The organism is Flavobacteriaceae bacterium GSB9, assembly GCA_022749295.1.
Classification (GTDB): Bacteria; Bacteroidota; Bacteroidia; order Flavobacteriales; family Flavobacteriaceae; genus Flavisericum.
In genome coordinates this window covers 3,513,014-3,628,356 of sequence record CP062007.1, presented here as the reverse complement: position 1 = coordinate 3,628,356, position 115,343 = coordinate 3,513,014, and the positions used below count along the sequence as shown (strand labels likewise).

Below are 115,343 nucleotides of genomic sequence, written 5' to 3'. Positions count from 1 at the left end.
TGAATAGAAAAAGAAAAATTATTCTGGCAATTTCCATAATAATCCTTGGATTTATAACATTTCGATTGTTTTTTATGAGTTACTATTATGACTTTTCGGAATACTTGACCCTTAAGGACAAAATTGTTTGGACGGAGAATAGAAAACTTAAATATTCTGACTTTAATTTTACTACAGACCCCGAATTAAAAGACCTTGACGCAAGAATAGGACTTCACTCTAGGTTTAATGTAAATGACCCGATTTTATTTAGGTCTCATACAGTTTTTGAGCCTAAAAACGCAAAAATATCTGATACAACTGACCCAAGAAATTTAAGAGTTGCTCAAGTTAAATTTGATTTACTTGAAACGTATCGGCGCAGAATGGAAAAAGAAGTTGATAGTTTTAGAAAATTGAGCGTAAAAGATTTAAAAGCATCCGATTTTGATAAAATGCATAGACGTTATTATTCTGATTTTAAAAAAGAATGGTTAAGTTATAATGATTCAATTTATAACATACGCACATTAGAACGTTTGGAAAAGAAAGTAAAAAATGAATTGAAATAAAAACTACACACAACACCGGCTATAGTTCATTGCTTCTGACTTTCCTCGCGGAAAGTCCTCGCAAATTTGCTATCTTCGGTTTACGGCGGAAAATCCTCGCGGATTTTCACGCAACGAAACCATAGCCAAACCGTTGGCAAACATTTAGAAATTCTCTATCATTGATGAAAAACGAAGTTTTAAAAGAAAAATTAGAGGAATTTATAAACTTATTTGAATCTGAAACGGAGGAAATAAAAAAGCAAATTCACTTTAATTCTACATTAAACATTATAAATCAGTTATTGAAATTCCACAACAACAAAGAATCGGAAAAATATAAATCTTTAATGGCTGATTATATTGATGAACTTAAAGTGACCGATTTACCAACTGGGAAAAAAACATCACTTGATTTGTATGGTAAATATGTGCTCAAAAGTGGTCAATTTTTGACTATAGAAAGAGATTTTAGAAATAATAATGGAAATCTAATAAAATATCTCGGATTTGGAATTGTCTTGGATTTATTGGTCTATTATTTCTTAAACTCAAGGCTTCCCTTTTATTTGCCAATTTTTACTTTGATTTTTACAATTTTGGGGGTTAGAAAAAAGAAAAAAATGATAACTGACAAAAAATCTTTTGGAATCGGATTCTAAAATAAAACGATTTGCCAACACCGTGTAAAAATAATTGCTAGGTCATTGCTCATCGGAAAGTCCTGCGGACTTTCCTTTCGTATTTTTCCTTTTGCTATCTTGAGGGCTTAACCACGCAACTATCTTTACACCAACCGTTGGGTGTAATTTGAAAACTCTTAAGACTTTGAATAAATCAAATGGAATCAGAATTTTTATTTATCTCGGATTTATTCTGATTATTGGATTTATTATCTCAAAAAGTATAAAAAAGGAAAATGACATTTCTGAAAATTACTCTTTCACTTTTGGAAAAATATATAAGAAAACTAAAAATTTGACAGACAGAAACTGTAGTTCAAATTACTATTATGAATTTTATTTTAATGGGATAAAATATAAAGGAGAAGATTGTGGACATGACTATTTTATAGTGAATGACAAATTATATTGCAAAGTAGAATTTTCAACTGCTGACCCAAATCAAAATAAAATGTATTTTCTGGACCTTTTTTTACAAAAAACTATAAATTATGAAAATAAAATTGATACGATTTACGAACCATTATCGGAAAATAAAGAAATAGCTGATAAAATTATAAATCTTAATTAAAAAAACTACACCCAACACCGGCTATAATTCATTGCTTCCGACTTTCCTCTCGGAAAGTCCTCGCAAATTTGCTATCTTCGGTTTACGGCGGAAAATCCTCGCGGATTTTCACGCAACGAAACCATAGCCAAACCGTTGTACACAATACGAAAAATGAAAATCGGAACTAAAATATTAATCCTTTTTCTGACTTTAAATCTGCTTTCTTGCAGAGGTTCAGCACAGGAAACTGAAACAAAAAAAACTACTACTGAATTTGATTTCTCATCAGTTGAAAAATTTCGAGAAACAAAACTTAAAGGTCTAATATTGAATGATTATGACAGCATATTTAGTCCTTCACAAAGGAAAGAACTGTCGAACATTATTTATGACTACAATATTGAAACAACCCGACAAATAGTTGTTGTAACAATTGATAGTATAAATCCATATTCTGACATACAAAAAATGGCAACGGATTTGGGAAAATATTGGGGAGTTGGAACAGCGGAAAAAGATAATGGACTGATAATTCTGCTTTGTAAACCTTGTCAGAAAATCGGAATTGCAACTGGATTTGGAACTGAACTCATTTTGACTGACCAAATTTGTAAAAATGTAATTGAACAGACCATCATTCCTGAATTTAAAAATGGAAACTTTTATGACGGAATTAAAAACGGAGTGGTTGAATTAATAGAAAAATGGAAATAAAAGTACTGTGTACAACACAGTATATAAAAAATTGCTAGTTTTATCCTAAACCAATGTTAGTTGCTCGTTTGCTAGCTTCTGATTTTCCTTCGGAAAATCCTCGCACGCAAACACGCAACTTTCCATATACATCAACGTTGCCAGTAATTTGAAAACCAGCCAATAATGTCAGTAAGTAATTATAGAAATAAAGTCAGTCAATTAAATTCTCAAATTGCGGATTTAATGAAAAAGCAGGTTGCTGAAAGGAAAAAAGAAGTTGATTTGAATTCTAAAATCAATGATTTATCTAAAAGAGTTTTTTCAACTAAGAGCCTTTCTACAGCTCAAAGTTATCAAAGACAAATAGACAGTAAATCAAAAGAATTAATACGTGTAAGTGCAAAAGTTGCTGACTTTGAAAAAAAGCTGGCTGATAAACGAAAAGAATTGTCTCGAAATCAAGATTATTTAACAAAAGCTATTGATAATGAAAATAAAAAAAGACAAAGTCAAGAATTAAGCTTTTTAAAGGAAAAAGAGAGAATTAATCGTTCGGAATTGAGTAACATACGGAATTTCAACTCTGAAATTCAACGTCAACAAAATATATTTGACAACTACCAAGTTCCAGAAAGTGAATTAGCAGATGACGATGTTGATTATTCTCTAAAAGAACTTACTGAACTTCACGACCGAATTAACTCTGTTTTGGAAAAGCTTGAGAAACTTGGGTTTGGACAAGAAATAATATTTGAAGAAATTGAGCAACTAAAAGGAAAAAGTAAAAAAATCAGTAAAAAAGATTTGAAAATGATGCTTATTGGAAAGATTGTAAGCTTTGGAATGGGAAAAATTGACACAGAATTGGCTGCTCAAATTTTTGAAGAAATTACGAATGTGGATTTAACTAAACTAATTGAATAAAAACTACTGGCAACACCGTATAAAAAAAATTGCTAGTTTAAGCTAAACCAAAGTTTGTTGCTCGTTTGCTAGCTTCTGATTTTCCTTCGGAAAATCCTCGCACACAAACACGCAACTTTTCTTATACCAAACGTTACCACACATTTGAGAAAAACAATCGTCATATCAATTATCTTCCTGACTTTATTAGTTGGATGCGGAACTTCAAAAAAAGTATTCCAAAATGAACGGGTTTTTAATTATGAAAATCTGAATCTGAATTACGCACCAGAACTTGAAAAAAGCCTGAAATCCGAAGATATTACTCGAACACATAAAGTTGGACTTGGAGAAAATATTTATCCGAATAAGGACAATTATGAACTTGAAATTTCTCGAGACTTTAAACGGATTATAAAACCGAACTTTTCACTTGAAGTTGGTTACTACTATACAAAAGACAGTACAATCCGAGTTACTACTTACGAGTGGAATGACTTAAAAAAGAAAAGTTTCAAAACGGAGAAACAAAATTTGAAAACAAAAAAAGCGTTTAAGAAAAAATTTACAGAACTGACTGAAATGCTAACTGAAAAGTACGGAGAACCAACCTTTACGGAAATGCAGTCTGAAAACCCAAAAGATGATGGAACTTATCGAGACGGAATAAAATGGCTGAATAAAAACGGAATGAATGCGTATTTATTTGCTTTTGGAAATCCTAAAGGTTCTTATAATCAAATAAGATTATCGATTTATCCGAATTAAAAACGTGTGGTAACACCGTGTATAATTCATTGCTAGTACTCGCCTACTTACGAAAATCCTCGCGGATTTTCTATTCGGTTTGTATTTGCTAATTTAGTTGCTGAAATACGCAACGAAATCATACACAAACACGTTACCACACATATGAAAAAAACATTACTCATTTTAATTTTATCAATTGCATTTACAAGTTGTGCAAAATCTCAATCCAATTTAAATTTATTCGCAGAGGAATTATGTAATTCGTTCAAGTCATCTGATTTGGATAAGCCGAAAGCTGAGCTTTTTAAATTAGTTCAAACTAAATCCAATGAAATTTATAAAAAATACCCTGAAGAGTTAAACTCACTAGTAAAAGAATTTAAGACTAAATACCCTAATAAAACTCAACAAGAAATTGCTTTATTTATCGGAGAGAAGATTTCATTACAAGCAATAAAAAAATGTCAAACTTTTCAAAAAATAACACAAAAAATATCTATTACAGAATCTAAAAAAGAAAATAAATCAGTTACCAACGTGGCTAACAAAATGTGTGAATTACTTAATAATAGTTCAGACAAAAGCTCGGCTACTCTAAATAAAATTGTAAATGACAAACTATTTAATCTTGTAATCCAAAATAAAAAATTAATAGAAGAAGAATATGGTAGTTTTAGCAGTTCTGAATATAAAAAGGACTTAAACAAAACTCTAATGAAAGAATGTGATATCTATTTCAAATTGACAATGGGTGAAAACTAAAAAATACGTGTGGTAACAATATATAACCGCAATTACGGCGGATTCGACTGCGTCCGAATCCACTCGGAATTGCTAAAACCTGTGCTAAACCGAAAAACAAAGTAATCTAAACCGATAACTGACGGTTATACAAACCGTTACCACACATTTAAGAAAAACCTTGAAAAACAAAACACTAACATTTTTAAATAAATACGGACTTATTCTTGGCGGAGTATTTATGATTTTGGTGAGCTTAATCATAATTAGAAATGGCTATTTGGATAAAAAAATAACGGAAAGGAATAAAACTGTTGATGTAAAAATCATCGACTGTTATGATAGTGGAAGAAGTAATTATTTCCTAAAATTTAAATTTAACGGAAAGACTTTTGTTAAACGTACTAAAGCAAAGTACTGTGAAGAAATTAAAGGTGCTGAAAACTTTAAATTACTGACCAACGAAAATAACGACCGATTCATTTTCCAAGATGAATATGAAACCGATAATGATTTTCTATACGGATTTATACTAATTGGGGTTGCGTCCATAATAATTATAAAAGCATACAAAACCTTGAAAAAACAAGAATAAAACGTGTGGTAACACTATATAACCGCAATTACGGCAGATTCGACTACGTCCGAATCCACTCGGAATTGCTAACGACAGTGCTTAACCGAAAAACAAAGTAAACTAAACCGATAACTGACGGTTATACGAACCGTTAGGCACAAGCTGAAAAATGAAACCAGAAGAATTTAAAAACATATGGACTTTGGACGATGACAATCTCAATCCAATCAGTGGAGAAAAACTGAAAGGACTTGGACTTTCAGAAAGTTCAATTGAATTTCTTGTAAAATCGGGATTACCAGATAGCGCTGCACCTTTTCTATCTTTCTCAAAAGATTCTAATGATGTTTATGATAGTGTTCAAAAACTGACAACCATTTATGACTTTTTAGAACCCGAATTTGAAAAGTACATAGTAATTGGTACTTGTAATGACGGAGACCCAATTGTAATAAATACAGGAAATAATGACCGAATAGAATATCTCGACCATGAAGATTATTTCAGTTCGCAACCTTTTAATTCTGACCTCTCCGCCATGGCTAAATGCTTAATAGCTTATCGGGATTTTATAAAAAGAGTACAAGCGGAGAATGGTGAAGATGCGTTTCTCAACTCTGATTTTACGGACGGACAATTCGAAGTGTTAAAATTGGACTTAAAAAATGCCGATTCAGAAGTAATTGAAAGTGATGGATTTTGGTTTCAACAGTTAGAAATGGAATTAGAATTAAGAGAAGATGCAAATAAAGGAAAATAAAAGCCAGTGCCTAACAATGTATATAAAAAATAGGCGAAACATCAATAAAATTAAGGCTTTTGGCTCGTATCAAAGTTTATGCCTAACCGAAAGTTTTGTGCTTCAAAACCGCCTACTTTTCATATACAAACCGTTGTGTGGAATTAACGCAGACCGCTTGAACTAATATGATTATGAAACTTTTTTCGAGAAATAAGGATAGTTACAAGAAATTTAAAGGACAGGAATATTTCTACACGGATAATTCCAATAATTTATATTTCAAATCATTTCATACAGGGAATTTTGAATTGGTAAAAGAAGCTGATTTAAAATCCTTGACTTTTCTTTCTAACACATACTTTTATGATAAAGAAAGAATTTTTCACGAATCTAAATGTTTAAAAAAAGGCTACTCAACTTTTAAGGATTATAAGAGTTATGGCTATTTCAAGATTGACAATACCCTTTTCTGGTTTGGTAAAAAAGTAAAGGAGGATTTTACCGAAGATTTAATTAATATTTCGGAGCATTTTTTTGCAGACAATGAGCATCTTTTTGTAAATGGACAAATGTTCGATTTTGATAAAGACACATTTAAAACTCTAAACAGATTTTATGCTAAAGATTCAAATATTGTATTTCATTCTGACGAAATCATTGATTCAGCAGATTCTGAGTCATTCAGAGTAATTAGAGAGGATTCGGGATATTCGCAAGACTTTTTAGAAAAATACGATTTCTTAACTGATGACGGATTTTCAGCATGGGCATGCGATAAGAATAATTTATATTTCTGTGGCAAACCGTTTTTGTCTGGAGTGGTTGACCCATTGACAACAAGAATTATTCGGACACATATCTTGATTGATAAAAACAATGTCTTTTACCATAAAAAACAAGTTAAGGACGCTGACCCTGATACTTTTGAATGTATTATTGACTCAAGCAAAATAAATAATGAGTATAAGAAAATTAAAATCTTCACTTCATTTTTCAAAGACAAAGACAATTTATTCTATTTGTACGAGGATGAAGTAAGTGAAAGTAAAGATGAAATTATTAAGTGTACTAAAAGAAATAGAAAAAAGTACATTGATGATTTAAAAGCTCTGACAGATAAACTTGAAATTTACAATTTTAGTGATGTTGATAAAGATAGAATTAACAAACTGATTGAAGAATAACTCCACACAACAATGTATATACAAAATAGGCGAAATAGTAGTAAATTCAAAGGCTGTAGCCCGTATCAAAATTTTAACGGTTTGATAAGTTTGATTCCAGCAATCGCCTACTTTGCATATACTCAGCGTTGTGCGTAATTAAAATCAAGACTAAACAAAACTCTAAAAGCAAAAATATAATGACAAAAAAAACAATATTTCTCTTAGTCTTTCTTATAACTTCAATAATAATAAATGCTCAAAATACTGTAATCAAGGCAGGTCATTTCTTCGATGCTCGTAACGGCAAAATTTTGGAGAATCAAATAATAATTGTTCAAAATGGTAAAATAAAGGAGGTAGGAACTAACTTAAACTATGACAAGACAGATAGTATAATTGACCTATCAAACTCATGGGTGTTACCTGGTTTAATGGACTGCCATGTTCATATAACATCTAACTATCCTCATAGAAATGTTCAGATGGAAAAGAAATTCGTAGGCGAAAGCACATCTCTCCGTGCAATAAGGGGAACAGTTGTTGCTAAAGAATTTTTAGATAATGGATTCACAACAATTAAAGAAATAGGTAATGATGCAAACTACGCCACCGCAGACATCATTAAAGCTATTAATAAAGGTTGGGTTCAAGGTCCTACTATTATATATGCAGGTAAAATTATTGCCCCCTATGGTGGACAATCTAGCGGTGTGAATCCAGAGCACGAACATTTTTGGAATTTTGAATATATAGATGCAGATACTCCTGATGAAATAAAGAAAGCTGTAAGAAAGAATATTTATTATGGTGCTACTGTAATTAAATTAGTTAGTGAGGATAATGGAATTTATAATGAGGAAGATATAAAAGCAGCTGTTGACGAAGCAAAAAAATACGACATAAAAGTAACTGTTCATGTACAAGGAGGTATAGCAGCGACAAATGTCATTTCAGGAGGTGCAGCTGGAATTGAACACGGATTTGGATTGAGCAATGAACAGCTTCAATTAATGAAAGAAAAAGGAATCTTTCTAGTAGGCACAGACTTCTCTTATGACAATTGGTATGCTTATGGCATGGATTCCACAACAGCAACAGCTTTAAACAATATGCTTATTGACAGACTTAAAAGAGCTTATAAAATTGGGACTCCAATGGCTTTTGGAACAGATATCATTGTTAACTTGCCAGAATTAAACCGTGTACAATCGAGTCTTAAAGTTTTAGAAACGTGGAAAGCAGCAGAAATACCAGCTTCATATATTTTACAGACCATGACAATCAAATCAGCTGAACTTCTAGGCATTGATAATGAAAGAGGAATCCTTGAGCCTAATTATTATGCTGATATAATTGCTGTTGAAAACAACCCTCTTAAGGACATTGAGGCAATAAAGACTGTTCATTTTGTCATGAAAGAAGGTGAAATAATTAGAAATGACAAAAAATAACTACGCACAACACCGTGTAAAAATAATTGCTTGGTTCTAGCCTACTCGGAAAATCCTGCGGATTTTCCTCTGGTTCGTTCCATTTTTAGTAAGTTAGTTGCTTGCACACGCAACTATCCTTACACAAACCGTTGCCATACATACCCAAACTGAATGCCGAGAATTGAATTACGAACTGAAATTAAAGCTGATAAGGAAATAGTCTTTGACCTTTCTCGGAGCATTGATTTACACAAAATATCAACTGAACACACGAATGAAACTGCAATCGCTGGAAAAACAAGCGGATTAATCGGACTGAATGAAAGCGTGACTTGGCGAGCAAAACATTTTGGAATTTATCAAAAACTGACTTCCAAAATAACGGAATTTGACCGACCGAATTATTTTGCGGACGAAATGGTTAGCGGAGCATTTAATGAATTTAAACACGAACATCACTTTGCTGAATTGAATGGCGGAACGTTGATGACTGATTTTTTTGATTATAAATCACCATTCGGAATTTTAGGTAAGTTAGCGGACATACTTTTTCTCAAAAAATATATAACTGATTTACTCACAGAACGAAACCGAATTGTAAAAGAGTTTGCGGAATCTGACAAATGGAAACAAATTATAACTGAATAAAAAAAGTACGTATGGCAACAACGTGTATAATTAATGGCTAGTTCTAGCCTACTTACGAAAATCCTCGCGGATTTTCTATTCGGTTTGTATTTGCTAAATTAGTGGCTTATACACGCCACTAATCATACACACAAACGTTGTAAGCAATACCCAAAAAACCGAGATGATAAAAGAAAAATTTCTGTATTTAATTAGAAAATACTCGGAAAACGAAGATTATAATTTGGAATGCTGGAATGAAATTGAGAACAATTACTCATCAAAATCACGGCATTATCATAATCTTGAGCATTTAGAAAATATGCTTTCAGAGTTGAACAAAATTCAATCGGAAATTAAAGATATAGACTGTTTATTATTTGCCATTTATTATCACGACATAATTTACAAACCCACCAAAAGTAATAATGAATACCAAAGTGCTGTAACATTTAAAAATAGAATTGCCAAAACTTCATTTGACAAACTCAATGAATGTATTTCACAAATTGAAGCGACAAAAGAACATAAAATTTCGGAAGATAATGACACGAATATACTTTTGGATTTAGACCTTTCAATTTTAGGAAAAAGCCCTAAAGAATATAAAACTTACAGTGAGAACATAAGAAAAGAATATCATATTTATCCAGACTTTATGTACAGAAAAGGAAGAAAAAAAGTGCTGAAAAATATATTAGAATTGAATTTCATATATAAAACTGATTATTTTAAACAACTTTACGAAAACCAAGCAAAAGAGAATCTAAAACTTGAATTAAAACAATTAAGCTAATGGTATTTTGGAATAAATTATTTGGTTCAAAAAACGAGAGTACAAAAAGAAAACAACCTGAAGATTATTACGAAACCGAAATCACGGACGTTTATGTAAAAGTTACTCATCCCAAGAGGAAAACGGAACAAATCGACTGGAATGAAATTGAAGAAATAAAATTAATCAATACAGACGAAGGTCCTTTCCTTCCTGATGTGTGGTTAATTTTAATGGGAAATGGAAAAGGCTGTTCTATTCCGCAAGGTTCAGACGGATGGAATAAAGTTTATGAAATAGTTTCCAAATATGACGGATTTAATTTTGAGAACGCCATAAAGTCAGCGAGTTGTGCTGATAATGAAATATTTGAACTGTGGCAAAAATAAAGTACTGCTTACAACAACGTATATAAAAAATAGCGATTTAATCGCTTAAACGAAACAAAATGAATAAATTAAAGGTCTGTTATAATCCGAAAAGTTAGTGACTAAAATCCGCTACTTTTCATATACAAACCGTTGTGTGTAATTTGAGGAATGAAAGAAACCATTTCAAATAACGAGAAATCATTAAACATTTTGAATAAATTAATTCTGAATGGATTTTATGATGGAAATATAAGTCCGAACAGAATTGAATTAAATAGAAAATACGGATTATTTAATTCTGGTGGCAACCATAGAATAATTGGAATTCTAAATAGCGAAAACAAATTTGAATTGGATTTTGATTTTAAGAAATCTATGAAAGTTCACGTAAATATTGCATTGGGAATCGGAATTATTTTCTCAATAATTTCATTGGTTAAAGGAAAATGGTTTTTAGCTATTCCTTTTTTTATAGTTCCGTTTCTGATTACGTATATTGACTTTAAATTAAAAAAGAAAAAGGAAATTAATATTCTGACTTCAAAGTTTTTGGAATTATACAAAACGGAATATGAAACTAAATAAAAACTACACACAACAATGTATAAAAATAATGCGTAAGTTTATTCCTAAATCAAAAGTTAGTGCTTGTTTGCTTGCATCTGATTTTCCTTCGGAAAATCCTCGCACTCAAACTACGCACTATTCTTATACGAACCGTTGGCGGTAATTAAAAAATGAATACAGATTGGAAAAAAATAGGAACTGAAATTGGCTCAATCACTAAAAATTCGGAATGTGGTGGAACTGATTATGCAAAATTGGCTATTGAAAATATTCTTGGAGAAAAATGGATTAAAGAAACCGTTGAGAAAGCAATATCTAATGAGCTTGGAGCGGAATTAGCGATGAGCTGTTTGAGTCTTATTTCCTCTGAACTTGCAACTGACTACGCTTATTCAATATATCAATCTGACTTAAACTCTGAAAGAAAAAATATGGCAGTTTGGCTAATTAAGCATCTTGCTGTAAAAAAAAGTTATGATTGGGTAGAAGAATTCATAAATGACAAAAATGTAATTGGTTGGGGAATTGGTATTCTTGACCAACTGTTATGGACTGAAAAAATTGATTATGAAGATGAAAAAGCAAGAGTTGACTATCTATTAAATTTAGCTGTTACAAATTCAAATGGAGAACTAAAAGAAAATGTAGACTTTATAAATGAATATTTGAAAGAAAGAGACGAACTAAAATAAAAAACTACCGCCAACACCGTATAACAACAATTGCGGCTTTGTGTACTGCGGACAAAACCGCGCAAGCATAAAAGTCGGTAATTTTAGCTATCTTAGTTTCAAACCAATCCGCAACTGATTGTTATACAAAACCGTTGTGCACAATTTGACCAAACCAAAATCTTGAGTGGAAATATTTGATAGAATACTTGAATTGATTAACGCAAATCTGATTTATTGCTTACCAGCAATGATTCTGACTTTGTTAATTCTTCAATTACTTTTCAAAGACAGATTACAGTTCAAAAAAGCATACCGAATAATAAAATGGATAATAATTGGGTACGCAATAGTCAACTTGATTTACTTCCTGATTGGATTAATTGTTTATCCTGACCAATCTGCTTTTCTCAATCGAGCGACTGGAAAATACTGGTTGAGTTATTGGATAATGATGTTTTCAGTCGTTTTCCTTCCGTTTTCTCTACTTTATAAAAATATCGGACTAAAGCCATTTTATTTACTTTTCGTTTCGGTTATGATGAAAATTGGTTGGTATTTTGAAAAGTACGTGATTTTTTTTGCCGACTACAATATCAGACAATTTGACCCTGAAAGAGAATCTGATTGGCTGACTTCACCTTGGAGCGGATTTTATCTGACTTGGATTCAAGGTCTTATTTTAGCGCTAATTTTAATCGGACTGACAACAATAATTGGACGAAATAAAAGAACAAAAACTGTGCACAACACCGTGTAAAAATAATTGCTTGGTTCTAGCCTACTCGGAAAATCCTGCGGATTTTCCTCTGGTTCGTTCCATTTTTAGTAAGTTAGTTGCTTGCACACGCAACTATCCTTACACAAACACGTTGTAAAACATTTAAGAGAACCGTATGAAATTCATATTGACGCTATTTATCGGAATTTTGACATTGACTTTAAATGCACAAACGGACGGAGAAGAAACTGTTATATTCTCAAGAATTGGAGAATTGAGCGATGAGCAATTAAATAATTCTGGAGCTTCTAAACTGACTTTTATTACAGACATAAAAGAAGCTGAAAAAATGGCGGAATTAGATATTAAAAACGGAAATCCATTTTTGTTGCTAATGGGCGGAATTGCACCAACAATAATAGCTACTGACCCACAATTTGAAAAAGAATACGGAATTTACTTTTACGAATTTGGTTGTACTGGACCAGAAAATGACATAATAATTGCTTACAACAGAATAGTATTTGAACACTTGAACTCGACAAAGGGAGAAAAGTGGATAAAAGAAGTTAGAGATGACGTAATCGGATTTAAAGAATGGAAACGCAATTACAAACGGAAATAAAAAAACGTTTTACAACAATGTATAACCGCAATTACGGCGGATTCGACTACGTCCGAATCCACTCGGAATTGCTAACGACAGTGCTAAACCGAAAAACAAAGTAAATTAAACCGATAACTGACGGTTATACGAACCGTTGCCAGTAATTTAAAAAAACCATGAATAAAGCATTACTAATTACATTTCTGACTTTAATGACTTTTAGCTGTTGTCCTTATCATCTAATGCCAAAATTTGAAGCTAAAATTAAAGTCCTAAAATCAGAAAACGATAGCTTGAAAAAGATTATAACGGAATTTAATAAAAAATATCCTTTAGATAGTATTTCAAATCATAACTTCCCCACTTATAATGACAAATAAAAATGGAAATTACCAAACATAAAAATGGATGAGAAATCTATATATAAAAATATAACGCAAACTTTTGACTTTTGATACGATAAGAACTGAATTAAAACAAAAAAACTATCAAACGGACATAAAAAACTACTGGCAACACCGTATAAAAAAAATTGCTAGTTTTAGCTAAACCAAAGTTAGTTGCTCGTTTGCTAGCTTCTGATTTTCCTTCGGAAAATCCTCGCACACAAACACGCAACTTTCCTTATACATAAACGTTGTAGGTAATGCGAGAAACCGAATGAAATTTGAACCTGAATATTTTAGAGGGATGCTAAAAGTCTTTACACTGACTTTGTTAATAACAATGTTATCGTTTAATTTTACGAACAATCCGATAATAATTATATTATTTTCTATTCTAGTATTTTTAATAATCCTAATTCTAAATAATAAAAAATGGATTAAAAAAGTAATAATAGATTTTGAAACCAAAAAAATCACAGTAAAATATCCACTAAACCTAATTGGAGTAAAAAAAGCAGACATTCCATTTGACAAAATAAAAGTTGTCACCTATTACGATTACATGTATCGGACTCCAGCGCATTTTAAAATTGAATATTTTGGAAAAACATTACGCTTTAACTGTAACAAAATTACCTCTAAAAAAATTTGCTCCATTTTTGAAAATAACGGAATTAAAACAATTTTTTATAACAACAATAATGTTGGATTTAGATAAAAACACTACCTACAACACCGTGTATAATTAATGGCTAGTTCTAGCCTACTTACGAAAATCCTCGCGGATTTTCTATTTGGTTTGTATTTGCTAAATTAGGTGCTTAAACACGCCACTAACCATACACCAAACGTTGGCAACAAGCTGAAAAATGGCATTACTGAAAAATCATTACATAAATCTAGCGATAGTTATTGCTGGAATAATTAACGCAATTGTTGGCGGAATTTTGATTTATTCATCATTTCAAGGTCATTCGAGTTTTGGAGTTATTTCAGGAGCTTTAATACCTCTTGCTGCTTTAGCTTTTTATGGAGATGGTTATGGAAAATATAAAAACTTCGAGATTACAAAAGACGTCATAAAAAAGATATTTAAACCAAGTATTAAAATTGGAATTACTCTTTTAGTATTAATGGTAATTCTCGTAGCTTGGATAAGTATTTCTCAAAACGAAATTTCATTTGATTTTGAATATTTATACTTTTTCACAATCATTCTTTTAATCTTTTTGATTCCAAATTTACTCGTTCAGTTTGGCTTCTATTTATTCTTAAAAAGAAAATGCTAAAAAAAAATCGAAAACTTATTATATTAGTTTTCATCGTAATTCTGACTTTTATTTTCGGAATGCAATACGAATTAGATTATCGGATTTTGACTCGCAGAACAGTAAAATATTTTGCGAATTATGAACTCGGTTTTTATGGAGGAAAGGACTTTAGACTTTTTGAAACCGACATTGCTTTCATTCTGACTTTAATTCCAATCGGATTTTATTTCACATCTCGAAAAGTTAGTTCTTTTACCAAAATAATCGGACTGAATTTAGTCTATCTGATTTTAATTCCGGCTTTTTACTGTCTTTTTTGCTATCTCGAAAGTCAGTTTATAAAAATAACTATAACCAATCCAATAATGAATGACGGAGTTTTGAAATATCATCAAAATAACGTGAATTACAGAATGATTATATTTTTGACAATAATTTCGACTTTTATTAGCGGAATAATAATTAAGAAAATAACGAACGAAAAAAAGCCAGTTGCCAACACCGTGTATAATTAATTGCTTTGGCAAGTGCTTATTTGGAAAATTCCTTCGGAATTTTCTCTGGTTCGTTTTTGTTTACTAAATTAGTTGCTTACACACGCAACTAACCATACACAATCACGTTGTGCAACATACTCGGTGCATCGCTGTTAGATTGAAAGAAATGAGATTTGATACAATAAAATATTTCGAAGAAAAGCGGCAAGATTGGATAAGATTTGTCAGCGCTTTGATAGACCACCAAACTGGATTGGGGTTAAAGACAGCTAACGAGAGATTAGATAAAATTTTGAATGGAGTTCCTATTATGTGTCAGATTACTAAGCATAAGCGAGATAAGTTCAAAGTGTGTTTAGATTCATTATAACCTGATTATGTGATATGATAAAGATTAAATTATAAAATTGACAAATAAAATGAGAGACGCAGTTAGATTTTTCAGAATCGCCTTTGGATTATTAATCGGGATAATTTTAATATTCTATTTTTTCAGTGACCTCTTAAGTTCCAGATTGACCATTGAAATTTTGATTATTGTAGCTTATGGTGTTCTATTATATACCTTTTACGTTTCGAGATTTCAAAGCCCAATCTTAAAGAATAAGATTATACTTCGACTTAAAAAATACAACTGGATATATTTGATTTTATGGTCAATCATAGGTTTACTAAGAATTCATGATGGATATACTGATTCTGATACTGAGGAGTTACTTTTTGGTTTTATAAAGGAGGATTATGCGTACGGATTTGGCTTTATCCTCTTAGGTTTTATCTTTCTGACCAGAACCATAATAATTGACAAAAAAGGAATACGTCTTAATGATTCATTTAAAACTCGATTTGATTTTTCACATTTGGATTCAATAGTTATTAATAATCATTCGATTGAGTTGCAAACTTTAATAGAGGAGCATATTTATAAGATTCAGGAATTAACTGACCAAGAAATAATAGAGATAAATAATAAAATAGAAACAATAAAAAAAAGTACGATTGCACAACAATGTGTATAGTGCATGCGGGTTTCGGAAGTTTTCGGGTGTTTGTGGCTCGTAAAAATAAGTCGGTGTAACTTGATAAGAAATCGCTTCGTAATCCCGCACAACACCATACACTCTCCGTTAGCGCCCATTCTCACAAAGCGTACTAAAGTCAAAAAAATCACAAAAAAGTGGTTTAAAAATAGTTCTTAAAATCATACTCAACTGACTTCACTCCTACACTAAACTTCTGACTTTTGCCAATCAAAACGCAATTGTTGCGAACGACTGACCTTCTGCACGGCAAATCTAAATCTGGATAAAAGAAAAAGAAGCTACGCTAAATATCGCAAACGCAACTGTTGCGGTAAAAAAGAAAATTAGTCACGGCATATTTTTGCGATTAAAAAATACAAATTGTAAGAAAAAAGAAAACGTGCGCTAACAATATGTATAAAAAATGCTTACTTTAGTCCTTAATCGAATGGTCTTTGCTCGTTTGTTAGCTTCTGATTTTCCTTCGGAAAATCCTCGCACACAAACTCGCACTTTCCATACATTTACCGTTGTAAGCAATTTCAGAAAATGAGAAACCTACTTAAACTAACATTAATTTTAGGCATAACTGTTCTCTTAACAAATTGTGCTGCTTTCGGAACTAAAACGCTTTATAAAAAAGAAACTATAGTTCTGACAAAACCAAAAACACTCGGATTTAGTCAACTCGAAAATGAACCAATAATTGACCAAATTGTAAACGGAACTTCTGAGAATTATGACACAATAATGAGTTCTGAACTAAAAAAAATGGAAATTGAATCTAAAAACATACAATACCCAAACTTTGAAAAATGGACTGACCTTGAAAAACAAAAAATATCCGATATATGTACTTCAAATAAATTGGACGGAATCATTTTTACACAGCTTAAGTTCATTAATACAAAATATAGCATGATGCTTATTCCAATTGGCAAAAGTCAAGACACAGAAGTTGAAATGCAATATTTTGACTCTGATGGAAATTTGGTTTTGCATACAAAACACAACACACAAAAAGGAAATTCTTATTTGGATTATCCTGATGCAGTAAAAACTGTACCCGATGGAATTAAAGGTGCTTTAAAAAGAATATTTAAGGAAATAGAAAAATAAAAAAACTGCTTACAACAAAGTATATAAAAAATTGCTAGTTTTAGCTTAACCTATGTGAGTTGCTTTGTTTGCTGGCTTCTGATTTTCTTTCGGAAAATCCTCGCTTACAAACACGCAACTTTCCATATACCAAACGTTGTAAGCAAGCTAAAAAAACCGAATGGCAACATTATTAGAAGATATAAAAAAGCAATCCGATTGGACAGTTAAAGCATTCAAATCGGACGGAATTGAACTAGATTATTCAATGGGAAGTTTAATTGAAATTGACCGATTTATCCAAAAATACACTAAAGACGGACAACCGATAAAAGGTGGTCGACTTGCCAAAGGTTATGGCGGTAAAATATTTTCGATTGGCTCATATATTGGAGAAACTTTAATAAAAAATGTTCCTGATTCGAAATGGATTACTGACGACAATGACCCACACGGAGAAGTGAATATTGAAGTGAATTTGTCAGACGGAACTCGATGTTGGCCAATTCAAAAATTAATGAAAAGAATTCAAAACGGACTTGAGGACGGAATTTATCCTTATGGAGTAAGCGTGACAAACAAAAAAGCGGATGAAAAATATGACGGAGAGTTTTGGAAAATAGAAAGTGAAGTAAAACCAATGGAACCGAAAAAACCTTGGTGGAAATTTTAAAAATAAAAAAGCCAGCTTACAACACTGGCTATAGTTCATTGCGGCGGAATTTCCTCAACGGAAATTCCTGCGTGTTTACAATGTTTGGTTTACGGCGGAATAATTCTGCCGAATCATTCCGCAACGAAACCATAGCCTAAACCGTTAGCGCACATTCTCACAAAGCGCACTAAAGTAAAAAAAATTACAAAAAAGTGGTAAAAAAATAGTTCTTAAAACCATACTCAACTGACTTCACTCCTACTCTAAACTTCTGACTTTTGCCAATCAAAACGCAATTGTTGCGAACGAATGACCTTCTGCACGGCAAATCTAAATCTGGATAAAAGAAAAAGAAGCTACGCTAAATATCGCAAACGCAACTGTTGCGGTAAAAAAGAAAATTAGTCACGGCATATTTTTGCGATTAAAAAATACAAATTGTAAGAAAAAAGAAAACGTGCGCTAACAATATGTATAAAAAATGCTTACTTTAGTCCTTAATCGAATGGTCTTTGCTCGTTTGTTAGCTTCTGATTTTCCTTCGGAAAATCCTCGCACACAAACTCGCACTTTCCATACATTTACCGTTGTGCCTAATTTAAAATGACCAGAGGTAAATTAAAAATAATTGACTTAATCTGCATCGGAATTTATATTCTGTTCGGCGGACTTATATACTTTTGTTATAAGTTCTCCATTTTCCCTCAAAAGACTATTAATACATTACTTTTAGTATTGACTTTCGGTGGACCAATATCTCTTTTCTGGATGTATTACCAAAGATTTAGAGAAAAGTCAATTACACTAATTTGGTTTGGCATTGGACTATTACAATGGTATATATTAAACGGCCTAAAAAGAAATTCGGATTTTGATTCAGTGGTTGGTTCTTATGCAAATTATGACAGAACATTAATTGGACTTGTAATTCTTTTAACTTTATTCAGAATAATAAGTTTAATTTTTACAAAACAAGAATTTATGGTTGCAGCTTGGTTTTCACCAAAAGACAACCGAAAATTGAACACTATGGATACTGTATTAACCATTGTTGGATTTTTAAGCCTAATTGGATTAAGTGAAATATAAAAAACTAGCCACAACATTGTATAAAAATAATGCGTAAGTTTATTTCTAAATCAAAAGTTAGTACTTGTTTGCTTGCATCTGATTTTCCTTCGGAAAATCCTCGCACACAAACTACGCACTATTCTTATACGTAACCGTTAGCAAACATTAAAAAAATGAGATTAAAATTTTCAATTTGGGCATTCATCTTTATGTCTTTAAATATTTACAGTCAGTCCTTTTTTGTTACCAAAACAAATGACACCACATCCATTGAAAATTTTTCTATTTCAAAAGGAAAATTTAAATATAAACCAATTGATTCAAAAGGAAATATTGAAATTGAAATTGATAAAATTAAGGGCTTTTACAGTTATGAAAACAATGCGTTTTATGAAAACAAAAAAGAATTTGCAGAACTTATTATTGACGGAGACATTAAATTGTACAGAGGGCTAATGAATAGTAGCACTTCTTTTATTGGGTCGGGATCAGGATCGTATGCTGTTGAAAACCTTTTTACATACTGGTATATCGAAAAAGACACTTTATTTGAAAAAGTTTTTAGTTCTGATGTTTCGAATAGTTATTATGGACTGCGTCCAGTAAAATATTATATCTCAAACCGAGAAATTCTAAAAAATGTGTTTTCCGATGATAAAATAGCTCTTAAAAACTTAGAAAACATTAAAAGAAAAGGGGAACTGCCAATAATTTTAAAATTAATAAATGATTCTAATTCTAGAAAATTTAAAAACAATTCGCATCGTCCAAGTAATATTGATAAAGATTCAGCTAAAATTGTTCTATTTAGAGAATCCAAAAATGAAATAAAGGATGTAATGTTGGTTAATGTAAACGGCAAAGTATATAAACTAGAAAAGCACTCAAGAATAGATATAATCATTCCAAGCAAAAGTCAGTCAGAAATCTGTATAGAAAATAGTACCAACAAATATTGCATGATAACAACTTCTTCTAAGTCTTTTACTAAATATTATAGATTAAGATTAAACAAAAAAAATGAAGGGGATATTGAAAAAATCAATGGCAACTCTAGATACTATAAAGTACGACTTAAACCACGTAGTAAATAACAATAAAAAGTAAAACGTTTGCTAACAAAGTGTAAAAATAATTGCTTGGTTCTTGCCTACTCGGAAAATCCTGCGGATTTTCCTCTGGTTCGTTCCATTTTTGTTAAGTTAGTTGCTTAATCACGCAACTATCCTTACACCAAACGTTGTAGTGCATTTGAGAAAAATGAGAAACCTGATTAAAATATTAATTCTGACAATAGCTTTCGGAATATCAAACTCTACTTTTGCGAAAGTAGAAACGGATACTATTACGACTTGGAAATTATCCAAAGATTCGGAGTTATTAATTCAAAGCAACCACTTTAATTCAACAATTTATACTGTAGAATTGAATACCACGGACGAATATGAAAATTTAAATGTATCTGTTTTCTACGACTTCAATTCTGATATTATAAGTCGGAAAATAAAATTTCTAGTCGGAAAAAAAGCAATAGCGGAATTTGACGAGGACAATAATAGTCGATTACCTTTTAGTTTACCGAAAAAGGAAATTGACAAAGTAATTACTGGATTTTTGAACGAACCAATTGCAATAGTTTATACTGACTCTATTAGTGAAAACGGAATTTTAGTTGGATTTGTTATATTTAAAAAAGAATAAAAACGCACTACAACACAGTATATAAAAAATTGCTAGTTTTAGCTAAACCAATGTTAGTTGCTCGTTTGCTAGCTTCTGATTTTCCTTCGGAAAATCCTCGCACACAAACACGCAACTTTCCATATACCAAACGTTAGGCACAAGCTGAAAAATGAAACCAGAAGAATTTAAAAACATATGGACTTTGGACGATGACAATCTCAATCCAATCAGTGGAGAAAAACTGAAAGGACTTGGACTTTCAGAAAGTTCAATTGAATTTCTTGTAAAATCGGGATTACCAGATAGCGCTGCACCTTTTCTATCTTTCTCAAAAGATTCTAATGATGTTTATGATAGTGTTCAAAAACTGACAACCATTTATGACTTTTTAGAACCCGAATTTGAAAAGTACATAGTAATTGGTACTTGTAATGACGGAGACCCAATTGTAATAAATACAGGAAATAATGACCGAATAGAATATCTCGACCATGAAGATTATTTCAGTTCGCAACCTTTTAATTCTGACCTCTCCGCCATGGCTAAATGCTTAATAGCTTATCGGGATTTTATAAAAAGAGTACAAGCGGAGAATGGTGAAGATGCGTTTCTCAACTCTGATTTTACGGACGGACAATTCGAAGTGTTAAAATTGGACTTAAAAAATGCCGATTCAGAAGTAATTGAAAGTGATGGATTTTGGTTTCAACAGTTAGAAATGGAATTAGAATTAAGAGAAGATGCAAATAAAGGAAAATAAAAGCCAGTGCCTAACAATGTATATAAAAAATAGGCGAAACATCAATAAAATTAAGGCTTTTGGCTCGTATCAAAGTTTATGCCTAACCGAAAGTTTTGTACTTCAAAACCGCCTACTTTTCATATACAAACCGTTACCAAACATTAAAATTACCTTTGCTACAAAAAATACTATCAGTTATAATGAAATACGGACTAATAATTGGCGGGTTAATTATCTTATTAGTGACTCTAATAAATCTTAATCACGAATTTACAATAAAACGCATAACAGAAGAAAATAAAATTGTAGTTGCTCAAGTTATTGACTCTCCAAAAGACTGTGACAATTTAGGACGCAGAGGAGAATACTGCAAACTTGAATTTAACGGACAAATATTCGTGAAAAATTTGAATAGAATATTTTGCGAATTAGTTGTTGACAAAAAAGAAATCAAAATGCTGACAAATGAAAAAATGGATGAACTTATATTCTTGAACGAATATGAAAATTCCAATGATTTTGTTTATGGAATTTTACTCGGACTTTTTTCTATTGTAATTATTTACAAAGGATTGAAAAAATAAAAAACGTTTGGTAACACCGGCTATAGTTCATTGCTTCTGACTTTCCTCTCGGAAAGTCCTCGCAAATTTGCTATCTTCGGTTTACTGCGGAAAATCCTCGCGGATTTTCACGCAACGAAACCATAGCCAAACCGTTGTAGGGTATTTAAAAAAGACATGAAGTATAAAAATTACAAGTCAGCAATTCACAATTTTGTTCATTCATTCACTAGTATTGACTACATGAAAAGTGGACGTCTAGCCTTAAACGTATTGATTGAATTACATAATGCTGGAATTGAGAGTAAGGCGACTTTTGACTTTATAAATAAATCTATTAAACCGACTGATGCTGCATATATGGAAAGCCAACAATTAATGAACGACTATTTGGATTGGTTACCTGAACATTTCAAGAATCATAATTGTGACCTAACCAAATTGGAAAAACTTGAAATCACATACTGGACTGATTTTAAAAATACTCTTCCATATGAAAGAAATCAAAATGATAGAATTTTAAAAGTTATAGCAAAAACAAAATGGAAAGCGGATGGACGAAATGAAGAAGTAATTGAAATATCTCAATCTGACCTTATACCGAAAAAAATACTTGAGTTAGAACATATTCCAAAACTACCTGAATTAAACTAGCAAAAACACCCTACAACACCATATAAAGTTCATTGCTTCGGATTTTCCTACAGAAAATACTCGCAATTTTACTATCTTGGTTTCTTAATCTGAAAATCCTCACGGATTTTCACGCAACAAACCTTATACATACCGTTACCAAAAATAGCTTTATAAAATCCCAATTCGGATATTTTTGCTCTCTTGCCTTTTTAAAGAAATTAAAAAAATAAAGTGTTTATCAGCCAAAATTTAACGGACGACTGACCTCTCGCCTATTTGCTAATTTTTAGAAAATATTTAAGGCTGTTTAAAACCTAAAAAAATCATCGGATTTCGGATGCGTTTACCTTTTGCAAAAGGTGTTGCTCAACCAATGTAAAAAAAGCCAACGCAAGAAAAAAAACAAACCTTTACGCAATCGAAACGCAATCAATTTCGCTTTTTTAGGCTTCTTTGCTATCACTTCCGCATAAAACTACTTTTGGTAACAATACCTAAAATTCATTGCGGCGGATTTTCCTATCGGAAAATCCATACACTTTTGCTATCTTCGTCTCTCGGCGGAAAGAATCCTGCGGATTTTTCCGCAACGTAATCTTAGCTTAACCGTTGGCAAACATTTACCACTCATTACAAAAATGAAAGACACTTTAGAATATAAAATACTCAAACATTTAAAGGAAAAAGATAATGGAGATTTTATTGATGTGATAGATTTTATAGATGATAGAAAATTACTTGAGAGTAAATTAAAATCTTTATCGGTAGAACCTGAAAAATACATATCTGTAATATTCCCATTTTTCACTTTTGGAGGAAGTTCTCCAACTATTACAAAAGACCAATTAAAAGCTAAAATTGAATTTAACGGAATAAAACATTTAGAATATATTGAAAAATCAGTTTCAGAATTAAATCTAGCTGAATCCAATATTAAAGCTAATAAGCTAAATGAAAAAAACTCTAAATTCAATAAATATAGTACTATCGCAAACATTATTATAGGTCTTTTAAATGCTGGATTATTAATATGGCAAATATTAAAACCTGAATAATTAAAAGTATTATTTGTAATTTACCATAATTACTGTTTTGAATATAATACTGTATGAATAATTCTTTAATTGATGTAAAAAAACGATTTGCCAACAATGTGTAAAAACCATTGCTTCGGACATTTCCTTCGGAAAGTCCTCTTTCTATCTTAATTTTGTTTCTTTTTTCTCTCATAATTCATTAATTTTCCGCAACGGATTCTTACACGAACCGTTAGCGCACATTCTCATAAAGCACACTAAAGTCAAAAAATTACAAAAAAGTGGTATAAAAATAGTTCTTAAAACCATACTCAACTGACTTCACTCCTACTCTAAACTTCTGACTTTTGCCAATCAAAACGCAATTGTTGCGAACGACTGATCTTCTGCACGGCAAATCTAAATCTGGATAAAAGAAAAAGAAGCTACGCTAAATATCGCAAACGCAACTGTTGCGGTAAAAAAGAAAATTAGTCACGGCATATTTTTGTGATTAAAAAATACAAATTGTAAGAAAAAAGAAAACGTGCGCTAACAATATGTATAAAAAATGCTTACTTTAGTCCTTAATCGAATGGTCTTTGCTCGTTTGTTAGCTTCTGATTTTCCTTCGGAAAATCCTCGCACACAAACTCGCACTTTCCATACATTTACCGTTAGCTACAATATCTCACTCGGCTCTGAAAAAGTAATTTAATCGGTTTCAAAACTTATAAAACTGATTTTAAAAGCGCATAAAACTAAACTGATTTCTCACTCAACCAAACTGACCAAAGCAGAGCGCAACTATTGCCTGCGACTGACCTTCCTCACGGCAAATCTAATTCTAAAAAAAGAAAATATTACCTAAAACTGACTCGCATTAAGCGCAAAAAATAAATTAAAGCATCTGTTAAAAATAAAATACCGTAGCTAACATTGCCTATAATTCATTGCGGCGGATTTTCCTATCGGAAAATCCTTTCACTTTTATTATCTTTGTTTTACGGCGGAATAATCCTGCGGATTTTTCCGCAACGTAATCATAGCCGAGACCGTTGGCAATAATTATGAAAGTCCGTTTAAAAAATAAAGTTCTGTTTTTCTTTTTAGTATTTGTTTCCATAATATCATTTGGACAAACTGAACAGAAAAGTTTTGACTTTAAAATGGACGAAAAAATCGCTGATTTTCGGACTGAACTGACCGCCAAAAAAGTTGACACTTTACTTGAAGCTTACTACTTCTTTGACAATGGTCGTGGAAATAAAGCAACTTACTTGTTTTAATGGAAAGAAAATGGAAAAGAATTTTTAAAAGTTATTAAGTACAAAAAGAATAACAAATTCACAGAATTTCCAATCACTGAATGTCCTGAATTAAAAAATATTTTGGACTTCTATTTAGAAAACGAAGCGGAAATAAAAACGATAGAGCCAAAATCAAAATTATGGATGAGTCATAATTACGGATACTCCATACGACTAAATATAAATGGTTCGGAGTATCAAACTTATTTAAGAAATGAAAAAAGGTTTGACGATAAAGAAAATCTAAAATCCCAATGGATAAACTTAATCGACAAAATAGCAGAGGATTATATAAGAAAATAACTATTGCCAACAACGTGTAAAAATAATTGCTTGGTTCTAGCCTACTCGGAAAATCCTACGGATTTTCCTCTGGTTCGTTCCATTTTTAGTAAGTTAGTTGCTCGCACACGCAACTATCCTTACACAAACACGTTGTGCGTAAGTTGAGAAAAACTGAACTCTGAATGAAAAATAGGTTTCTGAAAATATTAAAGCGGATTTTAATTACGATTTTGATACTCTTTGTTGTTGTGTTTATATCAAACGAAATTGTCTATAAAACTTCAATCCCTGAAAACTTTGCGGAATCAAATTGGAACGGAAAATGGAACAGTTCTGAATATACACTTGTTAGTGGTAAAGTACTGACAACAATTCCCGAAAATCACAACGCTGAATTTAAAAGCGAAACGTTGATTTATTACAATCTTTGGAGTCTTTACAAGCCTGGACAAAGTAAAATAGTGGAATTATCAGGAAACTTTTCGGAATCGGATATTAATGGAAATAACGTTGGACAGAAAAGTCAGCCGAATGAAAATCGTGAATCTAATCGCAGATTCTTTAAAGCTAAAATGGCAATTGGAAATGGACAGTTCATTGAATACGATGGAATGAAGGATAATGACGGAACTGGAATAAATGGCGAATATGATTCAAGCTACCCAAAAGACAAAGGAACATTTGAATTGAATAAAAAATAAAAACCTACGCACAACACCGTGTATAGCTCATTGCGGCTGAATTCCTAATCGGAATTCATTGCAATTTGCTATCTTTAGGTTACGGCGGAAAATCATAGCTGATTTCCCGCAACGAGCCATACACAATCACGTTGTGTGCAATTTGGCTACGTTACCAAGATTTGGTATATTTGAGTAAAAATATAGTCAAAATGGGAAAAAACACATCAATATCACTCGGAAATCATTTTGAGGATTTTATAAGAGAAGAAGTAAATTCTGGAAGATATGGTTCGGTTAGCGAAGTAATTCGTTCTGCTTTACGTTTGTTAGAACGTGAAGAAAAAAAGGAAAGGGAACTGATTAAAGCTCTCGAAGTTGGAGAAAATAGTGGATTTGTTGAAAATTTTGACCCAAAACAACATCTGAAAGAATTACATCGTAAACACTTATGAGTAAAAACAAATATCGCATAAGTCAACAAGCGATTGAGGATTTAGATAAAATTTGGATTTATACGCTTAATAAATGGTCTAAAGAACAAGCTGACAGATATTACGACTTGATAATTACGGAAATTGAATTTATTGCTGACAACTTTATGACTGGAAAGTCAGCGGAACAAACTCGAAAGAATTATCGAGTGACTAAAATAAAATCCCATTTGATTTTTTATAGAAAAGTGGAAAATGATATTGTGGAAATAGTTAGAGTTTTGCACCAAAGAATGGATATTAAAAAACGACTGAAATAAAAAAACTGCACACAACACCGTGTATAATTCATTGCTAGTTATAGCCTACTTACGAAAGTCCTCGCGGACTTTCTATCTGTGATTTATTTGCTAACTTTAATGCTTAAACACGCAACGAAATCATACACAACCACGTTGGCAATAATTTGAATGAAAACCATTTATAGAATAATAATTTTAGTTTTGATTTTACAATCTTGTTCTTCTTTCGATAAAGAAAAAGACAAACTAATTGGTAATTGGAGTGTCATAAATGGACTGAATGAATTTGAATTTTATCAAGATTCTCTAATTGTAAATGAATGGGGAATGTCTTACATAAACAAATGGGAGATTGACAGTTCAAAATTATATCTTGAAACAATTAAAGGACTTGACAGTTTCGGAATTAAAACTAAAGAATTCGATTATAGATTAAGTAAAAATCTGGATACACTCTTTATTAAAAAACCAACAGACAGCGTTTTTGGACCATCTATTTTGCGAATTAAAAATGCCTATGATTATTATCTGAAACGATTACAATTGACCATTGACTTACCTTCTAAAAACAATTTGATTTTAAGTAAAGAAAAAGGAATTGGATTGGACGTTTACGTCGGATTTAGAAATGGTAAATTAATGGCAAAAACTGATAGTGACAAAACTCGTGGATTAGACGAAATTAAATATGAGACTATTGCTTTTATTGCTTCTCAAGAAACTGAATTGGATTCGATAAATTTTCAGTTTAATTTGCTGATTGATAAAAGTTTAAATAATCAAAAAATAGACTCAATTAAAAATATTTTAATTTCAACAGGTTATAAAAGAATATTTAGAGTTTATACTAACGACCAAGTTGACTACGAAAAAATTGATTGGAAAGATGAACTGAATTGGTATGGAAAATATGAATAAAAAACTATTGCCAACACCGTATAAAAAAAATTGCTAATTTTAGCTCAACCAATGTTAGTTGCTCGTTTGCTAGCTTCTGATTTTCCTTCGGAAAATCCTCGCATACAAACACGCAACTTTCCTTATACATAAACGTTAGCATTTATAAAACTAAATAATGAAAAGAGCAATAATTTATTTGATACCAATACTACTAATGTCCTGTAATGAGCCCACCACAGAAAATACGTCGGCAGACATGCTTATTAAAAATATTACGTTAATTGATGGGACTGGAAATAGTGAGCGTTACAATCAAAACATCTATATACGGGAAGGCCGTATTGTAAAAATAGATACACTTAGAAATTACTCAGTTGCTGATACCGTGGTTGATGGCTCAGGAAAATATATGATTCCTGGTCTTTTTGATAATCATTTCCATCTGTATCGTGACTCTGTCGATCATCGCAGGATGTTAAAGCAGCTAATCCACTTTGGTGTGACAAATGTGTTTATCCCCGGAGGCTCCCAGGCACCTTACCCTAATCTTCTATTAATCGATTCATTAGAAATTAGTAATCAAATCACTTCTCCTAAAATTTGGTATACAAGTCCCTATGTTACCATAGAAGGTGCACACCCTATGAAAACCGCCCCCCAAACAAAATGGGTGGATGGTGAAAACGTCTATATTTTGAAGGATGGATCAGCCATTCCTGAAATAATTCGTGATGCCAAAGCCAATGGAGCTATTGGAATCAAGTTAGAAATTGAAAATGGTCCTGCGCCTCCTTTCATTGAACGCATTGATACGGTATTGATTCGTAAAATTGCAAAAGAGGCTCATGCCAATAACCTCATGTTAGTATCACACATCAGCGATATGGAAGAAGTTAGACTAAGTGTAGCGCACGGTGTAGATGCTATGATGCATTTTGCGGGTCCAATTGATTTAGAAAATGATCTTGATTTAATCATGCAAATCAAAGAAAAGAATATATCATGGGTTACCACTTCGAACATGCTAAACTTCGTGAATTACGCCCTACATCCGGAGCTGTTAGACACTGAAGTGTGGGATGTGTTTGATATTGAGCGTGAGGAGTTAAAAGCAAATCAAGAGCAAGCCAAGCAAATGGCTGTAGGTATGATAAAAAAGTGGTTTAACATGGAAATTGAAGAATGGGAAAACCGTATAAATCCTGGGCTATTTGATATCAACAAGCTCGATTCTCTTGGTGTCAATATTGTACTTGGGACAGACCCAGGCTCTGTAACTGCATATAATATTACAGGTCTCAATGTTCATGAAGAAATGCAGAATTATCAAAAGGGAGGAATGAACCCTTTACGTATTATCAAGTGCGCCACACTTAATGCAGCAACCATGTTAGGTGTTCAAGAAGATTATGGCACCTTAGAAGCAGGGAAGCATGCGAACATGGTTATTCTGAGCGAAAACCCTTTAGAAGATATCTCGAATACGTTATCTATAGATGTAGTTATAAAAAATGGAGAAATTCAAGAAAGAATTACAAATGCTAACAATGTGTATAAGTAATAGCGGTTTAAGTGATAAAACGAGAGATAAAATATAGAACAAAGGTCTGTGCAAAACTGAAAAGTTAGTGATTAGAAATCCGCTACTACTCATACACGAGACCGTTGTAGGTAATGCTGAAAAAGACAATTTACATATCATTCATTTTGACTTTGACATTAAGTTGTGGAAGTTCCAAGTTCAACGTAAATCACGGAGTTGTACTCGAACCACTTTCTGAAGAAGTAAAAAGAGAAATGAAAATTCTTGATTTAGAAAAAAGTACAGGAGTGATATTTCCGAAAGAATATGAAGCTGGATTCAATAAAGGTAGATTATCAAACAGATTTACACCGACTGAAAATGAAATCAGAGAAGCGGAAATTGAAATAAATAAGCAGTATTTGGATTCCGACAAAAGGTTTGCGTACAATCAAAATTTTGTGAGATTTAAAGACGACCCAGAATGGACTCTTGAAGAAAGGCAAAAGGATTTCCAAAACCTAATGAAATGGAATAAAAAAGAAGCAAAAAGGAGCATAAAATTTGACCGACAATATTTAGGGTTTATTGAAGACGGACAAAAAATAATAGTAATTCAATTTATTGATTTTAGTAAAGACCCTTATGGATTAAAAGACCAATTGACAGAAAGCTGGATTGGAGGTTGGCACGGTTGGTTTGAAACAAATGTTAGGCTGAAAGAATATAATATGGTAACAAAAAAACTAAATAGTTTCGGATGGCCACAATTATAAAAGCACTACCTACAACAATGTATAACCGCAATTACGGCGGATTCGACTACGTCCGAATCCACTCGGAATTGCTAACGTCTGTGCCAAACCGAAAATTAACGCATATTAACCCGTAACTGACGGTTATACGAGACCGTTGTGCACAATAAGACTATGACAAGAAACATCAAGTTAATTTTGGGAATTTTGATAACTTCAATGTTATTTATTAATTGCTCATCAGATAAAAAAAAAGGATAGGAATATTCCTGTTGCTTCTATTGCCGAAATTAAGTCTGTTCTTTATCCAACATCAGAGAATTTCAAAATTCAAGCAAACGAAGAAAGTGTATTAAAAGGTAAAAAAGGAACATCTATTTATATCCCTGCTAATGCTTTTCAATACGAAGATGGAACAGAACCAAATGAACCTATTACAATTGAACTTAAAGAGTGTTTTAGTCTTACTGATATGATTTTTGAAAATCTACAAACTATTTCTGGAGATAGAATCCTAGAAACAAATGGAATGATATATGTCAATGCAGAAGTGAAGGGTAAAAGTCTTTTAGTAAAAAAAGGAAAAGCTTTTGTTGTTGGATTTCCAAAGAACGGATTGGATAAAGAAATGGATTTGTTCTATGAGTTAAAATTAAATGATAGTATAAAAACTTGGATTCCTGACTATAAATTCTTTGAAACAAAATCGACACAAGAAAGCATAGCCGAAATTGATAGTTTGGATATAACTGGAGTGGACATTGGATATGAAATTGAATATCCTATTGAAATGACAGATGACTTATACGATTATGGTTTTTGGTCTTCGGGTAGTACAGCAACTTTTTTTGATTTAAAGCTAAAAGATAGTAACCAAACAATTATAGATTATATTGAGAATCCATCAAACGTAGATAGTATAGTCGCCTTAAAATTCAACAGAAACAACTGGACAGCTAGTTTTGATTTTAACATCAGTAAGGAAGGCATAATGTATAATTTCCGACCTGAAAGCCATTCTGAAAGAAAACAAAATGATGAAGCTTTAAAACTCGCAAAAGAATTTTTAAAATCTGCGCCTGCTTTTGATATCGAATCTTACGATAGAGAAGTAAAAAATGACTGGGATTATTATTTAAGCATTTCGGGTAGTCGTTTCATAAATTGGAATCGATTTAAACAAAAATTCAGAAATCAATATTCTAACCTGACAAATAAGGCTATTCAACAAATTGACCCAAATGCATTGGAATATTATATGTTTTCAGCCACAGAAATGGGATGGATAAATTGTGATAGGTTTTGGGAAATTGATGACAGCGAAAAAACAGATTTTATTGTTAAAACAAACAACCCAACTGAAACTAAAATTCAAATAGTATTTAAAGAAATCAAGAGCATAATGACAGGAACTTATGAAAACGGAAATTTAGTCTTTAAGAACATTCCAAAAGGAAAAGAGATAAAAGTTATTGGAATAAGTTATTCAAATGGAAAACCAACGCTTGCAGTTGAAGAATCAATGACGGATTCTAAAAATTTTGAACTTAACGATTTCAAAGAATTCACACTTGACCAATTGGAAACGGAATTGAATAAATTGAATTAAAAATTACTGTGCACAACACCGTGTATAATTAATTGCTATGGCTAGTGCTTATCACGAAAATTCCTTCGGAATTTCCTCTGGCAAGTATTTGTTTACTAAATTAGTTGCTGCACACGCAACTAACCATACACCAAACGTTGTGTGCAAGCGAAAAAATGACCGATAAAGAATTAAAATATTACGACAGAATCAACTCGACTTTTATCGGACGAAAAATAATTGAAGTTTTTTACCAAGAGTTGGACTATGAAACGGATTCTGAATATTGGGAACATTCGTCTGACCTTCACTCTGTCGATATGAATGTAATTTTCCGACTCGACAATAATGAATTGATTCAAATTAAATGGGACAATGAGTTCTATTGTTACGGAATCGGATTTGATAAATTGACCGAATTAAAGAAAAAGGAAGGATTTAAAACAATTTCGCTGACTGACAATCTGAACTGGAAAAAGTTGAAGGAAAAAAAGATAACTGAAATAGTTGTTCTTTGGGACGAAAGTTACAGTCAAGAAGTTGAGAAAGTGAATAATGAATTTGTGACCAAAGGTGAAAAAAAACCAATCAAACTTCCTCAAACTTGGCAAATCGAATTCGGAAATGAAAAAATATGGATTTCAGCACTTGAGATTAAAGAAAATAAAAAGGATAATTATTATTGGGCTGACCATTTGACGATAATATTCACTGATAAAGAACAAGAAAATTATAAACTGATAAAAAACGCCAGCACACAACACCGTGTATAAAAAATTGCTAGTTTTATACTAAACCAATGTCAGTTGCTTTGCTTGCTAGCTTCTGATTTTCCTTCGGAAAATCCTCGCACACAAGCACGCAACTTTCCATACACATAAACGTTGGCAACAAGCTGAAAAAACACACAAGAAACTATGTCAATGACATTAATAAATTTTGTTCAGAAAGATAAACTTCCGACAAAAATTGAACTTGAAAATAAAATTAAAGAGTTAGGTTATGATTTTAAATTCTTAACTGACTTTGAAGAATTTGACAATCTTAACCAAATTGACTCAATAGATTGTGTGCTGAACGGAAATCAAACCTTTGTCGAAATTTATTTTAATCCCGCAACAGAAATTCTTTCCGATTTTCCCAACCTGAAAAAAGATTTAACGGACAAAGATTTTGGAATTTCATTCACGTTTGGTGCTGACGAATTAGTAAGTGCTTGCATAAATATAATTTCAATCGGACTTATTGACTTAAGCCAATCTGTTGTTTTGTACGCAGACGAGGAAATATTCTATTCCCGAAAAATGTTAATTCAAGACATTGAAAATTGCTTAGAATATAACGGAGAAGAAACATACAGCATTCCACAAGAAGCTATTGAAGAAAATTTAAGGTTTGACCAAAAAAAGAAAAAAGAAAAAAGAAATAAAAAAGTAACAGATATTGTGCTATGGAGTTTGTTAATTATCGCCATGATTTTAATGAACAGAAAAATCATTTCTTGGTATTTACCTTGTTTACTTTTGGCTATTGTGCTAATTAAAAGTGTAATTGAACAAAATAAAAAAAGAAAATACAAACGGAAATAAAAAGCCAGTTGCCAACACCGTGTAAAAAACATTGCTTATTTTAGTTAAGCCGTTTGGTTATTGCTTTGCTTGCTTGCATCTGATTTTCCTTCGGAAAATCCTCGCACACAAGCACGCAACGTTCCTTACACATAAACGTTGGCAACAAGCTGAAAAACCAATATGCTGAAAGGAAAACGAAAACTGATTTTACTAATTCTCATTGTAATTCTGACTTTTATTATCGGAATGCGATACGAATTGGATTATCGGATTTTGACTCGCAGAACGGTAAAATATTTGGCGGATTACAAACTCGGATTTTATGGCGGAAAGGACTTTCGACTTTTTGAAACGGACATTGCTTTTATTCTGACTTTAATACCAATCGGATTTTATTTCACATCTCGAAAGGTAAGTTCTTTGAAAAAAATAATCGGACTGAATCTAATCTATCTGATTTTAATTCCGACTTTTTACTGTCTTTATTGCTTTCTCGAAAGTCATTTTATAAAAATAACAATAACGAACCCAATAATGAATGACGGAATTTTAAAATATCATCAAAATAATGTGAATTATAGAATGATTTTATTTTTAACAATAATCTCGACTTTTATTAGCGGAATAATAATTAAGAAAATAGCGAACGGAAAAAAGCCAGTTGCCAACACCGTTTATAATTAATGGCTTGGTTAGAGCCTACTTACGAAAATCCTCGCGGATTTTCTATTCGGTTTTTATTTGCTAAATTAGGTGCTTAAACACGCCACTAATCATACACAAACACGTTGTAAACAATTGCCCAAACAAACCCAATAAATGGAAATAAGCCAAAATCAGAATAAAGCAACAGGAGAAATAGTTGACCTAATTGCAAGTGCGATTGGAAAAAATAGAGAAGTACATTCTGCAACCGCTATCGCAACTTCAGCAAGATTATCAGGTTCATTTTTATTCAAATCATTCGGACTGAATATCGATGATGCAAAACCTGGAACAGCAGTCCTTTCTAACCAAGCGAACGAAGAAGGACCTGAATTGATAAATGTAATTGGAGCTGTATTATCCAATATGGGTGTGAATATCGATAATAACAAAATGGAATCCGCTGAAATCCAAAAAACCGAACTTGACTTTCTTCAATCGTTGAACTTGACTCAAGCAAAGGCAACTGAAATAATGAAAAAGCACAAGTTGACCGAAAAGGAAATGTCTGTAGCTTGTGCGATGTCAACAGCATTCATAATCCAACAATGCCAAAACGACTTGGAAGTAGAATCCGGATTTAATACAGCAGTTTATGGACTAATAGAAGGCTCGAAAACTGTTCCACCTGAATTGAGTGAATCAACAACTGAACAGAAAAAATGGTATAAATTCTGGTAATCGGAATTAAAAAATGAATAAAAACAACTGTTTACAACAACGGCTATAATTCAGCGTGGCTTATGCCCTATTTTGAAAAATATGTAATTTTAACCAAGCTGATTTCTCTGCGGAATAGTCCTACGGACGATTCCACGCCGAAATCATAGCCAAACCGTTGCCAGTAATTTGAAAAAAACATTGGAAATCACAAAAAAAGACATAGAAAAACTAATTGAATTGAGAAAAGAAAACACTTATCTTAATCATTTATGGAATGTTTTTTCTCGTGATTTTAGACCAAAAGGAGAAATTGGTCGGAACGAAATAAAAGTTTGGAATCAAAGCATTTGGAATGTGGCTTTTTATCCAATTTTCACGTTTGAATTAAACGCTAATAATCATCTGACAAACATAACGCACAAATTAAATCCAATAGGAAAAACAATCGTTGGATTATTTTCAATCGGAATTATCTACTTTGTTTTTAAAAATTTCTCAACCGATTTTGACTTTTTGGAAAATTGGTTGGCAATTCTAATCGTTTCGGTTTTCTTGCTAATTTTTATTACCGTTTTTAGAAAACTTTATCAATCCGAAAAGCAAAATCAACTTGACGAAATATTTGAGTTTTTAGACATAGAAGTTGAGGAAAAGAAACCAGAAAAGGAATGGTCACTGAAAAATATATTAATCAGATTATTTACGTATCCGTTTTGTCTGTTTTTAATCGGACTTAACATTTTTCTAATAATTCCGAATGGACAATACATTTTAGCATTGGGTACTTTTGGATTTGTTGGATTTTATCTATTTGCGGATTTGAAAATGATATTTAAAAAATAAAAAACTACTGGCAACACCGTATAAAAAAAATTGCTAGTTTTAGCTAAAACAAAGTTAGTTGCTCGTTTGCTAGCTTCTGATTTTCCTTCGGAAAATCCTCGCACACAAACACGCAACTTTCCTTATACATAAACGTTGTGTTTCATTGCGGAACGCACTCAAAACGAAAAAAAACCTAGTTTGATTTTCGATTTTTTTTTGAATTTTAAGAAAGTAAAAACTGAAAAATCGTATTGCGGAATTTCAAATATTGCTCAACGGATTTCACTCAAACGCAAAACATCTGACTTTTAGCTTGATTACGGAAAAAATCAAAAAAACGTCCGACTGACCAAAGCAACGCGCAACTGTTGCGGTGGACTGACCAGTGAAACGCAAAAAAAAAGAAAATCTACGGCCGTCCAAAAATCGAAAGAAAAAACAACGAAAACACAACATTGTATAAAAATAATGCTTAAGTTTAATCCTAAATCAAAAGGTTAGTGCGTATTTGGTCTCTCTGATTTTCCTGCGGAAAATCCTCGGACACAAAACCGCACTATTCTTATACCAACCGTTGCCAGTAATTATGAAAAAACTTCTGCCAGTCTTAATAATTTTGATATTCATTGCGACTTCTTGCAAGCAAAAAACCGATTCTGAAAATGAGAAAGTAACAGAATCAATCGAAACCAAAATTGACACGAAAAAAACACAAATAGTTGAGAAAAAAAGCGAAAAAGTAATACCTGAATACAGTACCATAGAAAAACCCAAAATTTCAGAATCGGACTATTTAAATTTCTTTAAAGACGTATTGAGAACTGACGGAATGATAGTGAACAAACCGATTAAGATTTTCCCGATGGAATCGGAATATTGGAATGCGGATTTGATAAAACTAACCGAAAAGGACAAAGACAGTTCATTAAGCGAATTAATTGACAAAAATGACATCAGTTTTATTTACGAACAAACTGAATCACAAAAAGGAATCGTTTTAAAACCTAAAAATATTCCTCGAAAAAAGATTGAACGAAAATATTTAGATGACCTTATAGAAAAAGTGGATTTAGAAACTTATTGGAATGAAATCTATAAAATGGGTAGTGGTTATTACAGTTTAGAACTGCCTTTATTTTCTATCGATAAAAAAATAGCATTTTTCAGATATTCATATTCCTGCGGTTCTTTATGTGCAAATTCAGGAACGTATATTTATAAAAAGATTAATGGAAAATGGGAATGGATTGGCGGAATTGGACCAGAAATAGTGAGTTAAATAACTACTGGCAACAATGTATAACCGCAATTACGGCGGATTCGACTACGTCCGAATCCACTCGGAATTGCTAACGTCAGTGCTTAACCGAAAATTATTAACTTTAATCCCGTAACTGACGGTTATACGAGACCGTTAGCTACCATTAGGAAAAATGAATGTATTTAATGAACTAGATAATAAGATGCTTCCAAAAGTTCAAAATGGTTATGCTAAAGATATTCCGAACTTTTTTGAGAATCTAATCCAATTTCAATTCGAAAAAAAAGAAGAAATAAAAAAAATACATTCTTCTTTATTAAAATATATAAACTCTAAAAGTCCCGTTTTCTTTTTAAGGCTTTATGGATCATATACAAAAGCTAAATACCATCTTCAACGTAGAGGGTTTCTAAGTGAATATAAAGACAAGACTAGACTTTCATTTTGCGATAATACGTTTACTTTATTGTTCACGGGAATGAAACTAGCAGGAATACCATACAGTTATGAAGACTTAGTGCAATTATTCGGTCAGAAAAAATTGATTGTCGGATTTGGTCAGGTATCTGAGGAAAAAGAATTAAGTTTTTATTCCCCAAAGGGAGCCAAAAGAGCTAATATAAATGCTAAAGGATGGTATCAAGCTCACATAAAACCAACTGGATATGGATATAGAGACATCAATCTAACAACATTATTTCCAAATCCTGCAAGGGAATTGTTTCAAGAGCCAAATTTCATTAGAAAGATAAATAATACCCTAACAAATGAACAACTTGAAATTTTAAGAGCTCACTTTTTGAGACTTATTCATCCATTTAATTCATTTTTAGTTCCCAAAAGAAATCATATTGAATATAATGGAAATAATATCGGAGAAGAAAATATACTAATAAACTATGTTAGAGAATACCTTGTAAATTCTTTCCCTAACGAGTATGCAGAATTTGATGAACAATCAATTAAATATATTGTACCCGAGTCAGATAATTCTATTGGTGAAATTAAATGGTTTGAAAATCCAAAAAACAAACCTAAACTATCAAAAGTCAATAATTCAAAAGAAAGGGAGACTTCAAAATCAAATAAAACAATATTAGAGGAAAGTGAAAATGAAATTGAATCTGAGTTAAACATTGAAAAGTCGTTAAGAGCTATTGGTAAAGAAATTTATGCAACTATTCTTTATCCTGAGATTTCAAAAAACATAGACATAAATCATCAAGAAATTTCAAACAAGTATTTTAAATATAATAGCTTCACAGAAAACTCTCAACGTTCAAGATTGTCCAAGGCAAAATCAATATTCAGAGCAGGTGGGGAAATTGAAGCATTGATTAATGTTTATGAAAGTAATAAGATTAATCCTGAAATAAAGGAATACGTTAATGAATTGATAAAAAACGGTAGCTAACAATGTATAACCGCAATTACGGCGGATTCGACTACGTCCGAATCCACTCGGAATTGCTAAAGTCACTGCTTAATTGAAAATTAACGCATATTAACCCGTAACTGACGGTTATACGAGACCGTTGTACGTAATGTTGAAATGAACAAAAATTTAACTTTCATATTTTTAGTAGTAGCTTCAATTCTATTCTCGAATTGTAAGGAAAATTTTAAAATTAAAGAATCGGACTTGACTGAACGGATATGGACTTCGGACGTGGTTTATAATTACTGTACAGATTCTTTAAAATTTCAAACTGACAATAAAGTGACTTATTATTCCTGTGAAATTGGTTGGGAATATGACGGATTTTATAAAACGTACGGAGATACAATAGAAATTGGAATCAACATGACCCAACTTGATGTTGACAAATATGACCCTCATAGTTCGACTTCTAAATACTTACTTAAATTCAAAAAAAACGAATTAAAATGGCTGAAAATTGAACATTTTAGTCATAACGGATTTGAAGAAGTTGAACCAGAAATATACGAACAGTTGAAAAATTGGAAAAAATAAAACACTACGTACAACACCGGCTATAGTTCATTGCTTCTGACTTTCCTATCGGAAAGTCCTCGCAAATTTGCTATCTTCGGTTTACGGCGGAAAATCCTCGCGGATTTTCACGCAACGAAACCATAGCCAAACCGTTACCTACAATATTGAAAAAACTGCTTCAAATAATAATTTTAGTATTTATCATATCATGTGATTCAAAAAAAAGCTCATCAGATTTAGCTGATAAAGAATTTGAAATCTGTATTGAATCGAAATACTCTGAACGAATTGAAACCGGACCAGCTGGAGGAAATCTGACTGACAAAAAGAATATCCATAAATTATTGGAACTAGCTTTAGTCAAAGAAGGCTATTTAACCGATATAACTAAAAATGGATATCTGAAGTTATTTGACAAAATAAAAAACAAAGACATTGATTCTGATTTTTTTGACAAGTTAAAATTGCAACTTGGATTTGACCCATTTCTCTTATTACCTTTCATCGGACAAGCGCAATTAAAATGCTACGACCAAATTGTCTTAAGAGAAAAAATTGTAGACAAAACAAGTTGGCAATATAAAGTAATGGAATCTTTATGGGAGATTGAAAAATCTGGAGACCTGAACTTCAATGATGGAAATTTAGCAAATGCTCTAAACAGTATTCCCGAAAAAAAATTTGAAAAAATGATGTATCGGAAATTATTTCTTGACGTAATATATTTTCACCATAACTATAAAAAATAAAAATACTGTAGGTAACACCGTGTATAAAAAATTGCTATTTTTAGCTTAACCAATGTTAGTTGCTTTGCTTACTAGCTTCTGATTTTCCTTCGGAAAATCCTCGCACACAAACACGCAACTTTCCATACACAAGACCGTTGTGTACAATTATGAAAAACATCACGCTGACAATAATAATCGGACTTTTAACTCTGTCTTGTTCAAAAAATGAGACCGAATTTAAGGGAGATTTATATTTCAAATTAATTGATTTTGGAAGTTTTTATGGAGCTGATGACAAAACAATTGAGAATTTCGAGAAATCTTTTGACAGTATTCGCTGGAGCAAAAATGCGGGAAAAGATGAATTAGAAATTATCCGCGTTTTTGACATTCTAAAAGCAAATGATTTACTTAAATCGCCTTGGATAAATTTAAAAACGGAATCTGACATTAAGAAAGTTTATCTATCTGAATCAGAATACAAAAAACTAAAAAAGTTTGACCGAAATAAATTAATTACCGACAATAAAAAAGTGGAGTTAAAAATCAAAGTGACTGAATTGGACAGCGGAATTTATTACTCGGACAAAATATCGGAAATAAAATTAGCCGACGGAAAAACATATTGGAGAAAATAACTGTACACAACAACGGCTATAGTTCATTGCTTCTGACTTTCCTCTCGGAAAGTCCTCGCAAATTTACTATCTTCGGTTTACGGCGGAAAATCCTAGCGGATTTTCACGCAACGAAACCATAGCCAAACCGTTGCCACACATTTGAAAAACTAACCAAAAATCAATAATTATGAAAAAAATCAAATCAATTTCACTTTTATTTTTCTTGCTATTCTCTTTGGCAATTTTTTCTCAAGAAAAAACAATTGAATCATTAAAGACAGAAATTAATTCCCAAGAAAAATTACTATCTGAAAAACAAAGTGACTATGAATTTTTATCAAAATTTATTCAAGAATTGGAAAAATCTGATGGAGACAACTCTGAACTGATAAAAACGAAAAAAACTGAACTTAAAACAAAAGAGATAGAAATTTTAAAAATTAAAGCAACTTTATTTGATTTAACTTCAAAAGTATCCAAACTTGATAATGCAAATAATCCAGAAACTATTCCTGAAAGAATTGAAAGTTTGAAACAGATTGAGCAAAATGTAAACACTAAAATTGCGGAATTCAATCTAAATGAAAAATCAAAACTTGCATTTAAAAACAAAACAATAAAATATAAAGCTACTATTTGGAATACAAATTTCTCAATTCCTATAGCAAGATTTAATTTTACTAAAGACAATGACACTAAATTCGGAGATATTCAAATGTTCAATTCAATTGGTGCGGGATTTGGAAAAAGTTGGGGAACAATGACAGATTATAGAGATGAGAATGGAGATTTAGAAAATAGTGATTTTGTAAACTCATTTTCAATTCACGGAGGATTTTTGTTTTCAGCAGGAACTGAAGACAATAATGTTTTTGCGCCTGTTTTAACAATAGGAGTATTAGACTTTCAATTAGGTTTTGGAGTTGAATTAGGCACAATTAAAGAAGACCAGGAACGAGTATTTTTGACTTTAGGATATGCTATTCCATTATACAAATTAACAAAAGGAAAATATCTATTCAGTAAAAAAGGTAGAATCCTAAACGAAATAGATACTGATTTATAAAAACGTGTGGCAACAATGGCTATAAGTAATTGCTTGTTCTCGCCTACTTCTGAAAATCCTCGCGGATTTTCAGCTTGGTGTGTACTTGCAATTTTAAGTACTAACCCACGCAACTACTCATAGCCGAGACCGTTAGCAACAAACTAAGACAAAAAACATAATGAAGAACACATTTTACCTAATTCTAATAATTGCTCTTTCTTCTTGTGCAAGTAGACAAATTGGACAATCAACTCAAGGAATTTCAGCACACGGATATTATGAAGCTGAACAACCTATAACACAATCATTGTTTAATGATAAAACTTCCACGATATCGGAAGAAAACATACAAAAAATACTTGATGGAAATTATTCTCTGCCAAAAAATTTGAGAGTTTCACTCGTAAAACTGGAAAGCACCCAAAACCGAAGAAATTATTATTGGAACAATGAAGAGTATTTAAAATCGCAACAAGAATATTTAGACTTGTTTACCACAAAGTTTAAGCAATCGGAAAGAGTTCAAAAAGTTTCAAAAATTCCAGATTTATTAATATCAAATAATCCAACTTTTACAAACATTCGAGAAGCGGCAGTTAGAACACAATCTGATATTGTTGTAATTTATTCTATCAATAGTGATTTGTACTCAAAATATAAGCTGTTTTCAAAATCTGACATTAAAGCTTTCGCAACAACTCAATTGATAATTTTGGATGTTAGGACTGGACTAATTCCTTTCTCAACAATTGTGACTAAAGAATACCAATCCAAAAGACAAGAAAACGAATTGAACGACAGTGAAGCAGCAAACCGAATTAAAAACGAAGCTGTTCTTTTAACAATTCAAGAAATTGGAGAACGGATAAATAAGTTTTTGAAAAATGAATAAAAGTCTGTTGCTAACACCATATAAAAATAATGCGTAGTTTAGTACAAAACCTAAAGTTAGTGCGTGTTTGGTCACTCTGATTTTCCTGCGGAAAATCCTCGGACACAAAACCGCACTATTCTTATACAGAAACGTTGTAAATAATTGTGAAACAAACTAAATGCTTGAAGAATTTTTAGAAAATATTAAAAAAGGGAAAAAACTGATTGTTAAAAAAATAATCTCGGGTTACTATCCATTGAACTCAAATTTGATAGATAAATACGCTGGAATTTTTGATACAAAATTAGATTTTGGACTAATTTCTATGAACGAAAATATAAATTGGAACATTGAATTTATTAATCAGTTTTCATCTGAATTAAATTGGAAGTATTTAAGTTCAAACCCTTCTTTACCTTGGTCTATAGATTTTCTTAAAAACTTTGAAGAATTTTGGGATTGGGATTGGATTATTTTAAACGAGCAGATAAATATTTCTACTGAATTTTTAGAAACTTTCGATGAAAAAATTAATTGGCAAAGATTAAGCACTTTAGAAAATGTAGATTGGTCACCAGAAATTGTAGACAAGTTTTTCTATAATTTAGATTTTGAAGCTATGGCAAAAAATTTAAACATAGAATGGCTTGAAAATTTCGTGAAATCCAAAATTGAAAATATTACAGACAACGTATATGAGTTTTGTGAAAAAAATTATATCGAAGTTGAAAAATGGGATTGGACTGCTGGTTTTATGTTTGGTAGAAACAATGAGAAAGATTGGTTTGAAATGTCAAATTCTGCAACAATCCCTTGGAGCATAGATTATATTTCAAAAAGAAAAAGATTTTGGCATTGGCCAAGTTTATCAAGAAACACTTCACTTCCTTGGTCATTCGAGTTAATTGAAAAATTTAAGAGTGAATGGGATTGGGAATATTTATCATTGAACAACGCTATAACTTTTGATTCACAAACGATTCAAGCGTTTAATGAAAATTGGGATTGGAAACAATTAAGCGGAAATGAAAGTTTTCCCTGGACAGAAGAAAACATTGATAAATTTTATAATAATATTAATTGGAATTATCTGTGTAGCAATACAAAAGTTAAATGGAGCAATGAATTAATAGACAAATATGCTAATAAAGTTGTTTGGTATAATTTATCGGGCAATGTTGGTATTAATTGGAGTAAAGACTTTGTAAAAAAGTATTCAAATGATTTAGATTATTATTGGATTCCTGAAGAAATCATATATCAAATATTCTTTCAAGATTTAGATTCACAAGAAATTGAGTCAATACTAGACAAAGAAGAAACAATGAACTATGAGGATAGAATTGATTATGTAGATGAACGAGAAGTTGAAGATGGCGGTTCTTTGTATGATAATGAATTTTACGATGATGAAAGAGATTTAGACCAACAGCATCCTGAATTTGATTTTTGAAAAAACAACTATTTACAACAACGGCTATAATTCAGCGTGGCGACAGTGCAAAAACCAAAAGTAAAAACATTAAATTAGCTTGATTTCTCTGCGGAATAGTCCTGCGGACGATTCCACGCCGAAATCATAGCCAAACCGTTGTGCAACATTTGACCAAATCAACAAAAACCTGAACAAAATGGAATTAATTGTAGGTAACTATTATGAAAACATAAAATGTGAAAACTTTAAGGACAAGGAAACAGGTAGAATTAGAGTAAGACCTTTAAGTGGACAAAACTTACCAACAAACTTGGTAATTGAATGTAGTAAAAGTGAAAGAGAATCACATCCAATCGGAACTAAATTCATAACGGAAAATGTAAAAGTTTGCCAAAAACCAGATGGACGAATTTACTTGCGAGCTAAAGACCAATTCATTAAAAAAATTGGTTAAGTCACTTAAATATTATGACTAAATTAAAATATGAAAATCGAGGAGGAAGAGGCTTTAGTACCTTCCACCCTTTTGCAAATCTGGAACAGAAGAAAAAGCAAAAAAAAGTAAAGAAACCAACCAAAACAGAATTGCTATTAAAGGACATTAAAAAAAATAGCAAACTAAAACATAGTCGATGGAATTTTGATGACTTATCTTATAAAAAAATCAAATTGGGTTTGGCAATTAGGATTGTGGCGAGTATTGTTAGTCGTAAAAAAAATGGAATATACCCAATACTTAAAAAAATGCAGAAGGATAATTGCCTATATAAAAGAGTAAAACAAGATATTGAATCAAATTATGCGAATATTTCAAGTTCTGCCCTTAAAATAACAATTGAACAGAATAAAGCCAAGTATAAATAAAAACGTTGCACAACAACGTGTAACCCGCATTGCTTCTGATTTTCCTCATCGGAAAATCCTCGCAAGCGGAAAAGTCCGTTCTTTTTAATTATTTTAGTACCAAAACCACGCAACGACGAGGTTACACAAACCGTTACCTACCATATGAGAAAACTACTTTCCATAACGATAATCATAATCGGATTGAATTCGAATGCGCAGGAAATTGTGACGGATTGGAAAGAACTGGACGGAAAAACCACGCTGAAAGAATATATTGAAAATCAAGCATACGATTATCTGAATTTTAAGCCGACTGAAAGGGACACACTGAATGAAAATGGAGTTCGTATCTCTCATCGCTCTGCTACGACCAAAGTAATTATACGAGACCAATCAACAATTCCTGATACTCCTCTTGTTGTGATTAATGAATATCCGATTGACGAAAAGAACATTTGGAATCTCATAGAATTGGAAAACGTTACGAAAATTACTTTGCACAAACCGACTGACCAAACATTCGCGATTTATGGTCAACGTGGGAAAAATGGACTGATTTTCGTGGAAATGAACAAACGTAAATGGAGAAAAATAAAAAGAAAAATACGGTAGGTAACAATGTATAACCGCAATTACGGCGGATTCGACTACGTCAGAATCCACTCGGAATTGCTAACGTCTGTGCTAAACCGAAAATTAACGCATATTAACCCGTAACTGACGGTTATACGAGACCGTTGGCTACAATTAAAACAGTGAACTTTCCTGAAATAGGTTGACTAAAAATTAATCATTTAATTATAGTCACTTATGAAAACAAAAAAAGACCACTGGCGAAAAAAAAGCTACCAAAAAGTCAATCTAGAAACCAAACTTTTGGTCGTTGACCAAATCCTTACTGGACACATCTCTAACAATCAGGCTTCCAAAAAATATGATGTCCCTAGGACAACCATTGCCTATTGGTTAAGAAAATACAGTACCTTAGTACAACAAAACAATGGTATGAGCAAGAACGATGAAATTAAAAGACTAAAGGAAAAAATTGAAGAACTGGAGTTCCAAAAAGACTTCCAGCAGGACATCATCGCTGATATGGAACTTATTACTGGCGTCGATATGTCAAAAAAGTCATTGCCCAAAACATTAGCAAAAGAGATAGAGAAAAAGAAAAAAGCCCGTATAAAAGAAAATGGCTCTATGGATGTTTTGGGATTAGCAAACAAGCCTTCTACAAAAGGCTCAAAGCACAACAAAAACAAGAAATAGACCATCAGAAGCTAATAAAAATGGTCAAGGAATACCGTAAAAAAGTAGGCTCTAAAACGGGTGGGATTAAACTCTATACTGAACTAAAACAAGACTTTATTAAAGCTGATGTTAAGATAGGAAGAGACAAGTTCTATCGGTTCCTTAGACTTAACAAGCTACTCATTCCTAAAACTAAAAATTACATCACAACCACAAACTCAAACCATATGTACAGAAAATACAAAAACCTGATCAAAGACCACGTCCCTAAACGACCTGAACAGCTATGGGTAAGCGATATAACGTACATTAAAACTGAAAACGGACACAACTATTTAGCATTGGTCACAGACGCCTATTCCAAGCAAATTATGGGCTATAACCTCGATAACCATATGAGAACATCACTTTGCAGAAAAGCGCTCGATATGGCCATTAAAAACAGAAAGTATCCCAACCAAAAACTCATTCATCATTCCGATAGAGGCTTCCAGTACTGCAACCCTGAATACACAAAGTTTGCTGAAGATAACGGAATTACAATGAGCATGACTGAACAATACGATCCGTATGAAAACGCTGTTGCCGAACGCATTAACAGAACGTTAAAATATGAATACGGACTAAAACAAACCATTAAAAGCACTGAATTAGCTCAGAAAATGACCAAACAAGCAGTATATATTTACAACAATCTAAGAACACATTTTAGCTTAAAATTAAGAAAACCTGCTGATGTGCATCTCAATCCAAACATCAAATACAAATCCTATCGAAAAAATAATGTAAATTTACTTGAACTCAAGTTTTAAGAACCAGCAATAGTAACCAAAAAAGAGTCAACCTATTTCAGTATAATACATAAATGAATAAAGCCGAATGTAACTTCGGCTTTTTAAGAATCTCCATTTAAATAATTAATAACAAAGCTTATACTTCCAATAATTGAACATTATTGATATTTAATATACCAATATGGAACTCAGGCTTGCCTTCCATGTCAAAAAGGAATGCAATTTCACCCATATCTGGATTATTATATACTTCACTATCCGTAAAATTACATCCGATAAAAACTTGTCTATCTGTATTGTTATTAAGCAAGTTATCGTTAAGATAAGTATGCTCTATGGCTTGAATCTCTACCCTATACGTTACTGTAAGTTGTCGAGAATCACGATTATTGAACAAATAGTTTAAGTTAACAGATCTCAATATCTCTTTAATATCAACATTGTTTTGATATTGTTTTTTCCAATACAAGAATGGACTTCTAGCTACATAAATTTCTCGACCGTCCAGTTCTATTATCATCCAAACTCGTCCTTTCAACGATCCCCCAGGATTTACTCTATATGGAGGTGTGTCACTTTCTCCAAAATAGTAAAGTTGTAAATTTCTTTCGTCTGTAATACAGTTAAATAATGATGATATATTATATGTTCTATTCCTTTTCAGTCCAAATTCATACTTAATTTCAGAGGATACTGTGGTTGTTTGGTCTACGTTGTTATCGTATCCAAAATCAATACTTGGGCCGATAATTTTCTTTCCCAAAGCCAGCCCAAGGCAGAACTTTCCAGCAGGAGTAGCTTTGCTTGCACTTCTGGGATAATTTAAACGCCCACTATAAACATATTCTGAAGGATTGGGGAAGATGCCCTCTCTAGGTTGGTAAATTGAATCCGAAATACCAATTGGTACTAAAAAGTCATCATTCAAATCAACCCATTGAGGTAGTACAATACCCCCATACAAAATATTTTCGCTGGATCTAATATCAGCCTCTCTTGAGTTTTTCAATTTAGGCTTATTACTCGTTTTACTTTTTGATTTACGTTTGGAGTTTTCAATTGTAGTCTTCATAATTTTTGTTTTACTGATTCATTTCAAATCTAAATCGAAAATTACCATTTAACGTCCAAAATGTTACACGATAGATAATATAGGACAATGTTTAGTGAGAATTACCGGCCTAAGATAGAACAATTCACAAATGATTTGAAAAAATTAAAATGAACATATAGTTTTAAAAAAACGTTAAATAACTACCCACAACAACGGCTATAATCCATTGCTCCATCCAACTTTAAAAAATATGTTTACTTTTAATAAGCTGATTCCTACTCGAGAAAACCACAGGATTTACCTCGCAACGGAATCATAGCCCAACCGTTAGCTGTAATGTAGAGCGACGTTTCTGCATAAAAGCTACATAACTCTAAACAGCCCTATTTCGGTATAACAGAGAAATTAGAGGCTACAATAATCCCTTGAAATAAAAATATTAGCTGAACTTAAATTTAATAGGGTCACTAATAGTTAAGTCTTTAGCATAAGTTACTAACTTTAAGATAGTATTGGCTATGTTTAAGTATTAAAGCTGTATACTATAAATGAACAATTAAAATAAAAAACATGGAATGATTAAAGATAGAAAGAAATTTAAAAGAACAATAGAACAGACTCATCCAACAAATCCAACTGGTAATATCAACCAACTAAACAAAGACTATAAGATTTATGAACCAACTATTAAAAAGTAACAAAATAAAAAATAATAAAGATGAAAAATAATGCAGAATTACAGTCTGATGTGATAGATGCCATTAAACAAAAAGATGTTAAAAATGCCCTTAGACGAAGTTCTATTAATCATAATGATATAAATATAAAAGTGTCAGGTACCGCAGTAACACTTTCTGGAAAAACAATTTCTTTATATCAAAAAGAGGAGGCAGAACGCATTGTTGGGAAAACCCCTGGAATCTGGCATGTAAATAATGAACTAGAACTTAATTTTTAAAGCGATATAATGAAAACCACAAAAGTAAATCTCAAAAAAGGAAAAGCGATTAGTCCAATAGGAGAAACCTTAAAAAGGAGTAAAAAAAACAGAAAAGCAGCAGCTCATTTGCTAACTGCAGCCAAATACCACCTTGAAGCCGCAACACATCATGAAAATGAAAATCATGAAAAAGCAGAAAAAAGTACAATTGCTGCTCATCGTCAGGTAACCCTTTCCAATAAAACTCAAAAAGCAGGTAAGCAACATGCGGTAATTTGTTAATTCAGTATAGCATTTATTAAAAGCAACTTTAAATTAAAGAAGCTTTTAGTTTTTCAAAACTTATAGAAAATGGAATCTCAAAATGACCTTAATGATAAAATCCGACTGATAACCATAAAAATTCAAGAGGAATATCCAGAATTGATTAAATACTTGAATGAAATCCCTAGAAACTTCCTATCCAATAAGGTAAAAGGAATAAGTAGCAAAGATCTAAAAGGCTATTTAGATTCCCTAAATAGATTATTAGAAACGTATACAAAAAGCATTAAAAAACTGTAAAATATGACAATACAAATAAATACCGACAAAACCCTTACTGGCAAAAAAAGAAGTAACGATTTTTTTACTTCTCAAATTGCAGAAGCACTACAAAGGTTCGAATCTCATATCACTAGAATAGAAGTTCACTTGAAAGATGAGAATGGAAAAAAGGACGGATTTAATGACATCTCGTGTCTATTAGAAGCCAGACTTGAAGGCAGACAACCTATTGCTATTACTAATCAAGCAAGTACTATGGATATTGCTGTGACAGGAGCAATTGATAAAATAAAAACCTCTATAGAAAGTATTCTTGGAAAAATTCAAAAACACTAAATCTTAATACAATGAAAACAAATAACAATTTAGGTATCTGGATGGATCATTCAGTCGCTAATTTGATTGATATAAATTCAAAAAACAAATATAGCCCTATTCTATCAAATTTTACTTCAGAAACTAAGGAAGAAGCCTTAATGCGTAGCGAAAGTCTTATGCATAATAAGAGACAGCAAATGAATGAAAAATTTTATGACAAAATTGGAGCTCAAATTTTAAAGTATAAACATGTACTGCTATTTGGACCAACAAATGCAAAAGTAGAACTTCGTAATTACTTGAATAAAGATTTACATTTTAAGAATATAAAAATTGATATAGAATCGTCAGATAATATTACGGATAATGAACAAGTTGCTTTTGTGAAAAATCATTTTGCAAAAACATAAAATTCTAATGGTAATAAACACTACAACTAACAACGTATACAATTCATAACCAATAAGTTATAACTACAAGATCAAGACTTATTTACGAAATCACCAAATTTTTAAATTTGTATTGTGCTTAACCGAAAAGATATTACCTTTTTACACGCTACGAACCATATACAAAACCTTTACCCAACATTACCAAAAGAACTTTCCTAAATCAGCTATATCTAGTTTTCATTTTTATAAAATTCAATTTCTCTTTCAAAATAAACTTCTTCTTTTTCTTCTGGATGATTACATACATCACAATAATAGACTTTTCTAGCAAAAATTCTAACTTTTAGAGATTTTGTAGGATTAACTTTTGCACACACTATATCACCTGATTTAAATAAATTACTCATAATTATTGATTTTATTCTATGGTTCTAAATCATCATAGCCACTTTTTAAAATGATTGAAAGCATCTTAAACCTTTCATTTGCTTCAATTGTGTATAGAACATGACCTGGAATAATCATGGAATCATTCTTTTGTAAGTAGGTAGATATTTCGTCTACCACAATTTCTGATTTTCCTTCAATGACATTCACAAAAGTTGAAAAAGGTGTTAGTTTGGGCTTATACACTTTACCATAGTCCAACGCTAAAGCCATTATATTACCTGTTTTTTCATTTAAAATGTGTTTAACAATTATGGTATTGGAAACATATTTCAGATTATCACTAATGTTGAATGCCTTAAGGTTTTCAAATTCATAATTCTTCATAATACAAATTGTATTTACTCGTCCCTTTTTATTCGTCTCTTTTCTGCTTTAGCTTGTTTCTTTTCTTTGGCAGTCTTAGTTGGTGCTGTTTTACTATTTTTAGCTTTGCCGCTTTTTTCTTTTGACATGATTATAATTTTTTAACGTTAATTAATAAGGAGTTATAGTTTATTTTATACAGATGAAAACCGTAGTTATATGCATCATACTATTTCATCAAAACAAGAAAGCAGACTTTTAAGTCTGCTTTTGTAACCCCAAATAATTTAATTTATCTGGACTTCTCTAACTGATTAATAGCTTTACAAAGTTAACGATGAGATAGTATATTAAGTTATACACCTTGTAGCTATAGTTACATAAATCACTGATTTAAAATAAAGCCAATAAAAAAGAACAGTTTTTTACTAAACTGTTCTTAATTCATAGGCTTAACTTAATATTCTAAATTGCATTTGTAATGCTTTTATAATTTGATTTCAAGATACCTACAACTTCATTTCTGTCCTTCTGTAACTTGTTTTCTAATCTTTTGATTAAATCTAATTCTTTACCACTTTCAAATTTCACATCTTCTGAAGTTAATTTTGGATATTTTACCTTCAAGGCTTTTGATTGTTTGTCCCAATCTCCACTAAATTTAAATAGCTCACTAGTTTTTTTCTCGCCTTCTTTTTTCTTGGTTTCCATAATCATGTATTTAAAGTAGTGCTTAATTGTACTACAATCACAAAGATGACGACAAAAGCCTTAAATTGTGTTACACAACTGACATATAAGATTACACATGTTACAGATTCTCTAAATTCTGCTTTCTTTTTTGCCCAATTTTTTTATAAAAGGAAGGTGAATGACCAGTAACTTTTTTGAATTGGTTAGACAAATGAGCAACACTACTGTAATCCAATTTATAGGCGATTTCCGTGAGATTAAGTTCATTGTAAAGTATCAATTCTTTTGTTCTTTCTATTTTGTGTTTAATAATAAAATGCTGAATAGTAATTCCTTTTACTTCTGAAAACAAATTTGATAAATACGTGTAATCATAATTCAATTTTTGCGCTATGTAATCTGAATAATTAACTTTTAGGACTTCATCAGAATAATGAATCATTTCTATAATCACGTTTTTAATTTTGTCTATAAGAATACTTCTATTATCATCTATTAACTCTAACCCTGCTATCGCTAAATTTGATTTAAATTCTTGTTTTTGAGACTCGGAAATATCTTCTTTTATTTCAATCATTCCAAGCTCAACACTATTGTAGTGTAAACCCAATTTTTCTAACTCATATTTAACAAAAAGCTTGCATCTTAAGCTTACCATATATTTGATATAAAGCTTCATTAATTTTTAGGAATTAAAATGCGTTTCTTATTTAGTTAAAGATAAACAATATAAGTCACTATGTATAGAAAGTTGACTGAAAGAAAAACGTTGGGTAACACCTTGAATAATTTATTGCTGGCTTCTTGCCTACTTGCGAAAGTCCTCGCAAATTTGCTATCTTCGGTTTACGGCGGAAAATCCTCGCGGATTTTCACGAAACGAAACTATACACAAACCGTTAGCAATAATTTGAAGAATGGTAAACCTTTATTCCTCTATAAAACAAGACGATACCTTTCTTAAAATGGAAGTAAATGAACTTTTATTTGTGGAATATACATGTATCCAAGAAGAAACAAAATTCGGAATATGGTCAGATAGCAACTATTTTGCATTTATCACCTCAGGTAAAAAAATGTGGAGAACCATATATCATGATTATGTGGTTGAAAAAGGTGATATTCTTTTTATAAAAAAAGGGGCAAACCTTACTCATCAGTTTTTTGATGATCAATTCTGTGCTATTTTCTTTTTTATTCCTGACAGTTTTATTAAGTCATTTCTGAATAAAAACTCTAAGTTTCTCGATACAACCCAGAAACAGCTAACCAACCAGGATGCTGTTTTAAGAATAGAATCCAATCAACTATTAGAAAACTATTGTAGTTCTATATACTCTTATCTCACATTAGATAAAAAACCGAATAGTGAATTACTTAAACTTAAATTTGAAGAGCTGCTTTTAAGTTTCTGTGTTAACAGAAATCATCATGACCTAACGGATTACTTTATTTCATTATGTCAAAATCAAGAATATCACATGACTCGCATGATGGAAGAAAATTTTGCCTATAATCTAAAAATTGAAGATTATGCGCAACTTTGTAACATGAGTTTATCTAAATTCAAAAAATCTTTCAAACAATATTATAAAACAACGCCAGGGCGTTGGCTAAAAGAGCGAAAGTTAGATTTAGCTATTCATCGTTTATCGCATACAGACCTTCCGATAAATCAAGTCTCTTTTGAATGTGGTTTTGAAGATACCTCTCATTTTATTCGTGTATTTAAACAAAATTACAATACAACACCTTTACAGTATCGCCATCTGGAAGGAAAGTAAAAACTTAAAGTCTATTTCTTAGTTTTTTTGTCTATTAGAGGTGACCTAAGCGATTATTTTTGTACTGTTAACAATAACGAAATATGTAACAATGCAAACTTTCACTATTCCATATTCATCAATTAAGTGTTCCAGAGCAATAAGACCAGCTAAGTCAAAACTAGAAAAGCGGATATTCATGTTTATAGACATGAAGTCTTCTACCTCCTTTGCAGAGCAAATTGGAACAGAACAGTACTTCTATTTATTGAAGGATTATTTGAGTCTCTTCTAGGCTCCATTGCAGATTGTGGTGGTGAGATTGTGGTAACATGGCCCTCTAATAAGAAATTAGATATTGAGAATCCAATAAAATGTTATCATAGAATGAAAAAAAAGCTTATGTATTCCGAAAAGGAATTTATATGTAAATATGGAATAGCTCCGGATTTTAAAGCACGTGTTCATTACGGTGAAGTAATGGTAAGTAATTGGTCCTTTGATAATAAGGAACGTATATTTATTGGCGATGTTCTGAATACAGCATCAAGAATTCTCAGTTATTGCAAAATAAGGAAAGTTTGATTTAGATATTCATAGCCTATTATATTCAGACCTTCCCATGAATCAAATTTCTTTTAAATGTGGTTCTGAAGACACACAACACTTGATATATACATTTAATCAAAAACACAAAACAACACCTTATTCAATATTGTAATTTGTAAAAAAGGTTAGTTGCAAAAAACTTTAAAGTCCATTTTTAAGACTTTTTAGTCTATACTGTAAACCCTTTTCACCTATACTTTTGTTACAGTAATTATTAATCACTTAAAATTTAATAAAATGAAAAAAGTAACAGCGGTTTTATCAGTAAAGTTTAACTCTTCTCATAGCCAAGAAAAGTTAATGCAAGTTTGTAATGAAGATTTAGATATTTTTAGAAATGTGCCTGGGCTCGTTGAAAAGTACTATCTAGCAGAAGAATCTACAGGAGCAATAAGTGGTATTTATTTATTTGAAACTAAAAGTGCAAGAGGAACATTCTGGACCTCAGAATTGGCTGCCAAAATACCTGAACGTTATGGGGTAATTGCCGAAACATTAAGAGTGGAGGAATACAACATGGCAATTGTATTAAATGATGCCATAATAGCTTAAAAAGGGGATTGGTTATTAATTTTATAATGACCAATTTTTCTGTTCATTTTTTAATCTAATTATCATGAAAAAAATATTAATGTTCGTTTACTCTATAGTTGCATATTTTATTGGTTTTGCTTCTTTACTATTCTGGATTTTATCAATAAGTCATCTAATACCAGAAATATCAATTGATAGAAATCCAGAAGCACCATTTTACTATGCCATATCAAAGAACATTGGACTTGTATTGCTTTTTGCAATACCTCATAGTGTAATGGCGAGAAAATCATTTAAGAACTGGATAACAAAAATTCTACCAAGACCAATAGAAAGAAGTACTTATGTATTACAAGCAGGAATTTTACTTTTTATTCTTATATGGAATTGGGAACCAATTGGTGGTAATATATGGTCAGTTAAAGAAGGAAGTATTCTATACTATACTATGTATGTTTTATTCTTTTTAGGCTGGTTAATTTTATTTATTAGTACATTTTTAATCAACCATTTTGATTTATTTGGACTGCGACAAACCTATTTAGAGTTATTAAATAAGCCATATACAGATTTAGGATTTAAAGTAGTTTCATTTTATAAATATACAAGACATCCATTATACTTAGGTGGAATAATGGGGTTATGGTTTACACCTAAAATGTCTGCAACTCATTTAGTATTTGCCATTCTTTTGACTGCCTATTTCTTTATTGGAGCACTGTACGAAGAGAAAGATCTAAAGAGTAATTTTAAATCTAAATATTTGGATTACATGAAGAAAACACCAATGATGATTCCTTTAACAAAAAGAAAGGTAAAATAAAACTATTGCTAGCAACATATATAAAAAATAGCAGAACTTGCGCAAGTCATTAGGTTTGCGCTTTTTTATTATCTTTCAACTAAAGAAAAGTATTTTTACTAAAGCCTGCTACTTTTCATATATAAGACCGTTGTAGCACATTTTGACCCGTGAACTTTCCTGAAATAGGTTGACTAAAAATTAATCATTTAATTATAGTCACTTATGAAAACAAAAAAAGACCACTGCCGAAAAAAAGCTACCAAAAAGTCAATCTAGAGACCAAACTACTGGTCATTGCCCAAAACATTGGCAAAAGAGATAGAGGTAAAGAAAAAAGCCCGCATAAAAGAAAGTGGCTCTATGGATGTTTTGGGATATCTAAACAAGCCTTATACAAAATGCTCAAAGCACAACAAAAGCAAGACTTTATTAATCAAAATAGGCAGGGACAAATCCTATAGGTTTTTAAGGTACAATAACTTACTGATAGAGAAACGTAAAAACTATATCACAACAACTAACTCAAACCATATGTACAAAAAATACAAAAACCTTGCAAAAGACCACGTCCCTACTCGACCTGAACAGCTCTGGGGTAGTGACATCACTTACACTAATACAGAAAATGGCCATAACTACTTAGCTTTGGTCACAGAAGCATATTCCAAGAAGATTATGGGATACAAACTCGACAATCATATGAGAACGTCGCTTTACAAAGAGGCCCTCGATATAGCCATTAAAAACAGAAAGCACCATAATCAAAAACTCATTCACCATTCGGATAAAGGTATATAATATTGTAGTAATGTATACACGCAAATTTTAAATAGAAAAACATCAAAATTAGTATAACGGAAGATAATCATTGCTATGAAAATGCCATGGCTGAGCGTGTAAACGGCATCTTAAAAGATGAATTTTATCTTGACCAGACCTTTACTGACGTGGCCCACGCAAAGAGAGCGACAAAAAATGCTATTAATTTATACAATGAAATAAGATTACATTTATCTTTAGACTTCAAAACACCTAATATGGTATATTTAAAAACAGCGTAAATCAATTATTAACCTGTAGCCATATTTCAGGACAAGACATTTGAAGAAATGTAACATCTTAATATGAATATAGATGAGAAAACACTATTTAACTATTTTACTGCTCGTTTTTTCACTGAGAGTCGGTTACTCACAGGTAATCAAGACGAAGCTTATAGATCAAGGAGGCAGTGGCAATTATCCGTCCATTGCCGTGACAGAACAGTCACTTCCTGATTTTGTGGTCTATAGACCTGAAAATATACAAAAGGCAGCTAAGCAACAAGGCAAATTACCCATACTCGTTTGGGCGAATGGCGGATGCATGAATTCGTCCATCCATCAAGAGCGCTTATTATCAGAGATTGCCTCGCATGGTTACATCATAGTTGCTATTGGAACTTTGCAAATGACTGTGGAAGAGCGGGTACACGAGTCCACTGCTGATGATGAACTCCTGAAAGCGCTGGACTGGATAACGAAACAGGCCAGAACCCAAGGCAGTGATTATTACGACAAGGTAGATTTGGACAAAATAGCGGCAGGTGGACACTCGTGTGGTGGGGCACAAACTCTGCGAATTGCTAATGACGCACGCATTAAGACCTATTTGATTTTGAATGCCGGCATGGGCAACATGACCATGGCTGGTGCGAGTTCAGCATCATTGCCAATGTTGCACGCCCCAATTATCTATATGATAGGAGGTAAGACTGACATTGCCTACGAAAATGCCGTTTTAGATTATGATCGAATCAGTCATGTGCCCGTCGTATTTGCTGACCATACTACAGCTGGTCACGGAGCAACTTTCTCGGAGAAGTATGGAGGGTCTTTTGCTCAATTGACGATTGATTGGCTGGATTGGCAGTTTAAAAACAAAGACAATTCTCATATTTTTTTGAATAATGATTTGTCGGATTATCCAGGGTGGACCATGAAAGCAAAGGGTTTTGAGACTGAAACTGGAAATACTGCCCCTATGGAGTTTACTCCGCCAGCATTAGAATTTGTTTGCGAATTGCAAGTGACCATTGACGATTCTATGTCATTAGGTGCTACGCCTCATGGAGATAGGATCATTATTCCGATTACCGGAGGTACCTTTAGTGGTCCTAAGATGAAAGGCGTGGTATTAAACGGAGGCGCTGATTATCAATATCGAAACCAAAATCTTAATCGCACGGAATTGAATGCTATATACACCATCAAGACAGATGACGGGGTATTGATTCATATACGTAACACAGGATTGATACATGAACCCTCAGAGGAAAGTTCTAAAGCGTTCTATTTCAGAGCCGCACCTAAATTTGAAGCCCCAATAGATTCAAAATATGCCTGGCTAAATAATGCTATCTATGTTTGTAAACCGGAAGGCAAAGACGGATATATATCCATACAAGTATGGAAAGTGCTGTAAATAGCCAGAGCAATCAATACAACCCGATTCCTACAAAAACTAACCATCAAATAAAGACAAAATGAAGACGATAAGATTTTTTGTATCCATCCTTTGCTTAGGCCTTATGGTTTCTTGCGTTGAGCAAACTTTGGATACAGTAGAGGTTACAGGCGGTTCCGTTCAAGGATTGAAAGAGAACGGGCTTAGTGTATTTAAAGGAATTCCTTTTGCCAAACCACCAGTGGGCGACTTGCGCTGGAAAGCCCCAGCACCTGTAGAACCCTGGGAAGGCATAAAAGAGACCAAAGAATTTGGTCCTTCTCCCTACCAACATGGCGAACCACCAGCGGGTAAGAGCGAAGACTGTCTGTATCTGAATGTATGGACACCCGCTCAATCGCCCAATGAAAAACTGCCCGTGTTAGTTTGGATATATGGAGGTGGATTTAGCTATGGATCTGCGGCAGAGCCTGTATGTACCGGTGAGCATTTGACTCAAAAAGGGATTATCGTGGTGAGTATTGCCTACAGAGTAGGGAAACTTGGCTTCCTGGCGCACCCGAAGTTGAGCGCCGAAAACCCACAAAAGGTTTCTGGTAATTATGGGCTGCTCGACCAGATTGCAGGTTTGCAATGGGTACAAGATAACATTGCCGGTTTTGGAGGTGATCCGGAGAAGGTTACCATTTTCGGAGAATCTGCTGGAGGGATATCGGTCAGCATGTTGTGTGCTTCGCCATTGGCCAAAGGCTTGTTCCGTGGTGCCATTTCTCAAAGTGGAGGTTCTTTTGGCCCAACCAGAGAGACCACGTATCCAGGTGAAAACATGAAGACATTACAAAAGGCTGAAGAAGACGGTAAAGACTTTCTAATAGAAGCCAACGTGTCCTCCATAACAGATTTGCGTAAGCTTAAAGTGGAAGAGCTGCCAATAAAACCTGGCATGGGCGGCGCATGGCCTAACGTAGATGGATATGTTATACCAGGTAACCAATTCCAGTTGTATAAGGAAGGTAAGTATAATGATGTCGATGTGCTTGTTGGTTATAATTCTGATGAGTGTGCATTCTTCCTTACTGCTAAAACCCCCGAAGAGCATATCGCCAGAGTACAACAACGCTATGGTCCGTTTGCAGACACGTTACTTTCGGTCTTTCCTGTAGGAGAAAATTCAGTGCCTAAATCAGCTCGTGATCTCACCAGTGCTGCTGCTTTTGGTTGGCATTCCTGGACTTGGGCCCGACTTCAAGCTCAAACAGGCAATTCAAACGTATTCCTTTATTATTTTGATCAGCATCCAGACCACCCTGAGGGTTCTTCTATGCATGGATTTGGTTCACCGCACGGCAGTGAGATTCCTTACGTTTTCATGACGCTAGACAAGGGAAATCCCCAAACCACCGAGGCTGATATTGCCCTTTCTGAAACCATGAGTAGTTACTGGGTCAACTTCACTAAATATGGTCATCCAAACGCTGAAGGATTGCCCGATTGGCCAGAGTTTACCATGGAAAATCAGCAACTCATGTATCTCAATGAAAAGCCTCATGCATCCAATGTTCCGGATGAGAACGCGATGAAAGTTTTGGATTCATACTTTCAATGGAGGTTTACCGAGGAAGGCCAAAAGTGGGCAAAATAATTATAAGAAAAAAAACACAGAATACCTAAGCCGGGGATGTAGGTAAATGATACTTTGTTACTTTTACTCAAAATGATATCGATTTGATAAGTCGGAGCTTGGAAATCCTGTCCAACGTATATTGAGATTCGTTGGCTGTAATTTAAAAACTGAACTTTCCTGAAATAGGTTTACTGATGTCAACTCCATATATTTCTTTACATTTATTTATAAGAACTGAATTTGGAAAGAGTAAACTAGTGCTGCCTCAACAACTTTAAATCGAGTTTTATACTCACAGAACTGAACGAAATAATAGTAGGAAAAGAGAGAGGATTATCAATGTTGTCGAAGTCTTTGCTTCACTCTATAATATAACCTTATTTCTCTCTTTTGTTCTTTCTGATTAAAACATCAAAGTTAAAAGATTGTAAACTTAAGAAGTGTAAAACTGCTTACGGCTAAACTCCTCATCGGAATTCATTGGAATTCACTATCTTTAAGTTACGGCAGAAAACCAAGTAACAATTTTAACTTCTAAAAATATTTCTGATATGAAAACCAATAAAAGTTTAGCAGTAATCCTAATTCTAGCAGCATCGATATTCGTTCTAGTTGGATGGTATCCCCTTAAAAATGAATCAGGTATTAATTCAGGACAAAATGTAATTGTTCTACTCAAATTTAAAGCCCAACCAGACAAAGGGGGTCATGCGGTTTCAGCATTAATTAATCTTTTTGAAAAAGTTAAAGAAGAGCCAAATTTTATCTCAATAAAACTTCATGTTGACCCCACCGACAACACAAATATCTTACTCTACGAAGAATGGAAAGATCAGGATTATTATAATACCGAGCATATGAATACTGCACATTTGCAAGAGTTCATGGCCAATTCCAAAAACTTCATAGCTGGACCACCAGAAATCACTTTTTGGGAAGTCAAAAATATTGTTAAATAACAATACCATCTGCCTATACAGTATAAAACAATGTATGTTTTAGCACATAACCCAAAGCTTATGCGTGTCTACTCTGATGTTATATGAAAAAAACCCGCTAACAAAACCACATTATTCTTATAAGAAACGTTGTTCGTAATAAAACAGACTGCTTAATCAATATATTTTGAGATTTTGATATTTTACTTTTGAAACCTAGAACTAATTATACAAAAAGCGGAGCTTTTAATATTGCCTATCAGGTAATAGGAGAAGGTCCTGTAGACATTATTTATATTCCTGGTTGGGTATCAAATATTGATATGATGTGGTCTGAACCTAGATATGCTGCATTTTTAACAAGACTTACATTCTTCTCACGATTAATAATATTCGACAAAAGAGGTACTGGGCTGTCAGACAGATCTGATGAGTGTTCTACTATGGAAGAACGAATGGAGGATATCAATGCAGTAATGGACGCTACAAAATCAGAAAAAGCATTTTTATTTAGCCATTCAGAAGGAGGCTCAGTAAGTTTATTATTCTCTTTAAATTATCCAGGAAAGACATTGGGCATCATTGGTTTCGGAATTTTTGCTAAACGTAGATATTCTGAAGATTATCCATGGGCACCAACAGATGAAGAACGTGAAGTTTCAAATAGATTAATTGAAAACAATTGGGCACATGGTAAATTAGATGAATTGAGAACACTTGTACCTTCTCTTGCTCATGATAATGGATTCATGCATTGGCTAGCCAGTTATTTGCGTTCTGGTGGAAGCCCAAAAGCTGCCTTGATTTTACATAAACAATGTACACACATTGATGTGACTAATATTTTAGATTCAATAAAAGCTCCAACACTTTTACTTTTTAGGGAAGGAGATATCGAAATCCTAGTTGAAGAAGGCAGATATATCGCCGAGCGAATACCAAATTCTAAATTTGTTACATTTAAAGGAAAAGATCATCTTTTCTGGACTGGAGATACATATCCGATTTTAGCAGAAATACAAGAATTTGTTACTGGGATTCGCCCCAATAGAACAGATTTCAATAGGAACAATAAAGAAAACAAAAAATTAGGTATTGATTTAGAAACAGTTATGTCCGAAAATTTTTTATATAATTTAAAGGTTGAAGAATTTGCTAAATTATGTGGCAGAAGCCTTTCAACTTTCAAGAGGGATTTTAAAGCTGTTTATGATACTACACCTTCTAAATGGATTAAAACTAAACGCCTTGATTATTCTAAAAAACTTCTTATTGAAAGTAGTTTAAATATAAACCAAATATGCTATGAATGTGGATTCGTAAATTCATCACATTATAACAAATCCTTTAAAGAACAATTTGATATTACCCCACTTCAATTTCGGGTTAAAAATAGAGTACTCTAATTCTAACTCGCACTTTTGGACTTTTTAGAATGTTTTTTGAACTTTTTTGCAAGTTCTGAGAATTTGCTTTAAGTGATATTTGTTGTATTAATTTAAATAAGTATTACATTATGAAATCAAAATTAACCTTTACACTTTTCATCACTTTAGGTCTGTTCTTTACCAGCTGCAATGCTCAAGAAGACTTAATAAATGATGAATTCCCTGAAGCTAAACAAGAAGTAATGGAAACATTTGGTGCGATCGCACAAAGCATCAAGGATAAAGATTTAGACAAACTTATTTCTTTCCACGCTTATGGTCCAAAATTTACAGAATTTAAAAATGGAGAACCGCGTAATGGTGATAAAGCTAATGAAGCTCATGAACGGAATGTATTCGGTTCTGTTTCAGAAGTTATTAAATTTGATGCAAAAGATTTACAAATAGCCGTTTATGGCAATGTAGCAAATGTAACTTTTCATTCTGATTTCCATTTAAAATTTGATGAAGATTTAGTGATAGTAAACGATCAAATAACGTTATTATTTGTTAAAACTAACGATGGGTGGAAAATGGTGCATGAACATCACTCACCTTTAAAAAAAGTTGAATAACGTGCTGCAACAAAACAAAATCGCTACTACTCATAAACAAACATGATGATAACACATTAGGACAACCTTATATTTTGAAAGAAAATAGAATTAATTCCATTGAAATAAACAGAGAAGAGTTTCGGAAAATTGGACACCAATTAATAGATAACATTTCTGATTTTATCTATAACATTGACAAAAAACCTGTTACAACAAATGAAACTCCAAGTCAATTACAAGATATATTAGGAAGCTCTCCTTTACCTGAAAATGGTATATCCTCAACAGAACTAATAACTAGAGCAACGGATTTATTACTTAACCATTCGTTGTTGAATGGGCATCCTAAATTTATGGGATATATAACTTCATCTGCTTCGCCAATTGGAGCCTTAGGTGAATTATTGGCATCAACTATTAATCCAAACGTTGGTGCCCACATTTTAAGCCCTATAGCTACTGAAATTGAAAAACAAACAGTTCAGTGGTTAGCTGAATTTATTGGCCTTTCCTCAAACTATGGAGGAATTTTAGTTAGCGGTGGAAATATGGCCAATTTTACTGCATTTTTAGCTGCACGAACAGCCAAAGCACCTAAAAGTATAAAAGAAGATGGGCTTTCAGATATATCTAAAAAGTTAACTGTTTATTGTTCTAAAACCACACATACTTGGATTGATAAAGCTTCTATATTATTTGGTTTAGGTACAAAATCTGTTCGTTGGATTAAAACTGATTCTTCAAATAGAATGAATAATAAAATTCTAGAAGAAACGATTAAAAAAGATATAGAAAATGGTTGCCAACCCATAATGGTAATAGGTACAGCTGGAGACGTAAGTACTGGTGTTGTAGATAACTTGGAAGGTATTTCAACTATTTGCAAAGCTTATGATTTATGGTTTCATATTGATGGTGCTTATGGTTTGCCGGCAGCCGTTATTCCCAAATACAAAAAAGACTTATTTGATGGAATTTCAGAAGCTGATTCCCTAGCTCTTGACCCACATAAGTGGTTATACAGTCCACTTGAAGCGGGTTGTACTTTGGTTAAAAACCCTCAACACCTAATAGATACCTACAGCTCACATCCTGAATATTATAACTTTAGCAAAAGCAAAACCGAGATCGCTGAAAACTTTTATGAGTATGGGTTGCAAAATTCGCGTGGCTTTAGGGCTTTAAAAGTTTGGTTAACTTTACAACAAGTAGGCAGATGTGGTTATGAAAAATTAATTCATGAAGATATAGAATTATCAAAACAACTATTTCAGCTTGCAGATAACCATAAAGAATTAGAGGCGGTATCTCAAAATTTAAGCATTACAACTTTTAGATATATTCCACCGAACTGTGAGGAAGATAACGAATATTTGAATATACTAAATCAACAATTAGTAAATCAATTGCAGAAAGAGGGTGAAGTCTTTCTATCCAACGCCATTGTAAATAAGAAGTATTGTTTAAGAGCTTGCATTGTTAATTTTAGAACAACACAAAAAGACATTGAAGAAATTATTAACATTATTATTCGAGTAGGAAGAAAAATACAATTAAAACTATTAAATGTAAAAAAATAATGGGTAAGAAATCAAAAATAATAAGAACCTGGAAAGGATGGACTACCATAGAAAATGCTCCTATTTATGAAGATATGCTTATTAATGAGATATTTCCATCAGTAAAAAAGAAAGGAGTGGATGGATTAGAAAAAGTTAGTATTTCGACGAGGCAAATCGACGCTGAAATGGAGTTTTTTCTGGTTCTTAGGTTTGACTCTCTAGAATCCGTAAAAAAATTTGCAGGAGAAAATTATAAAAAAGCATATATACCTGATAATGCAAAGGAAGTATTAAAAAGGTATGACAAAACTGCTGAACATTATAAGTTAAAAGGAGAGTTAATACTCAAAGTGACGAAAGAATAGTGTTTTTACAATAAAAAAAAGTGATTTAAGTGCTTAAACGAAAATGAATTTTATAAATTTATTGTCAGTATAATTAAAAAAAGTTAATAGTAAAGTCCCTATTTTCATATCCAAGTCCGTTAGCCAGAATTAATTAATCTATATTAAACAAAACAACGCAATTATGGACACTAAAAATGAAAATCAAATTAACCCTTCTAAAATAATGCAAATTGGGATGGGATTTTGGGCGTCAAAAACTTTACTTACAGCCGTTAATATGGAGCTGTTTACTCATCTTGCCAACGGATCATTATCAGGTAAAGCAATTAAAAACAAATTAGGGTTAAATGAAAGATCCTTATTTGATTTTCTTGACACTTTAGTGGCGTTGGGATTTTTGCACCGTTCTGGATTAAAAGAGAACGCTTTATATAGTAATTCGGACGATTCAGACTTGTTTTTAGACAAAAATAAGCCAAGCTACATTGGAGGTATTTTAGAAATGTCTAACAATAGGTTATATCCTTTTTGGAATGACTTGGAAACGTGTCTAAAAACTGGCAAACCACAAAATGAGACTAAAAATGGAGGCAAGCCAGTATTTGAAGCTATTTATGCACATGAAGATAGGTTAAGGGAATTCATACACGGCATGGGAGGAGTTCAAGCTGGTAACTTTATGAAGCTAGCGCATGATTTTGATTTTTCGAAATATAATACCCTATGTGATATTGGAGGCTCAGGTGCTAATCTTTCGATACATATCGCAAAAAATCACAGCCATATGAAATGCATCTCTTTTGATCTTGATCCCGTCAGTCCAATTGCAAAGAAAAATGTGGAAGCTTTCGGATTAAGTGACAGAATAGAGGTTCGTTCAGGCGATTTTTTTATAGATGAATTGCCACAAGCAGATATACTCACAATGGGTAATATTCTTCATGACTGGGGCTATGAAGACAAAATAATGTTAATAAAAAAAGCTTACAATGCCTTACCGGATGGTGGCGCTCTAATTGTAATTGAAAATATTATTGATGATCAAAGAAATAAGAATGCATTTGGATTATTGATGTCACTAAATATGGCTATCGAAACAGATCAAGGATTTGATTTTACAGCCTCGGACTTTAATCAATGGGCAAAAGAAGCAGGGTTTGATCAAACGAGGGTAATACCACTAGTTGGGCCTTCTAGTGCCATTATCGCTATCAAGTAAACCTTTTACTATCACTTTACAATGGGCATAAAACGACCACTTATACTAACCGTTTTAGCTAATTAAAAACAAATAAAATGAGTAAAACAATAAAGGTAGCAGCAGCACAACTTTCCCCCGTTTTCTTAGACAAAGAAAAAACAATTGAAAAGGCTTGTAAAGCGATTTTAGAAGCTGGTGAAAACGGCGCTAAATTAATCGTGTTCCCTGAGGCCTTTATTTCTGGTTACCCAGATTGGGTATGGCTTATTCCTAATAGTAAAGGAGCTGATTTAAATGAGCTTTACTTAAAACTTGTTGAAAATGCCATTTCTGTACCAGATGATTCTACCAAAAAACTTTGTGAAGCAGCCAAAAAAACTGGAATAAATGTTGTTATCGGTATGCATGAACGTAATATTGAAACTAGTAATGCAAGTTTATTTAATAGCTTACTTTTTATTGATGACAAAGGCATAATTCTAGGCAAACATAGAAAGTTAATACCAACGGGCGGAGAACGTCTGGTATGGTCTCAAGGAAACGGTAGTACACTATGTTCTTATAACACTTCCGCAGGGATAATAGCTGGTTTAATCTGTTGGGAAAATTTTATGCCATTGGCAAGAAATGCCATTTATGAATTTGGAACTCAAATATTAGTTTCACCAACTTGGGATAAAAGCCCCAACTGGCTTCAAACCATGCAGCATATTGCAAGGGAAGGCGGATTGTTTGTTATTAGCACTTGTATGGCTTTAAATATGAATGATATTCCTGATGAGTATGAATTTAAAAAACTTTACCCTGAAGGAAGAGAATGGATTAATGTTGGTAATAGTTCTATAATTACACCAAATGGTAAAGTTATTGCTGGACCACTAGAAGCAGAAGAAGGCATATTATATGCAAATATCAATCTTCAAGACATTATTAAAGCAAAACGCATGTTTGATGTCGTTGGACATTATTCGAGACCTGATGTTTTTAACTTCGATATAAAAACAAATGAAAACCGGCTTAAGCGCCGTCAATAGTTTATTACTTATAAATTCCTCTCTAAAATCTGTTATTTAAGTCAATTTATGACATTATAAGTACATAAGGATACAAAAAACCATTTAAATGATTATCTGGGTTCCAAAGTATTTTTTCTAATTTAAATCGCTAATTTTAATGCTATATATATGCTCTAAATCTTTTACTTATTTAAGTTTAGCCATGTGAAAACACATCTGTAACTTATTAGTTTCATGAATTTAGGAAAAATATAAACTTTAGAATAGCGTTATTCTCGGTAGATGGATTTTAGAAAAGAGGTCAGTTCGTCTCCTGTTTTGAACTGTTTTAAAAAATCGTCGTTTAGAAAATCTTCTTTCTTCATAAGTGTGTAAATTTTAAAATTAAACAAAAAAATATCGAGAGCAGGAACCCTCGATATTTTATACTTTACACACTTTGTGCGATACTACCAATAATTACTTGGCTTTTCTTTTTAAAATTTAAACTCTAATACTTAACCAATCTCACTTGTTGAACTTTATCGCCTTGTTTTAACCAAACCACGTAGGTTCCTGCTTCTAAATCTTCTCCAAAATAATAGGTTTCATTAATAAGAAGAGACCCTACATGAACTAATTTATTTGTAACATCAAAAACATTAATTTGGACATTATCAATAAGGTTACTAGAATTTACTTTTAAATTAAAATGAGCATCAGAAGGATTAGGCCAAGACTTCACAACTATGCCTTCAATTGTAAACTCTTCGTTATCTAAAAGTTCAACGGTTTCTTGCTTAGCTATTCCTCCACTGGCATCACCTAAACTAAATCCGCTATGAACCACCAAATTTCCACCATTTAGAACTTGCTTAATTGTATTAACACCAGTCCAATTACTAGCATACAATAATTCATTTCCATCCCAGAGAGCAAAGCTTATTTCATCATTATCACCTGGCTCCCCTTTATCGGTCATCTTAACGTGCATGATTTTATTTCCTCCCAAAGAAATTGGATTGAGAGGGTCGGTTATATCCCTATAATTACATTTAGAGGTAAACACAGCATACATCAAATCTTCACTTTGAATATCTATTCCCAATGCGTCCGTTGCATTTGATTTTGCTTGATAAACTCTTCCACCACTTCTCCATATAAAATTTAATTTCCCTTGAAGTTTGGTTCCTCTCTTATTAAACTTCACATTAAAACCAAAGTTTGTTTTGGTTCCTAGAGTGGAAGGATAGGTTCCTGCTGATGACGTTGGAATGATGTGTCCACCACCAGTTATAAAGTCCCCTTCTGGCACATATACTGTGATTACTGTTTGGTCTGACCCAATATAATATCCATCTACCAATATTTCTAAGGTATAGGTTTCGGATGTACTTTGTTTAGACAACTCAACAGTATGAGCCATAGAAATAATACCTGTATGAGAATCTACCAACTGACTAATTGGTGTTGCTGCCATAATTATTGTTCCATCCAACACAAACGACACTGTTGCATTTTGGATATCACCCCTATGAGCGTCCAATATATCCTGTATCGAGACTCTTAAATCTAAAATTGCAGTTAAATTAGTAGTACTCTGAGTTGCTGTTATCTCATTCCCTATATAATTAACATTAGAATTCTCTTGTGTTATATCAAAAGCATCAGAATCAGTACTGCCTAAATAACTGGCATCTTCTAAAAATTCGGTTTCAACCGTATAAATGTTGTCAGGATTTTGTGTTAATATTAAGGTTGTCGAAGCAATACCATTAGCATTCGTGGTAGCTGTAGTGCTTTGACTACCAATAATAAACTTTATTGTTTTTCCTGCTACACCTATATTGGAAACATCATCTGTTAATGTAGCAGATAAATCTACACTGTCTGAATATTGCTCATCCAAGTCTCCTGTATATATTAAGGTGGTAGGACGTTTTTTAACTAACACAGTAGTCGTACAAGTTGAAGAGTTCCCGTTAACATCAAGTGCTGTCCAAGTCATGACATTACTTCCCAAATCTAATTGCACTCCATCCATAGTAGTTCCATAGGTGCTTGGAGATCCTCCAACATAAGTGATTGTATTAATGCCGCAATTATCGTTAGCCGTTGCGTTAAATTCTGTTCCGTCAATGGTGTAATATGTTTGGTATGGATCAACATAACGTTCTTGATTTAAAACGCATGTAATAATAGGTTTTACATCATCGTGCACCGTTACATTCGCCGTTTTGCTATCGCTGTTGCCATTGAAATCGGTTACCGTCAAGGTCACCACAATGGGGTTGTTGGCAATATCCGAACAATCAAAGCTATCAATATCCAAAGCATAATCCGCAATGCTGCAGTTGTCCGTTGAGCCATCGTCAACATCCGTCGGAACGATGCTCGCCGCACCGTTGGCATCCAGATATACATCTATGTTTTTCGTAATGACTATTGGTTTCACATCGTCATGCACCGTAACGTTCGCCGGAGCACTGTCGCTGTTGCCATTGACATCGGTTACCGTTAAAGTCACCACAATCGGGTTGTTGGCAATATCAGAACAATCAAAGCTATCAATATCCAAAGCATAATCTGCAATACCGCAGTTGTCCGTTGAGCCATCGTCAACATCCGTCGGTACGATGCTCGCCACACCGTTGGCATCCAAATACACATCGATGTTTTTCGTAATAACTGTTGGTTTCACTTCGTCGTGCACCGTTACATTGGCCGGAGCACTGTCGCTATTGCCATTCACATCCGTTACCGTTAAGGTGATCACAATGGGGTTGTTGGCAATATCCGAACAACTAAAGCTATCAATATCCAGAGCATAATCTGCAAGGGCGCAGTTGTCCGTTGAGCCATCGTCAACATCCGTCGGTACGATGCTCGCCACACCGTTGGCATCAAGATATACATCGATGTTTTTCGTAATAACTGTTGGTTTCACTTCGTCGTGTACCGTTACATTGGCCGGAGCACTATCGCTGTTGCCATTCACATCGGTTACCGTCAAGGTCACCACAATGGGGTTGTTGGCAATATCCGAACAATCAAAGCTATCAATATCCAAAGCATAGCTCGCAATGACGCAGTTGTCCGTTGAACCATCATCCACATCGGTCGGTACGATACTCGCCTGACCATTGGCATCTAGATACACATCAATATTTTGGGTCATAACTATGGGCTTAATGTTGTCGATTACCGTGACCGTAGCCGTACAGGTCGATGTGTTCCCATTGTTGTCCTCAACTGTAAGGGTAACCATATTGTCCCCAATGTCGGCACAGGTAAAATCAGTCGTATCCAAGGTCAGGTTTTTGATGCCGCAGGCATCGTTACTGCCGTTGTCGATATCCGCTGTGGTGATACTGCCCAAGCCGAGAGCATCCAACTGCACAGTGGCATTCTTACAAAGAGCTATAGGAGGTATATTGTCTATAACACTAATTGTAGAGTTACAAGACGAAGAATTTCCATTTACATCTGTAACAACTAAAGTAATTTCCTTTTCTCCAACATCAGAGCAACTCAATTCACTCGGAAACACCTCTCGTTTTAATATCCCACAAGCATCCGTAGAACCAGCGTCTATTAAATCTGGGCCAATATTTAGAACTCCCGATGCAGGCAATTGCACAACTAAATTTGTATTTATTTTACCAGATGCATAATAAAGAATATTTCTTCTAAGATTTGTCGCATCTGGCTGAGGGCTGTGAAAATTTGTTGTTGTCATTCCTCCGAATAATACGTGGCCCTGTCCGTAACTGGCCTCTACCAGAGTATGTCTACTTAAATCATTGGCATCATGAATAATTAAAGAGGCACTTAAAGTCGCTGGACAAATTATAGAATGGGAAAAAAAGTTACCACTGTAGTTTTGTCCCACTACAGTGGGGTTTGATAGAACCGGGTGATTATCAACAACCTTAACAGTAGAAATATAATTTGGATATTTTAAGACAACCCCTCCAAATCCCCAATTCATATTACCTCCTTCATTTGGAGCTGCATTCAAGAACAAAACATTTCCATCAGAAACATATTGTTCCATAGTTGTGATATTAGCATCCACGAATGTTTTCATTTCTAAGGCATTACTATCTCCTCCTTCCATGTAAATGAAATTGTAATCTCCATTTAACAATGTATTTGGATTTACTGTTTCATAAAACAATAAATCCCAATTGCCTGCCCCAAAAACCGCATCCATATGCTCTGGATTTGTATTGGAAAACCAGGGCTCTCGCGCCTGTGCGCGCACATAGGCTGCTTTAACAACTCCACCACCACTGGAAATACATAAGGTATTTGGAGCCACATTATCTTCTACCGTAATAATAGCATTTTCGGTTGCAATATTTCCGTTGACATCAGTTACCGTTAATTCCACCTCATTAGCTCCAATTGAATTACAATCAAATTGTGTTTGACTCAGTGATAGGTTCTGAATACCACAATTATCTTTACTGCCATTATCTACAGCCTCAGGAGTTGCTATACCAAGTCCATTATTATCCAATTGCACTATAATATCTTGGGTAAGGGCTATAGGCAAAATATTATCGTGAACAGTTACGTTGGCCGGAGCACTGTCGCTATTGCCATTCACATCCGTTACCATTAGGGTCACCACAATCGGATTATTGGTGATATCAGCACAATCAAAACTATCGATATCCAAAGCATAGCTCGCAATGCCACAATTGTCTATTGAACCATCATCTACGTCTGTAGGTACGATACCCGCCTGACCATTGGCATCTAGATACACATCGATGTTTTTCGTAATGACTGTTGGTTTCACATCATCGTGTACCGTTACATTGGCCAGAGCACTGTCGCTGTTGCCATTCACATCGGTTACCGTCAAGGTCACCACAATGGGGTTGTTGGCAATATCCGAACAATCAAAACTATCAATATCCAAGGCATAGCTCGCAATACTACAGTTGTCTGTTGAACCATCGTCTGCGTCGGTCGGAACGATGTTCGCCGCTCCGTTAGCATCCAGATACACATCGATGTTTTTCGTAATGACTGTTGGTTTCACATCGTCATGCACCGTTACATTGGCCGGAGCACTGTCGCTGTTGCCATTGACATCGATTACCGTTAAGGTTACCACGATTGGATTGTTCGCTATGTCACCGCAACCGAAGCTGTCGATGTCCAGGGCGTAGCCCGCTATGCCGCAATTATCCGTGGAACCATCGTCCACATCCAAGGGAACGATACCGGCCTGACCATTGGCGTCCAGGTAGACGTCGATGTCCTGGGTAACCACTATGGGTTTTACATCGTCGTGCACCGTCACGTTCGCCGTCGCACTGTCGCTGTTGCCGTTAACATCGGTTACCGTTAAGGTCACCACAATGGGGTTGTTGGCAATATCCGAACAATCAAAGCTATCAATATCCAAAGCATAATCTGCAATACTGCAGTTGTCCGTTGAGCCATCGTCAACATCCGTCGGTACGATGCTCGCCGCACCGTTGGCATCCAGATATACATCGATATTTTTGGTTAATACTATAGGAGGTGCCTCGTCTTTAACCGTTACCATAGCCTCACAGCTTGCTTGTGCCCCTAAAGTACTTGTCACGGTAAGGACTACTGTATTCTCACCAATATTCTCACAAGTAAAAGTATCATTATCTAAACTTAAACTACCTATACCTACTACCGAATTAGAACCAGCATCTATATCTTCAGGTGCAATGCTTACTGTTCCATTTTCATCTAAATACACTGTAATAGATTGACATAGGGCATTTGGTACGGGATCAATAACCGTTACCTCAACTGGCACACTAGTTTCATTACCACTTGGATCGGTTCCAATTAATTCAATGGTAACAGGGCTATTTAAGGCATCTTGAGCGCCAAAAGTATCTTGGCTTATGCTATAAGTTACAGGTCCACAATTGTCTGAACCACTCACTAAAACATCATCAGATATAATACTAACCGTACCACTTGCCGTTAAAGTGACTTCTATATTTTGACCAACAACTTCAGGTGCCAAATTATCTTCAACTATAATATTTGCAGTTGCAGTTGATGAGTTACCATGAATGTCGTTAACAGTTAAGGTTACCTGAGAACCAGCATTCCCTAATCCAGGAACACCAGTAACCCAATCGGATGAGGGATCCATGTTTGTTAAGGTCCCGTTATTTACATTAATAGACTTATCTTGAGCAACTATATTTTCACCCTCATTGAGATTATAATAAGCTATTAAACCGGTTTCGTTTCCTAATAAACCAATATTCATTCTGTTTTGAATGTCAGCTGGTGTTATTACATAATTCCACACTCTTATATCATCTAATTGTCCGTTAAAAAAACTGGATATTGCTGAATCATAGTTAGCATATTGTGCTCCTATATAAGGTGTATGGGAACTTGAAAAGCCTCCTGAACCAAATAATTGATTGGTTGTTGATTGTTCTACACCATTATAATAAATTTTAGCAGAATTTGACGATGTGTTTACTACTGCTGCAACATGATACCATTCATTAATATTCAATTGTGTTGTTGCTGTATAGATAATACCTCTTGTTTGTATAGCAGATGGTGAAGTGGTAATATTTATTGCTCCATTGATAACTCTAAACCAAATACCTTTATAATCTCCACCTCCACAACTTGAATTAGGATCATCACAATTACTTAGAATCTGGAATTGACCAGTTTGAGAATTTATCTTTACCATAGCTTCAATAGAGAATTGTTCAGGTAGAGTTATTGGGTTTGGTAAGTCAACATAATCATCAACACCATCAAAATCTAATGCATAATTATTACTTTCTGCTTCAATATCTTCACATGAAAAACTATTCTTATTAATAGATATACTTTGTATCTCACAATTATCTGTACTGCCATTATTAACTTGCTCGGCAGTTATTAAAGCTTGTCCATTTTCATCCAACTCAAGAGTAATATCTTGTGCTATGGCTATAGGTGCTTCCTTATCTTCTACGGTTATAGTCTGTATGCAAGTGTTGTTATTACCATTTGCATCGGTAGCCGTCCAGGTAATTTCTGTTTCCCCAACAGGGAAAATTCCCGAAGCATCTCCAGTTCCTGTTATTGAATTGGTTAAGCTAACAGGTGAAATTGATGCCGAAGAAGCGACCCAATCGGTAGCGGGATCCATATTGGTTAGAGTTCCAGTGTAACTATTTGTTGTTCCATCAGCTAATGTTGTACTACCAACACCATCTTCAAAATTATAATACGAACTAAGCCCAGATTCACTTCCTGTTAAAATTTTATTATAACCACTTAAAATTTCGTTACCAGATAAGGTGCGATTCCAAATACGTACCTCATCAATTTGACCTGTATAAGGTTCTCCTTGTCCAGCTGTACTATATGGGTGACCTAATCTTAGTTCTGAAACGCCATTACCAGGACCAACTGGCAAAATAGACCTTCCTAATTCTTGGCCATTTTGATATAAGATAACCTCATTTGTATTATCATCAAAACTTGCAGCAACATGTGTCCAAGTATTGGGCGTATCAACTATTTCTATAGCATACCCTCCTAAAGAGCTTCCATTATGGAGATAGAAATATAAAGTGTACTTATTATTTCTCCAATTATTACGCAATCCAAAATCAAAGTTATAGTTAGTTCCAAATACAGACCCCTTGCTTATAATAGACCTATAACCTTCAGAATGAATATAGGTAGGATTCACCCAAGCTTCTAAGGTGAAATTAGTCAAGTGGGGGTAATTAGACACGCTTATATAATCGTTACTTCCATCAAAATCCAAAGCTGTCGATCCAATATTACAATTATCGCTCACACTTGGAGGTACAACCTCCACATAAGCCTCACAAAGTCCTTCATCGTTATCAACATTCATAGGAGTACAAACTATTGTTGGAGGTGTAACGTCATTGATAATCACATTTTGAGTTTGTGTAACAGTACCTCCGTTAAATGTATATGTCCAGGTTATTTCAGTTATTCCTTGGGATGTTATTGGCAATACCATATCTGCAACACCAACATATTGTACGCCACAAGCATCGGTTGCGGTTGGCGCTGTAATTTGCTTCACTTCACATTCGGCCTCTACATCAGGTAAGTTGGCAACATCTGGGATAGGTACTAAGAGGCCTAAATCTGGAGCTCCCACAGTATGGGTTCCTGTTGTTATACAATCATTAGCCGAACGTACACTATAATCAAAGGTTCCTGCTGCAATACCAGGAAATATTCCCGAAGTATTTGTAATTCCATTAAACGTATAAATAAACGGCGTAGCATTGTTAGCATCTGCTACAGCAGTAAGTGTTAATTCATTACCTGGGGTACTACATACATCCTCAGCACTATAAAAACTACTATATACCGAAGTAAAGAAACTGGTATTTGGTGGTGTACTGGCATTGTTGTAAAACTGTGTTAAAGGTTCGTTAGTGCCTTGTACTTCGAAGGCAAACCACACTTGAAAATCGCCTTGTTGTTTAACATCTAAGGTTGAATAATCTAAACTCAAACCGGGTACTCCAGCTTCACCACCATCAACAATGTTAGCTGGAATACTACCTACCGTAGCTGCACCCATAGGCGAAGGTCCCGTAGCGCCTGCCGGTTGCACTTGAAATCTAAACTGGGTATTTATACTTTGCAATTGGCCGTTGGCTGGATTGGTCCAAGTTAATGGTGCTGTACTGTAAAAGGTAGCCACACCAGTTGTTGCATCATAACTATGAAAGCTCATAGAGCCTGTTGGTTGCTGGCTGCTATGCCGTGGGTTTTCAATATTGTTGAACGTAAACCACAAGCCTCCATAATTAGTTGGACTTAAATTGGTGTATATATATGTTTTTCCTCCAGGCTCCCCTGGGTTACTTCCTGAGGAGGCAAAGGTAAAATCGGTACCCTCTATAAAATCAACGCCAAATTCCAATGGTGTTACTGGACCATAAGTGACATCGGTGACTTCAAAATTAACCGTTACCGGGTTTTGGTTATCCGGAGTAGCCGGATTACAATCGTTATCCACGCCATCACAGCTTATTTCTGGTGCCCCTGGATATATTGAAGCATTTGTATCGTCACAATCACCAGCGCATAATGTTACCCCATCACCATCTTGATCGAAACCTTCGTCGGTAGTACCATCGCAGTTATTGTCAACACCATCGCACACTTCTTCGGCAAAGGGGTGAATGGCGTTATTGCCATCGTTACAATCGTCGTTATTTTCAACAGTATTGGGCAATTGATAACAGCTGGCCGTTCCGGGGTCGTTGGCATCACCAAAGCCGTCACCATCATTATCGGCAAACCACAGTTCTCCGCCAGATTCATCAACCTCGCCATCACAATCGTTATCGATACCATCACAGATTTCTTCGGCATCTGGATTAATATTAGGATCACCATCATCGCAATCGCCATCGCAAACGGTAAAGCCATCACCATCGGCATCCACAGAGTTGGGGTTTACGTCTACTGTAAACTCAACACTTTCTTCGCAATCTGGGTTATCCACTTCACGAACTTTTACGGTATAGTTTCCTGCTTGTAAGTTTTCTATAGGTAAAACAAATGGGTTAGATTGTGGAAGTGGTAAGGAAATCCAATTGGTGCCATCTAAACTCCCTTCTATGGCTACTGGGCTATCACTAAAATTAATGGTTATTTCTGCACGGCCGTCATCAGTATCAGAACAGTTGGCATCGGTGGTTGTTGCTGTTACACTTGTAAGATTGCAACAATTATTCATAGGTACTTCAAAAACTGCATTTAACGTTGTGTCAAGAAAGAATAAGCTTTGGCAACCTGCTATATTTGTGCTTGGACCAAATGCCAAATCTGTAACACCTGAGGCATTATCCACGAAAAGTGTAGATGATCCTCCATTGGCATTTGTATATAAAATCCTGTTTTGTCGGGTTCCATTTTTTCTAAGAATAGTACTATAAATATCTCCAGTTGCAGGATCAATAGCACCATTGCTATAAGCGCAACTACCAGTAAGCAAAGAACTGAACACATTGGTCGGGCTTACCCATGCCACATTAAATGGAGTTCCATCAATATGCCCCGATGCATTTAATGTGTAATTATTTTGCCCCCCACAATCTACATAAACAGCTATATTGCCATTCGGTTGAATACCAAAAGCATCTCCATGATTTCCATTTATTAACCCGGCAGTATTTCCTAAAAAAACAGATCCCGAAGGCGGCGTAATACGATAAAAAGTGGTTATTGGTTCTCTAGACACAATTAAATTTCCATTAGCGTCAAAATCTAAATCATATCGACTTCTACTATGAACTGGAGAATTAGTTGAATAAATGCTAGTTGTTCCATTTTGAGGGTTTATTTTCATGACATTGTATCCGTTCAATGTATAAATTTGATTATCTGGCCCCCATCTCATTTGAACCAAACTGTATCCCTGAAATGGATAATTCCCTAAAAGCGAAACAACTCCAAAAGGAGAAATCTTGTATAAATTAAAATTAGAAAAAGTGGAGATTGTAGCTACAGTTGCCACATAAACATCACCGTTAACAGGATCAGCGACAATTCCGTTTAGTTCCTGATTAGCGAGCAAACCTCCCTGAGCAAGCTGATTTATGCTATACCCCGCTGGCACTGTGGGTTGTTGTGCTTGATTTATATGTGTAACCAATAACGCAACACACCAAATAAATAGTTGTATATATTTTTTCATAACAATGTGTTTTAGTTATTAGGTATTTTTACATAAGCTGCTATACTAGAAGGCGAGTAAGAAAATGGCAAATCAATTTTTAATAAGCTTTCTTTTTCACAATCAGCTGTTATTTTCTGCCCTACAGTTGTTGAAATAGTAATATTTTTAGTAAAAGATTTTCCGCTTTCATAGTCAAGTATTACTATCTCAAAACCAGAGGTCACATCATTGGGAGCTCCATACTTTTCACTTTCATTATGAAGAAAAAGAAACACTTGATTTTTATCAGTATTATCACATTTCACAACGCGGAATTTAACATCAACATGTCCGGGCAATTCCCCTATTAATCTCATTTCCTGAGTTTCTATTGGTGAGGTTTGGGAATTTAGTTGATAGCATGTTGTCATGAACAAAATACTTAACAACATAATGCTGTTCGGATTTTTCCATTTCCAATGAATCAAATCCAGTTTAAAAGTTTTCATAATGGTTGGTTTTTAGTTAATAGCAATACTTAGTCCATAGTATTAACTATGGTAAAAACAAAAAGTAAGATTAATGTAGATAGGGTTGGCTATTAAAAATTAAGAAGGGATGCTTTTAATTAATCTTAAGTTTTTAAAATGGCACCCATGCTATAAAACACGGGCACCTATTTTAAATGCTCCCTAAGAACTAATTAATAGCATTATAAAATTAGAATCCTTATTCGTACCATACAATACCTATTTTTAGGTATTTTTATTCGACTAATCGATAAATATTGCGTTTAAAAGAATTGTTACATACTATTCAAGTCAGATGTTGTTAACAATAGTTCAAAAAAAAAAAGCATTTAAACCTTTTAAAATGTTATATAACAGATATTTTCTAGTGTCATATATAGATTTTTCTTATTTTTAAAGTAAGAGTATTTAGAACCAATGATATGGGTTACGAAAATGAAGATCAACTTTTAAGTATTTGGGACAATCAAAATCTTGTCAATCCATTACAAAAAGAAGTTCAATTAGAATTAATTGACCAGATTGCTTCTCTTTTTGCTATTGGACCTTATTATTATTACATTCTTAATTACAAAACACAAGAAATAGCCTATGTACATAGAGGAATTAAAACCATACTTGGGTTAGAACCACAGTGTTTTAATTTAGATGTACTAAATGCTATAATGAAGCCTGAAGACCTTGCCAGAATGGCGGAAAAAGAAAAAACAGCTTCTCTTTTTTTAAAGCAAAACATAGCACCAAAAGACATTCCTTCTTATAAAATAGCATACTTAATGCGTTTAAAACATCGAGATGGCAGTTATAAAACTATTTTGCACCAAAGCAAAGTTTTAAACCTTACAAATGATGGTGCTGTACAAACATCCATTCATGTCCATACCGATGTAACCTACTTAAAAATGCCTATTAACCATCAAATATCTTTTATAAGTCAAGATTTACCTTCTTATCTTGCCATTAACACCTCAAATTCACCAGAGAAAATCTCAAATACATTAAATAGTATATTAACTAAGCGCGAAAAAGAAATTATTTATCAAATGGCCTTAGGCGAAACTTCAAAAAATATTGCAGATACTTTATGTATATCAGTTCATACCGTAAACACTCATAAAAAAAATATCATGAAAAAATCGAAGTGCAAATGTACTTCAGAGCTTATTAGCCAATGTTTAATGCAAGGAATTATTTAAATGACAAAAAAAAAAGGCATTGATAAAGTTATGAGCGTTTGGAAAGCTCAAAACAAAATTCTTCTTCCAGGAAAACGTCAAGATATAAAGCAAATAGTGAATGAGTTAGCGCGTTTATTTTCTCACAGCTCTTTTTATTACCTCATTATGAATTTTGATATTGCAGATATAGATTATGTAAGTGAAGGTGTTTGTGATGTTTTAGGTATAAGTCCTGAGAAAATGAATTTAGAAAAATTCTTAAGCTTGATGCATCCGGATGATTTAGACAAAATGCATCAAAAGGAACGTACTTCGCTCTCCTTTAAATTGAATAAAATACCAAAAGAAGATATTACCAAATATAAAACAGTATACCTTATGAGATTAAGGCATGCAGATGGCTCTTATCGAACCATTTTACATCAATCTAAAGCCTTTACTGTGTCAGAAGACGGTAAGGTATTTCAAACCATTTGTGTGCATAACGATATTACTCATCTTAACCCAGTCATAGACCATAAAATATCTTTTATAAGTCAAGAATGCCCATCTTATTATGCTTTAGATACAGAAACTGAATTAACATTAATACAAAACAGTTTTAAAGAACTTTTTACCAAACGCGAAAAGGAAGTTGTTAACCTAATTTTACAGGGAAAATCGACTAAACAAATTGCAACATTATTATTTATTTCTATACAAACCGTTAATTGTCATAAAAAGAATATTTTGAAAAAGTCTCACTGCAAAAATACCTCCGATTTAATTTCTACTTGTATTAAAGAAGGTTTTATATAACTTAATTATTATGAAAGTACCTTAAAAAGAGGTTATACAAGTTTGGAATACTAAAAATGGGATTAAGTCTCCTAATTCTGAAACCAATGTTGTAAAAGTTGCAGAACAAATTGCATCTGTGTTCTCTCCAGGCGCTTGTTATTACTTTATTTTTAATTTCAACAACTTAACCTTTGAAATATTAAAAGGTAATATTGAAAATGTTTTAGGAATACTACCAGAAGAAATGAATTTACAATACTTCTTTAAAATTTTACACCCTGAAGATCTTGAAAAGTACCACGAAAAAGAAAAAGTAGGCTTCGACTTTTTAATGAATCATATTCCTACCGAAGACATCCCTTTATATAAAGTAGTTTATTTATTCAGATTAAAGCACAAGAATGGTGGGTATAAAACTATTATGCATCAATCAAGAACCGTAAATGTTTCACAAGATGGACGCGTACAGCAAGTTTTATGTGTACATACAGACCTAACATCTTATAATACACCAATATACCATAGTATTTCATTTTTGAGTGATAGCAGAACCTCTTATTTTTCAGTTACGACAGATCCGCCGTATACATTTAAGGAAAATGTCAATCAATTCAAATTTACTAAACGTGAAAAGGAAATAATTTTAGAAATGACGAAAGGTAAAACGCCTACAGAAATAGCAAATACTATAAACATTGCTTTAAGCACAGTAAATACGCATAAACGAAATATTTAAAAAAAATCTGGTTGTAATAGTACTACCGCATTAATAACAAAATGTATTAGGGCTGGAATAATTTAATTCTTTTCTTACGAAGAAGTAAATACTTCTGATGAAATGTTTTGAATGACACTGATAAATTCTTCTGGTTTTTCTAAACTCGGGTAATGTCCACATTTTTCAAACATGATGAGCTCACATTTACCATTACAACACTTTTGAACTTCTTTTAAATATTCTAAGTTAACACTTGGGTCTTGACGACCAGCGATTATGTATCTCGGAACTTGTAAATTTTTAAAAATTTCATATTCATCAGTAAGATCTCCAAGACTACTTGCAATGGCAGCTCTTACCAAAGGATTAGTTTTTTGAAAATCGGATACAATTAAATCAGCATATTTATCCTCAAAAACAGCAATTTTAGACATTTTATAAATGTCTTCTAATGATGGGGTTTCGGTAAAATATATTTGTAACTCCTTGTTAGGAAGATAGATCTCATCTAGATTTATAGGATATTTTACAGGCGGTGTTCCAAAAATAACGACACCTTTTAAATTATTAATCTTTTGAGCTGCTTCAATTATGAGATGGCCTCCTAAAGAATTACCAACAAGAAGTATCTCATTATCTATGGTGTTAATAAAATCGACACATTTATCAATAAATCTAGATAGAGTAAAATCTTCAATTTTATCATAATTTTCTTGGTTTTCACCATGCCCAGGCAAATCAACGGCTATTTTTGAATAAGGAATATCATCTGAAGTCATTACGGTATCAAACACTCTTGAAGAAGACGAATTTCCATGAATAAAAATAATAGTACCTTTTCTATCTCTATTCTTAAAAGCTTTAAAGCCCATGTTATTTTGTTTTGTTTTGTTTAGTTTAGTTTAGTTTAGTTTATAATACAGAAAAACTTTAATAATAGCTAATCTTAAAAAAACGAATCATGCTTTTTTTGTAATAAATTATTACTTTTAAAATCTAAAATATTTTAATAAATAAAGTTAACACAAACCTGAACACGTTTGTGAACACGATTATAAGAAATTGTGCTTTGTAAACCCCAGTAAATACATTTAAAAAAACGTTTGTGCTAAGTTCTTAACTTAGATGTCTAGAGTTAAAATCTTGATTCACCACAAAATGTAATCATTCCAAACAAACAGGTTTAGTTCACTCTAAATCTTTTGTTTATGGAAAATATTTAGAGGTTGCCTACTAATTCTCCTTATTTATCCAAAGAAACAAGAATACTATTGTTCTATTATCCCAATTGATATACTTTTGCAATCTAAATATAAATTCCTCAATTAACAAACAATCATTAAAACCAGAATAAAAAGATAATTATAATGAAGTTTAATAACTCGGCATTTACAAGACAGGAAAACAACAACAATGTTTGGTTGTCCCAAAATAATAATCAAGAATTTAGTTTTACTGACCACGGTATTACTCCTACTGTGCTTAAAAGTGAAGCTGAAGTTGGACGTGCCATGTTAAATGAGCTATACAGCACTGCAGCGTCGAAAGAGGGGGACATTAACATTGCACTTCTTGGTGGAAGAGGTGCCCAAGAATTGCACCGTTTGCTTGGAGCCTTGGCTAAAACTGAAGAACAAGACAAACTACTGGCTCGACTAAATGTTTTTACTCAAGATGCCCTAGCGCCAATGAGTATGGATAATGGTTTTAGTTTTGTCAGGGATTTTGAGCGCATTTTAGGCGACGATTTTTTTAAAAAGATTAAGAGCTTTACCCCGATGCGCACCGACACTGAAGATTTAGAGTCTTCGTTAAAAGAGTACCTAACTAAATTAGATGAACTGGGAGGATTGGATATTTTTTTCATTGGTCATGGTCCGGAAGAAAACCAAGCATCCCATCTTGCCTATATAAAACCATTTTCTGGAGCCAAAAGTCATCATGTTGCTGGAATAATACCAATATCAAATAGTATTTTGGAACATCACATTAGCAAGTTCAAGGCTGGTGGCAGTCTTGTGAATGAAAGTGATGAAAAAGAGTGTAGATCGGCTAAATACATTCTTACCTTAGGACCTGCTGCCATATTACAAGCCAAAAAAATAGTCCAGTCTGTCGTTGATGCTGATTCGGCCCCGGCTAAAGTTCAAACTTATGCCAATGTGCTGAATACGGAATTGAGTACGAACAACGATGAAGCTGAACAACAATTGAATGCCAACCCTGGATTATGGATAAGATTACATCCAAATACTAAATCGTTTGTATTACCTAGTTTGAACTTGTAATACTTTTAAAAACAGCTATTCGACTCATTAAAAAAATGAAGTTTTTATTCTAATTTGCACTAGTATTGACCAATTCAATTACCTATTTCTCTAACATATCGGGGGTGGCAACTGTTCTAAAACCGACATGGTCTGAGCTTGAATCAAAGCTTGTCCCCATTTTTGCCGATATTCTAAAACTGGCACAATAGGACGCATTGCATAAAAACGACCCGCCTTTAATGACATGCTCTTTCTGATAAGGGTTATCAGGGCTGAAACCAATACTTGCTCCCTTTGGATTTACAATTGGCTTTGAAGTATCGAGCTCTTTATAGTAGTTTACATTGAATAAATCGTTTGTTAGTTCCCAAACATTTCCCATCATATCATAAATTCCAATACTATTGGGTTCGTATGATTTTACAGGAGCGATAAATGGATATCCATCCTTTGGTTCATTTTTGACAGGAAAAACACCTTGCCAAGTGTTGGCCTTTTCATTTAAAACTTCTGGATTGTTTCCCCATGTGTAAATTTTATCTAATTGATTTCCTTGTGCTGCAGACTCCCATTCGGCCTCAGTTGGCAATCTTCGGTTGGCCCATTTACAATAAGCCAATGCATCCTCATAAGCTATGTGCACGACTGGAAAATCATCCTTTCCTTCAATAGAACTATCTGGCCCCTGTGGATGTTTCCAGTTAGCTCCGGTTTTCCATGTCCACCATTGCGAATAATTACCCATTGAGGCTATTTTGTTTACGTTTCTGTTAAAAATTAAACTTCCTGGCTTCAAAACAGAATCGTGAGGTTTTGGTGTGCCCAAAGGCAAATCTTTTTTCATCTCCTCCCAGACTATAGGCCTTTCCGCAACTGTAATATAATTAGTGGCATTTACAAAAGCTTGAAATTGTTTATTAGTTACCTCGGTGTCATCTATAAAAAAGCCATCGACAGTTACTTGGTGCGCAGGTTTTTCTCTAGGCATGGCATATTGGTCTCCTGTTTTTGCTCCCTGTACAAAAGTTTTGGTCTCTACCCAAACCATTCCTTTTGGTGCAATAAAATTGGAAGCAGCTTTTAAAAGTTCGTCATTAGATTTTTTGCTAATATTCCTGCAATTGAAAAAAAGCGTAGCCAATAAAAAGCAAATGAGAATTGATGTTTTGTTTTTCAATTATTTATGTTTTAGAAAACACTAATGTAAAAAAAAATAGTATGTACTAAATTTAAATTCACACCTTAATATAAGGATTTGACTTTTCAACTTTACTACAAAAGATTTAAAGAAAAAAAGGCTTAGCGAGAGCTAAACCTTTTTATAAAACTAATTATACTAAACTCAATTTCTAGTAACCTTCATTTTGCTCTAAATTTGAATTAGCTAAAACATCGGCCGGCGGAATAGGATAAACCAAATACTTAGCATCTGAAGCCTCCTTCAATGTCCACGAACCTAAGAATTTCCCAAAACGAATCATGTCTTGTCTTCTATGCCCTTCCCAATACAATTCACGACCTCTTACATCTAGTAAAACATCGAGGTTTATTTCAGTTAATGGGTCTAGGTCTCTTGCTTCACGAAGTTCGTTTACAATATCCAAGGCTCCAGATTCTCCTTTTCTTAACAATGCCTCAGCCTTTAATAATAACATATTTGAATATCTTAACAATACCCAGTCGTTATCTGCTGAACGTGGATTATTATAATCTGGAATGTACTTCACTGGTCTGTAACCATTCCATAGAGATGCTCCGTTTATCGTTGGTATTTCCTTAGTGAAGACAACATCTGGTATAGGTGTTCCGTCTGCGTTATATTGCTGACCAGTTAAAAAGCCTGCATTATAACCATATTCTTGAGTAATTGGATGCTCATAATACATTCTGACATCGCCTTCTTGAAACAAATCATATACTTCCGGAGTTGAAGCATAACCATTCCAACCGCCACCTGTTGGCAATGGTATTTCAGATGGAAAAATAGCACTCCACCAAACCCAAAGTGAATTATTTAATATTCCGCCTCGGCTTTCAATAGTAAACACTAGCTCAGAAGATACTTCGTTATTATCAGGTCCAAAACTGTCCCAATAAAAATCTAATTCAAGACCTTGAAGGGCATCTACATATTCAATAACCTTATCCATATCAGCATTGCTGAATTGTGGATTGGCCTTATTATCATAAACCCCTCTATTAATGTACAAGACAGCAAGAAGTCCACGAGCTGCATTTTGCGACGCTAAATAGGCTGGGCCGGTCGCTGGTAAATTAGGTAAGGCCCACTCAACCTCAGAAATAATAAAATCTACTGCTTCCTGTCCTTTTAGCACGGTTGAAGGCTCTAGCAAATTATCGCCTGGTTCTCTAAAAGGCACCTGCCCATATAAATCCAACACAGTGTACATAAAATAGGCTCTCAAAAAACGAGCTTCGGCCTCAATCTCGACATTTGGTGCAAAAGACAAGATATTGGTGGCATCAAATGTTCCCCTGTTTAAATTTCTCCAAAGTGTTTGAATATACCCATTTTCAGGTGTCCAAGTATGTTGATGTATTTCCCTAAAAACACCTCCATTATCCCAGCCCGAAGGTCTTGAAGGCACTACTGCGGCGTCAGCACTAATTTCTTGCAACAACCATACAGATTGTGCATGCTGAATAAACCGGCTGTCGAAATTACGATAAGCTTTTTCCAATAAAGCACTAAAATCTGCATTTTCGGTTAAAAAGGTTTCAGCCTCTTCTCTTGGAAGGTTTGAGTACAAGTCCTCATCAAGATTGGTACAGGAAGCCAACACGGCTACTGCGGCTACTGATGATAATATTTTTAATAGTTTCATATCTTTTTATTTTTTTACAGTTGTACATTAAGCCCTAAAATAAGACTTCTTGAAGGCGGGTAAGGGATATATTCAATACCGTAGGAAGGCACACCGCCCACCCCTCTATCGGTGTTAACTTCTGGATCAAATCCACTGTAATTGGTAATCAAAAACAGATTTTGTCCAGTTAGTGATACCCTAAGATTCTTAATAATGTCGCCATAGCTTCCAAAGTTATAGGCTAATGAAGCATTTTGTAAACGGATGAAATCGCCGTTTTCCAGGTAGCGTGTAGATACCACATTAGAATTGCCCATACTTTCATTACCTAAACCTATTTCTGGAGAAGAGTTTCTCCCCAATCCTAAATTAGATGTGGTGATAAGTGCGTTGGCGGTATTGTTATATACCTGAAACCCAAAAGCACCATTTAAACTCATATTAAAACTAAACTTTCCATAATCTATAGAGGTATTCAAACCTAAAAGCATATTGGCGTTGGGGTCTCCCGCATAAACTTGCTCATCAGAGTATTGTGCAACCCCATTAGCATCCAAACCTTCAAACTCTAGCATTTTAAATACGTATAATGGCTGGTTGTTAGCCAACTGTTGTGAATTTGAACCGCCTCCAAGACCATTACCGTTAATTTGTCCGGTTAAAATAGGCTCACCTCCGTAATCTTCAAACGTATTGTTCAAGAATGTCACGTTAGCCCCAACATCCCAGTGTAATTTATCGTTTTGTGCCACAACACCATTTAGCATCAACTCCACTCCATTATTTTTGATTTTAGCAGGTAAGTTGGTCCAAAATTGAGCAGCTGGAGCCGGCTGAATAGTTGGCAATTGGAATAACAAATCAGTTGTTATTTTGTCGAAATATTCTATGGAACCTGATAATTTAGATTTAAATAATTCAAAATCAAGTCCGATATTTAAATTTTTAGTGGTTTCCCATTTTAAATCTGGATTGGCCACATTAACCAATGATAAAGACTGGTTTCCAAAAGCATAACGCTCTTTTGATGCTCCAGCCGGAAATTCCTGATTACCCGTTTTACCCCAACCTACTCTAAATTTTAAGTTGTCTATGGTGTTAGAATCTTTTAGGAAATCTTCTTCACTCATCACCCAAGCACCTGCAAATGATGGGAAATAGCCATATTTATTGTTGGCACCAAACTTGGTAGAACCATCAGCTCTGAAAGTGGCGGTTAATAAATACCTATCTCTAAATCCAAAATTTACACGGCTTAAAAATGACTGCAATTGGTTCACAGGATCTCTGAAAGAACTTACACGTACATTTTCGCTGGCAGGATTTTGTAAAATATCGGTCCCCAAGACATCAAACATAGTAAAACCTGTGGCTGAAATTCCTGTGGTGTAACTTTTATAATCTTGAAATTCGTATCCAGCCAAAGCATCTAAATGCCAATTATCAAACTCTTTGGAATAATTTAAAATGTGTGAAATAGTCGTACTTGTTAATTCTGAAGTATTCACTACAGCTTGACCTAAATCTGTAATGGTGTTTAGAAATAAATTCCCTGAAATATCAACTTGTCGATTACCTTTTGAATGATTAACACCTAAACCAAATCTGTAGCTTAATCCATCAACAATATTTAAAGTTGCTCCAAAACTTCCCAACACATTGCTCACTGAACTTTTATCATTATAATACTGGATTAAGGCTAATGGATTAGTTGGTAAACCAGCAACTGTACTTCCACCGTTTATATACTCACGCTGTACAAAACTGCCATCGGGATATCTAAACGGAACGGTTGGGTTCCATTCTATAGCATTACCGATTAAACTACCATTTATATTTGAGTCTTCAGCAATTGGCGCACCAGATTCCGCTGTATTTGATGCTATTAAACTGATATCCAACACCAACCTATCTTCTGGTAAAAACTTAAATTTAGAAGTGATGTTTGCTGTGTATTTCTTAAGTTCGTTTTCTTTTATAATACCTTGCTGGTCTAAATATCCTGCAGAAACCCTATAGTTACTTTTTTCTGATCCTCCTGAGATGGAAAGATTGACTTGATTAGTAAAGGCCGTACGCATAATCTCATCAAAAGCATCAACAGACTCCCCGCCATCATACTCTGGTATACCTCTATTATCCAAAGCATTTCTAAAAGAATTGCCATTCATAATATCTAATTTTCTGGCCATAAAACTAATTCCAGAATTTAAATCTAGTGATAGACTAGGAGCACCAACTTTTCCTTTTTTTGTGGTAATCATGACCACTCCGTTAGCACCTCTAGACCCGTAAATAGCTGTTGCCGAGGCATCTTTTAAAATATCAATAGTTGCAATATCATTAGGGTTAATAAAGTTTAACGGGTTAGAGCCGCTTGTAGCACCAATTTCTCCAGCACTTACATCTGGCTTAGTATTTCTTCCGTCAATAGGCACACCATCTACAACAAAAAGTGGTTGGCTACCAGATCTTACAGACGAAATTCCTCTAATTTTAATTGTAGCTTCGCCTCCAGGCATTCCGCTGTTGTTTACGATTTCTACTCCAGATACTTTTCCTTGAATCAATTGATCTGGAGAAACATTAACCCCTTTATTAAAAGACTTTTCGCCAACACGTGTTACAGCTCCAGTAAGATCTTTGACCTTAGTGGTTCCGTACCCTACCACCACAACGGCTTCAAGGCTTTCAACATCTTCAGAAAGAACAACGTTTATGCTTTCGCCTTGGCTAACTTGAACTTCTTTTGTTTGGTAGCCTATAATTGAAAAAATCAGGGTAGCCGAAGTTTGGCTCAGTTCTAGTTCAAAATTTCCATCAAAATCTGAAACAGCCCCATTCTTTGTGTTCTTTTCAATAACATTTACCCCGATGAGAGGCATTCCTGATTGGTCTTTAATGGTTCCTTTGACGGTAAGGTTTTGATCGAAACTCAATCCGTCAGAGTCAATTTTTTTTGTGGTCGAGGCCGCTACCGACTGAACCACAAACAGTACACTTAGCAGTAAACTACGTACAATTTTAATTTTCATATAATGCTTATTTAAGTTAGTTAAATTTGGCACAACGCCTCTGGAAATATTATCAATAAAGAATAGTAATATTGATATATTCTCAATATTTCCGTGTCTAAATTATAAATTCAACCAATTAACTTAAATATTTTTGAACAATGGTCAATTTTATAAACAAAAACTTACCAAAAATAATGTGCGATTTATATGTAAAAACCTAGAAAAAAGGAGGGAGAAGTTGGTTATAGAAAAGCCATCTAATATTGGAGATTCTGATTGACGTAAGCTTGTGTTTGCTCTAGTTTATCAAAGTAAAAAAGTGCATTTATAAAAAAAGGTTTAGCAAATGCTAAACCTTTTAAATATAGCTTACTAAAATTTTATATATACTGGTTTATTATATTTTCAAACAACTCTTGTTTACCACTCTTTAGCGGTAGTTCTCCATTTTCTTGAGCTATTTTGTATAAATCTTCCATGGTTAATTTACCAGCTTCAAAATCCTTTCCTTTTCCGGAGTCAAAAGAAGCGTAACGTTCTTCCCTTAATTTTTCGTAAGGTGAAGACGAAATAATTTTATCGGCAATCAACAATGCTCTAGCAAAGGTATCGGCCCCACCAATATGCGCATGGAACACATCTTCTAAATCGGTGGAGTTTCTTCTTATTTTAGCATCGAAGTTTACACCACCACCTTGCAAACCACCAGCTTTCAGGAATACCAACATGGCTTCGGTAGTTTCTTGGATGTTATTTGGAAATTGATCGGTATCCCAGCCGTTTTGGTAGTCACCACGATTCGCATCTAAACTTCCCAACATACCAGCTTTTGCAGCTACTTCAATTTCGTGTTGGAAGGTGTGCTGCGCCAACGTAGCATGATTTACCTCAATATTGATTTTAAAGTCTTTGTCAAGACCATACTCTTTCAAGAAACCAATAGCTGTAGCCGTATCGAAATCGTATTGGTGCTTCATAGGCTCCATTGGTTTTGGTTCAATAAAGAAATTTCCTTTAAACCCTTGAGCTCTAGCGTAGTCTCTGGCCATAGTTAAAAATTGCGCCATATGGTCCAATTCGCGGCCCATATCGGTATTCAACAAACTCATGTAACCTTCGCGGCCACCCCAAAACACATAATTCTCACCATTTAATTTTATAGTAGCATCCAAAGCTAATTTAACTTGTCCGCCAGCACGAGCAACAACATCAAACTCTGGGTTTGTTGCCGCTCCGTTCATATAACGTGGGTTTGAAAAACAGTTAGCTGTTCCCCAAAGCAGTTTTACGCCAGAATCAGCTTGTTTTTGTTTTAAGTAATCTGTAATTGTTCCTAATCTAGATTCTAATTCTGAAAATGAAGCTCCTTCACTAACCAAGTCCACGTCATGGAAGCAGTAGTATCCAAATCCCATTTTGGTAATAAACTCAAAAGCCGCATCAGCCTTATCTTTTGCAGCCTGAATTGGATCTGATGATTGATCCCATTCAAAATTTTGGGTTCCTGGGCCAAATGGATCACCTCCTTGTCCGCAGAACGTGTGCCAGTAAGCTACCGAAAATTTAAACCATTCACGCATAGTTTTACCTGCAACCACCTGATCGGGGTTGTAGTATTTAAACGCCAACGGGTTATCTGATTCTTTTCCTTCAAATTTAATGTCGCCAATACCTTTGTAATATTCCTTGTTTCCTATTAATGCCATAATTAAAATTTTATTTTGATGATTCGTTACTTGTTTAATATAATTTCTAGTTCGTTTTTCCAGTTTCTGTAAGCCTCAGAATAAGGTGCTTTATCTTTGAGAGGCTTAAATGTCATTACATAATCATTATCGATAATATTCTTTCCGAAGCTTTCAAAATCGCCTTTATGCAAATCTGACGCTCTAGCAGCCCCAATAGCACCAGTTGTATTGTAAATTTCAATTTCTTGGTCGATGAGCGTTGCTACAGTATTCGCAAAAATTTCAGATCGGAACAAATTATCGTTTCCCGCGCGCATAACTTTAGGCTCTATGCCGTCCGACCTCATAATCTCCATACCATAAACAAACGAAAAGGCAATACCCTCTAACGCTGCTCGACATAAATGGCCTTTATCATGGATATTTAAGTTTAAATTAACTATGCGCGTTCCTATTTCTTTATTGTTTAACATACGTTCTGCGCCGTTACCAAAAGGAATTAGGCAAACACCATCTGATCCTACTGGAATGTTAGACGCCAAAGTATTCATTTCGTCATAACCAGCTACATCCAAATTGTTCAACAACCAACGGTATTGAATACCGGCTCCGTTAATGCACAATAACTTACCTATTCTAGCGGCTTCTCCTTTAGTATAGTTAACATGGGCAAAATTATTAACACGAGCACTTTCCTTAACCGAAAGGCTATCGGTAATAGCATAAACTACCCCCGATGTTCCTCCGGTTGCTGCGACTTCCCCTGGATTGAACACGTTTAGCGAGAGTGCATTATTGGGTTGATCTCCTGCTCGATAAAAAATTGGAGTTCCGGCGGCTATACCGCTTTCGGCTGCTCCTTTTTTATCAACAACCGACTGATTCCCGAAGGTATCTACAATGTCAGGTATCAAATATTTTTCGATACCATAATGCTCCAAAAGAAAATCGGCAACAGAACCGTTTTCGAAATCCCAAAATATCCCTTCTGAAAGCCCTGAAATTGTTGTATTTATTGTATTTGAAAATTTATAAGCGATATAATCGCCCGGTAACATAAACTTATATGTTTTCTTGAAAATTTCCGGTTCATTATCCTTGACCCATTTTAATTTTGAAGCCGTAAAATTTGCTGGCGAATTAAGCAACTTTGATGCACATTTGTCTTCTCCTAATTCAATGAAAGCCTTATTACCTGTTTCGACTGCTCGGCTATCACACCAAATAATACTTTTTCTTAAAGGTGTTCCATTTTCATCTACAATTACCAAACCATGCATTTGGTACGAAATACCAATTCCCTTGATTTGATCGGCAGCAATACTGTATTTATCCTTTAGCTTTTTTATGGCCTTACAGGCGTGTTTCCACCAATCGTCTGGATGTTGTTCGGCCCAACCGTTTTTGGGAGCATCCATGCTCATTTCTTTCTCGGGCTCTTGGGTAACGCCCACGCTTTTGCCTGTTGCTACTTCAACAATAGCAGCCTTAATTGACGAGCTTCCTATATCTAATCCTAAATAGTACATGGTTTATAATGATTCTCTTAAAGTTAATGTTGTTGGTATATATTTTTGTAATGGTGCATTATTGGTTACAAATGCAGCCGCTTGTAAGCCCATTTCTTTAAAGTTGGTTGAAACCACAGAAATTCCCTTATATATAAATTGTTTCATTGGCGTTTCGTTGTATGACAAAAAACCAACGTCTAAGCCAGGCTCAAAATTCATTTCTCGACATTGCTCTAAAAAATAGCCTAAAATACGATCACTTACACTTATATAAGCTTCACCTTTGTTTATTTTAAACGCTTCGGGATCTGTAATAATTTTATATTTAAAAGTATTGGCCTCACAGAAGTTTTTAAAGTAGGTCACCGATTCTGTTGGGTGATTGGTAAATGTTGGATAAACAAACACTAGTTTTTTGTACTTTTTAAAGGTATCAAGAGTCTCGTTTAAGGCTTCATAAAACGATGCTCCAAAATCTTGAAACACATAATTGTTTGATGTTGTGGAATGCACCGACCAATCGATCAGTAAAAGATCAGAATTCTCAAAATCTGCCAATACCTGCGGAACATCTTTGTGATTAAAATTCATTACCACATATTTATAATACCGTCCTTTACTGTTGTTTAAGATGGTTCTAAAATTGTCGATTTTGTAATGATGAAACTGTATATCTACAATAATGTTCTTTGGAAGATTGTTTACAAAAGCATGGTAAAGCACCTCTTTATAAGCCTTAAAAGTATCTAAAACCAACAGCACTTTTCGGGTGTTACCCGCCACATAATACCCTTTGTTGGGTACCGACTCCACCACTCCATTTTCTCTTAATATAGAATATGCCTTAAAAACGGTATCTCTGGACAAACTGTAATCTTTACAAATACTATTCACAGATGGCAGGGCATCGCCGCTGGTAATGGTATTGTTTGCCAAAGCATCATTAATAGCGTTAACTAACTGTTGATACTTTGGTATTTCACTATTAAAATCGAAGTCAAATATTTGCAAACCGTTCTGTTCTGTTCTGGTATGCAAATATATAAATTTTCTAACTCCTATCTATTTTTTTTGTATTTTCACAAGTGTCACTAAAACACTTATTATGAGATTCCTTTTCTCCTTTCTACTTCTTTGCCTTGTCTTATTGTCATGCCATTCAAAAAGAACATCATTCACTTTAAAAAGCCCCGACGGATCACTTATGGTCAAACTAGAAGCTACAAAAAACCAAACCATTGAATATAAAGTTTTCAAAAACAGTTATTTAGTTATTGACCAATCACAATTAGGACTAATTAGGGACGATGGGAATTTTTACAAAGCCCTAAGACTCAATACAGTTTCTGATGCTGAAACCATTAACGAATCGTACACCATGTTGCAGGGCAAACAAAAAGAAATTACTTATCAAGCTAATAAATATGTTGTTGAAACCGAAAATAATGATGCACAAAAAATGGATATCATTTTTCAACTATCAAATGATGGTTTAGCTTTTAGATACCATTTTACAGACACTTCCTCTGAAATAAAAACAATACTCGAGGAGAAAACCACCTATAATTTTCCAAAAAACACAAAAGCCTGGTTGCAACCCATGTCTAAGGCCAAAACTGGCTGGGAGCATGTACATCCCTCTTACGAAGAGCATTATGAAAGCGGTATTGCCGTGAGTAAAAAACCTCCCATCAACGAAGGCTGGGTTTATCCAGCATTATTTAAAACCGATAGTGTTTGGACTCTAATTTCGGAAACCGCACTAGCCGAAAATTATTGTGGAACCCGGTTAAAATACAACGATTCCGTTGATGTACTACAAGTTACATTTCCACAAAAAGAAGAAGTTTTCCCTAACGGTGCACTCAACCCAGAATCAAAACTCCCTTGGCTGACACCTTGGCGTACACTCACCATTGGTTCTTTAGGCACCATCGCAGAAAGCACCATGGGTACCGATTTAGCCGAGGAGGCCATTAATATGGATACTTCCTTTATTAAAAGCGGCTTAGCCTCATGGAGTTGGGCGCTTTTAAAAGATAAATCCGTCAATTACAACACCACAGTTCAATTTATAAATTATGCCGCTTCTATGAACTGGCAATACTGCTTAATTGATGTAGATTGGGATACCCGAATTGGGAACGAAAAAATTAAGGACTTGGCTGATTATGCAAGATCTAAAAACGTAAAACTTATAGTTTGGTACAATTCGTCAGGCTCTTGGAACACAACGCCCTATCACCCTAAAAGTAAATTGCTCACGCAAAAGGATCGCATTGCTGAATTTAAAAAATTAAATGAATTGGGTGTTTCTGGTATTAAAGTAGACTTTTTTGGAGGTGATGGCCAGTCCATGATTGCCTATTATCACGATATTTTAAAGGATGCCGCCAAGCATGAGCTACTGGTTAATTTTCACGGTGCAACCCTCCCCCGTGGTTGGCACCGAACTTACCCGCATTTAATGACCGTAGAAGCTATAAAAGGTGAAGAATTTATAACATTTGAACAAGCCAATGCCGATTTACAACCCACCCATTGTGCCTTGTTGCCTTTTACAAGAAATACCTTCGACCCCATGGATTTTACTCCCATGGTTTTAGATTCCATACCAAATATCAATAGAATAACCACCAAAGGATTTGAATTGGCGCTACCCGTTTTATTTCTGTCGGGAATCCAGCACATTGCAGAAACTCCCACAGGAATGGCTAAACAGCCAGATTTTGTGATTGAATACCTTAAAAAAATACCAACCAACTGGGATGAATCAAAATTTATTGCTGGCTTCCCTGCAAAAGATGTGATTATAGCCAGAAGAAAAAATAATATCTGGTTTATAGTTGGTATTAATGGTGAAAATAAATCGAAAACCTTTAATATAGATTTATCTTTTGTTAACAACGAGGAGGGATTTATAATAACCGATGACACCAAAAACGGATTTGTTCAAAATAATATAAAGCCATCATCTTCCGTAAATATAAAAATGAAACCCTACGGTGGTTTTGTTATGAAATTTTAAATTTTCATACAGACAATAAAAAAGGGAGTAATCAAATGATTACTCCCTTCCTCTTTCGTATAAAATTAAGTTTTTCTAAGACATCTAAGACAAGTATATATAAAGCCCAACCACGGCTGCTACAACGGCATAGCCAACAGGTTTTAAGAATTTCCATGGTGTAATATCGACTTGTTTTGTATATTCTTGTAAATAATCCGTTTCTCTTGGAAAGAACTTACTAACTACAAACATTATAATTACTACCAGTGCGAAAAGCATTCCCATTAAATGTAAAAAATGAGGGAAGTAGGTACCAGACTCAATGCACATTGGTCTGACCACATACAATAAAATTAAATACGTCAACGCACTAAATAAAATAGCAATGTTTGCAGCCTTTCCTGAAACACGCTTAGTGAATATACCAACAATGATAATAGCTAAAATTGGCACACTATGTGTTCCATTTAATTCTTGAAGATATGTAAAAACTCCACCCTGAACACCATAAAGTAATGGAGCAATAGCCATCGAGAATAATGCCAATACAATACCAAACGTTTTACCAGCCCTAACAACTTCCTTTTCTGTTGCATCGTGCTTAAAATATGTTTTGTAAAAATCTAGACCAAATAGTGTCACCGAACTGTTCAAGGCACTGTTAAAAGAACTTAAAATAGCACCAAACAACACTGCCGCAAAGAACCCTATAAACGCTAAAGGTAATACTGCTTTAACAACCATCGGGTAAGCTTCGTCTGCGTTAGCTAAATCGCCATTAAATAAATAAAAAGCAATAATACCAGGAAGCACAACAATAAATGGGCCTAATATTTTAATGAATGCCGCCAACAAAAGTCCTTTTTGACCTTCCTGCAAGTTTTTAGCTCCTAGGGCCCTTTGAATAATGGCTTGGTTGGTTCCCCAATAATAAAAATTTACAATAATCATTCCCGTAAATAGTGTCCAAAAAGGCACATCGGAATCGGGTCCTCCAATGATATTAAATTTCTCAGGAAGTTCTGTAGTTAAAGTTTTCAACCCTCTAAAAACATTTCCATCACCTATCTTCATTAAACCAAAAATTGGAATTAACGACCCTCCAACAATTAAACCAACGGCGTTAATGGAATCGGAAACGGCTACCGCTTTCAGTCCTCCAAAAATCGCATAGATACTCCCTATAATTCCTATAGTCCAAACCGTTACCCAAAGTGCTCCTTTTGGTCCCATACCCAACATTTCAGGAATATCGAACATGGTATTAATTGCCAAGGCGCCCGAATACAATACTGTAGGCAGCATTGAAATTGCATACCCTAACAAGAACAATAACGATACGATGGTTTTTGTGGATTTTCCATATCTATCCTCTAAAAACTGGGGAATCGTAGCTATACCACTTTTAAGATATTTTGGCAATAGCACAAACGCCGTAAAAACCATAGCGATAGCAGCAACAACCTCGTAAGCCATAATAGGGATACCATCTCTAAAGGATACACCATTCATACCTACAATTTGCTCGGTTGACAAGTTGGTAAGTAATAAAGAACCCGCAATTACCGGTCCTGTTAAACTTCTTCCCCCTAAGAAATAACCATCAGAAGATGTTTCGTCAGTTTTTCTTGTTGACCACCAAGCTATAACAGCCACCAAAAGTGTAAAGGCTGCAAAAGAAATCAAACCCATAATTTAATTAGTTTAGTTAGTAAATTTTAAAATCGGACGACAAGATACACTTATTCTTCTTTTTTCACAGAAAATTTAAACGAAGTTTTTGTACTATATGTTTCTCCGGGATTTAAAACTACCGACGGAAAGTCTTTTTGGTTTGGCGAATCGGGATAGTGCTGCGTTTCTAAACAAAAGCCCGTTCTGTGCGCATAAACACCGCCATTAGGCATTGGCAAAGTGCCATCTAAGAAGTTTCCTGTGTAAAATTGTATACCAGGTTCTGTTGTAAAAATTTCCATCAGACGTCCACTTTCGGCATCAAAAGCCGATGCTGCTAACCTCATATTACCTTTTTCTCCATTTAACACCCAACAGTGGTCGTACCCTTTTCCAAGTTCCAACTGTTTGTTTTCAGCATTGATCTCTTTTCCAACTTTTTTGGCTTCAGTAAAATCGAACGGTGTACCTGCTACTTTTCTAATTTCTCCCGTAGGAATCAATGTACCGTCAACAGGTAAAAATGCATCAGCATTAATGGCCACTTCGTGATTTAAAATGTCTTTGCTAAAATCGCCTGTTAAATTAAAATAAGCATGTTGCGTTAAATTAATTACCGTTGCTTTATCTGTTGTGGCCTCATAATCAGCTTCCAAAGTATTATCGTCTGTCAATGTGTAAATAACAGTTATGCTCAAATTCCCAGGATACCCTTCTTCACCATCTTTACTTAGATAGGTTAGTTTTAACCCTGGATTTTTTGCATCCTCAATAGGCTCGGCATTCCAAACCACGCGGTCGTAACCATTTACACCACCGTGCAAATGGTTATCGCCATCGTTTGTAGCCAATGTATAATCTTCACCGTTTAATGAGAATTTCCCTTTTGCGATACGGTTTCCAAAACGTCCAATCAATGCTCCAAAAAACGGATTATCGTTTTGGTAATCTTCTAAATTATCAAAACCCAAAACCACATTTTCGAATTCACCATTTTTATTGGGAACTTTTAAAGAGGTAATACGTCCTCCGTAAGTGATAACGTCCATTTCAACACCGTTGGTATTTTTCAGGGTATATTGTTGTACCGTTGTACCATCTGGTAATTTACCGTAATCGGATTTCGTAATTGTTGATTTTTCTTCTGCTGGAACTTCCATAGTTTCGCTAGGTTTTTCTTTTTTATTGTTTTTACAATGTGTATTAAGCCCCACTAATACTAGGAGCAAAATACTAAAAAAAGAACGTTTAAAAACTCTCATAAAATTTAGTGTTTAGTTTGTTAATGGCTATTTGAACATATAGTATGCTTCATTAGCTTTAATGGTATTTTTGAAATCTCGGATGGTAGTATTTTCGTCAATAACCAAAGCTTCTATACCGGCCATTTCAGCAAAATCTTCCATTTGTTCAACCGAAATATTTTCACTGTAGCACGTATGGTGTGCCCCTCCTCCTAAAATCCATGCCTCACAAGCCGTTTCAAAATCTGGCAACGGTTTCCACATCACGCGCGCAACGGGCAAGTTAGGTAATTCTTCGGTAACTTCCTCACCTACAGTTTTGTTGATTAATAATCTAAAACGGTTACCAAAATCCATTAAACCAGCAACCAAAGAATCTCCTGCCCTACCGTTGAACACTAAACGAACAGGATCTTCTTTTCCTCCTATTCCAAGAGGATGTACCTCGCAAGATGGTTTATCGGCCGCCAAAGCAGGGTCGACCTCCAACATGTGAGAACCCAAAATTCTTGGCGCTGCAGGATCTAAATGATAAGTATAATCTTCCATAAAAGCGTTTCCGCCTTCAAGCTCAGAACCAATAACTTTCATGGCTCTAGTTAATGCAGCAGTTTTCCAGTCGCCTTCTCCAGCAAAACCGTAACCCTTTTGCATTAATCGCTGTACAGCAATACCTGGCAATTGTTTCATGCCGTGTAAATCTTCAAATGTATCGCTAAATCCTTTAAAGCCACCATCTACCAAGAACTTTTCCAATCCAAGTTCAATTCGGGCAGCATCTAATAAAGACTGTCTTTTTTCGCCACCTTCCAATAGCGACTCAGCCATATGATATGAGTCTTCGTATTCTTTAACCAAGTTATTTACGGCATCCTCTGAAATCGAGTTGATAACCTCAACCAAATCGCCAACAGCATAAGTATTTACAGAAAAACCAAATTTAGTTTCGGCTTCTACTTTATCGCCGTCGGTAACGGCTACAAAGCGCATATTGTCTCCAAAACGGGCAAACTTGGCACCTTGCCAATCATCCCAACCAGCGGCAACACGTGTCCAGTCGCCAATTTTCTTTTGCACAGTATCTAACGACCAGTGACCAACAACCACTTTTCTGTTTTTACGCAAACGGCTTACCATAAAACCAAACTCACGGTCGCCATGTGCTGCTTGATTTAGGTTCATAAAGTCCATATCGATAGTGCCCCAAGGAATATCCCTGTTGTACTGCGTATGCAAATGGCACAGCGGTTTTTGAAGCGCCGTTAAACCTCGTATCCACATTTTTGCTGGCGAAAATGTATGCATCCATGTAATAATACCGATACAGTTTTTTTCTTGGTTTGCTGCGGTTAAAGTTTCGAAAATCTCATCGGAAGATTTTACAATAGGTTTAAAAACCACATTTACTGGTATTAAAGCCGAATCGTTTAAAGTATTTGCTATTTCGGTTGAATTTTTTGCAACTTGCTTTAATGCTTCGTCACCGTATAAATCTTGGCTTCCTGTAATAAACCAAACTTCTTTTGTTGAAATATCTATCATTTTTGAATTTTATTTTATTGACCGTAATAAGAATTTGCGCCGTGCTTGCGGTCATAATGTTTTTTAATTAATGAATCTTTTAATCGTGGGGCATTAGGATTTATTTGTCTCGTTAAATAAGCCATTTCTGCACAAACCTCTAAAACTTTACTGTTGTAAACGGCTTTAGCTGCATTTTTTCCCCAAGCAAACGGACCGTGGTTCCCTAAAAGTACCATTTCCACTTCGGTATGCGACAATCCTTTTTCGTTAAAACAATCAATAATTTGAATACCGGTATTGTGTTCGTAATTACCCTCAATTAAATCATCACGCATTGGTGGTGCACAAGGTATATCGGCCGTTAAGTGATCGGCGTGTGTGGTTCCAAAAATTGGAATATCCATTTGTGCTTGCGCCCAAGCTACAGAGTAGGTCGCATGGGTATGGGCTATGCCTCCAATATCGTCCCATTTTTTATACAAATACGCATGTGTTTTTGTATCTGATGACGGACGCATATCCCCTTCAATGATATTATTGTCAAAATCTACTATAACGATATCCTCTGGCTTTAGCTCCTCGTAAGCCACACCACTTGGTTTAATAGCGAACACTTTATTTTCTCTATCAACAGCACTTACATTACCAAATGTATAAACCACTAAATTCAACTCATTGAGCTGCATATTGGCTTCGTAGCATTCTTGTTTTAAATCTTTGTATTTACTCATTATTATACGTTTTTCATTATGTAATCTTCAATGGTTACGGCTAAATCACTGTAACGCTCATATACCTTTTGGTAAACAGGAACATTTTCTGGGTTAGGTGCATATACTGTTTCAAAAGGGCTCGCCATATTATCCATAGCTTCAAAAGTATCTTTATAGCTATTGGCTGCTACGGCTCCAAAAACCGCCGCACCCAAAGCACAAGCTTGTTCAGATTTAACAACTTTGATAGGCATGTTTAAAACATCGGCCATCATTTGCATGATAAAAGGTGATTTTTTTGCAATGCCGCCCAAGGCGATAACGCCTTTAATTGGAATACCTTCATTGATAAACCTATCAGCAATCTTCTTAGCCCCAAAACAAGACGACTCAACCAAAGCACGAAATACTTTTGGAGATGTACTCCCTAAGTTTATTCCAGAAATGACCCCTTTAAGATTTTGGTTGGCATCTGGAGTTCTTCTACCGTTCATCCAATCTAAGGCTAGCTCGCCAGAAGCGCCTATGGGCTCTTTCGATGCGGCTTCACTTAGCTTCGGTATTAAATTATCTAATGCTTCTTCTACTAATTTTTCTCTTGTGTATTCATCAATTAAAGATGAATTTCCAATAAGTTCTTTAATTGGCCATGCCAACAAACGGTTGTACCACGCATATATATCGCCAAATGCCGATTGCCCTGCTTCAAGTCCCAACATATCTGGTATAACAGAACCATCTACTTGTCCGCAAATACCTTTAACCAAATGCTCTTCTTCTTGTTTTGGCGCCACTAAAATATCGCAAGTTGACGTACCCATGATTTTGGTAAGGAAGTAAGGCTCTATGTTTACACCAACGGCTCCCATATGGGCATCAAAAGCCCCTACTGCAACAACAACCGACGATGGTAAACCTAAACGGTTTGCCCATTCTTCGGACAATGTTCCTGCTGAAACATCTGAAGTGTATGTTTTGGTAAACAACCTATCTTTTAGTCCGTCTAAAATAGGATCTAGTGCTACAAAGAAATCATTAGGAGGCAATCCACCAAACGATTCGTGCCAAAGGGCTTTATGACCAGCGGCACAACGGCTACGCTTCATTTCCGACACATCACTTCCGCCCGTTAATAAAAAGGGTACCCAGTCGCAATGCTCAACCCATGAATAAGCCGCTTCATAAACGCTCTTATCGGCTCGTGAAACATGTAATATTTTAGACCAAAACCACTCTGAAGAATAAATACCACCTTCAAATTGTGAATAATCAATATCCCATTTTTTACAAAGCGCGTTTATTTCGTCGGCTTCCTTAATTCCGGTATGATCTTTCCAAAGCACAAACATAGCGTTAGGGTTTTCTTCAAACCCCTCTTTAAGCGCCAATGGTGTACCTGTTTTATCCACGGCTACCGGTGTAGAGCCTGTAGTATCTACTCCAATACCAACAATATTTTTCACGACACTGTCGTCAACTTCTGCAAGTACTTGTTTAATTGTAGTTTCAATACCCTCAATATAATCAAGCGGATGTTGTCTGAATTTGTTTTTTGAAGGCTCACAATATTTACCTTCTTTCCATCTGGCATAATAATGTACTGCGGTTGCCAACTCTTCACCCGTGCTTATATCAACAAGCAAAGCTCTAACAGAATCGGAACCAAAGTCCATACCTATGGTATATTTTTTCATTTAATGTTAGTTTTTTGATTTTACAAATATAGTAAATATATTGATAAGTGTAATATGCACACTTTTAAATTTTAACCTTAATGACATTCATGGATTAACTTGGTAAATCTATTATAATTTTCTAGGTTTTCAATTCAAAATCAGAAGTTTAAATGATTATCGTTCAGTATTTTAGTTATTTTTTAATAAAAATCAAAAATAGGTTTACCAGCGCCATCAAATTTTACTTCCATGACTCGTGCATGACGGTTTGGGTCGTATAAAGGGTCTTCAATAATTTCTTCCAATGGTCTAGTATCGCTTTTAGGGACCATAGCAGGATCACCAACCGCTTTTTCGTAATCCCTAGCATGATAAACGCTCAAAGGATTCCCGTTTTCATCTACCGTAAAACTGTTATGCCCTGGACCATAAATACCTTTTTCATAGTCGGATTGTAATACTGGGTACCTTGATTTTTTCCACGAATTTCTATCAAATAAATCGGCATTTTCATTGGCCTCCATCAAGCCCATGCAATAACATGCTCCTGTTGCACTAGCTGAAAATGTAATGTAAATCTTTCCGTTGTTTTTGATAACCGCTGGGCCTTCGTTAACCCAAAAACCGATACGTTCCCAATCATAATCGGGTGTAGTTAGCATGAATTGTACCGTTTTTAATTTAATTGGCGATTCCATTTCGGCTAAATATAAATTGGAAGCCGCAAATTGGCCGCCCGTTTTTTCGGCCCAACAGAAATAGCGTTTTTCGTTATTTTCAAAAACAGTGCCGTCCAACGAAAAATCGATAAATGTTTTGTTATCGCCATCTGCAGCTTGCATTTGTCCCAATTCCACCCATTCGTCCTTTAAAGGGTCTTGACCTGAACATTCAAGAACATAGGGCCTTAATTTCCAAATATCCTCTTCTTCACTAGCCGCAAAATACACGTACCATTTTCCGTCTAAATAATGAATCTCAGGCGCCCAAATGTGACGACTCATTGGTCCACTTTCATGTTTGCGCCATACATTAAAAGTTTCTGCATTTTGCAATTCTTTTATTGTTTTGGCTCGTCTTAGCTCAATAACATCATAGGTCGGCACCGAACCTGTAAAGTAGTAAAACCCATCTGTATGTTTATAAATAAACGGGTCGGCACGTTGTAAAACTATTGGTGCATTTTTGTCTGAACTCCCCATTTCTATATGTTTAGTTTAATTTTGATTTTTTCGTAATATTCATCCGTAATTTTGTAACGGAACATTAAGCTTCCCATAATTACATGAAACAGCCCCGGAATGACTGTAAGCATCAAGGCTATACCCCATAATGCATACTCACTTTGCGTAGCGGCTTTAGGCACATATTCAAAGAAGTCTAATAAATACCCTACTGCTGCTCCTGCTAAGCCCATTCCTAATTTTTGGGCAAACGAAATACCTCCAAAAGAAAGCCCAGAAACCCGCTTACCCGATTTGGCATGACCATAATCTACCGCTTCTGCTATGGCCGACCAAAATACCGGCGCATGTAAATCGACAACAAACGACAATATAAAATACAGCACATAAGCCAATACCATGTTTCCTGGTTTAACCGCAAATAGCATGACTAAACTAATTAAACCCACTGCAAGCTGCGTCCATTTAAACAGTTTTACCTTGCAGTAGCGTTTCGTTATAAAGGTTGAAGCCGGCATAGCCAAGATTGCCGCAAAAACACCGGTTGCCATAAAAGATGATTGTACACTGGCATCGCCATCAAGGAAATATTTTGCATAAAATATAGCCACCGAATTTCGTATAACATAACCTACCGTACCAAAAAAGCAAACACCAAATAGCAATGTCCATTGGCCATTTTTTAACAACAGCTTAAATTGCTCTGAAAGCGGTTTACTTTCTACTTCGTGCTCTACACGCTCCTTTGTGGTGAAGAAACAAAACAAGAAAAGTACGGTTCCTAAAAAGGCCATTAATCCCATGGCGAGCTGATAACCTCTAGCAATATCGTTCTTACCTAATTTTTCTGCAAGAATGGGCACAACAATAGATACCAGAAAAGCAGCAACCTTTGCAAAGAAAAGTCTATAGCCATTCGCTGAAAGACGTTCTTGGGGATCACTGGTAAGTACTCCAATTATGGATATATATGGAATAGTTACCGAGGTAAACATTATAGTTACGAACACATAGGTTAGGTAGGCATAAATCATTTTCCCCGCATAATCAAAATTTGGTGTAGTAAACGTTAAGAAAACGGAAAGCCCAAAAGGCACTGCTAGAAATAGAAAATAGTGCCGGTACCTACCCCATTTTGTTGTTATTTTATCGGTAATCATCCCCATAAGCGGATCGGTAATCGCATCGATTAACCTTACCAACAAAAACAAAAGCGCCATATCTTTGGGTTTTAACCCAAACACATCGGTATAAAAAAATGTAATGATAAGGAACATGGAAGATATTACCACGTTCACAGCAGCGTCACCAGATCCATATCCTATTTTTTCTAGAACGCTTAACTTTTGGTTTTCGGTTTTCATAAGTTTAATTTATTAGAAGTTTTGCCGAGAAAAAACAATCCTCCCAACAGTTGTTTAGTTTGTTAATTTACATTAATTCAGTTGATTGACAACAGCCCATTTACCAATCTAGTTTTATTAAGGATATGGCCTGTCTGGGCAAATCTATATCAATACTTGTTTTTCCTTTATTAATTTGTTTCCATTCAGGAGACCCATACAAATGCAAATGGCCAGCTTTTTCAAGACTTTTGATTTGGTCTTTAGTAGGCTTTTGAGGAGACCCCATTTCCTTCCAAAGCGTGTAAGAATTACTAAACTCTTGGTCAACCCTATAATGGTTTATCAGTACTTTCTCTGATGGAATATTATCTATAGATAATTTGACCAATGATGATGGCACATTTAAATCATTATTATCATGGTAATTCCAAACCATTACGGCGATAGAGTTTTCACATTTTGAAGCTATGGCATTAATATCAGGGTTTTCTCCTCTTACACTTTCGTCCCTAACCTTTAAAAAGTTATAGGAAAGGTTATCCTGCTCTACCTTAATTCGATTACCAGACATCATTCCAAACATTCTAAAAACATTCAACACTGGCTTATCCACTCCATTAGTAGCCATATCTCTAAAACCAGCATACCACGGTTGGTTTTCAAACTCAAACCCCCAAGTTACGGCTCCTAATAGATTAACCCCATAATGGTCTGCCAATTCATATTTCCTGGCAAAAGAAGCTGCGGTGTAGCTAGCATACATGGTCCCATTCCTGTATGCATTATGCGGATAATCTGCCTCGGAACACGCTGCACAACCTTCTGGGTCTGATTCACCAATGATAATTGGCAAATCCTTAAATTCTGGATAAGATGCTATGATTTCAAAACCTTTGCTAATATCCCTAAGCTGTGCACCCATATTCATTTGCACCATACCATCAACCACTTTAGGGCTACCTTTAGCATGGAAGGTTATAAAATCCAGAGGCGCGCCTGTTTCTCCTGTGGCATAGTTCTTTCCGTTTTTAACATGATCCAAGAATGTACGTAAAAATTCTGCTGCTTTGTCCCATCCAGGTCCAGTGGTTTCTGGTCCTCCCATTTTTGCTGTTGGCAATGCTCTTTTTACCGCATCGGCACTATAATCGTATAATTTCATGTATTCTTCGGTAGTACCTTGCCAGTAGCCTATATTAGGTTCGTTCCAGAGCTCCCAATACCAACTTTCTACTTCTTCTTTTCCATAGCGCTCCACGCAGTGGGTCACCCATTGATACACCAATTCGGCCCATTTTTCGTAATCTTTAGGAGGGTGTGCCCAACCGGTGTAAATATCTTCGTAGGCCGCCCCGGGTTTCCAATAATGTCTGTAAGGCTTTGGCTTTGCAGACAGTGCTTCAGGCATAAACCCGATTTGGGCAAAAGGCTTCATGCCTCTTTCAATATAAGTATCGAATATTTTGTCAACTATAGTCCAATCGTAAACAGGGTTCCCATTTTCATCTTCGGTATAAGCGTTCGTTGAGCCCCATTTTAGTCCATGTGTGCCTTCTCCGGTAACCAATAGACTATGGGCACGAACGTTTACAGGAACTGGACTTAGTGCGGCCATTTCGGAGAGTAGTTTTTTACCATCTTTCATGTACGTATAGTTAGGTTCATCATAGCCCCACCATGCCCAAATGGGGGTCATAGGTCCTATTTCCTCAGCAGCATCAACATTAATTGCCAATGGCTTTTCTTGACCAAAACTACTCGCTTGAAAAACAAGCAAGCCTACTAAAAGTAACTTCTCTGAAATACGTTTGATGACTCGCATAATACTCATTTTTAGTGCAACCTATTCTATTTCTATCCAAACCTTCATTTTATTTACGCCTCGATTAGACCAAGCGTAGTAAGGAATGGCTTTTAATTTATTTTTTTTAATAGTGTTTACGCCTTTTAAAATAGATTCATTTTGAATTGCGTATTGATCTGAAGACGATAATGAGATTTTATCAAAATTTGGGTTGTCCACTTCCTCGACAGCATATACCAAAGGACCATATTCCAAAGATAGTTTCCCTCGGTCTTCTTCTACCTTTTCATTGGCTTTAACTGTTCTTACCTGCATTGGAAAATTGAGTTCAACGTTATCATTGGCCTTCCAGTTTCTGGTTATTTCAAAATAGCCATCTTTAATATTGGCATCCATTTTTTTACCATTAATTATAAGTGTAGGTTCACTTTGTAAATTATTGGCATAGGAGTATAAATCGCTTGGCAATACTTCATTTCTGCTCCATGCGGGCACTCTGAATTTTACAGTGGTTTCAGAAGGAGATATGACCGAAAGTTTCACTTTACCGTTCCACGGATACAATGTTTCTTGGGAAACCGATATTTTTCCACCATTTAAATCGATATTGGCGTGACTCGATGCATACAGGTTGACATAAATGGTTTTATCTGATTTTGATTTTGAATAGATAAGCCCTGGCACCGAGGGAATAAAACGAATAATATTAGTAGGGCAACACGAACAATCAAACCAAGCTTGACGTGTACAAGCGCCACGATTGAATTTATAAACACCATCTGATTCTAATGCATTCGGATAGAAAAAATGAGTGCCATCCAACGATAAACCTGAAATTAAACCATTGAACAGTGTACGTTCAATCACATCAAAATATTTAACATCACCATATAAATTGTGCAACCTGTGGTTCCAGTATACATCACCAATAGCGGCACAGGTTTCGTTGTAGGCCGTTAAATTGGGCAACTCATAGTTTTCCCCAAACTGTTCTCCCTCATGCTTTGCACCAATACCCCCAGTAATGTACATTTTCTTGCTTACCATATTGTCCCACAATTTGTTTATCGTATTGGCATATAAACTATCGTTTTGAATTGCGGCAATATCGGTCATCGCAGCGTACATGTACATAGCCCTAACCGCATGGCCAACTACCTCTTCTTGCTCTACAACAGGAATGTGGTCTTGAGAATATGGGCCAAATAGTTTGTGGTTATCAGGATTTCCTCGGTTATCTAAAAAGTATTTTGCTAGTTTTATATATTCTTCTTTTCCCGTAATTTGGTACAGTTTTATCAATCCGGTTTCTATAATTTGATGCCCTGGGACAGCATCGATTTTATCTTCTTCCTCTCCAAAGGTCTTTACCATTAAATCTGCATTCTTTATTGCAATGTCCAAAAAGTTCCGTTTGCCGGTTGCTTTATAGTGTACCACTGCGGCCTCATACAAATGCCCCGCGTTGTACAACTCATGGCTCATAAACAGGCCATCCCACCTAACTCCTTTTTCAGTTTTCACCCAAGGCGCAGGTGGTTTTGCTGGATTAATGGTTCTCCAGGTAGTTAAATAGCCATCTTTTTCTTGTCCTATTTTAATAATGCCTATTAGGGAATCCAATAAGATTTCCAACTCTTGATTGGGCGCACTGATGAGGGAGTTTGAAGCACCTTCAATAATTTTATATACATCGGTATCGTCAAAAGGCATGGCGCCTTTTACTTCACCTTCCATCTCTCCGCCAGCAATTAAAAAATTGTCTAAACGCCCCTCTTCTTCACATTTCGAGATGGCATATTCAATGGTTTTTTCTTGAACGCGTTTGATGATTGGTAGCCAAAATTCATCTGTTACTTTTACGTTTTGTATGTCTACAGGTTGAATCTTATAACCTTCTAACTGCTGTTCAGTTTTAGCATTTCCTTGTTGTTTAGAATTACAACCTATCAAGCTAATTACCGAGAACAAAAATATTATTTTTACTCTGCTAAAATTCATTTTTAGTTTGTTTTAGTTGTATCAAATACATCATATACTTCTTCTAAATATTGCGTATATAGTGGATCTCTTTTATACATGTTGATATAAAACAGAGCAATTAAATCCTTTTCTGGATCAATGATATATTCTGTACCTAACATACCTCCCCACCAAAATGCGGTATTTGAAACTTTATTAATATGCTTGTTTTTTTCGTTAGCTAATTGAAATCCTAATCCGAATTGAAAACTTTCACCACCAGAATTTACTTCTGGCAAACGATTAATTTTTGTCATTTGGGCAATTGTTTCGGGCTTTAGAATACGGCTGCCATTAAATTTTCCTTCGTTCAATAACATTTGACAAAACTTAGCATAATCCTCTATTGGGCCATTTAATCCGATAGCACCTTCTGCATAGGTTTTATGGCTGCTTACAGTACCTTCGGCGAACATCGTTGAGCCAGGTTCTAATTTTCCGTCAACCAGACTGTAAGGCTTTACAAAACGTGTTAAGTATTCAGGTTGATAATACCAGTCCGTATTTACCATATCCAAAGGTTCTAAAATAGTTTCCTTTACGAATTTTTGTAGTGGTTTGCCTGAAATACGTTCTACAATATATGCCAACATATTGGTGCTTACATGATAATTCCAATCTGAACCTGGATCGAAACCTAACGGATAACTCACCAAATCCAACATCTCTTCTTCTAAATATTTTGAATTTGGATTACCTCCAAAACTACGCTGTCCTTTATAAGTCTCTGTCGAATCAATCTTCCCGAATTCACTTAAATTAGTACTTTTTCTATTTTCTTTTTTTCGGATATCACTTACCAGTCCTGCATTTAACCCCGAAGAATGTGACATTAAGTGCACAAAGGTCATAGGTGTTTTAACTGGACGAGTTTCGTAAGTACCATCTTCATTTACCTTGGTAACCACTTGGTCTGGAATTTCTGGATAATATTTTGACACTGGGTCATCAATAGCTACCAATCCCTGCTCAACTAATATCATAAAAGCAACTGTTGTAATGGCTTTGGTTTGTGAAAATAGCACATAATAGTCATCAACTTTAGCGGGAATATTATTTTCAATATCCTTTAACCCAAAAGCTTTGTTGTAAATCACATTGCCGGATTTAGCTACAAATGCTGTAACACAATTTAGTTTCTCCGTATCAACAAAAGATTGAAGTAGAGAATCGATGTCTGCGATTTCATTTTTATTGATATCAAGATTGTCTAAATCGACATTCTTGTTGAAGCTCTGTGGTGCTTCCTGTTGTTGAGGATTTGTGTTTTTACATCCAATAAAAATGTATAGAAATAAGAATAAAACAATGTTTAACTTTTTCATATTTATCAATTAAAACTTAACGGTTGGCCATTCAGCTCTATCCCATTCAATGGTTTTAACAATCAATTTAGATCGGCCTTTGTCCTTTTTGTCATATCCGTGTGCTACAAAATAGGTCTTACCATCAAAATCGTAAACAGCGCAATGACCAATTCCCGCATATTCTTCGGTTTCACCTGCTACAAAAGTACCTCCACCAGCATAAAGAGGGCTCCCTTCTTTGTCAAAATAAGGCCCGCGTATGTCTCGAGACCGCCCCACCAATACCTTATAGGTGCTATCTAATCCTCTGCAGCAATACCCAGTTGAAATAAACAGGTAATAATACTGATGCCTTTTATAAATAAATGGTGCTTCGATGGTCCCATCTCCAGGATCGGTATCTGGCATGCCAAAAGTGCGTTTCTGTTTGGCAATAGTGTACCATTCCTGAGGCTCTGCCAGAGCTTTCATAGTAGAATCTAACTTTACAAGCTTGAGACCACCCCAAAAGGATCCAAAGGACAGCCAGCCGGTGACCCCGCCACCCCATTTTCTATCAAAATAGACATTGGCATCAATTGCATTCCAAAAATCCCTGCCAGGTATGGATTGAAGAATCATACCGTGGTCTATCCATTTATAATCAGGGCTATTTTGATCTAAAGTTTTATTGGTCATCACGCCAATCGCCGAAGTGTTTTTGGCGAATGCTGATGGAGAATAATACAAATAGTAAGTACCGTCCAAAAACTGAATGTCCGGAGCCCAATAGCCTCGTCCACGATAACCTGCGATAATGTCGTCTGTTACCCAATCCAATTCACTGGGAACAGGTTTAATTCTCGTCCAATTTTCAAGATCTTGACTTTTTGCCATCCCTCCTCCCGTGGTAAACAGGTAGAAGGTGCTGTCTTGTTCTATTACTACGGGGTCATGAGCCGTAAAACCTTTTGAATCATCTGGTTTCCAGTCTGGTTGTGCGATAGCTAATGTGCTACAAAGCATCAATAAAAAGAGGAAAGTATGTTTTGGCTTCATTGTAATTTATTTTTTACGGTTTCAAATATTTGTCAAAGAATTTTTCAAGCGCTGGGTCTGTCACTTCTAACTGCCCATTGTAAGCAATACCATGATCACCTTCCATCTCAAGATATTCTAAAGTGGTGTCGCCAGCAGCTTTCATTTTTTCTACAAAATCACGAGTCCTTTCAGGCAATACAATTGGGTCTTCGGTGCCTTGAATGAGAAACATCGGCGGGTGGTTAGCACTTATATAACCAATGGGCCACCATTCTTTTTTGGCCATGGGAACATCACGCCCCAATTCTGTTGGGGGAGATCCAGCACCAGCCACGGTTACTTTACTGGAGTATTCATCCCAACCACCATCGCCTTCTAAACCATCAGCTTTATCGGTCATGGCAAGCATAAGTGACAAGTGTGCGCCAGCGGAATGGCCGTAACTACCTATTCGGTTGGGGTCTACATGTAATTCACCGGCATGGGCACGTAGCCAGCGTACGGCACATTTAACATCTTCTATACAAGCTGGAAATTCGGCTTCGCCCGTTAGTCGATATTCCACATTAATGGTAACATAACCTTTCTGTGCATAGGCGACCATCATTTTCTGATAAACATCGACAGATTTCGACCCAAAACGCCATCCTCCGCCATGAACGATAACCAATGCTGGGCGTAGCTCACTCCCAAAATTTTCAGGCATGGCTAAATCAAGTTTCCAACTATCGCTTTCACCTTCACGATATGGGATATCCTTTGTTACGGTAATTGTTTTAAACTTGGTAGTAAGACCTTCATCCTCGGCTGTATCCACTGCCTTTTCTTTTTTTTGTGCGCAAGCTATTACTGATAACATTAAGAGTATCATCAGACCTATTGATTGATATATTTTTCTCATTACTGAATTATTAAAATTATAGAATGGTTTTAAGCATGTATCAATGTATTACATATTGATTGGGGTTTCCAGGTGTAGGTGTACCACTTGACACTTGGTCTCCTTTTTTATAAGACCTTGATAAAGGTCTGGAAAACGTAATTCCTGAACCAACAGCTTCTTCCCCATGGTCATGCTGGTGGGAGACAGGTTCGGTAACCGTTATAAAAGTTTGTGGTCCATCGCCGCTTCTTGGGCGCCACCAAAACCTAGTATAATCTGTGGTTGATTTGATAACTACAGTTTCTTGATTTGAACCTTTACCCACTGTGATTTTTTGACCATCCTCAAACCCTTCTATACTTTCAACAGGGATAATAGTATCGCCTGCTTTAACTTTGGCACTTAGCAATGTTCCACCAGCGGAACCAATAAGCGTTATTTTAGCTATTTCATAATTATCGATTCCCACAACAACTTTTTGGCCAATTCTAAAATCATCTACACTGTTCACTTTTATGTTATTGCTGCCAACATCGGAAGGCAGTGTAAGTGATATTGTATTATGTAGTTTAAAATCATTGCAATTGCTATCATGATCGGTTCCATCAGGATAACGGCCCACACTTCTCATAGGTAAGCTTGAAGGCGTTGTGTTTCTTCTACTTGTTCCCCCTTCCATGGCAGGTGACTCCGTATAGCAACCCAATTCTCCTGCACCTGATATGGCATGATAGCCTTCAGAAGCCCACGGGTCTACTATTTCACCGTAGTTAAGTCCATCAACAACATGGCCGTTAGCATTGCGCAAAACCATGTTCCCGGCCACGAAAGAAAGTGCTGGGCCACCAAACCATTGGTCTGGTTTAGCAGAACCTTGATAACCAGCAGTTGTAACTTTTAGATTCCTTACCACATCATTTATAGGATGTGTTTTGGCCAAAGGTTTATCAAGAGTAACGACAAAGCACAGTGGCAAAACAGGTTCGTTACTTGAGTGTTCGAATTTCGTAGCTGGTTCGAAGCTTACTCCTGTACCCCATACACTAAAAGGCATATTATAGGAGTGGTTAAATTTTAATGGCTCTGCCAAATCAAGTCCTGTTCCTGCATCATCATCTTCTCTTGTTAAAGGGCCATTAAAACTGTTTCGTGATGATGCTGTTCCAACTTTGGTTACAGTAACCCATTCAATTCCATGTCCTTCACTATCAATGTCCAATCTTATTTTGTCACCTACAGAGATGTCCTTTACAGAAGATACCTTAATATTGGTATCTCCGGGTTTTGCATCTACAGACAACCAAGCTTGTGTACCGCGTTTTCCTACTTCGGTTACGGTAACGACTTCGTATTTTTCAATGTCGCGGGCCACTGCAGGATAAGTGGCGCCATAGCCAATAGCCATTTTTTGTCCCACTTCAAAATTATCAACACTTTCAACCGGTATGCTAGTTGAACCTTTAGGAATGGTAATTACAGGCCCTTCAGGTAGGGGTTGCCAAACTGTTGTAGGCGTTCCTGGGGCAAGTGGTCGGCGATAGCCATATGTTGACCAAAAATCTCTCGGTGTTTCACTTTCTACTTTTTCAGGTGGATTTGAAATAGCTGTAATCTTTCTGGTTTCTTTGTTTGCATCAGTACCGATTACAATTTCATCGCCTATCGACATACCAATAGTGTTTCTTACGTATATGGTCGTTTCACCACTGACAGCTGGCACTTCCAATCCAGAATTTGATAAGCCTAAGAGATAATAATCGTTTGCTTCAAGTGTAATGCCTTTAGGAATTTCTATTGATGAAAAAATAGGTAATTCTGCTTGATGATGTGTTAGCGACCAATTTGAAATATCTACCTCATTTTCACCTGAATTGTATAATTCAATAAATGTGTTCGTTAAATTTTCTCCACTACCTATGGCAAATTCATTTATTTTAATGGGACTTACATTGCGGACTTTCTCAATGGCTTTCTCAGTCTGAGTTATGCTATTAGACGCATTTGTCCATTTCGCAATACCTACAAGATCACCGTTGAGCGTTTTAGAGCCTGATTTTACATTAAAAACAGCACTCACGGTCTCACCTGGTTTAATTGGGGTGGTAAATGTTTGTACAGCTTTATCGTTACCCAAAACATTTACTTTCCAGCCATAGGGGGCATCGATGCTAATTTGAAGATTATTAACCGCTGTTTGCGTGGTGTTTTTAAATGTAACCGTTGTGTTCTGGGAAGTGTTTGGAGCAAAAGTTTGCATTCCGGGAGGCGTATTGACCACAGCAGAAGGAGCAATGCTTAACTTAGCCTCGGCATAACCTGCTTTAACAATGTTTGCCTGAATTTTTTGATTTGTTTCAGCAGATGGATATGTTCCAGCAGCCGTCATAGCAGCTTCATAGAATGTTCCCTGGGAATAATTGTTGTTATCACCACCGTTACCGAGTACAATGGCTCCTTGTTTACGCATTGGGTCGTAACTGCTTTTATCATCCGGAAATTTATCGTTAATAATGCGCCCGCCGTCGTACATTGTATATAAGTCACCGCCTTGTGCATCCCCTCCCATAGATCTCCAATGACCTGGTTTTCCATCAGCAGTAGCTGTTACAAAGCGCCAGGAAATACTAGGGAGGTCTTTACAATATTTATCATTGGGATCGGGATTAACACAACCAACCAAATTGTTTTCTTGATCGGTCATAATCCAAGGGCCACTGTCTTGACCATAGTACCAAAAACGGGCATTGCCATAATAAGTGGACTCCATAGTGCCATCACCATCATCTCGGCTGTCAGTTTCAACATTACCGTAATTAAAACAGCAACCATCATTGAAATGGTGACCATTTATTACCCAATATTGGCCTTCAGCTTGGTCATCTACGGCGGTGCCTTTTGCGTCGTTCCAGCGCAATCCCATATCAGGAGCAATAAAAATACCATATACCTTATGCCCCATAACGGTCACTGGGGCCATATCTGCCATCGGGACATTATTAAAGCCACCCATTGCAGGTCCAATAAAAGCTCCTCGAGGTGCTTGCTCAAGATGATTGCCCATTCCTGATTGGTCATAAAGTTTTGTAATCCAACAATAGGTATCAGAGCAAAATTCATCCTGCGCCATGGCATCTGCATATCCTCCCGGATTGCCTTCACTTGGTTGAACTACGCCAATATCTAAAGTCTTGCCATCTGACTTACGCATCACTTGATAAAGTGGGCCGTTATAATCGGCGTATAATGCCCTTGTACTACTATGGGCTGCAACGCAAGGGCAGTCATCTTCTGCATATATATCACAGGGACCTTGGGGTCTTGGTGGAATGTTGTTGAGTTCCGTTGTTGTCATGGAGATGAATATAATGGCAATTACAGGAACGCACAATACTAATGCGCTGGTTGTTTTTAATCGCTTATTAATTTTCATTGCTTTGGTAATGTTAGTTTAGTTGTCTTTTTAAAATAGTTTAGTGGACGGAAAGGTGCTCAGATATTCAATGAGCTCTTTATCATGGTTGTAAATTATTTCACAATTATTGTCGAAAATCATGGTAGCTCCCTCTTCTGGGTTGTAAGCATCCCATTTTGGTAGTTTTTTGGAGTTCGGGTTGCCCGTTTTAATAAAGTTAATCCAAGCCGAACTGATTTTATCAGCCAACTCATAGGCTTCTTTAGTACCTCCGGTCATAGTACGTGCCATTTCAATATTATTAAACATAAAGGGAAGCTCCATACCATGGCAAGCTCCTAAACTACCATCGTTAACTGTTGATTTCCAGGTAAATAAATAAGAGTAGGCCGGGGCACCACCTTGTTTGCTTTTTGCAACTGCTTGTTTCAAAACACCAGATCTAAAAAAGATGTCAAAGCCTAACATTTCATGTGGCTCTGTAGAATTTGGGTATGCCTTTCTGTAAAGTTCGATGTATTTGTCGACGTTTTCCTTTCCAAATCGTTCCGCTATAACATCACGTACTTCACTAAGAGATTTTTTCGTAATTAAATTTCTATTGAAATAGGTAAATTCATTTAGGTCACTTCCTATGAGCATAGCAACATCTTTCGAGAAAGGTGCAGGCTCTGGATCAAAAGGATTTTGTACAATAAATTTTCCGTCTACGGTCGGACTGTAACCAACTCTGAAGTTTTGTTTTGATGATTTTTGTTTAGTTGAATTTAATACTCGAGTCGCGATAGTTCCAGCTTCAAGTAGTTCTTGATATGTAAACTCATCTAATTTTTCTGTATTGCTTGGTGTTACACCTAGTGCAGCGGCAAATGCCTTGCCAAAGGCTGTAGCATTCTCTTTTGGTTGAAGGGTTACTGTTGATCCACTTTGTACAATAGCTCTTTTAAAGAGACCAGCAGCTGAGGGCATGGCCATAAGTGTAGACACCTTACCGCCACCACCAGACTGTCCGTTGACAGTGACCGTATTAGGATCTCCTCCAAAACTTTCTATATTGTCACGCACCCATTCAAGAGCAGCAACAATATCCTGCATCCCAAGATTTACAGAATTGGAATATTTATCACCAAGAAATCTCAGGTCAACATAGCCTAGGGCATTAAGTCTATGGTTAATTGAGACGACCACAATATCACCTTTTTCAGCCATTGGGCCACCATCAAAAAAAGGAAGTTGGTTGGCAGATCCTGCAAAATACCCACCGCCATGAATCCATACCCAAACAGGACGCTTTTTACCATCGTTGATTTCTTTGCTCCAAACATTTAAGACAAAAGATTCTTTTTCATCCATAGGTTCCCTATTGAAAAGAAACCCAAAGTTGAATTCACTTTGGCCCTCCCAATCTTGGGCTGTAGGTTGCATGGCCTGAGGTCCAAAAATTTGGCACTGTCGTATGCCGTCCCAGTTATCCGGGGCTTGTGGCGACATGAACCTTTCTGCCTGAGCATAAGGAATACCTTTAAACACAAATATTCCATCATCGATATAGCCCCGAACCTTACCGTAGCTTGTTGATACAACAGCTATATTTTCCCCAGCCAAAATTGGACCTTTGTTGTTTTGACCAAAGCAAAATGAAATGATTGCAGTAAATAACAATGTTGTAGTGATAAACTTAATTTGCTTCATAATTATATT

At 34.7% G+C, this 115,343-nt stretch carries 107 protein-coding genes (1 of these 107 cut by a window edge); 78 read left to right on the top strand and 29 right to left on the bottom strand.

Going from position 1 to position 115,343, the window contains the following annotated elements; translation table 11 throughout:
• The 30 genes from GSB9_03219 to GSB9_03186 form a co-directional block, all read left to right on the top strand.
• Positions 1-551: the 3' portion of a hypothetical protein gene (locus tag GSB9_03219; GenBank protein UKM66629.2), read on the top strand. The gene continues 1 nt to the left of window position 1, outside the view; the window shows 551 of its 552 coding nt (coding positions 2-552); only part of the start codon is in view: it crosses the left edge, with 2 bases visible at positions 1-2; it ends in the stop codon at positions 549-551.
• 164 nt (positions 552-715) lie between these two features.
• Positions 716-1,192: a hypothetical protein gene (locus tag GSB9_03218; protein UKM66628.1), complete on the top strand. Its 477-nt coding sequence runs from the start codon at positions 716-718 to the stop codon at positions 1,190-1,192.
• 166 nt (positions 1,193-1,358) lie between these two features.
• Positions 1,359-1,784 (top strand): hypothetical protein, encoded by a 426-nt coding sequence (locus tag GSB9_03217; GenBank protein ID UKM66627.1) that lies wholly within the window; start codon positions 1,359-1,361, stop codon positions 1,782-1,784.
• 153 nt (positions 1,785-1,937) lie between these two features.
• Positions 1,938-2,480: a TPM domain-containing protein gene (locus tag GSB9_03216; protein UKM66626.1), complete on the top strand. Its 543-nt coding sequence runs from the start codon at positions 1,938-1,940 to the stop codon at positions 2,478-2,480.
• Between the two features lie 165 nt (positions 2,481-2,645).
• Complete coding sequence (locus GSB9_03215; GenBank protein UKM66625.1) at positions 2,646-3,386, top strand: hypothetical protein; 741 nt, start codon at positions 2,646-2,648, stop codon at positions 3,384-3,386.
• Positions 3,387-3,530: 144 nt separating this feature from the next.
• Complete coding sequence (locus GSB9_03214; protein ID UKM66624.1) at positions 3,531-4,133, top strand: hypothetical protein; 603 nt, start codon at positions 3,531-3,533, stop codon at positions 4,131-4,133.
• Positions 4,134-4,277: 144 nt separating this feature from the next.
• Positions 4,278-4,877, top strand: coding sequence for a hypothetical protein (locus GSB9_03213; protein ID UKM66623.1), 600 nt, complete (start codon positions 4,278-4,280; stop codon positions 4,875-4,877).
• A 160-nt stretch (positions 4,878-5,037) separates the two neighbouring features.
• Positions 5,038-5,451 (top strand): hypothetical protein, encoded by a 414-nt coding sequence (locus GSB9_03212; GenBank protein UKM66622.1) that lies wholly within the window; start codon positions 5,038-5,040, stop codon positions 5,449-5,451.
• A 151-nt stretch (positions 5,452-5,602) separates the two neighbouring features.
• Entirely contained in the window at positions 5,603-6,193 is a 591-nt protein-coding gene (locus tag GSB9_03211; GenBank protein ID UKM66621.1) for an SUKH-4 family immunity protein, read from the top strand.
• A gap of 173 nt (positions 6,194-6,366) precedes the next feature.
• Complete coding sequence (locus tag GSB9_03210; GenBank protein ID UKM66620.1) at positions 6,367-7,359, top strand: DKNYY domain-containing protein; 993 nt, start codon at positions 6,367-6,369, stop codon at positions 7,357-7,359.
• Positions 7,360-7,538: 179 nt separating this feature from the next.
• Complete coding sequence (locus GSB9_03209) at positions 7,539-8,792, top strand: amidohydrolase family protein (protein ID UKM66619.1); 1,254 nt, start codon at positions 7,539-7,541, stop codon at positions 8,790-8,792.
• Positions 8,793-8,945: 153 nt separating this feature from the next.
• A complete protein-coding gene (locus GSB9_03208) occupies positions 8,946-9,422 on the top strand; it encodes an SRPBCC family protein (GenBank protein UKM66618.1) in 477 nt (158 codons plus the stop codon).
• Between the two features lie 163 nt (positions 9,423-9,585).
• The gene (locus tag GSB9_03207) at positions 9,586-10,197 is read left to right on the top strand and encodes a hypothetical protein (GenBank protein ID UKM66617.1); all 612 of its coding nucleotides are present in this window, start codon (positions 9,586-9,588) and stop codon (positions 10,195-10,197) included.
• The gene (locus tag GSB9_03206; protein ID UKM66616.1) at positions 10,197-10,565 is read left to right on the top strand and encodes a hypothetical protein; all 369 of its coding nucleotides are present in this window, start codon (positions 10,197-10,199) and stop codon (positions 10,563-10,565) included. The genes GSB9_03207 and GSB9_03206 overlap by 1 nt, the downstream gene beginning before the upstream one ends.
• Before the next feature lie 150 nt (positions 10,566-10,715).
• Positions 10,716-11,132 (top strand): hypothetical protein, encoded by a 417-nt coding sequence (locus tag GSB9_03205; GenBank protein UKM66615.1) that lies wholly within the window; start codon positions 10,716-10,718, stop codon positions 11,130-11,132.
• Between the two features lie 152 nt (positions 11,133-11,284).
• Positions 11,285-11,806, top strand: coding sequence for a hypothetical protein (locus GSB9_03203; GenBank protein ID UKM66613.1), 522 nt, complete (start codon positions 11,285-11,287; stop codon positions 11,804-11,806).
• A 166-nt stretch (positions 11,807-11,972) separates the two neighbouring features.
• A complete protein-coding gene (locus GSB9_03380; protein ID UOR30056.1) occupies positions 11,973-12,545 on the top strand; it encodes a hypothetical protein in 573 nt (190 codons plus the stop codon).
• A gap of 136 nt (positions 12,546-12,681) precedes the next feature.
• Positions 12,682-13,131, top strand: coding sequence for a hypothetical protein (locus GSB9_03201; protein ID UKM66611.1), 450 nt, complete (start codon positions 12,682-12,684; stop codon positions 13,129-13,131).
• Between the two features lie 642 nt (positions 13,132-13,773).
• Positions 13,774-14,217, top strand: a complete 444-nt coding sequence (locus GSB9_03199; GenBank protein UKM66609.1) for a hypothetical protein — start codon at positions 13,774-13,776, stop codon at positions 14,215-14,217.
• Between the two features lie 151 nt (positions 14,218-14,368).
• Complete coding sequence (locus tag GSB9_03198; protein UKM66608.1) at positions 14,369-14,788, top strand: hypothetical protein; 420 nt, start codon at positions 14,369-14,371, stop codon at positions 14,786-14,788.
• 898 nt (positions 14,789-15,686) lie between these two features.
• On the top strand, positions 15,687-16,286 hold the full coding sequence (locus tag GSB9_03196) for a hypothetical protein (GenBank protein UKM66606.1): 600 nt from the start codon (positions 15,687-15,689) through the stop codon (positions 16,284-16,286).
• 552 nt (positions 16,287-16,838) lie between these two features.
• Positions 16,839-17,408 carry a hypothetical protein gene (locus GSB9_03195; protein ID UKM66605.1) on the top strand — a complete coding sequence of 190 codons (570 nt, stop codon included), beginning with the start codon at positions 16,839-16,841 and terminating at the stop codon, positions 17,406-17,408.
• A 160-nt stretch (positions 17,409-17,568) separates the two neighbouring features.
• The gene (locus tag GSB9_03194) at positions 17,569-18,060 is read left to right on the top strand and encodes a hypothetical protein (protein UKM66604.1); all 492 of its coding nucleotides are present in this window, start codon (positions 17,569-17,571) and stop codon (positions 18,058-18,060) included.
• A gap of 585 nt (positions 18,061-18,645) precedes the next feature.
• Positions 18,646-19,131, top strand: coding sequence for a hypothetical protein (locus GSB9_03193; GenBank protein UKM66603.1), 486 nt, complete (start codon positions 18,646-18,648; stop codon positions 19,129-19,131).
• Between the two features lie 155 nt (positions 19,132-19,286).
• The gene (locus tag GSB9_03192; protein ID UKM66602.1) at positions 19,287-20,207 is read left to right on the top strand and encodes a hypothetical protein; all 921 of its coding nucleotides are present in this window, start codon (positions 19,287-19,289) and stop codon (positions 20,205-20,207) included.
• Between the two features lie 166 nt (positions 20,208-20,373).
• Positions 20,374-20,814 (top strand): hypothetical protein, encoded by a 441-nt coding sequence (locus GSB9_03191; protein ID UKM66601.1) that lies wholly within the window; start codon positions 20,374-20,376, stop codon positions 20,812-20,814.
• Positions 20,815-20,965: 151 nt separating this feature from the next.
• A complete protein-coding gene (locus tag GSB9_03190) occupies positions 20,966-21,556 on the top strand; it encodes an SUKH-4 family immunity protein (GenBank protein UKM66600.1) in 591 nt (196 codons plus the stop codon).
• Positions 21,557-21,738: 182 nt separating this feature from the next.
• Entirely contained in the window at positions 21,739-22,122 is a 384-nt protein-coding gene (locus GSB9_03188) for a hypothetical protein (GenBank protein UKM66598.1), read from the top strand.
• A gap of 156 nt (positions 22,123-22,278) precedes the next feature.
• Positions 22,279-22,755 carry a hypothetical protein gene (locus GSB9_03187; protein ID UKM66597.1) on the top strand — a complete coding sequence of 159 codons (477 nt, stop codon included), beginning with the start codon at positions 22,279-22,281 and terminating at the stop codon, positions 22,753-22,755.
• A 620-nt stretch (positions 22,756-23,375) separates the two neighbouring features.
• On the top strand, positions 23,376-23,792 hold the full coding sequence (locus GSB9_03186; GenBank protein ID UKM66596.1) for a hypothetical protein: 417 nt from the start codon (positions 23,376-23,378) through the stop codon (positions 23,790-23,792).
• 904 nt (positions 23,793-24,696) lie between these two features.
• Here GSB9_03186 and GSB9_03375 read toward each other — a convergent pair.
• Positions 24,697-24,879, bottom strand: a complete 183-nt coding sequence (locus tag GSB9_03375) for a hypothetical protein (protein UOR30055.1) — start codon at positions 24,877-24,879, stop codon at positions 24,697-24,699.
• A gap of 265 nt (positions 24,880-25,144) precedes the next feature.
• On the opposite strand from GSB9_03375, the gene GSB9_03183 reads away from it, so the two are divergent.
• The 25 genes from GSB9_03183 (at position 25,145) to GSB9_03157 (ending at position 46,128) form a co-directional block, all read left to right on the top strand.
• On the top strand, positions 25,145-25,366 hold the full coding sequence (locus tag GSB9_03183) for a hypothetical protein (GenBank protein UKM66593.1): 222 nt from the start codon (positions 25,145-25,147) through the stop codon (positions 25,364-25,366).
• A gap of 164 nt (positions 25,367-25,530) precedes the next feature.
• Positions 25,531-26,049 (top strand): hypothetical protein, encoded by a 519-nt coding sequence (locus GSB9_03182; protein UKM66592.1) that lies wholly within the window; start codon positions 25,531-25,533, stop codon positions 26,047-26,049.
• 191 nt (positions 26,050-26,240) lie between these two features.
• Positions 26,241-26,483, top strand: a complete 243-nt coding sequence (locus GSB9_03181) for a type II toxin-antitoxin system ParD family antitoxin (GenBank protein ID UKM66591.1) — start codon at positions 26,241-26,243, stop codon at positions 26,481-26,483.
• Positions 26,480-26,782 carry a type II toxin-antitoxin system RelE/ParE family toxin gene (locus tag GSB9_03180; GenBank protein ID UKM66590.1) on the top strand — a complete coding sequence of 101 codons (303 nt, stop codon included), beginning with the start codon at positions 26,480-26,482 and terminating at the stop codon, positions 26,780-26,782. Before GSB9_03181 ends, GSB9_03180 begins: the two co-directional genes overlap by 4 nt.
• A 150-nt stretch (positions 26,783-26,932) precedes the next feature.
• Positions 26,933-27,682 (top strand): hypothetical protein, encoded by a 750-nt coding sequence (locus GSB9_03179; protein ID UKM66589.1) that lies wholly within the window; start codon positions 26,933-26,935, stop codon positions 27,680-27,682.
• Positions 27,683-27,839: 157 nt separating this feature from the next.
• The gene (locus GSB9_03178) at positions 27,840-29,225 is read left to right on the top strand and encodes an amidohydrolase family protein (protein UKM66588.1); all 1,386 of its coding nucleotides are present in this window, start codon (positions 27,840-27,842) and stop codon (positions 29,223-29,225) included.
• Between the two features lie 236 nt (positions 29,226-29,461).
• Positions 29,462-29,962 (top strand): hypothetical protein, encoded by a 501-nt coding sequence (locus tag GSB9_03177; protein ID UKM66587.2) that lies wholly within the window; start codon positions 29,462-29,464, stop codon positions 29,960-29,962.
• Positions 29,963-30,413: 451 nt separating this feature from the next.
• Entirely contained in the window at positions 30,414-31,550 is a 1,137-nt protein-coding gene (locus GSB9_03175) for a hypothetical protein (protein UKM66585.1), read from the top strand.
• Between the two features lie 155 nt (positions 31,551-31,705).
• Positions 31,706-32,302: a hypothetical protein gene (locus GSB9_03174; GenBank protein UKM66584.1), complete on the top strand. Its 597-nt coding sequence runs from the start codon at positions 31,706-31,708 to the stop codon at positions 32,300-32,302.
• A gap of 150 nt (positions 32,303-32,452) precedes the next feature.
• Positions 32,453-33,118 carry a hypothetical protein gene (locus tag GSB9_03173; GenBank protein UKM66583.2) on the top strand — a complete coding sequence of 222 codons (666 nt, stop codon included), beginning with the start codon at positions 32,453-32,455 and terminating at the stop codon, positions 33,116-33,118.
• Between the two features lie 801 nt (positions 33,119-33,919).
• On the top strand, positions 33,920-34,486 hold the full coding sequence (locus tag GSB9_03171) for a hypothetical protein (protein UKM66581.1): 567 nt from the start codon (positions 33,920-33,922) through the stop codon (positions 34,484-34,486).
• Positions 34,487-34,654: 168 nt separating this feature from the next.
• Entirely contained in the window at positions 34,655-35,311 is a 657-nt protein-coding gene (locus tag GSB9_03170) for a hypothetical protein (protein UKM66580.2), read from the top strand.
• A 568-nt stretch (positions 35,312-35,879) separates the two neighbouring features.
• Complete coding sequence (locus GSB9_03169) at positions 35,880-36,572, top strand: hypothetical protein (protein ID UKM66579.1); 693 nt, start codon at positions 35,880-35,882, stop codon at positions 36,570-36,572.
• A gap of 154 nt (positions 36,573-36,726) precedes the next feature.
• Positions 36,727-37,968, top strand: coding sequence for a hypothetical protein (locus GSB9_03168; protein ID UKM66578.2), 1,242 nt, complete (start codon positions 36,727-36,729; stop codon positions 37,966-37,968).
• Between the two features lie 228 nt (positions 37,969-38,196).
• A complete protein-coding gene (locus GSB9_03167; protein UKM66577.2) occupies positions 38,197-38,529 on the top strand; it encodes a hypothetical protein in 333 nt (110 codons plus the stop codon).
• 146 nt (positions 38,530-38,675) lie between these two features.
• The gene (locus GSB9_03166; GenBank protein UKM66576.1) at positions 38,676-39,260 is read left to right on the top strand and encodes a hypothetical protein; all 585 of its coding nucleotides are present in this window, start codon (positions 38,676-38,678) and stop codon (positions 39,258-39,260) included.
• Between the two features lie 149 nt (positions 39,261-39,409).
• Positions 39,410-39,880 (top strand): hypothetical protein, encoded by a 471-nt coding sequence (locus GSB9_03165; protein UKM66575.1) that lies wholly within the window; start codon positions 39,410-39,412, stop codon positions 39,878-39,880.
• Between the two features lie 169 nt (positions 39,881-40,049).
• Positions 40,050-40,928 (top strand): hypothetical protein, encoded by an 879-nt coding sequence (locus tag GSB9_03164; protein UKM66574.1) that lies wholly within the window; start codon positions 40,050-40,052, stop codon positions 40,926-40,928.
• 160 nt (positions 40,929-41,088) lie between these two features.
• Positions 41,089-41,802: a hypothetical protein gene (locus GSB9_03163; protein UKM66573.1), complete on the top strand. Its 714-nt coding sequence runs from the start codon at positions 41,089-41,091 to the stop codon at positions 41,800-41,802.
• A gap of 160 nt (positions 41,803-41,962) precedes the next feature.
• The gene (locus GSB9_03162) at positions 41,963-43,237 is read left to right on the top strand and encodes a hypothetical protein (protein UKM66572.1); all 1,275 of its coding nucleotides are present in this window, start codon (positions 41,963-41,965) and stop codon (positions 43,235-43,237) included.
• 178 nt (positions 43,238-43,415) lie between these two features.
• On the top strand, positions 43,416-43,673 hold the full coding sequence (locus tag GSB9_03161) for a hypothetical protein (protein UKM66571.1): 258 nt from the start codon (positions 43,416-43,418) through the stop codon (positions 43,671-43,673).
• 14 nt (positions 43,674-43,687) lie between these two features.
• Positions 43,688-44,083 carry a hypothetical protein gene (locus tag GSB9_03160; protein UKM66570.1) on the top strand — a complete coding sequence of 132 codons (396 nt, stop codon included), beginning with the start codon at positions 43,688-43,690 and terminating at the stop codon, positions 44,081-44,083.
• Positions 44,084-44,227: 144 nt separating this feature from the next.
• Complete coding sequence (locus tag GSB9_03159) at positions 44,228-44,677, top strand: hypothetical protein (protein ID UKM66569.2); 450 nt, start codon at positions 44,228-44,230, stop codon at positions 44,675-44,677.
• Positions 44,678-44,875: 198 nt separating this feature from the next.
• A complete protein-coding gene (locus GSB9_03158) occupies positions 44,876-45,334 on the top strand; it encodes a DNA-binding protein (GenBank protein UKM66568.1) in 459 nt (152 codons plus the stop codon).
• Entirely contained in the window at positions 45,280-46,128 is an 849-nt protein-coding gene (locus tag GSB9_03157) for an IS3 family transposase (GenBank protein UKM66567.2), read from the top strand. The genes GSB9_03158 and GSB9_03157 overlap by 55 nt, the downstream gene beginning before the upstream one ends.
• Before the next feature lie 118 nt (positions 46,129-46,246).
• Here GSB9_03157 and GSB9_03156 read toward each other — a convergent pair whose 3' ends face one another.
• Positions 46,247-47,182, bottom strand: coding sequence for a hypothetical protein (locus GSB9_03156; GenBank protein UKM66566.1), 936 nt, complete (start codon positions 47,180-47,182; stop codon positions 46,247-46,249).
• A 700-nt stretch (positions 47,183-47,882) separates the two neighbouring features.
• On the opposite strand from GSB9_03156, the gene GSB9_03154 reads away from it, so the two are divergent.
• The 5 genes from GSB9_03154 to GSB9_03150 all read left to right on the top strand — a co-directional run bounded on the left by GSB9_03154 (position 47,883) and on the right by GSB9_03150 (position 49,378).
• Positions 47,883-48,122: a BON domain-containing protein gene (locus GSB9_03154; protein UKM66564.1), complete on the top strand. Its 240-nt coding sequence runs from the start codon at positions 47,883-47,885 to the stop codon at positions 48,120-48,122.
• 9 nt (positions 48,123-48,131) lie between these two features.
• Positions 48,132-48,386, top strand: a complete 255-nt coding sequence (locus GSB9_03153) for a hypothetical protein (GenBank protein ID UKM66563.1) — start codon at positions 48,132-48,134, stop codon at positions 48,384-48,386.
• 69 nt (positions 48,387-48,455) lie between these two features.
• The gene (locus GSB9_03152) at positions 48,456-48,668 is read left to right on the top strand and encodes a hypothetical protein (GenBank protein UKM66562.1); all 213 of its coding nucleotides are present in this window, start codon (positions 48,456-48,458) and stop codon (positions 48,666-48,668) included.
• A 3-nt stretch (positions 48,669-48,671) separates the two neighbouring features.
• Complete coding sequence (locus tag GSB9_03151; protein ID UKM66561.1) at positions 48,672-48,986, top strand: HPF/RaiA family ribosome-associated protein; 315 nt, start codon at positions 48,672-48,674, stop codon at positions 48,984-48,986.
• Positions 48,987-48,997: 11 nt separating this feature from the next.
• Positions 48,998-49,378 carry a hypothetical protein gene (locus GSB9_03150; GenBank protein ID UKM66560.1) on the top strand — a complete coding sequence of 127 codons (381 nt, stop codon included), beginning with the start codon at positions 48,998-49,000 and terminating at the stop codon, positions 49,376-49,378.
• A gap of 212 nt (positions 49,379-49,590) precedes the next feature.
• On the opposite strand, the gene GSB9_03149 is transcribed toward GSB9_03150, so the two are convergent.
• The 4 genes from GSB9_03149 to GSB9_03145 all read right to left on the bottom strand — a co-directional run bounded on the left by GSB9_03149 (position 49,591) and on the right by GSB9_03145 (position 51,485).
• The gene (locus tag GSB9_03149; GenBank protein UKM66559.1) at positions 49,591-49,767 is read right to left on the bottom strand and encodes a hypothetical protein; all 177 of its coding nucleotides are present in this window, start codon (positions 49,765-49,767) and stop codon (positions 49,591-49,593) included.
• Between the two features lie 16 nt (positions 49,768-49,783).
• Entirely contained in the window at positions 49,784-50,134 is a 351-nt protein-coding gene (locus tag GSB9_03148; protein UKM66558.1) for a cupin, read from the bottom strand.
• Positions 50,135-50,578: 444 nt separating this feature from the next.
• Entirely contained in the window at positions 50,579-50,824 is a 246-nt protein-coding gene (locus GSB9_03146) for a hypothetical protein (GenBank protein UKM66556.1), read from the bottom strand.
• Positions 50,825-50,924: 100 nt separating this feature from the next.
• Positions 50,925-51,485, bottom strand: coding sequence for a helix-turn-helix domain-containing protein (locus GSB9_03145; GenBank protein ID UKM66555.1), 561 nt, complete (start codon positions 51,483-51,485; stop codon positions 50,925-50,927).
• A gap of 286 nt (positions 51,486-51,771) precedes the next feature.
• On the opposite strand from GSB9_03145, the gene GSB9_03144 reads away from it, so the two are divergent.
• The 13 genes from GSB9_03144 to GSB9_03130 all read left to right on the top strand — a co-directional run bounded on the left by GSB9_03144 (position 51,772) and on the right by GSB9_03130 (position 65,652).
• Positions 51,772-52,590: an AraC family transcriptional regulator gene (locus GSB9_03144; protein ID UKM66554.2), complete on the top strand. Its 819-nt coding sequence runs from the start codon at positions 51,772-51,774 to the stop codon at positions 52,588-52,590.
• Positions 52,591-53,415: 825 nt separating this feature from the next.
• Positions 53,416-53,730, top strand: coding sequence for a hypothetical protein (locus GSB9_03142; protein ID UKM66552.1), 315 nt, complete (start codon positions 53,416-53,418; stop codon positions 53,728-53,730).
• Between the two features lie 64 nt (positions 53,731-53,794).
• The gene (locus GSB9_03141; GenBank protein ID UKM66551.2) at positions 53,795-54,535 is read left to right on the top strand and encodes an isoprenylcysteine carboxylmethyltransferase family protein; all 741 of its coding nucleotides are present in this window, start codon (positions 53,795-53,797) and stop codon (positions 54,533-54,535) included.
• A gap of 288 nt (positions 54,536-54,823) precedes the next feature.
• Entirely contained in the window at positions 54,824-55,315 is a 492-nt protein-coding gene (locus GSB9_03140; protein UKM66550.2) for a DDE-type integrase/transposase/recombinase, read from the top strand.
• 336 nt (positions 55,316-55,651) lie between these two features.
• Positions 55,652-56,980, top strand: coding sequence for a DUF3237 family protein (locus GSB9_03138; GenBank protein UKM66548.1), 1,329 nt, complete (start codon positions 55,652-55,654; stop codon positions 56,978-56,980).
• Positions 56,981-57,041: 61 nt separating this feature from the next.
• On the top strand, positions 57,042-58,604 hold the full coding sequence (locus GSB9_03137; GenBank protein UKM66547.1) for a carboxylesterase family protein: 1,563 nt from the start codon (positions 57,042-57,044) through the stop codon (positions 58,602-58,604).
• Between the two features lie 533 nt (positions 58,605-59,137).
• Positions 59,138-59,545, top strand: coding sequence for an antibiotic biosynthesis monooxygenase (locus GSB9_03136; GenBank protein UKM66546.1), 408 nt, complete (start codon positions 59,138-59,140; stop codon positions 59,543-59,545).
• Positions 59,546-59,733: 188 nt separating this feature from the next.
• The gene (locus tag GSB9_03135; protein UKM66545.1) at positions 59,734-60,930 is read left to right on the top strand and encodes an alpha/beta fold hydrolase; all 1,197 of its coding nucleotides are present in this window, start codon (positions 59,734-59,736) and stop codon (positions 60,928-60,930) included.
• Between the two features lie 110 nt (positions 60,931-61,040).
• Positions 61,041-61,526, top strand: coding sequence for a nuclear transport factor 2 family protein (locus GSB9_03134; GenBank protein UKM66544.1), 486 nt, complete (start codon positions 61,041-61,043; stop codon positions 61,524-61,526).
• Positions 61,527-61,600: 74 nt separating this feature from the next.
• Positions 61,601-63,088, top strand: a complete 1,488-nt coding sequence (locus tag GSB9_03133) for an aminotransferase class V-fold PLP-dependent enzyme (protein UKM66543.1) — start codon at positions 61,601-61,603, stop codon at positions 63,086-63,088.
• Complete coding sequence (locus GSB9_03132; GenBank protein ID UKM66542.1) at positions 63,088-63,435, top strand: antibiotic biosynthesis monooxygenase; 348 nt, start codon at positions 63,088-63,090, stop codon at positions 63,433-63,435. Before GSB9_03133 ends, GSB9_03132 begins: the two co-directional genes overlap by 1 nt.
• 163 nt (positions 63,436-63,598) lie before the next feature.
• Positions 63,599-64,636, top strand: coding sequence for an acetylserotonin O-methyltransferase (locus tag GSB9_03131; protein UKM66541.1), 1,038 nt, complete (start codon positions 63,599-63,601; stop codon positions 64,634-64,636).
• A 77-nt stretch (positions 64,637-64,713) separates the two neighbouring features.
• Entirely contained in the window at positions 64,714-65,652 is a 939-nt protein-coding gene (locus tag GSB9_03130; GenBank protein ID UKM66540.1) for a carbon-nitrogen hydrolase family protein, read from the top strand.
• A 472-nt stretch (positions 65,653-66,124) separates the two neighbouring features.
• On the opposite strand, the gene GSB9_03128 is transcribed toward GSB9_03130, so the two are convergent.
• A complete protein-coding gene (locus tag GSB9_03128; GenBank protein UKM66538.1) occupies positions 66,125-76,342 on the bottom strand; it encodes an HYR domain-containing protein in 10,218 nt (3,405 codons plus the stop codon).
• 11 nt (positions 76,343-76,353) lie between these two features.
• A complete protein-coding gene (locus GSB9_03127) occupies positions 76,354-76,812 on the bottom strand; it encodes a hypothetical protein (GenBank protein ID UKM66537.1) in 459 nt (152 codons plus the stop codon).
• 443 nt (positions 76,813-77,255) lie between these two features.
• Here GSB9_03127 and GSB9_03126 point away from each other — a divergent pair, with 443 nt between their 5' ends.
• The 3 genes from GSB9_03126 (at position 77,256) to GSB9_03124 (ending at position 79,527) form a co-directional block, all read left to right on the top strand.
• On the top strand, positions 77,256-78,029 hold the full coding sequence (locus GSB9_03126; GenBank protein ID UKM66536.1) for a LuxR C-terminal-related transcriptional regulator: 774 nt from the start codon (positions 77,256-77,258) through the stop codon (positions 78,027-78,029).
• The gene (locus GSB9_03125; protein UKM66535.1) at positions 78,030-78,809 is read left to right on the top strand and encodes a LuxR C-terminal-related transcriptional regulator; all 780 of its coding nucleotides are present in this window, start codon (positions 78,030-78,032) and stop codon (positions 78,807-78,809) included.
• A gap of 118 nt (positions 78,810-78,927) precedes the next feature.
• Entirely contained in the window at positions 78,928-79,527 is a 600-nt protein-coding gene (locus GSB9_03124) for a LuxR C-terminal-related transcriptional regulator (GenBank protein ID UKM66534.1), read from the top strand.
• Positions 79,528-79,601: 74 nt separating this feature from the next.
• Here the strand turns inward: GSB9_03124 and GSB9_03123 are convergent, their stop codons facing one another.
• Positions 79,602-80,381, bottom strand: a complete 780-nt coding sequence (locus tag GSB9_03123) for an alpha/beta hydrolase (GenBank protein UKM66533.1) — start codon at positions 80,379-80,381, stop codon at positions 79,602-79,604.
• Positions 80,382-80,876: 495 nt separating this feature from the next.
• Between GSB9_03123 and GSB9_03122 the strand changes: the two genes are divergently transcribed.
• A complete protein-coding gene (locus GSB9_03122; GenBank protein UKM66532.1) occupies positions 80,877-81,797 on the top strand; it encodes a hypothetical protein in 921 nt (306 codons plus the stop codon).
• Positions 81,798-81,879: 82 nt separating this feature from the next.
• Here GSB9_03122 and GSB9_03121 read toward each other — a convergent pair whose 3' ends face one another.
• The 6 genes from GSB9_03121 to GSB9_03116 all read right to left on the bottom strand — a co-directional run bounded on the left by GSB9_03121 (position 81,880) and on the right by GSB9_03116 (position 91,834).
• Complete coding sequence (locus tag GSB9_03121; GenBank protein UKM66531.1) at positions 81,880-82,956, bottom strand: formylglycine-generating enzyme family protein; 1,077 nt, start codon at positions 82,954-82,956, stop codon at positions 81,880-81,882.
• 172 nt (positions 82,957-83,128) lie between these two features.
• Positions 83,129-84,625, bottom strand: a complete 1,497-nt coding sequence (locus GSB9_03120; GenBank protein ID UKM66530.1) for a RagB/SusD family nutrient uptake outer membrane protein — start codon at positions 84,623-84,625, stop codon at positions 83,129-83,131.
• A gap of 14 nt (positions 84,626-84,639) precedes the next feature.
• Entirely contained in the window at positions 84,640-87,642 is a 3,003-nt protein-coding gene (locus GSB9_03119) for a TonB-dependent receptor (protein ID UKM66529.1), read from the bottom strand.
• A gap of 362 nt (positions 87,643-88,004) precedes the next feature.
• Positions 88,005-89,330, bottom strand: a complete 1,326-nt coding sequence (xylA, locus tag GSB9_03118; protein UKM66528.1) for a xylose isomerase — start codon at positions 89,328-89,330, stop codon at positions 88,005-88,007.
• A gap of 26 nt (positions 89,331-89,356) precedes the next feature.
• On the bottom strand, positions 89,357-90,841 hold the full coding sequence (locus tag GSB9_03117; GenBank protein UKM66527.1) for an FGGY family carbohydrate kinase: 1,485 nt from the start codon (positions 90,839-90,841) through the stop codon (positions 89,357-89,359).
• Positions 90,842-90,844: 3 nt separating this feature from the next.
• Positions 90,845-91,834, bottom strand: a complete 990-nt coding sequence (locus GSB9_03116) for a GntR family transcriptional regulator (protein ID UKM66526.2) — start codon at positions 91,832-91,834, stop codon at positions 90,845-90,847.
• 193 nt (positions 91,835-92,027) lie between these two features.
• Between GSB9_03116 and GSB9_03115 the strand changes: the two genes are divergently transcribed.
• Positions 92,028-93,851, top strand: coding sequence for a glycoside hydrolase family 97 protein (locus tag GSB9_03115; GenBank protein UKM66525.2), 1,824 nt, complete (start codon positions 92,028-92,030; stop codon positions 93,849-93,851).
• A gap of 84 nt (positions 93,852-93,935) precedes the next feature.
• On the opposite strand, the gene GSB9_03114 is transcribed toward GSB9_03115, so the two are convergent.
• The 14 genes from GSB9_03114 to GSB9_03101 form a co-directional block, all read right to left on the bottom strand.
• Entirely contained in the window at positions 93,936-95,525 is a 1,590-nt protein-coding gene (locus tag GSB9_03114; GenBank protein UKM66524.1) for a solute:sodium symporter family transporter, read from the bottom strand.
• Between the two features lie 50 nt (positions 95,526-95,575).
• Positions 95,576-96,769, bottom strand: a complete 1,194-nt coding sequence (locus GSB9_03113; GenBank protein UKM66523.1) for a galactose mutarotase — start codon at positions 96,767-96,769, stop codon at positions 95,576-95,578.
• 27 nt (positions 96,770-96,796) lie between these two features.
• Positions 96,797-98,293, bottom strand: a complete 1,497-nt coding sequence (gene araA, locus GSB9_03112) for an L-arabinose isomerase (protein ID UKM66522.1) — start codon at positions 98,291-98,293, stop codon at positions 96,797-96,799.
• Positions 98,294-98,307: 14 nt separating this feature from the next.
• On the bottom strand, positions 98,308-99,009 hold the full coding sequence (locus tag GSB9_03111) for an L-ribulose-5-phosphate 4-epimerase (protein UKM66521.2): 702 nt from the start codon (positions 99,007-99,009) through the stop codon (positions 98,308-98,310).
• Entirely contained in the window at positions 99,009-100,682 is a 1,674-nt protein-coding gene (locus GSB9_03110) for a ribulokinase (GenBank protein UKM66520.1), read from the bottom strand. Before GSB9_03110 ends, GSB9_03111 begins: the two co-directional genes overlap by 1 nt.
• A 182-nt stretch (positions 100,683-100,864) precedes the next feature.
• Positions 100,865-101,866, bottom strand: coding sequence for a family 43 glycosylhydrolase (locus GSB9_03109; protein UKM66519.1), 1,002 nt, complete (start codon positions 101,864-101,866; stop codon positions 100,865-100,867).
• Positions 101,867-101,868: 2 nt separating this feature from the next.
• Complete coding sequence (locus GSB9_03108) at positions 101,869-103,212, bottom strand: MFS transporter (protein UKM66518.1); 1,344 nt, start codon at positions 103,210-103,212, stop codon at positions 101,869-101,871.
• A gap of 100 nt (positions 103,213-103,312) precedes the next feature.
• Positions 103,313-105,016: a beta-xylosidase gene (locus tag GSB9_03107; GenBank protein ID UKM66517.1), complete on the bottom strand. Its 1,704-nt coding sequence runs from the start codon at positions 105,014-105,016 to the stop codon at positions 103,313-103,315.
• A gap of 21 nt (positions 105,017-105,037) precedes the next feature.
• Positions 105,038-106,999: a glycoside hydrolase family 127 protein gene (locus GSB9_03106; GenBank protein ID UKM66516.1), complete on the bottom strand. Its 1,962-nt coding sequence runs from the start codon at positions 106,997-106,999 to the stop codon at positions 105,038-105,040.
• A gap of 2 nt (positions 107,000-107,001) precedes the next feature.
• Positions 107,002-108,345 carry a beta-lactamase family protein gene (locus GSB9_03105; protein ID UKM66515.1) on the bottom strand — a complete coding sequence of 448 codons (1,344 nt, stop codon included), beginning with the start codon at positions 108,343-108,345 and terminating at the stop codon, positions 107,002-107,004.
• A 9-nt stretch (positions 108,346-108,354) separates the two neighbouring features.
• Positions 108,355-109,365 (bottom strand): family 43 glycosylhydrolase, encoded by a 1,011-nt coding sequence (locus GSB9_03104; GenBank protein UKM66514.1) that lies wholly within the window; start codon positions 109,363-109,365, stop codon positions 108,355-108,357.
• Positions 109,366-109,378: 13 nt separating this feature from the next.
• Positions 109,379-110,248 (bottom strand): alpha/beta hydrolase, encoded by an 870-nt coding sequence (locus tag GSB9_03103; GenBank protein ID UKM66513.1) that lies wholly within the window; start codon positions 110,246-110,248, stop codon positions 109,379-109,381.
• A gap of 40 nt (positions 110,249-110,288) precedes the next feature.
• Positions 110,289-113,660 (bottom strand): NEW3 domain-containing protein, encoded by a 3,372-nt coding sequence (locus tag GSB9_03102; GenBank protein ID UKM66512.1) that lies wholly within the window; start codon positions 113,658-113,660, stop codon positions 110,289-110,291.
• Positions 113,661-113,690: 30 nt separating this feature from the next.
• The gene (locus GSB9_03101) at positions 113,691-115,334 is read right to left on the bottom strand and encodes a carboxylesterase family protein (protein ID UKM66511.1); all 1,644 of its coding nucleotides are present in this window, start codon (positions 115,332-115,334) and stop codon (positions 113,691-113,693) included.
• Positions 115,335-115,343 lie beyond the last annotated feature (9 nt).

Excerpts from the sequence above, each read along its gene's own strand:
- GSB9_03218 (UKM66628.1), top strand. The coding sequence starts at position 716 with ATGAAAAACGAAGTTTTAAAAGAAAAATTAGAGGAATTTATAAACTTA.
- GSB9_03216 (UKM66626.1), top strand. The coding sequence starts at position 1,938 with ATGAAAATCGGAACTAAAATATTAATCCTTTTTCTGACTTTAAATCTG.
- GSB9_03215 (UKM66625.1), top strand. The coding sequence starts at position 2,646 with ATGTCAGTAAGTAATTATAGAAATAAAGTCAGTCAATTAAATTCTCAA.
- GSB9_03213 (UKM66623.1), top strand. The coding sequence starts at position 4,278 with ATGAAAAAAACATTACTCATTTTAATTTTATCAATTGCATTTACAAGT.
- GSB9_03211 (UKM66621.1), top strand. The coding sequence starts at position 5,603 with ATGAAACCAGAAGAATTTAAAAACATATGGACTTTGGACGATGACAAT.
- GSB9_03210 (UKM66620.1), top strand. The coding sequence starts at position 6,367 with ATGAAACTTTTTTCGAGAAATAAGGATAGTTACAAGAAATTTAAAGGA.
- GSB9_03209 (UKM66619.1), top strand. The coding sequence starts at position 7,539 with ATGACAAAAAAAACAATATTTCTCTTAGTCTTTCTTATAACTTCAATA.
- GSB9_03208 (UKM66618.1), top strand. The coding sequence starts at position 8,946 with ATGCCGAGAATTGAATTACGAACTGAAATTAAAGCTGATAAGGAAATA.
- GSB9_03207 (UKM66617.1), top strand. The coding sequence starts at position 9,586 with ATGATAAAAGAAAAATTTCTGTATTTAATTAGAAAATACTCGGAAAAC.
- GSB9_03206 (UKM66616.1), top strand. The coding sequence starts at position 10,197 with ATGGTATTTTGGAATAAATTATTTGGTTCAAAAAACGAGAGTACAAAA.
- GSB9_03205 (UKM66615.1), top strand. The coding sequence starts at position 10,716 with ATGAAAGAAACCATTTCAAATAACGAGAAATCATTAAACATTTTGAAT.
- GSB9_03203 (UKM66613.1), top strand. The coding sequence starts at position 11,285 with ATGAATACAGATTGGAAAAAAATAGGAACTGAAATTGGCTCAATCACT.
- GSB9_03201 (UKM66611.1), top strand. The coding sequence starts at position 12,682 with ATGAAATTCATATTGACGCTATTTATCGGAATTTTGACATTGACTTTA.
- GSB9_03199 (UKM66609.1), top strand. The coding sequence starts at position 13,774 with ATGAAATTTGAACCTGAATATTTTAGAGGGATGCTAAAAGTCTTTACA.
- GSB9_03198 (UKM66608.1), top strand. The coding sequence starts at position 14,369 with ATGGCATTACTGAAAAATCATTACATAAATCTAGCGATAGTTATTGCT.
- GSB9_03196 (UKM66606.1), top strand. The coding sequence starts at position 15,687 with ATGAGAGACGCAGTTAGATTTTTCAGAATCGCCTTTGGATTATTAATC.
- GSB9_03195 (UKM66605.1), top strand. The coding sequence starts at position 16,839 with ATGAGAAACCTACTTAAACTAACATTAATTTTAGGCATAACTGTTCTC.
- GSB9_03194 (UKM66604.1), top strand. The coding sequence starts at position 17,569 with ATGGCAACATTATTAGAAGATATAAAAAAGCAATCCGATTGGACAGTT.
- GSB9_03193 (UKM66603.1), top strand. The coding sequence starts at position 18,646 with ATGACCAGAGGTAAATTAAAAATAATTGACTTAATCTGCATCGGAATT.
- GSB9_03192 (UKM66602.1), top strand. The coding sequence starts at position 19,287 with ATGAGATTAAAATTTTCAATTTGGGCATTCATCTTTATGTCTTTAAAT.
- GSB9_03191 (UKM66601.1), top strand. The coding sequence starts at position 20,374 with ATGAGAAACCTGATTAAAATATTAATTCTGACAATAGCTTTCGGAATA.
- GSB9_03190 (UKM66600.1), top strand. The coding sequence starts at position 20,966 with ATGAAACCAGAAGAATTTAAAAACATATGGACTTTGGACGATGACAAT.
- GSB9_03188 (UKM66598.1), top strand. The coding sequence starts at position 21,739 with ATGAAATACGGACTAATAATTGGCGGGTTAATTATCTTATTAGTGACT.
- GSB9_03187 (UKM66597.1), top strand. The coding sequence starts at position 22,279 with ATGAAGTATAAAAATTACAAGTCAGCAATTCACAATTTTGTTCATTCA.
- GSB9_03186 (UKM66596.1), top strand. The coding sequence starts at position 23,376 with ATGAAAGACACTTTAGAATATAAAATACTCAAACATTTAAAGGAAAAA.
- GSB9_03375 (UOR30055.1), bottom strand. The coding sequence starts at position 24,879 with ATGGAAACAAATACTAAAAAGAAAAACAGAACTTTATTTTTTAAACGG.
- GSB9_03182 (UKM66592.1), top strand. The coding sequence starts at position 25,531 with ATGAAAAATAGGTTTCTGAAAATATTAAAGCGGATTTTAATTACGATT.
- GSB9_03181 (UKM66591.1), top strand. The coding sequence starts at position 26,241 with ATGGGAAAAAACACATCAATATCACTCGGAAATCATTTTGAGGATTTT.
- GSB9_03180 (UKM66590.1), top strand. The coding sequence starts at position 26,480 with ATGAGTAAAAACAAATATCGCATAAGTCAACAAGCGATTGAGGATTTA.
- GSB9_03179 (UKM66589.1), top strand. The coding sequence starts at position 26,933 with ATGAAAACCATTTATAGAATAATAATTTTAGTTTTGATTTTACAATCT.
- GSB9_03178 (UKM66588.1), top strand. The coding sequence starts at position 27,840 with ATGAAAAGAGCAATAATTTATTTGATACCAATACTACTAATGTCCTGT.
- GSB9_03177 (UKM66587.2), top strand. The coding sequence starts at position 29,462 with ATGAAAATTCTTGATTTAGAAAAAAGTACAGGAGTGATATTTCCGAAA.
- GSB9_03175 (UKM66585.1), top strand. The coding sequence starts at position 30,414 with ATGATTTTTGAAAATCTACAAACTATTTCTGGAGATAGAATCCTAGAA.
- GSB9_03174 (UKM66584.1), top strand. The coding sequence starts at position 31,706 with ATGACCGATAAAGAATTAAAATATTACGACAGAATCAACTCGACTTTT.
- GSB9_03173 (UKM66583.2), top strand. The coding sequence starts at position 32,453 with ATGACATTAATAAATTTTGTTCAGAAAGATAAACTTCCGACAAAAATT.
- GSB9_03171 (UKM66581.1), top strand. The coding sequence starts at position 33,920 with ATGGAAATAAGCCAAAATCAGAATAAAGCAACAGGAGAAATAGTTGAC.
- GSB9_03169 (UKM66579.1), top strand. The coding sequence starts at position 35,880 with ATGAAAAAACTTCTGCCAGTCTTAATAATTTTGATATTCATTGCGACT.
- GSB9_03168 (UKM66578.2), top strand. The coding sequence starts at position 36,727 with ATGAATGTATTTAATGAACTAGATAATAAGATGCTTCCAAAAGTTCAA.
- GSB9_03165 (UKM66575.1), top strand. The coding sequence starts at position 39,410 with ATGAAAAACATCACGCTGACAATAATAATCGGACTTTTAACTCTGTCT.
- GSB9_03164 (UKM66574.1), top strand. The coding sequence starts at position 40,050 with ATGAAAAAAATCAAATCAATTTCACTTTTATTTTTCTTGCTATTCTCT.
- GSB9_03163 (UKM66573.1), top strand. The coding sequence starts at position 41,089 with ATGAAGAACACATTTTACCTAATTCTAATAATTGCTCTTTCTTCTTGT.
- GSB9_03162 (UKM66572.1), top strand. The coding sequence starts at position 41,963 with ATGCTTGAAGAATTTTTAGAAAATATTAAAAAAGGGAAAAAACTGATT.
- GSB9_03161 (UKM66571.1), top strand. The coding sequence starts at position 43,416 with ATGGAATTAATTGTAGGTAACTATTATGAAAACATAAAATGTGAAAAC.
- GSB9_03160 (UKM66570.1), top strand. The coding sequence starts at position 43,688 with ATGACTAAATTAAAATATGAAAATCGAGGAGGAAGAGGCTTTAGTACC.
- GSB9_03159 (UKM66569.2), top strand. The coding sequence starts at position 44,228 with ATGAGAAAACTACTTTCCATAACGATAATCATAATCGGATTGAATTCG.
- GSB9_03158 (UKM66568.1), top strand. The coding sequence starts at position 44,876 with ATGAAAACAAAAAAAGACCACTGGCGAAAAAAAAGCTACCAAAAAGTC.
- GSB9_03156 (UKM66566.1), bottom strand. The coding sequence starts at position 47,182 with ATGAAGACTACAATTGAAAACTCCAAACGTAAATCAAAAAGTAAAACG.
- GSB9_03154 (UKM66564.1), top strand. The coding sequence starts at position 47,883 with ATGAAAAATAATGCAGAATTACAGTCTGATGTGATAGATGCCATTAAA.
- GSB9_03153 (UKM66563.1), top strand. The coding sequence starts at position 48,132 with ATGAAAACCACAAAAGTAAATCTCAAAAAAGGAAAAGCGATTAGTCCA.
- GSB9_03152 (UKM66562.1), top strand. The coding sequence starts at position 48,456 with ATGGAATCTCAAAATGACCTTAATGATAAAATCCGACTGATAACCATA.
- GSB9_03151 (UKM66561.1), top strand. The coding sequence starts at position 48,672 with ATGACAATACAAATAAATACCGACAAAACCCTTACTGGCAAAAAAAGA.
- GSB9_03150 (UKM66560.1), top strand. The coding sequence starts at position 48,998 with ATGAAAACAAATAACAATTTAGGTATCTGGATGGATCATTCAGTCGCT.
- GSB9_03149 (UKM66559.1), bottom strand. The coding sequence starts at position 49,767 with ATGAGTAATTTATTTAAATCAGGTGATATAGTGTGTGCAAAAGTTAAT.
- GSB9_03148 (UKM66558.1), bottom strand. The coding sequence starts at position 50,134 with ATGAAGAATTATGAATTTGAAAACCTTAAGGCATTCAACATTAGTGAT.
- GSB9_03146 (UKM66556.1), bottom strand. The coding sequence starts at position 50,824 with ATGGAAACCAAGAAAAAAGAAGGCGAGAAAAAAACTAGTGAGCTATTT.
- GSB9_03145 (UKM66555.1), bottom strand. The coding sequence starts at position 51,485 with ATGAAGCTTTATATCAAATATATGGTAAGCTTAAGATGCAAGCTTTTT.
- GSB9_03144 (UKM66554.2), top strand. The coding sequence starts at position 51,772 with ATGGAAGTAAATGAACTTTTATTTGTGGAATATACATGTATCCAAGAA.
- GSB9_03142 (UKM66552.1), top strand. The coding sequence starts at position 53,416 with ATGAAAAAAGTAACAGCGGTTTTATCAGTAAAGTTTAACTCTTCTCAT.
- GSB9_03141 (UKM66551.2), top strand. The coding sequence starts at position 53,795 with ATGAAAAAAATATTAATGTTCGTTTACTCTATAGTTGCATATTTTATT.
- GSB9_03138 (UKM66548.1), top strand. The coding sequence starts at position 55,652 with ATGAGAAAACACTATTTAACTATTTTACTGCTCGTTTTTTCACTGAGA.
- GSB9_03137 (UKM66547.1), top strand. The coding sequence starts at position 57,042 with ATGAAGACGATAAGATTTTTTGTATCCATCCTTTGCTTAGGCCTTATG.
- GSB9_03136 (UKM66546.1), top strand. The coding sequence starts at position 59,138 with ATGAAAACCAATAAAAGTTTAGCAGTAATCCTAATTCTAGCAGCATCG.
- GSB9_03134 (UKM66544.1), top strand. The coding sequence starts at position 61,041 with ATGAAATCAAAATTAACCTTTACACTTTTCATCACTTTAGGTCTGTTC.
- GSB9_03132 (UKM66542.1), top strand. The coding sequence starts at position 63,088 with ATGGGTAAGAAATCAAAAATAATAAGAACCTGGAAAGGATGGACTACC.
- GSB9_03131 (UKM66541.1), top strand. The coding sequence starts at position 63,599 with ATGGACACTAAAAATGAAAATCAAATTAACCCTTCTAAAATAATGCAA.
- GSB9_03130 (UKM66540.1), top strand. The coding sequence starts at position 64,714 with ATGAGTAAAACAATAAAGGTAGCAGCAGCACAACTTTCCCCCGTTTTC.
- GSB9_03128 (UKM66538.1), bottom strand. The coding sequence starts at position 76,342 with ATGAAAAAATATATACAACTATTTATTTGGTGTGTTGCGTTATTGGTT.
- GSB9_03127 (UKM66537.1), bottom strand. The coding sequence starts at position 76,812 with ATGAAAACTTTTAAACTGGATTTGATTCATTGGAAATGGAAAAATCCG.
- GSB9_03126 (UKM66536.1), top strand. The coding sequence starts at position 77,256 with ATGGGTTACGAAAATGAAGATCAACTTTTAAGTATTTGGGACAATCAA.
- GSB9_03125 (UKM66535.1), top strand. The coding sequence starts at position 78,030 with ATGACAAAAAAAAAAGGCATTGATAAAGTTATGAGCGTTTGGAAAGCT.
- GSB9_03123 (UKM66533.1), bottom strand. The coding sequence starts at position 80,381 with ATGGGCTTTAAAGCTTTTAAGAATAGAGATAGAAAAGGTACTATTATT.
- GSB9_03122 (UKM66532.1), top strand. The coding sequence starts at position 80,877 with ATGAAGTTTAATAACTCGGCATTTACAAGACAGGAAAACAACAACAAT.
- GSB9_03120 (UKM66530.1), bottom strand. The coding sequence starts at position 84,625 with ATGAAACTATTAAAAATATTATCATCAGTAGCCGCAGTAGCCGTGTTG.
- GSB9_03119 (UKM66529.1), bottom strand. The coding sequence starts at position 87,642 with ATGAAAATTAAAATTGTACGTAGTTTACTGCTAAGTGTACTGTTTGTG.
- xylA (UKM66528.1), bottom strand. The coding sequence starts at position 89,330 with ATGGCATTAATAGGAAACAAGGAATATTACAAAGGTATTGGCGACATT.
- GSB9_03117 (UKM66527.1), bottom strand. The coding sequence starts at position 90,841 with ATGTACTATTTAGGATTAGATATAGGAAGCTCGTCAATTAAGGCTGCT.
- GSB9_03115 (UKM66525.2), top strand. The coding sequence starts at position 92,028 with ATGGTCAAACTAGAAGCTACAAAAAACCAAACCATTGAATATAAAGTT.
- GSB9_03114 (UKM66524.1), bottom strand. The coding sequence starts at position 95,525 with ATGGGTTTGATTTCTTTTGCAGCCTTTACACTTTTGGTGGCTGTTATA.
- GSB9_03113 (UKM66523.1), bottom strand. The coding sequence starts at position 96,769 with ATGAGAGTTTTTAAACGTTCTTTTTTTAGTATTTTGCTCCTAGTATTA.
- araA (UKM66522.1), bottom strand. The coding sequence starts at position 98,293 with ATGATAGATATTTCAACAAAAGAAGTTTGGTTTATTACAGGAAGCCAA.
- GSB9_03110 (UKM66520.1), bottom strand. The coding sequence starts at position 100,682 with ATGAAAAAATATACCATAGGTATGGACTTTGGTTCCGATTCTGTTAGA.
- GSB9_03109 (UKM66519.1), bottom strand. The coding sequence starts at position 101,866 with ATGGGGAGTTCAGACAAAAATGCACCAATAGTTTTACAACGTGCCGAC.
- GSB9_03108 (UKM66518.1), bottom strand. The coding sequence starts at position 103,212 with ATGAAAACCGAAAACCAAAAGTTAAGCGTTCTAGAAAAAATAGGATAT.
- GSB9_03107 (UKM66517.1), bottom strand. The coding sequence starts at position 105,016 with ATGCGAGTCATCAAACGTATTTCAGAGAAGTTACTTTTAGTAGGCTTG.
- GSB9_03106 (UKM66516.1), bottom strand. The coding sequence starts at position 106,999 with ATGAATTTTAGCAGAGTAAAAATAATATTTTTGTTCTCGGTAATTAGC.
- GSB9_03105 (UKM66515.1), bottom strand. The coding sequence starts at position 108,345 with ATGAAAAAGTTAAACATTGTTTTATTCTTATTTCTATACATTTTTATT.
- GSB9_03104 (UKM66514.1), bottom strand. The coding sequence starts at position 109,365 with ATGAAGCCAAAACATACTTTCCTCTTTTTATTGATGCTTTGTAGCACA.
- GSB9_03103 (UKM66513.1), bottom strand. The coding sequence starts at position 110,248 with ATGAGAAAAATATATCAATCAATAGGTCTGATGATACTCTTAATGTTA.
- GSB9_03102 (UKM66512.1), bottom strand. The coding sequence starts at position 113,660 with ATGAAAATTAATAAGCGATTAAAAACAACCAGCGCATTAGTATTGTGC.
- GSB9_03101 (UKM66511.1), bottom strand. The coding sequence starts at position 115,334 with ATGAAGCAAATTAAGTTTATCACTACAACATTGTTATTTACTGCAATC.